The organism is Arthrobacter sp. TS-15, assembly GCF_006964045.1.
In the GTDB taxonomy this organism is placed as follows: domain Bacteria; phylum Actinomycetota; class Actinomycetes; order Actinomycetales; family Micrococcaceae; genus Arthrobacter.
Genome location: NZ_SDXQ01000041.1, coordinates 1 through 115343, shown reverse-complemented (window position 1 = coordinate 115343; position 115343 = coordinate 1). Strand labels below are relative to the sequence as shown.

Sequence of the window (115343 nt, the reverse complement as noted above, 5' to 3'; positions counted from 1 at the left end):
AGGAAATGATCCTCGAAGGCCGCGTCGAGGTTGACGGCGTGGTGACCACCGAACTTGGAATGCGCGTGGACCCCACGGCCGCCGTGATCCACGTTGATGGCATCCGGATCCAGCTCGACGACACCTTGGTCTACATGGTCTTCAACAAGCCCAAGGGCGTTGTTTCCACCATGGAGGATCCCGAAGGCCGTCCCTGCATCAGCGACTTCCTCAAGAACAACAAGAACAAGGGCGAACGCCTGTTCCACGTCGGCCGCCTGGACGTCGCCACTGAGGGGCTGCTGCTCCTGACCAACGACGGCGAACTGGCCAACCGCTTGACGCACCCTTCGTACGAGGTGCCTAAGACGTACCTGGTCCAGGTGCGTGGCCCCTTCCCGCAAGGCGTGGGCGCAAAGCTGAAGAACGGCGTCGAGCTCGAAGACGGCGTAGCTGCGGTGGACTCGTTCCGTTTGGTTGACTCCACCCCCGGCCATGTCCTCATTGAGGTTGTGCTCCACTCCGGCAAGAACCGTATTGTGCGCCGCATGTTCGATGCCGTCGGCTTCCCGGTGGAGCGACTTGTCCGCGTCAAGGTTGGGCCCATCGGCTTGGGCGACCAGCGCCAGGGCAGCATCCGCAACCTCGGCAGGCAGGAAGTCGGACACCTCCTGGCATCGGTGGGACTCTAAGGCATGTCGGCATTCGGTACGCACGGCCGGGGCCATCTTGATGGCCCGGTCGTCGTTCTCGGGACAGGTTTGCTCGGGGCCAGCATTGGTTTGGGCCTGCGCGGACGCGGAGTTCCCGTGTACCTGTTTGATCCCTCGCCCACCAATCAGGCGGTAGCGGTGGACATCGGTGCGGGACGGCCACTGGGGGAGCTGGATGAACAACCCCAAATGGTAGTTGTCGCGGCCCCGCCGGACGTTACCGCCGACGTCGTGCAGAAGGCCCTGGCGGATTACGCTTCAGCGGTGGTGGTTGATATTGCCAGCGTCAAGGCCACCATCCAGGCGCAGTTGCGGGAACGCGGCGTTGACCTCGCCCGCTACGTGGGTACCCACCCCATGGCAGGCAGGGAGAAGTCCGGTCCGGTTGCGGCCAGGGGAGAGCTTTTCACGTCCATGCCTTGGGTACTATGCCCCTCCGAAGAAACCTCGGATGCTGCACTCCAGGCTGCACGTTCGCTCGCAGGGGATCTGGGAGCAATTGTTTCCCAATTCACTGCGGACGAGCACGATGAAGCCGTGGCCCTGGTGTCGCATTTGCCGCAGATCATGTCCTCGCTTCTGGCGAGCCGTCTGCAGGGTACGCCATTGCATGCCCTGTCCTTGGCAGGCAACGGTCTGAGGGACACCACCCGCATCGCAGCCAGCGATCCCACTCTCTGGGTGCAGATCCTGGGCGGCAACGCGGAAAAGGTGGTTTCCATCCTGCATGGTGTGCGCGAGGACCTGAACCGTCTGATCGGCACCTTGGAAGAACCCCTCGCCCCCGGCGCGCGGCTGGACCTCGCCCAACTGATCAGTGAGGGCAATGCAGGCCAGGCCCGGATCCCGGGAAAGCACGGCGGACCTCCCCAGGCGTACTCGTGGCTCACCATCCTGGTGGATGATAAACCGGGCCAGATCGCGCACCTCCTCACGGAAATCGGTGAGATCGGTGTGAACCTCGAAGACCTTCGGCTGGACCATTCCTCCGGACAAAACGTGGGCATGGTGGAACTTTCCGTGCTTCCGAGCAAGCATGACCTCCTTGTTGAAGCTTTGACTGACCGTGGATGGCGGGTACTCCAGTAATGACGCGTGAATTCTTTGGCCCGGAGACAGTTGCCCGCCCCGGCAAGCCGCTCGTGATCGCGATCGACGGCCCATCGGGGTCCGGCAAGTCCAGCGTCAGCAAGGAAGTCGCCCGGCGCTTGAAGCTGGCGTACCTCGATACCGGCGCCATGTACCGTGCCCTGACCTGGTTCTGCCTTAAGACCGGCGTTGACCTTCAGGACGGTGCCGCGGTGGAACAGGCTTCCAAGATCATGCCCTTGGAGATCAGTACCACTACCGCCACGGAATATGTGGCGGTTGATGGCACGGACATCACGGACGAGATCCGGGATCCTTTGATCTCCTCGTCGGTCAGTGCTGTGGCCACCACGCTTGGTGCCCGCACCGAGCTGATCCGTCGCCAGCGTGAACTGATCGACCAGAACCACCGCCGCATGGTGGTGGAAGGACGTGACATCACCACCGTCGTCGTCCCCAATGCTGAGGTCCGCATGCTGTTGACCGCCAGTGAGGAAGCCAGGCTGCGGCGTCGTGGGATCCAGTTGGGCGGCACGCAAACCAAGGAGCAGCTCAAAGCCCAGGTCATCCAGCGTGACGCCAAGGACTCAACGGTGGTGAACTTCACCCAAGCCGCCGACGGAGTGGTGACGCTCGATTCCTCCGATCTGAACTTTGAGGAAACGGTGGAGACCGCGCTGGCGATTGTGAGCAAGGTTATTTATGGCGACTGAGACTCAGCTGCCCTCCGCCGGGAGCAGGTTGTGGAGCCGACCCGTTGGCTGGCTCCTGGACCACGTCATTTATCGGACCATCGTGGCGGGCAAAAGCAACGTCCCTGCGGCCGGACCGGTGGTATTCGCCGCGAACCACATCAGCTTCCTGGACGGGCCGGTGATGTTCGGCGCGTCGCCGCGTCCCATGCACATCCTGGTTAAGAAAGAGATGTTCAAGGGCTTCCTGGGCAAGGTTTTGCGAGGATCCGGACAGATCCCCGTGGACCGGGCCGGCGACCGCACCGCCCTGCATGTCGGCAAGAAACTGCTCGACGCCGGTCGTTGCGTAGGGATTCTTCCCGAAGGAACCCGGGGGAGCGGCTCGGCAGAAAACATCAGCAACGGAGTTGCGTGGCTCGCCCTCACCACGGGAGCCACTGTTATACCGGTTGCCATCCTCGGAACCCGTCAGGATGATGAGCATCGCGACCATATCCCCAAACCACGCCGTAAGCTCTATGTGAGCTTCGGCGAACCCATCACGGTGAAGCGCCGGAAGGGCGAACCGGGGCGTGTTTCAATGGACAGGGCGGCTACGGAGATCCGTGAAGCCCTGGCCGGTCACGTCCAGGACGCCATCCGGGCCACAGGCCAGGGCCTTCCCCTGGAACCTGCGCCCGGTAAACCCACTTCGCAGCACCGCCACTCAGCAGTAGCCGGGACGCCGGCAGACCACCACTAAGGAAAGTGCAATGAGCGATACGACTCAAAAATCCGGCCTCCACGGAGCCGGCGACGACGAATACACGCCCACCGGCACCGACCAGGTGGCGGAAAACCTGGCGGCCCTGGACGACGACGAGGCAGAGCTCCGCGCGGCCACCCTCCGGGCAGGCCTGGAGGACTACGAGCTCGACGAAGAAGACGCCGCGCTGCTCAGCGGTGAATATGGCGATGAGGGCGACGAAGGTCCCCTCAAGCTGGACCCGGTCCTGGCCATCATCGGACGCCCGAACGTGGGTAAGTCCACCTTGGTTAACCGCATCCTTGGCCGCCGCGAAGCCGTTGTTGAGGACACCCCGGGTGTAACCCGCGACCGCGTCATGTACTCGGCCCGTTGGAACGGCCGCAACTTCACCCTGGTGGACACCGGCGGTTGGGAGCACGACGCCAAGGGCATCCACGCCCGCGTAGCTGAACAGGCCGAAATGGCCGTGGAGCTTGCCGACGCCGTACTGTTCGTCGTGGACTCCGCCGTTGGCGCTACGGCCACGGACGAGGGCGTCATGAAGATGCTCCGCAAGAGCAAGAAGCCGGTCATCATGGTGGCCAACAAGGTGGACGACTTCGCCCAGGAAGCTGATTCTGCTGCACTGTGGGGATTGGGCTTTGGCCAGCCGTACCCGGTGTCGGCCCTGCACGGCCGCGGTGTCGCAGACCTCCTGGACCACGTCATGGACACCCTTCCCGAGTTCTCCCTGGTGGACGGTGTGGAGCGTTCAGGCGGTCCTCGCCGCATCGCCCTGATTGGTCGCCCGAACGTGGGTAAGTCCTCCCTGCTCAATAAGCTCGCGGGCTCCGAGCGCGTCGTGGTGGATCCGCTGGCCGGTACTACGCGTGACCCGGTTGACGAGTTCATCGAACTTGGCGACCGCACGTGGCGCTTCGTAGACACCGCGGGTATCCGCCGCCGCCAGCACATGGCACAGGGCGCAGATTTCTACGCCTCCCTGCGCACGCAGGCCGCGCTCGAGAAGGCGGAGGTCGCCGTCGTGCTTCTTGCCGTCGATGAGGTCCTCAGCGAGCAGGATGTCCGCATCCTGCAGTTGGCCATCGAGTCCGGCCGTGCCCTGGTTCTGGCCTTCAATAAGTGGGACCTGCTGGACGATGAACGCCGTCGTTACCTCGAACGCGAAATCGAGCAGGACCTTGCCCACGTTGAATGGGCTCCCCGCGTGAACATTTCGGCCAAGACCGGCTGGCACAAAGACCGCCTGGTCCCTGCGCTGGATATCGCACTGGAGAGCTGGGACCGCCGCATTCCCACTGGACGCCTGAACGCGTTCCTGGGCGAGCTCGTGGCAGCGCACCCGCACCCGGTCCGTGGCGGCAAGCAGCCGCGCATCCTCTTTGGCACCCAGGCATCCAGCCGCCCGCCGAAGTTCGTGCTGTTCACCACCGGCTTCCTGGACCCCGGATACCGTCGCTTCATCACCCGCCGCCTCCGCGAAACGTTCGGCTTTGAGGGCACGCCCATCGAGGTCAACATGCGCGTGCGCGAAAAGCGTGGCAAGAAGCGCTAAATGAGACGGGCATCACAGCCCACTTTGGCTGTGATGGCGTCTCCGACCTCCAACTTCGTGTAAGCTTTTGGAGGTGGTTCGGCCGGACTGCTTAGGTGAAACTCTTCGGAGGAAAACTTAGGCGGAGAACGGTGGAACCAGCGGGCTGTAGCGCAGCTTGGTAGCGCACTTGACTGGGGGTCAAGGGGTCGCAGGTTCAAATCCTGTCAGCCCGACCATAAAGGCCGGAATCACGTGGAAACACGATGATTCCGGCCTTTGGTCGTTAATGGCGCATCCCGGCCTTGTTCGATTCCATCGCCGTTGAGCGCCGGAGAATTCGGGCAAGGCCGGGGGAGTTGGGCTAGACCTTCTGCAGGGCGCCGAGTGCCCGCACCAGGGGCTCAAGTTCGGGCACGGTGGCGGCGGCCTCAAGAGCGGAGGCCAGGGTCTGGTCATGCACGGGCTTTGCTGCTTCCAGGAGCTTCTGGCCGGGAAGTGTCAGCTCGGTATAGATGCCGCGGCGGTCGTCCGCACACAGGATGCGGGTGAGCAGGCCGCGGTCCTCAAGCCGGTTGACCAAGCGGGTGGTGGCGCTGCTGGAGAGCGCTGTGGCCCGGGCCAGTTGCTGCATCCGCATGTGCCAGCCGTCCTGGCGGCTGAGCGCGTCCAGCACTGTGTACTCCACTACCGACAGGTCGCTCGACGCCTGGAGGGCCTTCTCGAGCTCCGTTTCGATGCTCCCGTGCAGGGCCGCAAGGGTGCGCCACCCCTGTGCCCGTACTTCGACGGCGTCATCCTTGATGCCCATGTGTCCTGTGCTCCTGACTCGATGTCCTGTGAATCGCGACGCATGGCAAAGTAGTTGCTTGCGCAAGTACCTAGCGTGTGCAACTATATATGAAGCGTCTGCAACTATTATTCTACGGTTCCCGTCGACGCACTTCCACTTTTGGCCGGAACCGATCATTTAAGGAGCTCCACATGCCCGCAGGGTTGATTGCCCTTGCCCTCGGCGGATTCGGCATCGGACTGACCGAATTCGTGATCATGGGCCTCTTGCCGGAAGTTGCTGCCGACTTCCAGGTCAGCGAGGCTTCTGCCGGCTGGTTCATCTCCGGCTATGCCCTCAGCGTCACAGTTGGTGCGCTCCTGGTGACGGCTGCTGTGACCAGGCTGCCGCGCAAGCCGGTTCTCATTGGCTTGCTCGTCTTGTTCATCGCCGGCAACTTCTTCTCCGCCGTTGCTGACAGCTACGCCGCCATGATGATTGGCCGTGTGGTCGCTGCGCTGTGCCACGGCGCGTTCTTCGGTATCGGTTCGGTGGTAGCAGCGAGCCTGGTACCGTCCCACAAGAAGGCCGGAGCCATCGCCATCATGTTCACGGGCCTTACCGCGGCCAACGTCCTCGGCGTTCCCTTCGGAACGTTGCTTGGTCAGAACTTCGGCTGGCGCTCAACTTTCTGGGCGATCACCGCCATCGGAGTTGTAGCCCTGCTCGGCATCGCGCTGATGGTTCCCAAAGCCACCACGGAACCCACCAAGGGGCTCCGCAGCGAGTTGGGCGCCTTCAGGTCAGGACAAGTATGGCTCTCCATCATCGTGACCATCCTTGGATTTGGCGGCATGTTCGGGGCGTTCACCTACATTGCCTTCACTCTTACCGAGGTGTCCGGCTTCGAATCGGGGGCCGTGCCGTGGCTCCTGGTGCTCTTTGGTGGCGGTCTGTTCGTTGGCAACTTCCTGGGCGGCAAGGCCGCGGACAAAGCGTTGGACAAGTCGCTGATCGTGATCCTTTCCGGACTTGTGGCGGTGTTGATCTTCTTCGCCCTCACCGCTTCGAGCAGCATCGCAACACTGGTCTCACTGGCGCTCATGGGTGGATTCGGCTTTGCTACCGTTCCGGGTCTCCAGATGCGCGTGATGCACTTCGCCTCCACGGCACCCACGCTGGCATCGGGTGCAAATATCGGAGCCTTCAACCTGGGGAACGCGCTCGGAGCATGGCTCGGTGGCGTAACCATTACCGCGGGTCTCGGCTACACATCGCCCATCTGGGCCGGCGCCGGCATCACCCTTGCTGCCCTGCTGGTGATGCTGGCTGCGGCTGCAGCAGCACGGCGCGGGGGACCTGCGGCACCTGCTGTAACTCCCGACGTCGAACGCGAACCGCATGGGGCCACCATCGCCTGACGCCGGGGTTTGGTTTCGGGCTCCAAGGCCCGGCCGGGAAACAAAGAAGCCCGCCACGGACAATCCGTGGCGGGCTTCAATGCGTCTCAAGCGGTGTGAGGCGTGGTGACCTGGATTATTTTTACGCCCCAATTGCGCTTTTTCCGAGCTGGTACTTGTACTTGCTCGGTCATGGGTCAATCATGGCAGAGACCCCCAATAGGTACAGGGGAAATGTGCCTATACTTTCAGCGGTGGCCATCAGCACAGGCCGCCGTCGAGGTTCGTAAATGTCCCGATGAAAGGCCACCAGTGAGCAATATTCCGGAAGAACTTTCCTACACCGCAGAACACGAATGGGTGACCGCTCCAGATGCCGACGGCGTTGTGCGCATTGGCATCACCGATTTCGCGCAGGACGCATTGGGCGACGTCGTCTACGCCCAGATGCCCGAGCCTGGCACAAAAATCACCGGCAATGAGGTTGTTGGCGAGGTGGAGTCCACCAAAAGCGTCAGTGACATCTACGCTCCGGTGACCGGCGAAGTCACCAATCGAAATGACGCCCTGGACACTGATCCGGCGTTGATTAACTCCGACCCGTACGGCGAGGGATGGCTCATTGAAGTAAAGCTCGCAGAAGCTGATGCAGTGGATTCCCTGCTCAGTGCATCGGAGTACGAACAACAGGTAGGCTAAAGTTATCTGGCCCGTCAGGCTGCTTTCCATAAACCGGAAAGCGGGACGGCGGGCCAGCAACCGATTTGCCCGGCGGTACCGGGAGGCGGAAGTGCCGGCAGGGTTTGGAACTGCCGGCGGATGAGGAGGAAATTCCATGGTTGGCGGCGAACAGAATGAAGCCAATGTCGGGAACGGCGCGGAGGAACAGCCGTCGTCGGAGACCACCTCGATCAGCATTACGCCTACGTGGGACGAGCCGAGCATTGCGCCCAAGTTGGCACCTGAAGAGCGTGCGTCCGTAGACGCGCTTCCGCCGAACTCAGCCCTGCTCATAGCGCACAGCGGCCCCAATGCCGGTGCTCGTTTCCTGTTGGATGCGGACACCACCACGGCGGGACGTCACCCGGATGCTGACATCTTCCTGGACGACGTCACGGTATCGCGCAAGCACGTTCAGTTCATTAGGTCTGAGTCCGGTTTCGAGCTGGTGGATATGGGAAGCCTGAACGGTACATACGTCAATCACGACCGCGTGGACCGCGTGCAGCTGAAGACCGGCAGCGAGGTACAGATCGGCAAGTTCCGGTTGACCTACTACCTGAGCCCTGTTCGCGCAGCAGGCCAAGTCTGACGGGGTATCTGCCTGTGGCTATGGCCCAGCAGGACCGTCGCGGACCGCAGGTCCTGAATATCGGGGAAGTCCTTGCCCAGCTGAGTGAAGACTTTCCCGGTATGACGGCGTCCAAGATCCGGTTCCTTGAGGAAAAGGGACTCATCAATCCCAGGAGGACTCCTGCCGGCTACCGTCAGTATGCAGACAGCGATGTTGAGAGACTCCGCTTCGTCCTGGCCCTTCAGCGTGATCAGTATCTGCCGCTGAAGGTCATCAAGGACTATCTCGACGCAATCGATCGCGGCGAGAGGCCGGAGAATCTCCCTCCCGGTGTCACAGTGTCGCCCCGGGTGGTCTCTGCGGAAATGGCAGCGGAAGTGCAGGGGCGCGCCCGTGCCCTCACTGAAGAGCAGCTGCGTGCCGAGTCGGGCGCAAGCGTGCCGATGCTCGAATCATTGCTGAGCTTCGGGTTGATCAGTCACGTGGGTGGCAAGTTTGACGAACACGCCCTCCAGGTGGCGCGAGCCTGTGTGCAGTTGGAAAGCCACGGTCTGGAGCCCCGGCACCTCAGGCCGTTCCAAGCTGCCGCTGAGCGGGAGTTCGGCCTGGTGGAGAGGGCTGTTGCCCCCTTGACCTCTCGACGGGATGCTGCGTCCCAGGCCCGGGCAGCTGAGGCTGCCCGGGAGATTAGTGATCTTTGCCTGACCCTGCACAGGGCCTTGGTGCACGACCGTATCTCACGGATGGACAGCTGATGATCGAAGTCGAAATCGTCGGGGTCCGGATCGAGCTGCCTTCCAATCAGCCGTTGGTGCTGCTTCGGGAGATCAACGGAGAACGCCACGTTCCCATCTGGATTGGAACTCCTGAAGCCAGCGCCATCGCCCTGGCGCAGCAGGGCGTTGTCCCGCCCCGGCCCATGACCCACGATCTCCTAGTGGACGTTGTGGAGTCCTTGGGGCACTCCATCATCAGCGTTAACATTGTGGCCGTGGAGGACAACATCTTCTATGGGCAACTGCAGTTCGATGACGGCACGGTGGTCAGTTCGCGCGCTTCTGACGCGTTGGCCTTGGCGCTGCGTGCCAAGTGCCGCATCTGGTGCGCAGATGCTGTGATGGAGGAAGCCGGCGTTCGTATCACTGAACACGATGAAGGCGAGGATTCGGAGCCGGATCCCGCGGTGGACGAAGAGCGCGAAATGCGCCGGTTCCGGGAGTTCCTGGACGACGTTGAACCGGAAGATTTCGAAGGCTGATCCACCCTAAGCCTAAAGTTGAGGGTGAAACTTTCGACACGACCGGATTTTGAGGCGAAGGTCTTTGACCTCGGCGCTCCACAGGCCTAACGTCGAAGTTATCAAGTTCCCGTTGCATACACTGCCTGCGCAAGTCACACTGGAAGGTGCGGACTTGCGGGAATTACACTGCTGCATTTTGCCGTTGTAACAGGTATGCACCGTCCCCAAGGGAACTGAGAACAAGGAGGTCACGTGAGTCCGAAAGGCGAAGCAGGCGAGCTGAAGCAGTCCTCTGCCGGCATTGCTGCGCCCGCATCCGGCGCCCAGGGTCTGCTCTTCACCGAGGACCTTCCTGTGCTGGACGAGGACGCGGGCTATCGCGGTCCCACTGCCTGCAAAGCGGCAGGCATCACCTACCGTCAATTGGACTACTGGGCGCGTACGGGCTTGGTTGAGCCCGCTGTCCGCGGTGCTGCCGGCTCCGGTTCGCAGCGGCTCTACGGCTTCCGCGACATCCTGGTGCTCAAGGTGGTCAAGCGCCTCCTTGATACCGGCGTGTCACTCCAACAGATCCGCACCGCGGTCGAACACCTCCGCGAGCGGGGCGTTGAGGACCTCGCGCAAATAACGCTGATGAGCGACGGTGCCAGCGTGTACGAATGTACATCTGCTGATGAGGTCATCGACCTCGTCCAGGGCGGACAAGGCGTCTTCGGCATAGCGGTGGGACGTGTATGGCGGGAAGTAGAAGGAAGCCTGGCCGCGTTGCCCAGTGAGCACGCTGGTGAGCAGTCCTTTCCCGACGACGAACTGGGCAAGCGACGCGTCGCACGGCGCATCAGCTAACAGCTTGCCCGGGAATCAGAATTAGCGATAGAAGGCCTCGTCCCTGCAGGGACGAGGCCTTTTCGATGCTTAAACGTGCTTGGTGGCGGCGCCTCATGCTGGCGGCAAACGCTGCCGGCTAGCGCTGGCGACGGTCCCGCACTGCGGATTGACCGGCCAGGAGGTTTTCGAGCAAGCCATCGAAGAGCTTGGCTGCGTTCTTTGCCGAGTCCCCGGGCCAGTGATGAACGGAGTGCGCTGCACCCTGGATCTGCTGCCAGTTGGCTTGCTCCGGAATGTGGGGTGTCAGCAGCAGTTCGCCGAACATGGATTCCATTTCAGCCAAGCGGAAGGTGTGCTCCACGGATCCGGTCCGAACCCGGTTCGCCACAATCCCTGCCGGGGCCAGGTTGGGAGCGAACTCCTGCCGGAAGAGCTGAATGGCGCGCATGGTACGCTCCGTGCCGGCAACTGAAAAAAGCCCAGGCTCGGCCACGAGGACTACCCGGTCGCTGGCGCTCCACGCCATGCGGGTCAGTCCGTTAAGGGAGGGCGGGCAGTCAATCAGGACGAGCTCGTAGTTGCTGGCACCTGCCAGCACCGCGGAAAGCCTGCGGAGGTCGCGCCTGCCCAAATCCGGGCGGTCGTAAATACCCGTGAAGGCCGAACCGACTGCGACGTCCAAGGTGCCGTTGCTTGAGCCGTTGGAAACCCAGCTGCTACCGGCCACATTGCCCGGCAAGTTGGCTTTCCGGGGGCTTTTCAGCATCCGGCCAATGTCCAATTGTCCGCCTGGCTGAACGCCAAGTGCCGTGGTGGCATCGGCGTGCGGATCGAGATCCACCACCAATGTGGATATTCCTGCTGCGAGGGCCGCGGACGCCAGACCGGTGGTTACGGACGTCTTTCCCACTCCACCCTTGAGGCTGCTGATGCTGACTACTTGCACTTGAAAACCCAAAACCTAACGCCGGTTGCCGTATCGCGCTGATTCGCTCCGGAAGCGCCGGAGCCGGGGCTTGCCGAAGCCCCCTCAACATCATATGGTGCATCGCGTCTGATTCCCGCTTTCTACGCGCCCGACCGCCCAGGGATCAGGTTCGCCACTAGCACGCCGTCGGATCGCGCGCACGCATATACAGCCCACATGACGAATCCTTTGTGATGGTTGCCACAAAGATTTGTGTTTGATGCTGGCGGCACTACACACTGTGACCACCGACCGATCCACCCGCAATGATGCAGGAGAAGTATGTTTTCGAAAATTCTGGTGGCCAATCGCGGCGAAATCGCGATCAGGGCGTTTCGCGCTGGTTATGAACTGGGCGCCAAGACCGTAGCAGTCTTTCCGCATGAGGACCGTAACTCGATCCACCGGCAGAAGGCCGACGAAGCTTACCTGATCGGCGAGGTGGGTCATCCCGTCCGCGCCTACCTGGACGTAGAGGAGGTTGTCCGCGTCGCCAAAGAAGCCGGCGCTGACGCCATTTACCCCGGCTACGGCTTCCTCTCCGAGAACCCGGACCTCGCCCGTGCTGCCAAGGCGGCAGGAATTACTTTTGTGGGTCCGCCGGCGGAGGTACTGGAGCTGGCCGGTAACAAGGTTGCCGCTTTGGAGGCCGCCCGCAAGGCCGGCGTCCCTGTCCTAAAGTCGAGCAAGCCCTCCAAGGACCTGGACGAGCTCATCGCCGCAGCCGACGAGATCGGCTTCCCGATCTTCGCCAAGGCCGTCGCCGGCGGTGGCGGCCGCGGAATGCGGCGCGTGGAGACGCGCGAGGCTCTCCCCGAAGCTTTGCAGTCCGCCATGCGCGAAGCTGATGCGGCTTTTGGTGATCCCACCATGTTCCTTGAGCAGGCAGTCCTGCGTCCCCGCCACATTGAAGTGCAGATCCTGGCTGACGCCGAAGGCAACGTCATGCACCTCTTTGAGCGCGACTGTTCGCTGCAGCGCCGTCACCAGAAAGTGGTGGAAATCGCTCCCGCGCCGAACCTGGATGAGAATATCCGCCAGGCCCTTTACCGCGATGCCGTTGCGTTCGCCAAGGCCCTGAACTACGTCAACGCCGGAACCGTCGAGTTCCTGGTGGACACGGAGGGGGAGCGGGCAGGTCAGCACGTCTTCATTGAGATGAATCCCCGCATCCAGGTTGAGCACACCGTCACTGAGGAAATCACGGATGTGGACCTGGTGCAGGCGCAGATGCGCATCGCTTCGGGCGAAACCCTTGCGGACCTGGGGCTGAGTCAGGATTCGGTGTCCATCAAGGGCGCTGCCCTCCAGTGCCGTATCACCACGGAAGACCCCTCCAACGGCTTCCGCCCCGACGTCGGAAAGATCACCGGCTACCGTTCCGCTGGTGGCGCCGGTGTAAGGCTCGACGGCGGCACGGTCTACTCGGGTGCCGAGATCAGCCCGCACTTCGACTCCATGCTGGTCAAGCTGACCTGCCGTGGCCGTGACTACCCGGCGGCCGTTGCCCGTGCGCGTCGTGGCCTGGCCGAGTTCCGCATCCGTGGCGTGTCCACCAACATTCCGTTCCTTCAAGCAGTGCTGGCGGATCCGGACTTCAACGCCGGAAACGTGGCCACCGACTTCATCGACAAGCGCCCTGAGCTGCTCAAGTCACACATCTCTGCGGACCGCGGAACCAAGCTGCTGACGTGGCTTGCCGAGGTTACCGTGAACAAGCCAAACGGTGAACTCACAGTTCATTCGGACCCTGCCAGCAAGCTGCCCGCGATCGATGGCCCGGTTCCCACCTCGGGTTCGCGCCAGAAGCTGATCGAACTGGGACCGGAGGGCTTCGCCAAGGCGCTGCGGGAGCAGCAGGCACTGGCCGTCACGGACACCACTTTCCGTGACGCCCACCAGTCCCTGCTGGCAACGCGCGTCCGTACCCGCGACCTCGTGGCAGCAGGCCCGGCAGTGACGGCGCTGATGCCGGAGCTGCTTTCCGTGGAGGCCTGGGGCGGCGCAACGTACGACGTCGCGCTCCGCTTCCTCGGTGAGGACCCGTGGGACCGCTTGGCTGCTTTGCGCAAGGCTTTGCCGAACACTTGTATCCAGATGCTGCTCCGCGGCCGCAACACGGTGGGCTACACCCCGTACCCGGAAGAAGTGACGGAGGCTTTCGTCAACGAGGCCGCCGCTACGGGCATCGACATCTTCCGCATCTTTGACGCCCTCAACGACGTCAACCAGATGGCCCCCGCCATCCGGGCCGTGCGTGCAACCGGGACTGCCGTCGCAGAAGTTGCCCTCTGCTACACGGGCAACCTCCTGGATCCGAACGAGGACCTGTACACCCTCGACTACTACCTGGACCTCGCCCAGAAGATCGTTGACGCCGGTGCCCACATCCTTGCCATCAAGGACATGGCTGGACTCCTGCGTCCGGCCGCCGCAGCGAAGCTGGTGACAGCCCTGCGTGAGCGCTTCGACCTGCCCGTGCACCTGCACACGCACGACACCGCGGGCGGTCAGCTTGCCACGTTGCTGGCAGCTGTTGACGCTGGTGTGGACGCCGTTGACGTGGCAGCGGCTTCCCTGGCCGGCACCACCAGCCAGCCCGCGGCGTCTGCCTTGGTTGCTGCCTTGGCCAATACGCCCCGCGACACCGGGCTGAGCCTGGCCAACGTTGGCGCGCTCGAGCCCTACTGGGAAGCTGTACGCCGCGTCTACGCCCCCTTCGAGTCCGGTCTTCCGGGTCCCACAGGACGCGTCTACCAGCACGAAATCCCCGGTGGCCAGCTCTCCAACCTTCGCCAACAGGCCATCGCCCTTGGTCTTGGTGAGCAGTTTGAGGCCATCGAGGACATGTACACGGCGGCCGACCGCATCCTTGGCCGCTTGGTGAAGGTCACACCGTCCTCCAAGGTGGTGGGCGATCTCGCGTTGCACCTCGTCGGACTCAACGCCGACCCCGCGGATTTCAACGAGAACCCGCAGAACTACGACATCCCGGATTCTGTCATTGGGTTCCTCTCCGGCGAACTCGGTGATCCTCCCGGAGGCTGGCCCGAGCCGTTCCGCACCAAGGCCCTTCAAGGCCGCAGCGTCAAGGTGCGCGACGTCGAGATCAGTGCCGAGGACAGTGCAGCGCTGAAGGGCGACTCCAAGACGCGACAGCACACGCTGAACCGTTTGCTCTTCGCCGGACCCACCAAGGACTACCTCAAGAGCGTGGACACCTACGGGAACATCTCCGTGCTGGATACCCGTGACTACCTGTACGGTCTCCAGCAGGGCGTAGAGCACGTCATCGAGTTGGAGAAGGGCGTTCGCCTCATTGCCCAGCTTGAGGCTGTCTCGGAAGCTGACGAGAAGGGCATGCGCACCGTGATGTGCACGCTCAACGGGCAGTCCCGACCGGTGGTTGTGCGTGACCGTTCAGTGGTCAGCAATGTCAAGGCAGCTGAGAAGGCGGATCCGGCACAGCCTGGTCAGGTTGCCGCCCCGTTTGCCGGCGCAGTTACCGTCACCGTCAAGGTGGGCGATGCCGTCAACGTCGGCGATACCGTTGCCACCATTGAAGCCATGAAGATGGAAGCTTCCATCACGGCGCCGGTTGCCGGCACGGTCTCGCGCCTTGCCATCTCCTCGGTAGAGCAGGTCCAGGGTGGGGACTTGCTGCTGGTGATCGGCTAGCAATCAGCACCAAAAAGTACCCCGTCCGGAATCCGGACGGGGTACTTTTTTGTGATTCGTTGTGGCTACGAAGCGCGGGGCGCTGTGTACATTTCCTCAATGACGGCGTCGAAGTCCTTCATGACCTGCGCACGCTTGACCTTGAGGGACGGCGTCAGGTGCCCTGAGGCTTCAGTGAAGTCCGCCGGGACGATCCTGAAGGACTTGATGGCCTCGGCCTGGGAAACGGACTGGTTGGCCTTGCTGATGAGCTCCTGGACTGCGGCCTTCACTACTGCGTGGTCAGTGGCTTCTGCAAGAGTGGTGCTTGCGGGCAGTCCGTGACGGTCCAGCCAGCCCGGGAGCGCTTCCTCATCCAGGGTGACCAAGGCACCGATGAACGGTCGGTTGTCGCCCACCACCAGAACCTGGGAAACCAAAGCATCCGCGCGGATCTGATCTTCCAGCAGGGCAGGAACCACGTTCTTCCCGCTGGCGGTAACTATGATTTCCTTCTTGCGGCCAGTGATCTTGAGGAAGCCGTTGTTGTCCAGTTCTCCAATGTCACCGGTACGGAACCAGCCGTCGGTGAACGTTTCGGCCGTCAGGTCTTCGCGGTTGTAGTAGCCCCGCATGACGCAAACGCCCTTGGCAAGGATTTCGCCGTCGTCGGCAATCTTCACGGAGTTGCCCGGCAACGGGGCGCCGACGGTGCCGATCCTGATCATGGACGGCGTGTTCACCGAGATCGGGGCGGTGGTCTCCGTCAGGCCGTAGCCCTCAAGGATCTGCAGGCCGATGCCTTGGAAGAAGTGGCCCAGGCGTTCACCCAACGGGCCGCCGCCGGAGACGGCGTGCGCGACATTGCCGCCCATGGCGGCGCGGAGCTTCCCGTAGACGAGTTTGTCGAAGACGGCATGCTTGAGCTTCAGCCCAAGACCCAGCGAACCGGCTTCGCGTGCCTTGGAGTAGGCGATTGCCGTATCCACTGCGCGGTGGAAGATGGCACCCTTGCCGCCGTCCTCCGCCTTGGTCAGTGCCGAGTTGTACACCTTCTCAAAGACCCTGGGTACAGCCAGGATGAACGTCGGCTGGAAGCTCTGCAGGTCAGCCAGCAGATTCTTGATGTCCGGGGTATGTGCCACCTGGACGCCGCCGGCCACAGCCAGCACGGAAATAAAACGGGCGAAGACGTGGGCGAGGGGGAGGAACATGATGGTCTTGCCGGACTCGTTGATGATCTCAGGCAAGGATGCGCGGGCGTTCTCGGACAGTTCCACAAAGTTGCCGTGCGTCAACTCGCAGCCTTTGGGCCTGCCCGTTGTGCCGGAGGTGTAGATGATCGTTGCGAGATCCTTGAGGCCGGCCGATGAACGGCGGGACTCGAGTTCGTCGTCGGGGACGCCGGCGCCTGCAGCGCGTAGCGCGTCGAGTCCGGCGCCTTCAAGCTGCCAGACATTGGCCACGGACGTAATGTCCTCCGCGGCAACAGCCTGGCGGATGATGTCCTCGTGGTGGGCCGCTTCGCCGAAGGCGGCAACAGCCCCGGAGTCGCCGAGGTTCCATGCCACCTGTGAGGGAGAGGACGTTTCGTAGATCGGAACGGAAACAGCTCCGGCAAACCAAATGGCGAAGTCCACAAGGGACCACTCGTAGCGCGTACGGGACATGATGCCCACACGGTCGCCCACAGCAACGCCGCTGGCGATGAGTCCCTTTGCCAGAGCCCTGACGTCTGCAAGGAAGTCCTTGGCACGGATGTCCTGCCACTTTCCATCCTTATCCAGCTTGGAGAAAAGGGCAGGGTTGGACGCTTTCGCTGCCTCGCGGATCACGAAGTCCGTGATGTTGGTTTCCGGGGCAATATTCACGAGGGGAGGAACACTTATTTCACGCACGGTAGCTCCTTTGATATCCACGGGCCACGAGGGGCTGCTTTCACTCTAGTATGCCCGCTCGCGGTGGTGTGTTCTATTTCACCTACTGGCGAGTAACTTTACGGATCGGCAGTCATTTCAAGCAAATGGGAGCCTTCTGGGCCGAGGAATGCGAATGCGGCCATGCCCTGCGGAATAGGATGATGGGATGCCCGCACTACGGTCCACTTCCCTGGTCAGACCCAAGCCCCCGGCCTCGGCATGGAGGGATGCGCCCTGGGCCGCCCGCCGGAGCCATTTAGGTCGCCGTGGCCTGGCGATCGGGATTGACATCGGCGGCACGAAAGTGGCCGCGGGCGTCGTGGATGCCGAGGGTCGGGTCCTCGCCGAGGCCCGCAGGTCCACGCCCGGCGCGGACCCCCGTGCAGTCGAGCGGACCATCGTGGAACTTGTAGAAGAACTCAGCGCAGGCCACCGGATCGCCACGGTGGGAATCGGCGCCGCCGGTTGGATGGACCTCGACGGCGGCACGGTGCTGTTCAGCCCGCATCTCGCCTGGCGTAACGAGCCCCTGAGGGACAGCCTCCAGAAATTGTTGAGGCGTCCGGTCCTGCTGACCAACGACGCCGACGCCGCCGCGTGGGCGGAATGGCGGTTTGGTGCAGGTCAGGGCGAAAGTCGCCTGGTGTGCATCACCTTGGGCACGGGCATCGGCGGAGCCATGGTCATGGATGGCCGCGTGGAACGGGGGCGCTACGGCGTGGCCGGGGAATTCGGGCACCAGATCATTTTCCCGGGGGGACACCGCTGCGAATGCGGCAACCGCGGATGCTGGGAACAGTACGCCTCCGGAAACGCCCTGGGGCGGGAAGCCAGGCAACTGGTGCGAACCAACTCCCCGGCAGGTTGCGCGCTCTTGGAAAAGGCGGGCGGCACCGCAGAAAACCTGTCCGGGGCGGCCGTGACCGCGCTGGCGCTGGAGGGTGATGCCACCTCGCGTGAGCTCATTGCCGACCAAGGCGAATGGCTGGGTTTGGGGTTGGCCAACCTCGCCGCAGCGCTGGACCCCGGAATGTTCGTCATCGGCGGCGGGCTCTGCGATGCGGGGGAGTTGCTCGCAGGGCCGGCCAGGGAATCGTTCGCTAAAAACCTGACCGGGCGGGGTTTCCGGCCCATGGCCAGGATAGAGCTGGCGGCACTCGGTCCGCGCGCCGGCATGATCGGTGCGGCAGACCTTTCCCGGGTCAGCGGCCGGGCGCGGAGCTAGCAACTATAGGCGGGCGCCGTCGTCGTCCTCATTCTTCTCCTGCGGAAGCCGCGTAATCAGGTAAATCACCGATGCCACAAAAACTGCCACGATGCCCAAAGTGGCCGTCAGCGGGGCAGACCTCCAGAACATGGCAGTGAAGAGCAGCGCGAGCGGCCCGCCCACAGCACCAACCCATGCCAGCATGACCAGTGGCTCAGTTCCCGCCAGGCTTGGGGGCTCTTCGGGAACGAACGTATGGTCCTCGTCCTCCACCTCGAAGTCCCGGGGCCCGGGCGGTCTGCCGGGTGCCTCGGCGTCTGTGCGCGCCGCTGCCGGATCGGGTATCGGTTGCTGCGCCGGGGTGGAGAGGCCCAGCGGATCGAAGTCCTTGAAAGACTTCCCGTGCCCTGGCATTAACTGCCGGGGATCTGCGTCCTGGATCCCGTAGCTGTCCGCGGGAGGTGCCCCTGCCGGGCCGGACTCTGTGGCCTCCAACCGGGCCACCAGATCCTGCCACACGGCGTCGTCGTCCTTATTGGCGCTTTGATCAGCGGAATTGGGGTCAGGCCTGTTCATGGGTTGTGTCCTTTTCGGAGAAAAGCCCGGGACCTGCCAAGGCCGCTACGGTCTTTTGCATGAACTCGACAGACCCGACAAAAATTTCCGGCGCATCATTATCAAGGGTGGCCACATGGCGGCTGTTATGGAGGTAGCTGACGTCCACTGGTGCCTGAACCCGGGAACGGAGGAGTTCCAGGCTCGCGTTCGAAATCACGTTGTCCACCGTTGACTTATAGACCAGGACGGGTGAGCTGATGCGGGGCAGGATGGCCGCCGTATCTTTGTACATCTTCTTGAGCTGATGCGCGGCCGCGACTGGTGTTCTGGTGTAGGCGCCCTCGTCCTGATCCGGTTTGAGGATGTCGTTGGCGATCGCCGGAGTGGTTTTCACCACGTACTTGAGCGCGGCTACGATCACAGCCCGGGGATCGTCCAGGACCAGCCCGGGGTTCACCACCACCGTCCCTGCGACAGGACGGGTGGCCGCGATCCGCAATGCCAAAGTTCCACCCATGGACAATCCCGCAGAGAAAACGTAGTCGCACTCGGAAGCCAGCTCGAGATAAGCATCGTCCACGGCACGATGCCACTCCCGCCATGAGCGGGTGGCCATATCCTGCCACGACGTGCCGTGCCCGGGCAGCAAAGGCAGCCTCACGGCATAGCCAGCCTCAGCAAGGTGTTGGGCCCACGGCCTGACGCTGTGGGGGCTCCCCGTGAACCCGTGGGACAGGACTACGCCAACGCGCGGCCCAACCCCATTCCAGCTGCTATGGAACGGCGAGAAATCCGGGAGCATTTTCATGATGACTCTGAGGCTACTCTGTCACCGGCGTGCTGACGGAAAAAGTGGGCCGATTCTTCAAAAATGGTGGGTGCGTCAACATCCAAGGTGGCCACATGCCCGCTGTGGGGGAGGGTGACTACTCTCAGGCGCGAGGATGAAATGTACTTGCTGATGGTGGCCACTGAACTGGGCGGGATGACGCCATCTACCGAGGATTTGAACACCAGGGCGGGGGCCTCAACATGGGGCAAACCCCGGGTGGCCGCGCGGAAAAGCTTCTTGAGTTCATGCACCGACTGCAGTGATGTCTTGGAATAGTCGCCGGTTTCAGCGGTGGCCGGTGCTGGTGAGTCCTCCTCTATGGGAGTGGTGGTCCTCATGACGTACTTGAGGGCGCCCACGTACTTCACCCTGCGGTCATAAAAGCTGAGGCCCGGGTTGACCAGAACCAGCCCGGAAACATCGTGCAGTGAGGCTACCCGAAGGGCAAGTGCGCCTCCCATGGACAGCCCTGCCACAAAACAGCTCTCCGTCTTGGAGGCGAGGTCCACATAGCTCTGCTCGAAGGTCCGGTACCAGTCCTGCCAACGCGTGGTGGCCAGGTCCTGCCAACTGGTTCCGTGGCCGGGGAGCAGAGGCACGGAAACAGCAAATCCCTGGGAGGCCAAGTACTCAGCCCAAGGGAGCATGCTGAGCGGGCTTCCTGTGAATCCATGGCAAATCGCCACGCCTGTGGAGGCATTGGGTCCATGCCCCTCATGGTGGAATGCGAGCGGCGCAGCGGGTAGAGAGCGTTCCGTCATGTGTCCCATCGTGTCACTTCTCCGGACATTTCTCACTGGAGTAGGGTTGCTGTTGAGTGCCGGCCGGATTGCCCGGATGCATGCCAACCATTCGGCCGTGAGAGGACAAACGTGTTCTATTGGGTCATGAAGAGGATCTTTCTTGGTCCCATCCTCAAGCTCCTGTTCCGTCCCTGGGTCAAGGGACTGGACAACGTTCCTGAAAGCGGCGCCGCCATCCTGGCGTCCAACCACTTGTCCTTCTCGGATTCCATCTTCCTGCCCCTGATGGTTCACCGCCCTGTGATCTTCCTGGCCAAGTCCGAGTACTTCACGGGAAAAGGGCTCAAAGGCCGGCTCACTGCGCTGTTTTTCCGTCTGAGCAACCAATTGCCCATGGACCGTTCGGGAGGCGCGGCCTCGGAAATGTCGCTGCAAGCCGGCAAGGACGTCCTGAACTCCGGGGGCCTGCTGGGGATTTATCCGGAAGGCACACGCAGCCCGGACGCCAGGCTTTACCGTGGGAAAGTAGGCGTGGCCAAGCTGGCACTGCAAACGCGCGTCCCTGTGGTGCCTGTGGCCATGATCGGTACGGAGAAGGTCCAGCCCATCGGCAAACGTCTCCCCAACATCCGCCGGATCGGGCTCATTTTCGGGCAGCCCTTGGACTTTAGCCGTTACTACGGCATGGAGGATGACCGCTTGATCCAGAGGGCTGTGACCGATGAAATCATGTACGAATTGATGCGGCTTTCCGGTCAGGAATACGTGGATGAGTACGCAGCAGTGGTCAAGGCCCAGTTGGCCGGCAAAGGCCCGGAGCCGGTCCACAAGATTGAGGTTGCCGAAGAGTCCGCCGCGGACATAGCTGAAGACAGGGACGATCCCCGGAGTGACGGGTCCGGATCCACGGAGAGACTGTGACGCATGCGGCGGCATCGGTTACGGCTGCAGTCCCGCAACATTGCCGCGGGCTACTACTCTTGAAGGGTGACTGAGCTAACCGCGAACACCGCACCCTCCGCAGCAGATCCCCATGCCAGTACCGCCCAGAGCGGCGCGGCAAATTACCCCGGCCTCGACGCCTGGCGGGACCTGCCGATTTCCCAGCAGCCCACGTGGTCCAACTCTGAAGTCTTCAAGGCTTCCGTCAAGGAACTCTCCGTGGTGCCGCCCTTGGTCTTCGCCGGTGAAGTGGACGTTCTGAGGGAGCGCCTCGCGGCTGCTGCCCAGGGCAAGGCTTTCCTCCTTCAGGGCGGCGACTGCGCTGAGACTTTTGAGGCCGCTACTGCGGACAGAATCAGTGCCCGGGTCAAGACGATCCTCCAGATGGCAGTGGTACTCACGTACGGCGCTGCCATGCCCGTCATCAAGATGGGCCGGATGGCCGGACAGTTCGCGAAGCCGCGTTCCTCCAATGACGAGACCCGCGATGGCGTGACGCTTCCCGCTTACCGCGGCGACATCGTCAATGGCTACGATTTCACCCCTGAGTCCCGCGCTCACGATGCCAGCCGGATGCTGAAGGCCTATCACACCTCCGCTTCCACGCTGAACCTCATCCGTGCCTTCACCCAGGGGGGCTTCGCGGATCTTCGCCTCGTTCACCAGTGGAACAAAGGTTTCACGGAGAACCCGGCACACGCACGCTACGAATCACTGGCGCGGGACATCGACCGTGCCATCAGCTTCATGGACTCCTGCGGTGCTGACTTCGAAGCACTCAAGCGCGTGGAATTCTTCGCCAGCCACGAAGCACTGCTGCTCGACTACGAACGCGCGCTGACCCGCATCGATTCGCGGACCGGACTGCCGTACGACACCTCCGCCCACTTCCTGTGGATTGGCGAGCGGACCCGCGAACTGGACCACGCCCATGTGGACTTCCTGTCCCGTGTACGGAACCCCATCGGCGTTAAGCTTGGCCCCACCACCAGCGGTGATGACGCCCTGCGCCTCATCGACAAACTGGACCCCAACCGCGAACCGGGCCGCCTCACGTTCATCACCCGCATGGGCGCCGGCAACATCCGCGAGAAGCTGCCTGCCGTCGTCGAACGCGTCACTGCATCCGGCGCGCAGGTGCTGTGGGTGACTGACCCGATGCACGGCAATACGGTCACCTCGCCGAACGGTTACAAGACGCGCAACTTCGATGACGTCATTGATGAGGTGCGCGGCTTCTTCGAGGTCCACCAGGCCCTGGGAACGGTCCCCGGCGGACTCCACGTTGAAATGACCGGCGATGACGTTGCTGAGTGCCTGGGTGGTGCTGATCCTATCGACCAGGACGCTTTCCTGGACCGCTATGAGTCGGTGTGCGATCCCCGCCTGAACCACATGCAGTCCCTTGAGATGGCCTTCCTCGTAGCCGGAGCCCTCTCCAAGAAGTAGGGATGTAACAAAGGCGCGGTCCGGATTATCCGGGCCGCGCCTTTTGTTTATGGCTGGAAGCTATCAGACGACTGTCAGCGTCACCACGGAGTCTTCCGGTACCTCGGTGTTGACGGGATTCTGGTCCCGGACGGTGCCAAAGAACCCACCGAGGACTTTGTTGACCTCAACCTTGAAACCGAGTTTCTTCAATTCCTTTTCAGCTTCAGCGGCCTGCTTTCCGATGAAACTGGGGACCTTGACCAACTTGGGCCCCTTGGACACGGTGAGCGTCACGGCTTCGCCCCGGATGAGGGTACCGTTGGCCGGCACCTGGGAGACCACCGCGCCCTTCGGGACCGCCTTGTCATTGACCGTCTCAGGGGCGATGACTGCTTTTAGGCCAGCGTCCTGAAGAGCCTTGACTGCTGCATCCTGCGCCAGCCCGCGCACGTCGGGCACGGGGATGGGCTGGGGCCCCTTGGAGACCGTCAGGGCCACCGGGGTGCCATGCCTGACTTCCGTGCCCTTGACCGGGTCCTGGGAAAGCACGACGCCGGCGGGCACTTTCTCATCGAAAGTCTCCGTGACGTTGCCGAGAGCCATCTCGGCAGCATTCAGCGCAATCTTGGCCTCGTCCAGAGTGCCACCGGTCAGATCGGGCAAGGGGAAAAGCTGGGCACCTTTGGAAACGAACAACGTGATGGGCTGAAATTTCCGCACTTCGGCACCGGATTTGGGTTCGGTCCCCACCGCAAGGCCGGCAAGGATATCGTCGTCGAAAACGTCCTGCGGTTCCGATTGGAATCCGGCAGTGCGGAGAAGCTGCTGGGCTTCGGCAACGGTTTTGTTTTTGACATCCGGTATGGTCCCCGGCGATCCGGGTCCCATACCGAAGAACCATCCGGCCGATGCCGCCAGCGTCGCGAGGATGACAATCACGATGGTCCAGATGATGCCACGGCGCCGGGGGTTGCCCTCGCGCAGGGGGCGGCTCGGTGTTGCTGCGGCCCTGGCGCGGTCCTTGCTCTCCTGCCGTTCGAGTCGCTTCAGCTCCCGCTTGCCCGGTTGGCGCGCGTCCATCTGGTTCCCGGGAGCAACGACGGCGCTTGGCGGCCTGCCGGGACCACCCGCAGCCATGACGGTGGTGGGGTTGCTTTGCTGGGAAATGAATTCCGTGGGCGACACAGTGGCGGCTAACGCTTCTGTGGGGTTGCTTCCCGAACTGCCAGGTTGAATGGTTGCCGCAGCGGCTGCGGGGGAGCCTGGCGGCCGGAAGGCTGTTTGCCTGCGGTCCAGTTCCTCGTCCGACAGGGTGGTGCGGATGTGGCGGAGCTCCGTCAGCAGCGCAGCGCCATCCACCGGCCTGTTCTCCGCATCAACGGAGGTACACCACTGCACCAGCTCATCAAGGTCCTCTGCAAGGCCCGGAGCAGCATCCGAGGGGCGTCCCACCACCGCATTGACGTGCTGGTAGGCGACCTGAATGGGGGAGTCTCCCACATAGGGCTGTTTGCCCGTCAACATCTCATACAGCATGATGCCGGCCGAGTAGATGTCGCTTCTGGCATCTGCGGGCTGGCCGAGCACAAGTTCGGGGGCCAAGTAGGCCACTGTTCCGATGAGGGCGCCGGTGCTGGTATTGGCGGAGATGGCCCTGGCCAGGCCGAAGTCTCCCACTTTGATGCGTCCGTCGTCTGCAATGAGAACGTTTTCCGGCTTGACGTCGCGATGGATGAGCCCTGAGCGGTGCGCGGCTGCAAGGCCTTCGATCACAGGATCGATCAATGCCAGGGCAAGGCGCGGCGGCAATGGGCCTTGTTCGCCAAGGGTGTCGCGGAGGGTGTGTCCCTTGACGTACTCCATCACCAGGTAGGCAATATGGCCGTCCTCGCCTTGGTCGAGCACGCCGACGATGTGCGGGTGCGAGAGGCTCGCGGCCGCCTTGGCTTCGCGGCTTAGTCGCTCCAGGAACGTGGGGTCATTGGCCAGATGCGGGTGCAGGACTTTGAGGGCCACGTCGCGCTCCAAGCGCTGGTCCGTGGCCAGGTAGACAGTGGACATTCCGCCCCTCGCCAGGCGGGAACGGACAGTGTATCGGCCGTCCACAGTGGTCCCGATGAGGTGGTCCTGCATTGGTTCTTGCACCATACGATCCTAAACGAGGCAGGGAAGGGGCCCGAATCCACAAGGGATGCGGGCCCCTTCCAAGGTGCAGCTGACGGTCTAGCCGAAAGTGCGCTGGCGTGCCTTGATCGACTCGACGTAGCGCTTGGTGTCGTCGTACATGCCGTATTTGCTGACTGAATACTGGCCCTGGTAGTACCCGGCGATTGCCGTGTCCAGGTCCTTGCTGGTGGCAATGAGCGTCCGAATGATCGCCACACCTGCGGTGGCATTGTCGTAAGGGTCCAGAAGGTTGAGCTTGCGGCCCACCAGATCCGAAGCCCACTGCCCGGAGGAGGGGATAACCTGCATGGTGCCGATGGCATTTGCGGGGGAGACGGCGCGCTGGTCAAAGCCGGACTCCTGTTCGGCGAAGGCCAAAGCCAGGGACGGGCTCACACCCATGCGCCGTGCGGTGTCGGCAACGATGCTCTTCATCTCAGCGCGGCTGGGCACCGGCGAAGCATTCAGTAGTGCCTTGTTCTCGTTTGCTGAGCTGACTACTGCCGGCGGGTAGGTGAAACCCAGGAACGTGCTGGGTACCAGCGGCTTGGTCTCTCCCGCAGGCTGCAGGCCGGCGCCCGGGATGGTGAGCTTTTGGCCCGGGTAAATAACGGTGGTGGCCGTTACGTTGTTATTGGCGGCCATCAATGCAGCCAGGGTAACCCCGTGGCGGGAAGCGATGGAACTGAGGGTGTCGCCTGCCTTGATGGTGTAGGAACCTGTACCGGCCAGCGGGGCGGGAGCAGGCGCAGGAGCTGCCGGTGCTGATGGCGCCGATCCTCCACTGACCTTGATTTTCTGGCCGGGGTAGATGATGGAGCTTCCGTTCAGCCCGTTCCAGCTGAAGATGCTGGACAGGGGAACGTTGTGCTTGGCTGCTATGGCACCCAAGGTGTCTCCGGGGACCACGGTGTAGACGGTGGCGGTGGTGGGGGCGCTGGGTGCACTCGGGGCAGCAGGGGCCGGCCGCGTCGGTGCTGCCGGGGCGGTGCCAGTGAGCTTGATGGTCTGTCCCGGGTAGATCAGCGTGGTGGCAGAAAGCTTGTTCAGCTGAAGAACGGCCGTGGTGTCCAGGTTGAAGCGGCGCGCGATGGCGCTGATGGTATCGCCGCGGACAATCGTGTAGGTGTCCGGTACGGACGGGGCCATGGGGCGCAGGGCGGCCGGAAGGGTGGCCGCCACCGCATTGGCAGGAATGACTGTGCCCACGTTGACTGCTTGAGCCTTCATGGCGGCGGCAAGCGTTGCCGGGATCTTTCGTGGTTGCGGCGCCGGTGTGGCCATGGACGGTTGGGCCAGGGCAAGTGAGGACAAAACCACGGCGGGAAGTGCAGCCGTGGTTGCCGCGATAACCGGCATGCTCATGGTTCGTTTCGGCGAACGGGGCGTCGTCATGGAATGTGTCCTCATCTCAAACAGCGGGGGATTGTTACTGCTGTTGTCAGTGTTACCAACGTGGCTGATGTTATCAATGATGCAAATGTGATCAGTGTGAATCTCTCATACTTAGTCGATCAGCACAACAATTCCTGTCAAACCGAACACACAGCCACAATTCACGCAGATGAACGGCCCCTGTAAAGCGTCGGCACGCCATCGTCGTCGAACGTCAGCTAGGCGCGGGGCGGGGCGGCGTGGCAACCTTATTCCGTGAGTAATGTAGAAAGCCTTGTTTCCGACTGGCTGCCGCTGCCGGATGTCGCCGAATTATTGGAAGTTTCCATCACCAAAGTCCACGGACTTCTGGATGAGCGTGCGCTGGTCGCCATCAGGCGGGGAGAGCGGAACATCCGCTCCATCCCGGCCCTTTTTGTCCAGGACGGGCATGTTGTAGACAGCTTGAAGGGAACCGTTGCGGTTCTCAGCGACGCCGGCTACAACGACGAAGAATTGATTATCTGGCTTTTCACGCCGGATGAGTCATTGCGGGGGCGTCCCATTGACGCCCTGCGCGAGGGGCGCAAGACAGAGATCCGGCGTCGCGCCCAGTCTTTGGCCTGGTAACGCCTTCGACTTTCCAACCGGCCTCCTCACGAGGAGGCCGGTTAAAATGCCGACGACGGCGGTGACTCTCACCGCCGTCGTCGTCGCATGTGTATTAGGCCCCTCCATTCGTTGGGGGCGCTTCACAAGTGCTTTGAATTCGGACCGTCCAAGGTATCCGCGTCGGGCAAGGGTTCCGCGTCAGGCCGCACGGCTGACAGCTGCTTCGGCCAGCTGGCGCAATGCCACCAGCGGCAGTTCCTCAAGGGGCAGGCGTTCAAGAGCTTCGAAGGCTCTATCGCTTAGCTCGCCGATCAACGCTTCCGTGGCTTCCAAAGCACCGCATTGGACCATGATGCGCCGAATCTCAGCTACTTCGTCCTCCATCAGGAGAGGGTTGCCGAGCATGCGGTCAAGGTAATCTGCCTCGGCGCGGGGTGCCTGGTTGATGGCAAACCCAACCAACACGGTCCTTTTGCCTTCCCGGAGATCGTCCCCGGCGGGCTTGCCGGTAGTTTCGGGATCTCCAAAGACACCCAGAACGTCATCGCGCATTTGGAATGCTTCGCCTAAGGGCAAGGAGAACTCCGAATACCCAGTCATCAGGCTGGCCGGTGCGCCGGCAAGTGCACCGCCCAACGCCAACGGGTGCTCAGTTGAGTATTTAGCGGACTTGTACCGAATGATGGATTGTGCCCGCGCCACAGATCCCGCCCGGTCACGCACGGGGCCGGCCACTTCCTCCAGGATGTCCAGGTACTGACCTGCCATCACTTCAGCCCGCATCACGTTGAAGATCCGGCGTGCAGGGCTTCCAGCTGCTGCCCGGGGGCCGATTTCCGTAAACGATTCCTCGCTGAAGGAAAGGCAGAGGTCGCCGGTCAGGATGGCAGCCGCATCCCCAAACCGCCCGCTGTCCAGCGCCCAGCCATTGACTTCATGGAGCTGGCTGAACCGTTTATGCACGCTGGGACCGCCGCGGCGGGTGTCGGATCGGTCAATGATGTCGTCGTGGATCAGGGCGGCCGCCTGGAAGAGTTCCAAGGCGCACCCGGCGGTGACAATGTCCTGGTCGTCGGCAGCGCCTCCGGCGCCCCTCCAACCCCAGTAGCACATCAGTGCCCTGAGGCGTTTGCCGCCGGTAACGAGGGCCGAAATGGATCCGATGAGTGGTTCGGCGTCCGGAGAAACCGACGCCATGAGTTCCTGTTGGGAGGACAAGAACCCGTTCAACCTGCCGGCGACACCGCCAATGAACTGTGCCTGCTCCGAGCTGACAAGTGAAGCGGCCGTCACTTGACGGACCCGGCCGCCACGTTCGCACCGATAGTGAACGTAGAGACGCCTTCTTTTTGCCTCACCGAGACATTCACCGTTTCGCCGTCACCACGAATGAAATCCAAGGACGTGACGTTCCCAACAGCGAACGGTCCCGGGACAAGTTTGAAGCCCTGAGCTTCCATGGAGGTCTTGTAGTAGTCCACAACACCCTCGGGTGGGGCTTTGACCGTTCCAACCAGAGCCACGGTGGCTACTGCCTCGCTCTTATCCACGCTGCTTGAACGAATGGAAGTGTTGGGCATGACCGGAATAAGTTGCGCAGGAAAACCAGGAACCAGCGCATTTACCGTTGCTGTGGTGTCCGGTGCCGGCGCGGGCGATTCGGTGAACGTCGTAGTTTCAGGTGAGGCTGTGGACCCCGAAACGGACGGCGATGGTGTTGACGTCGCCTGGGTGGATGCCGAAGCGGCACCAGATGTGGACGGCGCTGCCGTACCGCCGGGCGATGGTGTGCATGCTGACGCCGCCAAAGCGACACTGACTGCGAGCAGGGCAAACCCTCGCGATTGAGGAGTTCCAAAGAGCTTCACAGGGTATCCTTCCTGGGGCTGAGCCGGACTGTGCCTCCAGTTTAGTCAGTGGCCGGGCATAGTATTGCCGATGTGAGGCAGGAAGCATTCGGTGGCGCTCAAAGCGCCGGTAGCAATCCCGCCCGCAGCGCCGGAGATGCTCTGCGGGAAATGCGGCGAACCAGCATACTTCACGTGGATATGGACGCCTTCTTTGTCTCCGTCGAACTGCGTAGCCGTCCGGAGCTTCGAGGCAAGCCTGTGATCGTAGGATTCCCCGCGGAACGATCGGTAGTACTTTCCGCTTCCTATGAGGCCCGTGCCACGGGCGTGAAGTCGGCCATGCCGATGTCCATCGCCATGAGGCGGTGTCCTTCTGCGGTGATCATCAACCCCCGGCACAAGGAGTATTACGAGGTCTCAGCCCGGCTCATGGAGATCTTCGCTTCCATCACAGACCTTGTGGAGCCGCTGAGCGTAGACGAGGCATTTCTGGATGTGAGCGGGGCAATTCGTCGCCTTGGGTCACCGATGGACATCGGCCACCTCATCCGCCGCAGGGTCCAGTCCGAACTTGGCATCACGGCATCCGTAGGAATCGCCAGCACCAAGTTCGTTGCCAAGATCGCATCAACGAGGTGCAAACCTGACGGCATCCTCCAGATCGATGCCGAGGATTCCATCCGTTATCTGCATAGTCTTCCTGTCGGCGCATTGTGGGGTGTTGGAGGAAAGACGGCCGAAGTGTTGTCGCGTCTGGGCATCCGCACGGTGGCCGATGTCGCCGCAACCCCGCTGGCGTCGCTCAAAAAAGTTCTGGGAGCCAGCGGTGAGCACGTTCACCGCTTGTCCATGGGTATTGACCCGCGCCCGGTAACTCCAACCAGGCTTGAGAAGAGCATCGGAGCGGAGGAGACGTTCTCCGTGGATACGTCAGAAGAGGCCTTGCTGCACAGGGAATTGCTGCGCCTGTCGCACCGCACTGCCATTCGGCTGAGGAGCTCAGGCATGCTGGCCAGGACCGTGGCGCTGAAGCTTCGCTACGCGGACTTCTCAACGGTCACACGCAGCCGCACCATGCAGACCCCCGTGGACAGCGCCCAACTGATCTACCAAGTGGCCGTGCAACTCCTTGAATCCTTGGGCACCCGGTCCATGAGCGTTCGATTGGTAGGGGTGCGTGCCGAGCAATTGGAGCCGGCAGGTCAGACGTCTCTGCAGTTAAGCCTTGATCGACGGGATGACAACTGGCGGGCGGCCGAACAGGCATTGGACCGTGTCTCCGAGCGTTTCGGGTCCAAAACCCTTCTTCCGGCCCGGTTACTGGAACCCGGCAAGCCCGCAACGGACACCTGAGGAACGAAGGGGTTTTGCGGCAGGACTCCGGGCGTCTTTCAGAACGGCGTCCGACAAACTATCCTATTTATTACAGAGATTTAGATCGTCTGGACAAACTGTTTCCTGAACAGTCGGCCCCGAGATGCCCGCTGAACCAAGAGGGGATTTTCGGGGAACGATTTTCTTGGTCCGATCGTTATGGAAACAGACGCACAGGAAGCGTTATGTCCAGACGCTGGCTGACTAAAGGAGGTCGCGATGCCCCTCTCGGAGCACGAACAGAAGCTGCTTGAGCAACTTGAAAAGCAACTTCATGAGGACGATCCGAAGTTTGCCAACACCATGGGGTCGGATCCCATCCGCAGCTGGTCTACCCGGCATGTGATCATAGGTGTGCTTGGTGCCATTGCCGGTATCCTGCTCCTGCTTGTTGGAGTATCACTGCAGGCGATACCTGTGGGTGTCCTCGGCTTCGTTGTCATGGGTGCTGGCGTCTATTTCGCTACGTTGCGTGGCGCGGCCTTCGGCAAAGCCAGCAAAGGGAAGCCCGGTAAGAGCAAACCAAAGAGCTCGTTCATGAGCAGCCTGGAAGAGCGATGGGACGAACGGCGTCGCGACGACAACTGACAGTCCGCTTCGAATCGGCGTTAGGCTGCCACGACCTTTCCTGAGTCAGCCTTGTCCCTAAGGTGCCAGGGGACATAACGAAAGACCCGCGCTGCGGGTCTTTTCGCGTTTAAGGCTAAAGATCCTTCAGCCAGGAAATGCCAGTCCGTTTCCCCATCCACGGACGTTCCAAGGCTCGCTCCACATTCCACCCTTTTCTCCACATTGCTCCCCGTGCCTCCGATCAGTGCCGTATTTGCCGGTTTTCGTGTGCGAAATTCGGAAGCGGGGCCCGGGCGACTCTCTGCCTCCGCATGGTTCCTCCACTTTCCGCCACCACCCGGAAAACCGCGTGAGTTCAGGGCGGAAGAATCTCAAAGTGGTGGAGAAACGCTCCCTGGTGCGTTGACTGTGGGGCGTTGTGGAGTAAAGTGGAGAACATAAGAGGGTAGTGGCAGTGTTGGGTATGTGCGGGCACCTTGATTGAGGGGCGGTGGGGCCAGTGTTTCTGGGTACTCACTCGCCGCGTCTCGATGAAAAGGGTCGAATCATCCTTCCAGCCAAGTTCCGCGAGGAGCTTGCCGATGGACTGGTTCTCACCAGGGGCCAGGAACGCTGCATCTACGTCTTCAGCCAGAAAGAATTCGAGCGCATTCACGAGTCGATGCGGGAGGCACCACTGTCTTCCAAACAGGCGCGTGACTACATTCGGGTTTTCCTGTCTGGAGCCTCTGATGAGGTACCTGACAAGCAGGGGCGCGTAACGATTCCGCCGGCGCTCCGGGCTTACGCAGGGCTTGGTCGGGAGCTGGCGGTCATTGGAGCCGGTACCCGGGCCGAGATCTGGGACGCCGAAGCTTGGAATGAATACCTCAACGAGAAGGAAGCAGCCTTCTCGGAAACGGATGACGAGAATCTGCCCGGGTTCATCTGACCCTGGTTGGATGAAGCCGCAGTCCAGCTTCTTGAATGGGATCTCCAGCCGCCCATCGAACTGTCTTCCTGGCTCAACTTCCCCTGAGCCAGGCCGGCGGCCGATAGGCGCGGATGGGGATCCGATTCAAGAAACAGCATGTAAGCGATTGAGGAAAGAGGAGGCAGCGTGGAAGAGCAGGACGCGGCAAAGCCCACATCGGAGCGCCACGTGCCCGTCCTGAAAGACCGCTGCATCAACCTGCTCGCTCCCGGATTTGAAGCTGCCAGAAAACGCGGTGATACCCCCGTGGCCATCGATGCCACCTTGGGTATGGGCGGACACTCGGAGGCAATGCTGCAGCGTTTCCCGGATCTCCACCTCGTGGGCATCGACCGCGACGAGGAAGCCTTGGCTCTGGCCGGTGCCCGATTGGAACCCTTCTCCGACCGTACCGACCTTGTCCACGCGGTCTACGACGAGATCGAGGACGTCCTTCTGGACCTCGGCATAGCAGAAGTCCACGGCATTCTGATGGACCTCGGGGTCTCCTCATTGCAGCTCGATGAGCGTGAGCGGGGCTTCGCCTACTCGTACGACGCACCCTTGGATATGCGGATGGATACCAGCCGCGGACAAACAGCGGCTGATGTAGTCAACAACTACAGTGAAGACGAATTGGTGCGCATCATCCGCAAATGGGGCGAAGAGAAGTTCGCCGGGCGGATAGCCAACAGGATCGTCAATGCCCGCACGGACAAACCTTTTGCAACCACGGGGGAGCTCGTAGAGCAGATCCGCAGCGTTGTCCCTGCTGCAGCCGCCAAAAGTGGCGGACACCCCGCCAAGCGCACCTTCCAGGCTTTGCGGATTGAGGTCAACGAAGAACTCGATGTCCTGGAACGGGCAGTTCCGGCAGCTGTGTCCGCGACTGCCATGGGGGGTCGGATCGTGGTGATGTCTTACCACTCGCTGGAGGACAAGATCGTGAAGTCAGTCTTCCAGTCTGGTTCCAAATCATCTGCGCCACTCGGTTTCCCGGTGGAGCTTGAAGAACATAAACCCGAACTTAGGACCATCACCAAGGGCACGGAAGTGCCTACGGCAGCTGAAATCGCTGAAAATCCCCGTGCGGCGTCTGCCCGGCTGAGGGCAGTGGAGCGTATCAAACCGAGGAGAGACGCATGAGCAACGCCGCAGCGAAGATTTTGCCCTCCACAGTGGGTAACCCTGCCGGCAGCCTTTCCGCGCCGTCGGAGAAGGCCGAAACCGGTCGCAAAGCCCGCACACCCTTGTCGGTGGTACGCAGTGCCCCGGGCAAGCGGAGGACGCCGTTCGTCGTCCTTTGCTTTGTGGCGATGGCGGCCGCACTCCTGACGGTTCTGGTGTTGAACATCTCCGTGTCCACGGCGCAGTACCAATTGGTGCAGCTGAAAGCCGAAGCTGCAACGCTGAATAAGGAAAACCAGGACCTGACACAGAAGAAGCAGAACTACGAAGCTCCGCAGAACCTGGCTGCGAAGGCAGCAGAATTGGGAATGGTTGCTTCCACGGTCAAGGGTCAGATCGATCTGAACACCCTGGCAGTGACCGGCAAGGCATCACCGGCGGTCAAGGGAGACAACCCCGGTGCCCTGCTTGCAGCCCCGGCCGTTGAGGGGTTGATTGATGTGGTTCCGTCGGTGACAACCAAAGACCCCTTGGAAAGCCGCACTACGGAAGCAGCTCCGGTGGCTCCGGCAGCAACGCCGTCCACCCCGGCAGCACCCACCGCGTCCCCTGCCGCTGCCCCGCCTGTTGAACTCCACGGGGGATCGGTACCGGCACCCCGGCAGAAGGCACCAGGGCAGTAGATCGTCAGACCACCGAAGCAGGGCCAGCAGCAAGGAATCAACGTGGCAAAGAACCCCGGCACATCGACAAAAACGAAGACGCCGGCGGCAAGAAAGCGGTTGCGCGTTGGCCTTGGCATCATGCTGACCCTGCTGCTGGTGGTGGGCGGCAAGCTTTTCATGGTCCAGGGCCTGGACATGGGCGGCATGGCTGAAGCCGCCTTGGCGAGCCGCCTGACTCCGCAGGTACTCCCTGCCGAGCGGGGACAGATCGTGGACGCAAACGGCACAGTGCTGGCCAGTAGTGTGATCCGGTACAACATCGTGGTGGACCAGACGGTCAACACCGGGACAGAAACCTTCCATCGCTTCAATGAGAAGACCGAGAAGCTGGACGAGATCACCCGAGATCAAGGGATTGCCGACCTCGCTGGGCTTCTGGGGGCAGACGAAAGCACCATCCGCACGTCACTGACCGGAGACAAGAAGTACTTCATGGTGGCAAAGGACGTGAAGCCGGAGCTGGAAGACCGGATCTCGAAGCTGTATATCCCCGGACTCAGCGCGGAAGGCGTCAGCAAGCGCGTTTATCCCAACGGCAGCGTCGCCGGAGGTGTGGTCGGTTTCCTCAAGGACGGAACCAGCGGCCAGGCTGGTATAGAGCAAACGCAGGACGAGATTCTTCGTGGTGTAGAAGGTAAACGTGTCTTCGAAATAGGTGCTGACGGACTCAGGATTCCGGTGGCGACAGATGAACTCACTCCGGCCGTCGATGGCAGCGACGTCAAACTGACCATCAACACTGATATCCAGTACTTTGCCCAGCAGGCCATCCAGAGCCAAGTCAACAAGATGAACGCCGAGTGGGGTTCCATCATTGTGATCGACACCAAAACGGGCAATCTCATTGCCTTGGCCGATACCAACGCGCCGGACCCCAACGACCCCGGGAAAGTCGATGCCAAGGATCGCGGCGTCAGGTCCGTAACAGCCGCCTATGAGCCCGGTTCCGTGCAGAAGATGATGACCGCCGCGGCCGTGATCGAGGAGGGGAAGTCATTTCCCCTGGACCACTTCACCATCCCTTCGGCCTACACCATTGACGGGCAGACGTTCACCGATGCTTTTGAGCACGGCACTGAAGAGCGCACCCTTGCCGGAATCCTGGGGTGGTCCATGAACACCGGAACGGTGATGGCCGGTAGCCGGCTCACCAAGGAACAACGGTACGACTGGCTGAAGAAATTCGGTATTGGAGAGCAAACGGATATTGGGCTTCCAGCGGAAGCTACCGGCATACTGGCCAAGCCCGAGCAGTGGGATGACCGCCAGCAGTACACGGTGCTTTTCGGTCAAGGCGTTTCCCAGTCGACACTCCAGACAGTGCGTGCTTTCCAGAGTATTGCCAATGATGGCGTGATGCTGCAGCCCAGGCTTATTGACAGCTACATCACTCCGGAGGGTGAGGAACAGAAAGTTCCCGCGAAGGACTCACGCCAAGTGGTTTCCAAGGAAACTGCCCAGCAGGTCCGGGACATCCTGGAAAGCGCCGTGACCGAGGGGCAGATCAAGGATGCAGCCATCGACGGTTATAGGGTGGGGGCCAAGACGGGAACGTCCCAGGCACCCCGCGAGGATGGGCTGCCCGGCTTTGACGGTTTCACGGCCTCCATGGTGGGCATGGCCCCCATGGATGACCCGAGGTTCATCGTGGAAGTCGTCCTCCAACGGCCCAAAGGAAACATCTATGGCGTCACTAATGGGCCGGTGTTCCGGTCCGTGATGTCCCAGGTCCTCCGGACCTACAACGTGGCCCCGTCCACCGGGACGCCCGCGCGGTTGCCGCAGTTCGTCAAGTAAGCTTCTTGGGCGTCTGTTTCGGCTAAATATCGATCCACCACCAACGGCCTGGGCGCCGCCGGCCCCAAGCCGGTCGTTCCACGAGCACCAACGGAGAACCACGTGTCAGAGCACCATGAGGCAGCTACCAGCGCCACGACCCCGGACGCCGGCCAGAGCGGCTTTCGCCCCGCATCCGTGGCTGCAGTACCGTTGGCCACCATCGCGGAAACACTCGGTGTTGCCGTTCCTGCCGCCAGCCAGGACAGGGGAGTGACGGGCATTTCCCTCAACTCGCGGGCTGTCGAAGCCGGCGACCTCTATATGGCCCTGCCCGGAGCCTCCCGCCATGGTGCGGACTTCGTTCCGCAGGCTATTGACGCAGGTGCGGTTGCGGTCGTGACGGACGACGCCGGAGCGCGCCAGCTGGCGCTTGCAGGTGACCAGCCCGTACCGGTACTCATTGTCGCCGAGCCGCGTACCGCCGTCGGACGCCTGGCCGCCTTGATCTATCGCAGCCAGCCGGCGGATGGCGGGTTCCCGACTCTGTACGGGGTTACGGGTACCAACGGAAAGACCACCACCACCTATTTCATCAACTCCTTGCTGAGCGCCTTGAAGAAGAAGCCCGGCCTGATCGGGACCATCGAGATCCTTGCGGGCGGGGCGGCGATCCCCAGCCTCCTCACGACCCCGGAGTCCACGGATGTCCATGCGTTGCTGGCTCTGATGCGCGAACGGGGCTTGGACGCGGCATCCATGGAAGTTTCATCCCACGCGATCTCCTTCCGCCGGGTGGACGGAGTGATGTTCGACGTTGCCGGCTTCACCAATCTCACCCAGGACCATCTGGACCTTCATGGCAGCATGGACGAATACTTCCGAACCAAGGCGGAACTCTTCACTGCCGGAAGGGCCAGGCGCGCGGTGGTCACAGTGGACGATCACTGGGGCCGCAAGCTGGCCGATTCAGCCGACATCCCGGTAACCACCCTCGCAACCAAGCCCCCCGTTGAGGGCAGCGCCGACGCCGACTGGAGCGTTGGGTCCATCACGGCGCGGGGGCTGGGGTCGGAATTTGAGCTCAGGCACGTCGACGGCCGAACCCTTCACGTCCACACCGGCCTGCCGGGAGACTTCAATGTGGCCAATGCAGCCCTGGCTACGATCATGGTCCTGGCATCCGGCGTCGACGAAAAGACGCTCCAGACTGCCTTGGATGCGCATGACCCCTTCACTGTTGCGGTCCCCGGACGCATGCAGCTCGTTTCAGCAGAGCCTGCCTCGGTTGTTGATTTTGCCCACAATCCGGACGCTCTGTCCCGTGCCCTGGAAGCCGTTCGTTCTCCGAAAGAGGGATCGCGGGTCATCGTGGTCTTCGGTGCAACGGGCCAGCGCGACCAAGGCAAGCGGCCCACCATGGGCGCAATCGCTGCCCGCCTGGCCGACGTCGTGATCATCAGCGATGACGATCCCCACGACGAAGACGCAGCAGCCATCCGGGCCGAGGTCCTCCAGGGCGCCTACGCTGCACGGGACTCCGAGGAGCTGAGTAGCGAAATCATCGAGTCTTATCCAAGGGATGCCGCCATCAGACTGGCCGTCAACGTGGCCACCAAAGACGACACCATCCTCATCGCCGGGCGTGGCCACGAGGTGTGGCAGGAGGTCAAGGGCGTGAATCTTGCCTTGGACGACAGGGTGGAGTTGCGGGCCGCCTTGACATCCAAGGGATTCAGCGTTTCAACGGACCAGCGGATAGAGTCCTAAACCGAGATGATTGCACTTACTGCGGCGGAGATCGCCGACATCACCCATGGCCGATTGACCGGAGATCCGGACATCGTCCCCACCTCCGTCGTCACTGATTCCCGGGAAGCGACGCCCGGATCGTTGTACGTGGCCAAACCCGGCGAGCACGCTGATGGGCATGACTTCGTCGATGCCGCATTCGAACGCGGTGCCGTCCTGGTTCTCGCCGAACGTGAAGTGACCGACGCCGACGGCCGCCCTTATCCCGCCGTCGTGGTTAACGACGCTGTGGTGGCCATGGGCGAGCTGGCAGCGGAATCTGTCAGCCGCATCCGTGCTGAGCGTAAGAGCCGCGGCGAGGACTTCACCGTCATAGGGATCACCGGTTCTGCGGGCAAAACCACCACCAAGGACCTCCTTGCCGGTGTATTGTCCACCGCCGGAGCCACGGTGGCGCCGCAAGGCTCCTACAACGGCGAGGTAGGTGTGCCGCTGACGGTCTTTGCCGCGGACGCCGGAACCCGCTTCCTGGTGATCGAGATGGGCGCTACCGGCCTGGGCCACATCAAGTACCTGGCCGAGATGGTCAAGCCGGACATCGGTGTGGTTCTGGTGGTTGGCACGGCCCACGCCGGTGAATTCGGAGGCGTTGAGAACATCGCCAAGACCAAGGGCGAATTGGTGGAAGCACTGGGGGAGCGCGGCACGGCTGTGATCAACCTCGCTGATGGCCGCGTCGCTGCCATGCGCACCCGGACCAAGGCCAAAGTGTTGGGCTTCACGGCCTCGCCGGCCACCACTGAAGAAGTGGAAGCGCGCAACGTTGTGGTCAATGAGCAAGGCTTCCCTGATTTTGATTTGGTACTGCCCGACGGCGGCCCGGCCGTTGAGGTGCGAAGCCGCCTGATCGGTGGTCACCATGTCACCAATCTGTTGGCAGCAGCCGCCGCCGCGTTCGCCGCAGGCATCCCGGCCGCTGACATCGCATCCTCGCTCAGCTCCCAGTCCGCAGCCAGCCGCTGGCGGATGGAACGGACTGAACGTGAAGACGGCGTCACCATCATCAACGATGCTTATAACGCAAACCCCGAATCGATGCGGGCTGCCCTGCGCACGCTGGCGGACCTGGGACAAGGCAGAAGGACCTGGGCAGTTCTGGGAGCCATGCTAGAGCTGGGCGAGGACTCCATCCGTGAACACACTGCAGTGGGCACCCAAGTGGTCCGCCTGAACATTTCCAGGCTGGTGGTGGTGGGGCGTGAAGCCCGTGCGCTCTACGTCTCCGCCATCCAGGAAGGCTCCTGGGGTGACGAATGTTCCTTCACCGAGACAGTGGAAGAAGCCTACGAGCTCCTTCAAAATGAGCTGGAGCCCGGCGACCTGGTGCTCTTCAAGTCCTCCAACGGTGTGGGCCTTCGGCATTTGGGTGATCGGATAGCATTACCTCCACGGGCCGAGCCCACCGGAGACAACGCGGATGAAGCTGCCGCAAGCGAAGGGAACGAGCTGCTGTGATTGCACTTTTGATCGGCGCTGGCGTCGCCCTTCTGGTGGCCCTGATCGGGACGCCCCTGTTTATCAAGTTCCTTGTGGCCAAGAGCTACGGACAATTCATCCGGGACGACGGACCGACGTCCCACCACACCAAGCGCGGCACGCCCACCATGGGCGGAACCGTAGTGGTGGCCGCGGTACTGATCAGTTACTTCGTGACACACCTGATCATGTGGATCATGAATCCGGCCTCCGCCGGCCCCTCGGCATCTGGACTGCTGCTGCTGTTCCTCATGGTGGGCATGGGTTTTGTTGGCTTCCTCGATGACTTCATCAAGATTTCCAACAAGCGCAGCCTTGGCCTGAACGCACGCGCCAAATTGATCCTGCAGGCAGCTGTGGGCATCATCTTTGCGGTGTTGGTCCTTCAGTTCCCCAACGAGGACGGCCTGCGGCCCGCATCCACGCAAATTTCCCTGGTGCGCGACATTCCGTGGCTGGACCTCGCGTTCGGCGGGACAGTAGTGGGCGCCATCCTGTTTGTGCTCTGGTCCAACTTGATCATCACCGCAGCTACCAACGGCGTTAACCTGACCGACGGCCTGGACGGCCTGGCTGCCGGAGCGTCCATCATGGTCTTCGGCGCTTACACCATCATGGGAATTTGGCAGAACAACCAGGCCTGCGGCTCACCACGGGAAGCCGGCAGCGGTTGCTATCAGGTCCGGGACCCCATGGACCTCGCCCTGTTGGCCGCGATTCTGAGTGCCGCCTTGGTGGGATTCCTGTGGTGGAATACCTCACCTGCCAAGATCTTCATGGGTGACACAGGTTCCTTGGCCATTGGTGGTGCCGTTGCGGCGTTCGCTATCCTCTCACGCACCGAACTCCTGCTTGCGTTCATTGGCGGGCTCTTTGTACTCATTACCTTGTCCGTCATCATCCAAGTGGGCTTCTTCAAGCTGAGCGGCGGGAAACGCGTCTTCAAGATGGCTCCGCTGCAACACCACTTTGAATTGAAGGGCTGGGCAGAAGTTACGGTGGTGGTCCGGTTCTGGATTCTCGCCGGGCTCTTTGTGGCTGCGGGCCTTGGAATTTTCTACGCTGAATGGGTGGTGCTGCTGTGAACGAAAGCCCGGAAACTCTGTCATCGAACGCTGAGAGGCTCAGCACACTGACCAGCTGGGATGCCGACTGGTCAGGTCTGCGCGTTGTGGTGACAGGTATAGGTGTCTCCGGCTTCGCTGCAGCCGACACACTCATCGAACTCGGCGCAAAAGTTGTTGTGGTTGACGCAGCCACCAGCGCCAAGGCCAAGGCCCAGGCCGACACCCTCAAGATCGTGGGTGCCGTTGATGTGCTGTTAGGGGAGGAAGCCGTGACGGCTCTCCCGTTGATCGACGGAAGTTTGCCGGACCTCGTGGTCACGTCGCCAGGATGGCGCCCGGATCAGGCCCTGCTTGCCGCGGCCAAGCGCAAGCACATCCAAGTCTGGGGCGACGTCGAACTCGCTTGGAGGCTGAGGGAGCGGGCAGGGCGCAAGACCGCGGACTGGCTGACGATTACCGGTACCAACGGCAAGACCACCACGGTTGGCATGGCCGAATCCATGCTGCAGGCGGCCGGGCTCAAAGCAATCGCCGTGGGAAACGTCGGCACCCCTATTCTTGACGCACTCCGGGATCCGGTGGACTACGATGCTTTCGCTGTTGAGCTCTCCAGCTTCCAGCTGCATTGGAGCCACTCGTTGTCTCCTGTGGCGAGCGTCTGCCTGAACGTTGCCGAGGACCATGTTGATTGGCATGGATCCTACGCCTCCTACCTCGCGGACAAAGCCAAGGTGTACGAGAACACCCAAAAGGCGGCGATCTACAACGCCGAACAGATTGAAACTGAACGTATGGTGGAAAACGCCGACGTCGTTGAGGGATGCCGGGCCATCGGTTTCACCACCAACACGCCGGCCATCAGCATGGTGGGCGTGGTGGATGGCCTCCTTGTTGACCGGGCCTTTATTGCCGAACGCAAAGACTCTGCCGCGGAACTTGCCTCAATGTCCGATCTTGGCCCGGTGGCACCCCGCCACATGGTGGCCAATGCCCTTGCGGCGGCGGCCCTGGTGCGGGCCTACGGAGTTGATGCCGCATCCGTGAAACAAGGCATCCTCAATTACCTGCCAGGTGCCCACCGCATCCAGTTGGTGGCGAACCACAAAGACGTCTTGTGGATCAACGACTCCAAAGCAACCAACCCGCACGCAGCCTCCGCGGCACTCTCGGCTTTCCAGAAGGTTGTATGGATTGCCGGCGGGTTGTCCAAGGGCGTCAACTACGACGACCTCGTCAAAGAGCACGCGCCCAGGCTCAAAGCCGTAGTCCTTATCGGAACTGATACTGAGGCACTGGAGGGGGCCCTCCAGCGACACGCACCCGATGTCCCCGTGATCGCGCCTTCAAAGGGCGACACTGAAGGAGTGCAGACCGCAGCCGGAGACGCAGCTTCGCCTATCTACGGTGAGACCATCATGGCCCGGGCAGTGGCATCGGCGGCCGAGGTGGCTGCCTCTGGCGATACCGTGCTGATGGCACCGGCGGCTGCATCCATGGATCAGTTCTCTTCCTACGCTCACCGTGGCGACGCTTTCGTCCTGGCAGTTCGCGAGCTTGTGGAAGGGCAGGCACCGACCACCGAGGAGTAACAATGGTCAGCACGCCCACCCGCACCCGCGGCAAAGAACCCCGGGACGGGAAGCCCAAGCCGGCATCAGGTGACGGCAGCCGCCCCTCAGGGCTCCGCGGACACCTGCGTGGCTTTTGGGAGAGCCTTGAAGGAAAGAGCAAGGCACCTAACAGCTCCACCTACTATCTGATTCTCGGCTGCGCCCTCGCGTTGACGGCGATCGGGATCATGATGGTGTTGTCCGCGTCAAGCGTTGAAGCCATTTCCGAGGGCAAGTCGCCCTATGCTGATGCCCTCAAGCAGGCGCTCTTCGGTGTGGTTGGACTCATCGCCATGTACGTCATTTCGCGGACCAACGTGAACTGGATGAAGAAACTCTCCTGGTGGGCGCTGGGGGCCGTCATTGTGCTCCTAGCCTTGGTCCAGGTCATGGGCAACACCGTCAACGGCAACAAGAACTGGATCGACATTGGAGGTATCACCCTCCAGCCCTCGGAGATGGCCAAGCTAATCCTCTGCGTGTGGATCGCTGCCGTTCTGGCGCGGAAGCAGAAACTCCTTAACCGTTGGATGCACGTCATCATTCCGGTGGTTCCCGGTGCAGGACTCGTCATTGCCTTGGTGATGTTGGGCAACGACCTCGGAACTGTGATCGTCATCGCGGCCATTACCGCTGCCGGGCTGTATTTCGCCGGCGTTCCCGGCCGCATGCTGGCCATTGCCGGCGCGGTTGGCGCCCTGGGCGCCGTCCTGGGGACCATCAGCAGCCAAAACCGGATCTGCCGGATCACCTCGTGGTTGGGAACAGCCTCCACGCAGTGCACCGAGCAGTTTGACTTCGATTTCCAGTCAACCAATGGCATGTACGGCCTCGCACAGGGGAGCTGGACCGGATTGGGCCTTGGCCAAAGCCGGCAGAAGTACAACTGGCTGCCGGAGGCGCACAACGACTTCATCTTTGCCATTATTGGCGAGGAGCTGGGACTTGTTGGAACCATCGTGGTCCTGGTCCTGTTCGCCATCCTGGGTATCGCCATCTTCCGTGTAGTCGTGAGGCAGACCGACCCGTTCCAACGCACGCTGGCTGGTGGAATCATGGTGTGGCTGCTCGGCCAGGCGAGCATGAATATGGCGGTGGTGACCCAACTTCTTCCTGTGGTGGGGGTGCCCCTTCCGTTCATCTCCTATGGTGGCTCCGCGCTGATCATGTCCCTCTGCGGTGTGGGCGTAGTGTTGTCTTTGGCCCGCGGCCAATTGCCGGCGCAGCAGCGTTCAGGATTCTTCCCGCGCCTCATGTCCAAGACTGCACGAAAGCGTACCTAGCACTTCATGACTTTTGACTCCGCAAACGCGCCCAAGCCGTTGTCCGTCGTCCTTGCCGGCGGCGGGACAGCCGGTCACGTCAGCCCGCTGTTGGCGATTGCCGACGCCATCAAGGACAAACGTCCGGAGGCCGCCATCCTGGCTGTAGGGACGCCGTCGGGCATGGAAACCCGTCTCGTCCCGGCGGCCGGGTACCAGCTCGCAACCATCGACCGTGTTCCCTTTCCGCGGCGGCCGTCAGCGGACCTCCTGAAGCTGCCCGCCCGCTTGAGCGGCGCGGTCCGGCAGGCCCGGCACATTTTGGAGGCCTCCGGCGCGGATGTTCTGGTGGGTGTGGGCGGGTACGTCTGCACGCCCATGTACCTTGCTGCACGCAAACTCCGGATCCCCATCGTCATCCACGAGGCCAACATGAAGGCCGGCCTGGCTAATCGCGTCGGCGCCCGGTTCAGCAAGCATGTTGCCGTGGCATTTGCCGGGACGCGCTTGAGGGGGGCCCGCCACGTGGGAATGCCCATGCGCCGGGCTATCTCGCAAGTGGACAGGGCTGTTGCGGCGCCTGCGGCAAAGGCCGCGCTGGGGCTTGATGCCCACCGTCCGGCCTTGATCGTCACAGGCGGCTCCTCAGGGGCGTTGAGCATCAATCGTGCCATCACCGCAGCTCTCCCCGCACTGGCCGCTGCCGGTATTCAGACCCTCCACATCACGGGCAAAGGCAAAGCCGTCAAGGATGACGACGGCGGACTCCTCGCCGCCGACGGCTACAGGCAGGTTGAGTACGTGGACGGCATGGAGAACGTCTACGCCGCTGCCGACGTCATTCTGGCCCGTGCCGGTGCCGGCACCGTCAGCGAGGTAGCGGCTGTGGGAGTCCCCGCAGTGTTCGTGCCCTTGCCCATCGGGAACGGAGAGCAGGCGCTGAACGCCGCCCCCTTGGTTGCCGCAGGCGGTGCACTGATGATCGATGACAAGGATCTCAGCCCGGAGTGGCTCCGGACCGAACTGATTCCGCTGCTGACAAACCGCAGCAAACTCAATGACATGGCTCGGAAATCCGAAGCACTTGGTATCAGAAACGCCGATCAGCGGATGGCTGATCTTGTCTTGGAAGCGGTATCCGCATGACCACCAGCATCGCCCGGCTCGAGTCCCTCGGACGCGTCCACTTCATTGGAATCGGCGGAGTGGGAATGTCCGCCGTCGCGCGCATTATGGTGGCGCGGGGCATCCCCGTCAGCGGCAGCGATGTCAAAGACCTGCCCGTGATGCGTGACCTCGCCGTGGCAGGTGCGCGTATTGCGGTCGGCTACGACGCCGGAAACCTGGGCGATGCCCAGACGGTCGTGGCTGGTTCAGCCATCCGGGACGACAACCCGGAGTTGGTGGCGGCGCGTCAGACCGGGTTGCCCGTGCTTCACCGTTCGGAAGCTTTGGCCGCCACCATGGCCGGGCACCGGGTTGTCACCGTGGCAGGTACCCACGGCAAATCCACTACTACGTCGATGGTTGCGGTACTCCTCAAGGAAGCCGGTCTGGATCCCTCCTTCGCGATCGGCGCGAACGTGCCGGCACTGGGCGTCAACGCAGCCCACGGTGAATCCGATATTTTCGTGGCAGAGGCCGATGAGTCGGATGGGTCATTCCTCAACTACCGTCCGTTGATTGCGGTGGTTACCAATGTCGAAGCGGATCACTTGGATCACTACGGAACACCGGAGGCCGTCTTCGCGTCCTTTGATGAGTTCGCCGCGCTCCTGCCTTCCAACGGCGTCCTGCTGGCATGCGCCGACGACGCCGGTGCCCTGGCCTTGGCGGAACGGACAGCCTCAAAGGGGATAACGCGCGTCCTGACGTACGGAACATCATCTGCTGCCGATGTCCGGCTTCATGACGGCGGTCCGGGCGATGTATCCGTTGCCCTGGGCGGAGCCGTCCATGGCCTTGAACTGCAAGTGCCGGGACGGCACAACGCCCTGAACGCCGCAGCGGCGTTCGCAGTCGCCGTCGAACTCGGCGTGGAACCGGGCGCTGCCGCGGCTGCGCTGGGCCACTTTACCGGTGCTTCACGTCGCTTTGAGTTCAAAGGCCAGGGCAGGGGAGTGCGGGTCTATGACGACTACGCCCACCATCCCACCGAGGTCCGCGCAGCATTATCGGCAGCGCGCTCAGTGGCCGCCGGCAAGAAGGTGCACGTCCTATTCCAGCCGCACCTGTTTTCGCGGACCCGTGAGTTCGCCACGGAGTTCGCCGCTGCTTTGGACCTGGCGGACACCGCATTGATTTTGGACATCTATCCTGCCCGCGAAGATCCCATCCCGGGGGTCACGAGCACGCTGATCACCGATCACTTGGTGAACGGCCGGCTCGTTTCAGCCGGTGAAGCCGTGGACGCCGTGGTGGACGCTGCAAGCGACGGCGACGTGGTCCTGACGGTCGGGGCCGGAGACGTCACTGCCTACGGGCCTGCCATCGTGGCGGCATTGGATGGCTAACACCCGGAAACCCACCTTCAAACCGGCCACGGAGCCGCGCCCCGGCAAGGCGGAGAGGTCCGGAGGTGACCCAATGGAGGTCATCAGTGCACAACGATCTGTTGACACTGACCTCAAGGCCCCGGTGGCGTCGGGTCGCCCCTCGAAGCCTGGCGGTGCCGCGAAGGCCGGCAAGGCGCCAGGGACTGACAACGTCATTGCTTTTCCTGAGCCCAGGAACCGACGTCAGCGGAGACTGGTGCTCTGGACGCTCTCGATGGTGGCTTTGGTGGTCGGATCCTTGATCGCAGGGGCCATCTTTTCTCCCGTGTTGGCAGTGCGCACAATAACCGTGGACGGAACATCGCTTGTGACGCCGGATGCGGTGCAAAAGGCGCTGTCAGGCTTGGAAGGCAAGCCGTTGCCGCAAGTCAGCGAACAGGAGATCAACGAGCTCCTGAAACCACTTGTCCAGGTCCGTTCGGCAACCATGGAAGCACGGCCGCCGTCCGAGTTGCTGGTGCACGTGGACGAGCGCGTTCCTGTGGCACTGCTCAAGCAGGGTGACAGCTACGTGATGGTGGATGTAGATGGCGTTCAACTCGGAGCGACGCAGGATTTGGCCGCCGTAGCCCTGCCGTTGATCGACGCTGGCGTGGGCACCACCAACACGGAGTTGTTCAAGGCGATTGCCGCTGTTCTGGACACCCTGCCCGCGGACATCCTTGCCAGGATGTCTACCGCCTCTGCAGCCTCGCCTGACGCCGTTGAGCTGAAACTGGTGGACGGAAAGACGGTAGTCTGGGGCAATGCCGAGGACAGGGAACTGAAGGCCAAGGCACTCGAGGCGTTGCTGAGGATGCCGGCGGACCCAAAGGTCCCGGTCAGTATCTACGACGTCAGTGTTCCCCGGCATCCATTCACAAAATAGGCAGTATTGAGAACGTAACCTGCGGGCCGGCGGTGGCCTTATTTCACGGCAATCACACGACACGCGCAAGCGGAGATTGCATGTGGGAACCAGAGGAAATACCGTCGCAGTAGAGTTACTTGACATAACTATAACCTTCAACTAGAGGGTTAAGGTCCAAGGATTCAAGTTGGACTCGATCAGTTTCGCTATAGGACACAAGCAAGGGGCACGAAACGTGGCAGCACCGCAGAATTACTTGGCCGTCATCAAGGTCGTCGGCATCGGCGGCGGTGGCGTGAACGCAGTCAACCGTATGATCGAGGTCGGCCTTCGGGGCGTCGAGTTCATCGCCATCAACACCGACGCGCAGGCGCTGCTCATGAGCGACGCCGACGTCAAGCTCGACGTCGGACGTGAGCTCACCCGTGGCTTGGGTGCAGGAGCGAACCCGGAGGTCGGAAAGCAGGCAGCAGAAGACCACGCCGACGAGATCGAAGAAGTTCTCCGCGGTGCTGACATGGTCTTCGTCACGGCAGGCGAGGGCGGTGGCACCGGTACCGGTGGTGCTCCCGTGGTCGCGCGCATCGCCCGCTCCCTCGGTGCGCTGACCATCGGCGTCGTGACCCGACCCTTCACCTTCGAAGGCCGGCGCCGTGCAGGCTCTGCCGAGGCTGGAATTGACGCCCTCCGCGACGAAGTCGACACCCTGATTGTGATCCCGAACGATCGCCTTCTGTCCATCAGCGACCGCAATGTCTCCGTCCTGGACGCCTTCCGCTCTGCGGACCAGGTACTCCTGTCCGGTGTCCAAGGCATCACTGACCTCATTACCACTCCCGGCCTGATCAACCTTGACTTTGCTGACGTCAAGTCAGTCATGCAGGGCGCGGGGTCTGCCCTCATGGGCATCGGTTCCGCCCGTGGTGAAGACCGAGCCGTCAAGGCTGCGGAACTGGCCATCGCCTCGCCGCTCCTGGAGGCCTCCATTGACGGCGCCCACGGTGTCCTGCTGTCCATTCAGGGCGGCTCCGATCTGGGCCTGTTCGAAATCAATGAAGCCGCGCGCCTGGTGCAGGAAGTGGCCCACCCCGAAGCGAACATCATCTTTGGTGCCGTCATTGACGACGCCTTGGGAGATGAGGCTCGCGTGACAGTCATCGCAGCGGGCTTCGACGACGTCAAAGCAACCTCGCCTTCCATGGATCAGTCCCGTCCGGCCCAGAACCCGGTGCCTTCGGAAAGGCCTGCTGCTCCGAGCAGTGCGCCGTCCAACGCTGCAGCCCCGCAGCACGCCACGGCAGGTATCGGTGCTGCAGGCCTGAGCAACTGGGGCCAGCAGCGTCCGTCGGCCTTGCCTGCGGACTCCGGCTTTGACGTCGACCTCCCTGCAGTTGTTGAACCCGACCTTTCGGGCAGCCGCTCCGATGATCTCGACGTTCCTGACTTCCTGAAGTAAGCCGCGGTTCGAAAGAGTCAGTACCAGGTGTTTTGGTGGCGAAATGAAGTACGACCCGGCGTTTCTGTAGCCTTCACGGATACAGGCGCCGGGAACCTGGCTCTCCACGTACAGGACGACCCCACGGAAGTGATGGTTCGTCGTGCCCGGGTGGAACACACTCTCGGCTTGTGCCCGGACGGTTCGCGTACGCGCCAGTTCCAGTACATGAACCAGGTCCATGGAAATCATGTGGAGTTCATTGCAGCTCATGGACCTGGACCAACCGCTGATGCCATGGTCTCCGCTGCCCCTGTACCGTCTGGACAGCATGCAGTCGCCCGCCCGCCTGCAATCCCCGGGCTATCAGCACAGCCTTTGGCCGTGATGGTAGCCGATTGTGTTCCGGTTCTGCTGGTTGGTAGCGACTCCAACAACAGCCCCGTCCTGGCTGCTGCCCATGCCGGGCGTCCCGGGGTCGCTTCAGCCGTGGTGCCCGCAACTGTCGCGGAAATGCGGCGTCGGGGAGCTGTTGATATCAGCGCTTGGCTCGGACCGTCCATTTGTGGCTCGTGTTACGAGGTCCCCGAACAGCTGCGTGCCGAGGTGGCAGAAAAAATACCTGAAGCGTGGTCCTCCACATCGTGGGGTACACCTGCCCTTGACCTTCCGGCGGGTGTACGCGCGCAGTTGCACTCACTGGATGTCCCCGTGGAGTACTCGGGGGAATGCACCCGTGAAAACGACTCCCTTTTCTCTTACCGGCGGGACTCCCGGACCGGTCGATTTGCAGGTTTGGTGTGGACGCATGACTAGCCTCGAAGACGGCAACCAACAACGGGAAGAATCATCCAGTGATCCCCGCACGGCTGAGCTGTCGGCTCGGCTGGAGGTGGTGCGGCAGCGGATTGACGTCGCTACCCGCACTGCAGGACGGCTTGACCTGCCGCGGTTGGTGGTGGTGACTAAATTCCATCCGGCGGCCGATGTTCGCCGCCTGGTGACACTTGGTGTCGAGGATGTCGGCGAGAACCGCGACCAGGAAGCGGCCTCCAAGACTGCTGAACTCTCCGGGATTGACGTCCGATGGCATTTCATCGGCCAGCTTCAGAGCAATAAGGCAAAGTCGGTGGTCAAGTATGCTGCTTCGGTCCAGTCTGTTGACCGCGTGCAGCTGGTTGATGCTCTGGCCAAGGCCGTCGCCAGGGAGAAGGATGCCACGGGGCGCAGCGATCTTGACTGTTTCATCCAAGTCAGCCTGGATGACGACGCCGGCGCACACCGGGGCGGCGCCACGCCCTCCGATGTTGAGATGCTCGCGGAAAGAATCGAGCTGGCGGACGGTCTGGTGTTGTCCGGACTGATGGCCGTGGCGCCTTTGGGGGCTGATCCGAATGTGGCCTTCGAGCGACTCGCGGGGATTTCCAAAGCGCTCCGCGCAGTGCATCCGGCCGCAACAGGTATATCCGCCGGCATGAGTCAGGACTTGGAAGCCGCCGTGAAGTTCGGAGCGACACACCTGAGAATTGGCTCCGATATTCTCGGTTCCCGTCCGGCCGTGGGGTAGCGTCAAAGTATTGGAATGACGGGCCGGGGTTCCAATATGTCAAGTCATGGCGGCCCGCCTACTGCAGAAACGATAGGAGTGCACCATGGCTGGCGCTCTGCGCAAGACAATGATCTATCTTGGGCTCGCCGACGGCGATGAACACTACGAATCTGAGCAGTCCGTCGCCACGCAGCACGATGAAGAACGCCCCCAGGCACAGGAACGGGAAGAGCGCCGTGCGCCCGCTCCCGTCCGGGAAGTTGTCCGTGAAATGCCCACTGTAGATGCCGAAGAGGAATACCGCGCACCCGTGACACCCATCAAGCGTGCGGCATCCAGCCGCGAAGATGCCTCGGGCCTGAGGCAGATCACCACCGTCCATCCTCGTTCGTACAACGACGCAAAGGTCATTGGCGAGAGCTTCCGGGATGGCATTCCGGTCATCATGAATGTCACTGACATGGGTGAGTCCGATGCCAAGCGGCTTGTGGACTTCTCCGCCGGCCTCGTCTTCGGCTTGCACGGCAGCATCGAGCGGGTGACCAACAAGGTCTTCCTGTTGTCGCCGTCGTACGTTGAGGTCATCGGGGACGACAAAAAGGCCAGCGAGACGCAGGCCAGCTTCTTCAACCAGAGCTGACAACAGTCTTTTGCAGATGCCAGGCGGGTCAACCCGCCTGGCATCTGTGTTGCAATAGTAGGGACCGATCGGCATTCCGGAACAAGTGGGAGATCTGAGCTAACTCGTGGGCATTGTTTTCGGCCTTATCTATATTGTGTTGTTGCTGTTCTTCATCGCCCTGATCATCCGACTCATCTTCGAATGGGTCCAGATGTTCGCCCGCCAGTGGCGGCCCAGGGGTGTGGCGTTGGTTACAGCTCATGTGGTCTACTCCGTCACTGATCCTCCCCTTAGCAGGCTCAGGAAGCTGATCCCGCCCCTCCAACTTGGCGGAATCTCCTTGGATCTTGGGTTCTTGATCCTGATTATTGCCGTCAGCATAGCCATGGCAGTGACCAACAGCCTGGCGTAGTTGCTCCGCGGAACCCGGGCCACCGATGGTCCATAGGCCGCAAATTCTCCAAATCAACACGATGGTGTTGAATTGGAGGAACAAGATGATATTTAGGTACCGTAGTTTTGAACGGCCGGAAGGCCTACTGACTAACTAGACCAACGAGGTGACCAGATGGCTTTGACGCCAGAAGACGTTGTCAACAAGCGCTTTCAGCCGACCAAGTTCCGCGAAGGCTACGACCAGGACGAGGTTGACGACTTCCTCGACGAGATCGTGGTGGAACTTCGCCGCTTGAACCAGGAAAACGACGAACTTCGCAAGAAGCTCGGCGAGGCCGGTTCGGCCGTTCCCGCTGCAACTGCTGCGGCTCCGGTCGTCGAGAAGGTTCCGGCCCCGGTCAAGGTTGACAAGGAAGCTGAGGCGAAGGCGGAAGCCGAAGCCAAGGCCGCAGAAGATGCCAAGAAGAAGGAAGCCGAGAAGGCAGCAGCCGCTGCTGCAGCTCCGAAAGCACCTGCTGCAAGCAATGGCGTCACCACGTCCGCTGAGTCCGCTGCAGGTCTGCTGGCCATGGCGCAGCAGATGCACGACAAGCACGTTTCCGACGGTGCGCAGCAGAAGGAAAAGATCATTGCCGAGGCTCAGATCGAGGCTTCCAGCCTCGTCAACGACGCCCAGGAGAAGTCCCGCAAGATCCTTGGTGCCCTTGAGCAGCAGCGCTCCGTTCTTGAGCGTAAGGTTGAGCAGCTCCGTGGTTTCGAGCGCGACTACCGTTCACGCCTGAAGGCTTACATCGAAGGTCAGCTCCGCGACCTTGACGCCCGTGGTTCCGTCGCTGCCCCTGAGGTTGGCGAAGCAACCGCTGACGTTTAGCAAGTATTCTGAAAGCCGGTGGCTGAGGACTCCTCGGCCGCCGGCTTTCTCTGTTAAGAGACCGACAGCAGCCCGCACGCTTCCCGAATGAAAGCACTATGACCGACGACTTCACCGCTGAGGCCACACAGCCGACGCCTGCCGGACGCCGTAAGTGGCGTCCTGCCATGCTCTGGCTTTTTGCCGGCTTCGCCGTGTTCGCCTACGTTTTTGACCAACTCACCAAACTTTGGGTCACCAGCACCATGACGGAGGGTGAGCGCATTCCGGTGCTGCCTCCGCTGCTGCACTGGTACTACATCCGCAACTCCGGGGCGGCATTTTCCATCGGCGAGAATGTGACGTGGGTTTTCACGATCGTCATGGCTGTGGTCTCTGTGGCGATTCTCTTTCAGCTGCGAAAGGTGGGCTCGGTCTGGTGGGCGCTATCCCTGGGACTGCTCTTTGGCGGTGCCCTCGGCAACCTGACCGACCGCTTGTTCCGCGAGCCGTCTTTCGCCATGGGACATGTGGTGGATTTCATTCAGCTGCCGAACTTCGCCATCTTCAACATCGCAGACTCGGCGGTGGTGTCCGGCGTCGTCATTATCTGCCTCCTGACCTTGCGGGGGGTTGGCATGGACGGAACCCGTCATGTGGCAGCGCCAAAGCCGGCCAAAGATGCCAAATCCGCCGGCGGCACCAACGGGGAGCCCGCTGGTGAGTAAATCCATAGTGGTTCCCGAGGAGCTGGCCGGGGCGCGAGTTGATGCCGGACTGGCACAGCTTCTGGACATTTCCCGCTCTGCTGCCGCGCTGCTGATTTCAGAAGGAAACGTCACCAGCGGCGGAGTTGCGCTGGGTAAATCGGCGAAGCTCGTTGCCGGTACATTGCTTGATGTCACGGTTCCCGAGCGGCCGGATCCCCTGGAAGTCGTGGAGGAAGTTGTGGAAGGCCTGAAGATCCTGTTGGACGACGACGAATTCGTTGTCATCGACAAACCGGTGGGGGTCGCAGCCCACCCTTCACCAGGCTGGGTGGGCCCCACAGTAGTGGGAGGCCTTGCCGGAGCAGGTTACAGGATTTCTACGTCGGGAGCGCCCGAGCGTGCGGGGATTGTTCACCGGCTGGATGTGGGGACATCCGGTGTCATGGTGGTGGCTAAGACCGAGAACGCTTACACGGTGCTGAAGAAGGCCTTCAAGGAACGCACCGTGGACAAGGTGTATCACGCAGTTGTTCAGGGACTGCCCGATCCTCTTCAGGGGACCATTGACGCCCCCATCGGACGGCATCCCGGCCACGACTGGCGGTTCGCCGTCATCGAGGACGGCCGACCCTCAGTGACCCACTATGAGGTCCTGGAAGCTTTTGGTAAGGCGACCCTGGTGGAAGTGCATCTGGAAACGGGGCGCACCCACCAGATCCGCGTCCACTTCTCAGCGCTGCGGCATCCTTGTGCCGGCGACCTCACCTACGGAGCGGACCCCCGCCTGGCTGCCACCCTTGGTCTCACCCGTCAGTGGCTGCACGCCCGTCAACTTGGATTTACCCATCCCCGCTCCGGCGATTGGGTGGAAGTCAGCAGCGAATATCCGGCGGACCTCCAGTACGCTCTGGATCTGCTGGCCACTGGCTCCGCATAGACGGATTTCACTGCCCGGGTCCGATTTCTGTATGACACGGGACGGTAGACTGTCGTGGTGACTTCCAGCAATGATTCGTTTGTCCACCTGCACACCCACACTGAGTACTCCATGCTGGATGGAGCTGCCCGGCTCGGTGAGCTTTTCGATGAAACCGAACGGCTGGGCATGCCGGCCCTGGCCACGACTGACCACGGATATTTGTTCGGGGCGTTCGACTTCTGGCGCAAAGCCACAGACAAGGGCATCAAGCCGATCATCGGCGTCGAAGCCTATGTAACACCCGGCACCGCCCGCGGGGACAAGGAGCGTGTGCGCTGGGGCGACGAAAGCCAGCGTAAGGACGATGTCTCCGGCGGTGGCTCGTACACCCATATGACGCTGCTGAGCTACAACAACGTGGGCATGAGGAACCTCTTCAGGGCTTCTTCGATTGCTTCCCTGGACTCTGTCTTTGGTAAGTGGCCGCGGCTGGACCGGGAACTGCTCAACACCTACTCCGAAGGCCTGATCGCCACCACCGGATGCCCGTCCGGAGAGGTCCAGACCAAGTTGCGCCTGGGGCAGTACCGCGAAGCCGTGGAGGCTGCAGCAGAGTTCCGCGACATCTTCGGAGCGGAGAACTATTTCTGCGAACTGATGGACCACGGGCTGGACATTGAACGGCGCGTCACCGGCGACCTCCTGCGCTTGGCCAAGGAACTCAACCTGCCACTCGTGGCCACCAATGACCTCCATTACACCCATGAGCACGATGCCAAGGCCCATGAAGCGTTGCTGGCGATTCAGTCCGGTTCCACGCTCCTGGAACCGACGTACGATAACGGCGGTTCCCGCTTTGCGTTCTCCGGTAGTGGCTATTACCTGAAATCTCCGCAGGAAATGCGGGAATTGTTCCGCGATCACCCTGAAGCCTGCGACAACACGCTGCTCATCGCCGAGCGTTGCGAAGTTTCCTTCAACACCGGCGCCAACTACATGCCGCGCTTCCCTTGTCCTCCCGGTGAAGACGAGACCTCCTGGTTGGTCAAGGAAGTGGACGCCGGTCTGAAGTACCGCTATCCCCAGGGCATTCCGGACAAGGTCCGCAAGCAAGCTGACTATGAGCTCGGTGTCATCACCTCCATGGGATTCCCCGGGTACTTCCTGGTGGTTGCCGACTTCATCAACTGGGCCAAGAACAATGGCATCCGGGTAGGTCCCGGCCGTGGTTCCGGTGCAGGATCCATGGTGGCCTACGCCATGCGCATCACCGACCTCGACCCGCTGCAGCACGGCCTGATCTTTGAACGCTTCCTCAACCCGGACCGCGTTTCCATGCCTGACTTCGACGTCGACTTCGATGATCGCCGCCGCTCCGAGGTGATCGACTACGTCACCAAGAAGTACGGCGACGAGCGCGTGGCCATGATCGTCACGTACGGAACCATCAAGACCAAGCAGGCGCTCAAGGACTCTTCCCGTGTGCTCGGCTATCCGTTCAGCATGGGCGAGACACTCACCAAGGCCCTTCCGCCTGCCGTCATGGCCAAGGACATTCCGCTGGCCGACATCCAGAACCCGGAGTCCAAGCGCTACAGCGAGGCAGGGGACTTCCGCCAGCTGATCGCTACCGATCCCGAGGCCGCCAAGGTCTTCGAGACCGCGCTGGGCATCGAGGGCCTGAAACGCCAGTGGGGTGTTCACGCCGCCGGCGTCATCATGTCCTCGGACCCCATCATCGACGTCATCCCCATCATGCGCCGTTTCCAGGACGGCCAGGTCATCACCCAGTTCGACTATCCGACCTCCGAGGGCCTCGGACTGATCAAGATGGACTTCCTGGGCCTGAGGAACCTGACGATCATTTCCGATGCCCTGGAAAACATCAAGATGAACCGCGGCGTTGACCTGGACCTGGAAAACCTGGAACTCGATGACGCTCCGTCCTACGAGCTCCTGGCCCGCGGTGACACCCTTGGTGTGTTCCAGCTCGACGGTGGACCCATGCGGTCCCTGCTCAAGCTGATGAAGCCTGACAACTTCGAAGATATCTCCGCAGTCCTTGCGCTGTACCGGCCTGGTCCCATGGGTGCCAACGCCCACACCGACTATGCTCTGCGCAAGAACGGGATTCAGGAAGTAATCCCCATCCACCCGGAACTGGAAGAACCGCTCAAGGAAATCCTGGGTGGAACCTTTGGCCTGATCGTGTACCAGGAACAGGTCATGGCTGTGGCGCAGAAGCTGGCCGGCTACTCTCTCGGCCAAGCAGACATCCTCCGTCGTGCCATGGGCAAGAAGAAGAAGTCCGAGCTGGACAAGCAGTTCGCCGGCTTCTCCCAAGGTATGCAGGACAACGGCTACTCCATGGCCGCTGTCAAGACGCTCTGGGACATTCTGCTCCCGTTCTCCGACTACGCCTTCAACAAGGCCCACTCGGCCGCGTACGGCGTGATCTCCTACTGGACGGCCTACCTGAAGGCGCACTACGCGCCGGAGTACATGGCGGCACTTCTGACGTCGGTGGGTGATGACAAGGACAAATCCGCCATCTACCTCAACGAGTGTCGTCGAATGGGCATCACGGTCCTGCCGCCGGATGTCAACGAATCATCGCTGAACTTCACCCCTGTGGGCACGGACATCCGCTTCGGTATGGGCGCTATTCGCAACGTGGGTGTCAACGTGGTGGATGCCATGGTGGCCGCCCGCACTTCCGAAGGAAAGTACACGTCCTTCAAGGACTTCCTCCTGAAGGTGCCGGCCGTGGTGTGCAACAAGCGCACCATCGAATCGCTGATCAAAGCCGGGGCCTTCGACTCGCTCGGCCATCACCGGCGGGCTCTGGCGATGATCCATGAAGAAGCCATAGATTCCGTGATCACGCTCAAGCGCAATGAGGCCATTGGCCAGTTCGATCTTTTCGCCGGCTTTGAAGACCAGGAGCCCGAGGCGTCGCTGACAACGGAAATCCCGGATCTGCCCGAGTGGGAAAAGAAGGACAAGCTGTCCTTCGAACGGGACATGCTGGGCCTTTATGTCTCAGACCATCCCCTGCAGGGATTGGAGGGCGTCCTCAGCCAGCACGCGGAACAGTCCATCACCTCGATCATCGCTGAGGACGGACCGCACGACGGCGCCATTGTCACCATTGCGGGCATGATCACCTCGCTGAGCCGCAGGATCGCCAAGGCCAGCGGAAACGCGTACGCCCGGGCAGAGATCGAGGACCTCGGCGCTTCCATGGAGGTCATGTTCTTCGGCCAGGTGTACGGGCCCATAGCCTCGGTCCTGGCCGAGGACTTGATTGTTGTTGTCAAGGGACGGTTGCAGCGCCGCGATGACGGTGCGGTCACCCTGAATTGCATGGAGCTTTCCGTCCCGGACCTCAGCGAAAGCGTGAACGGTCCGGTGGTTATCACCATTCCTACGTTCAAGGCCACCGAAGCAGTTGTGACAGACCTGCGGGATGTGCTGCGCACTCACCGCGGAAACTCGGAAGTCCGTCTCAAACTGATGGGCGATACGAAGGTAGAGGTTATGGGCTTGCCGGTCCATATGAGGGTTAACCCCAGCCCATCACTGTTCGGGGACCTCAAGGTGCTGCTGGGTCCGGCCTGCCTGGACAACTGATACACCTGCGCAACTGATACACCTGGATAACTGATACAGAGGTCCTGGCAAGGCTGGCCGCCGCAGGAATCCTCAGCCCTTAGATTTCGTAGTCGAGCGGGGCGGGCTTGCTGTAGGCGCCGCCGTGGTAGAGCAGGGGAGTGCCGTCCTGGCCCACTTGCCCATCAACCACCTCCACCACCACTACTGCGTTGTTCTCGAAGGACAGGCGCATTTGGATTCTGCCAACGAGCCAGCCGCTGACGTCCTTGAGAATGGGGACGTCGTGGGGGCCCGGCTCCCAGTGGTCGCCGTCGAACCGATCGCGGGTCCGAGCGAAGCGATTGGCGAGGGCTTGGTTTTCCAGCCCCAACATGTGAACTCCGATGTACTCCGCGTTGGCCACAGCCGGCCAGGAACTGGAGCTTCTGGCCATATTGAAGGTGAAGCGGGGCGGTTCGGCTGACAGGGAGGCCACGGACGTGGCAGTGAATCCAAACGGGCTTCCGTTCAGGTTCGCCGTGATGATTGCCACTCCGGCGGCATGCCGACGGAACATTTCCCGGAAGGTCTGATCGTAGCCGGATGGTTCGCTGGACACGTGGGTGTTCTCCTGGGCTGTGGCGGTGGTACTTCTCACCTTCAGGGTATTCCTCCCATCCGGCGAGCCCCACATTTTGTTGGGTAGGCGTGAGCCTTTGTTAAGGTGAGTTGCATGACCGAGCCCACCGCGCACGTCCCACCCGTTTCAGAACCGTTGCCCGCCACGAAACCCCGGCGGCCGAAGGATGTGCTGTGGCTGGTACTTCCGGCTGCTTTGGGCGTGGTGGCCGGGGTGGTCTGGTGGCTGTTGGCTCCGGGCGGGTTGAACCTGGTCTCGGGCAATCCGGATCTGGCCAATGCGGCCAATCCTGATTCCTGGCTTCCACGAGACTTGGTCCTCGGAGCCCTGATGTTGCTGGCAGGCTGCCTCACCGGCGTCATGCTTGACGGGAAGCTGCAGGGGGAGGGTTCGGGCAGACGCTTGACCTTTGCCCTTGTTGGCGGTGCTTTAGGGGCTCTTATCGCCTGGTTGGTCGGGCTACTGACGGGCCAGCTACTGGGTCCGGCCCCGGATCCGGCACTTGGCTCCGGGTTTGGTTTCACGCTTCGCTCCTATGCTGTGCTGGTCCTGTGGCCTGCTGCCATTGCCTTCATCACGTTCGTCCTGGCCCTGTTCGGGGTTCTGTCAAAGAAGCCCGTAAAATAGCCGGGTGACCACTTCTCCGGATACTTCCGCCCCTTCCACTGACGCCCTTGCCTTTCGGAGCATCGATTTCCGGGGCCGCCACCTCTCCCTGGCGGAGCTGCGTGCAGCGGTTCCCAGGGCGCAGCATCAGACCATGGCGGATGCGGAGCAGAAGGTCCTAAACATCATTTCCGATGTCCGAAGCCGTGGCTTTGCCGCCTTGGGTGAACTGGCCAGGAAATTCGACGGTGTGGAACAGTCCCACCCGCGGGTCCCGGCAGAGGCGCTCTCCAAGGCCCTGAACGAACTTGATCCGAAGGTTCGGGCCGCCTTGGAAGAATCCATCAACCGTGCACGGCAGTTTGCTGACCAGCAGCGCCCTGCCAACGTTGACGTTCAGCTTGGCGACGGCGCTCTTGTCAGCCAGAACTGGATTCCGGTGGGGCGCGTAGGGCTGTACGTTCCCGGCGGACTGGCCCCTCTGGCGTCATCGGTGATCATGAACGTGGTCCCCGCGGTTGCGGCGGGCGTCGAGTCCATTGCGTTGGCATCCCCGCCGCAGAAAGACTTCGACGGACTTCCGCACCCCACCATCCTGGCCGCCGCGAAGCTCCTGGGCATCGATGAGGTGTACGCCATCGGTGGTGCACAGGCAATTGTTTCGTTTGCTTACGGCGTTCCGGGTACCGGAGGCGAGTTGCCCATTGAGCCCGTTGACGTGGTCACTGGACCCGGCAACATCTTTGTGGCCACAGCCAAGCGGCTCGTGAAGGGCGTGGTGGGCATTGACTCGGAGGCCGGAACTACCGAGATCGCCATCCTCGCCGACTCCACTGCGCAGGCCCCCTTGGTGGCCGCTGATCTCATTAGCCAGGCCGAGCATGATCCCAAAGCAGCTTCCGTCCTGGTGACGGACTCCCCGGAGCTGGCCGACGCCGTCGTGCGTGAACTGGCCCGGCAAGCCTCTGCAACCAAGCACAGTTCCCGGGTCCTCGAGGCGTTGTCCGGACCGCAGTCCGGTGTGGTGCTGGTGGACGATCTTGAGCAGGGGATCGCAGTCTGCAACGCGTACGCCGCTGAGCACCTGGAAATCATGACGGCAGATGCGGCGGCAGTCGCATCGCGGATCCGTAACGCGGGGGCGATCTTCGTGGGCGACTTCAGCCCGGTAAGCCTGGGGGACTATTGCGCCGGTTCCAATCACGTACTGCCCACCAGCGGGACGGCGGCTTTCTCATCAGGACTCAATGTCACGACGTTCCTCCGTGCAGTTCAGGTCATCAATTATGACCGCGCCGCACTGGAGCAGGTCAGCGGACATATTGTGAGCTTGTCAGGTGCCGAAGACCTTCCCGGCCACGGAGACGCCGTCCGGATCCGCTTCACTGAGGGGTCGTAAGCAGTCTGAGAAGTCCTGAGAAGTCCTGACCAGCACCTAACTGACCACTACATATATGGGTACCCCGTACTACATGTAGTAGTTACACGCTTGTCATTACGGTGGGGCGGCCCGTAAACTGGTGCCGGAAGAGAATCTTCCGGCACTTTTGCGTATCCGGCGTCCTGCCGTTTCCGAGTCCGTGCCGGAGCTGTCAGGGGAGGCCCAGCGTGTATTGTCCGTTCTGCCGGAATCCCGACTCCCGCGTCGTTGACAGCCGCATGGCTGACGATGGCTCCGCTATTCGCCGCCGCCGCCAATGCCCTGAGTGCGGACGCCGCTTCACCACTGTGGAGACCACCAGCTTGTCCGTCATCAAGCGGTCCGGCGTTGGTGAACCATTCAGCCGGATCAAGGTCATCAGCGGAGTCCGCAAAGCATGCCAAGGGCGTCCGGTCACTGAAGACGATCTGGCGATGCTGGCTCAGGAAGTCGAGGAAAATATTCGTTCCTCGGGCGCGGCGGAGATCGATGCCCATGAGGTGGGCTTGGCGATTCTGGGCCCGCTGCGGAAGCTGGATGAAGTGGCGTACCTTCGTTTCGCGAGCGTCTATCAGGCGTTCGAGTCCTTGGAAGACTTTGAGTCGGCCATCTCGCTGCTGCGCCATGAGGCAGACGAAGCCAAGGCAGGCGCCAAAGAAGCCACGGGTTCGGAAAAGAGCCCGCTCTAACTCCGGTGGCGGCAGCGGAGGGGAAGCCGCAGCCGCCACCGGCACCAATCCGGGCCGGCCTGTCCCGGTCAGGCGCTAGCGTCCGCCAGATACGGGGAGCACAGCACCTGTAATGTAGCCAGCCCCATCCGACATTAGCCACATGACGGCCGCAGCCACCTCTTCCGGTTCGGCTCCGCGACCCATGGGAATGGTTGGGTTGAGCCTTTCCACCCGGTCCGGCATTCCGGCCGCTGCGTGGAGCCCGGTGTTCGTGCTGCCGGGGGCAACGGCGTTGACACGGATGCCCTGCTTGGCCACTTCTGCTGCCAGACCAACCGTCAGGACGTCAACGGCGCCCTTGGTGGCCGCGTAGTGGACCCAGGTTCCCGGTGAACCGGCTTTGGTGGCGGTGGACGAGATATTGATGATGGATCCGCCACTGCCGCCGTTGTGCGTTGTGAGCCTCCGGACTGCTTCCTGGCACATGAACATCATTCCGGAGATGTTCACATCAACAACGCGCTGCACTACTGCTGCAGGGACGTCAGCCAGTGGACCAATCAGGTTGCCGGTGATGGCAGCGTTGTTGACGACGGCGGTGAGCGCACCGCAGCTGCCGGCGACGTCGAACAAACGCCCGACGTCGGCGGGCTGGCTGATATCGGCCTGCACGCTGACTGCCTTGCCGCCTTGAGCCAGGATGTCGTTGACCACTGACTCTGCGCCTTCGCTGTCTGCAGAGTAATTAACCACTACGAGGTAGCCGACGGCCGCCGCGGCCCGGGCCACGGCGGCACCGATCCCGCGGCTGGCGCCAGTGACAATCGCCACTCCGCGTTCGGTGGGCCGGGCAGCCGGCAGCTGTTCTGCCACGCTGGAACTACTTTGCGAGTTTGTGGTGCAAGGCGACTTCGAGCGCAGCACCCACGATCCCGGCGTCGTTCTTCAACTTTGCCGTGACGATTTTGGTCCGCAGGTCAAGATGCGGGAAGTACTCGTCGGAGCGCTTGGAAATGCCTCCGCCCACAATGAAGAGTTCGGGGGAGAAAAGGAACTCAACGTGCTGAAGGTAGCGGTTGAGAAGGACCCCGTATTCGTCCCAGCTGAGCCCATCGCGTTCCCGTGCCACGGCGGATGCCTTGGTCTCGGCGTCGTGTCCGTCAACCTCCAGGTGGCCGAGCTCGGCATTGGGGACCAACTGTCCGTTGAAGATGAAGGCCGATCCGATGCCGGTGCCCAGCGTGATCACCAGGACTGTGCCGTCCACGCCCTCGCCGGCTCCGTAACGGGCTTCGGCAAGCCCCGCTGCGTCGGCGTCATTAATGACCTCTACGGGGCGGCCGAGGCGCTTGGTGAACGTGGCATCGATGTCGGTGCTGAGCCAGGTCTTGTCCACGTTGGCCGCAGAGTTGACCACTCCGTGCTGGATGATGCCGGGGAAAGTGACACCCACCGGTGAGTCGGCCGCAGGAGCGTCGGGGCGGCTGGAGAGTTCCTCGACGATGTGGGCGACAACCTCGGCCACGGCCTCCGGAGTGGCGGGCTGCGGAGTGGGAACGCGGAAGCGGTCGCCAATCAGTTTGCCCTTCTTCAGGTCGACAATGCCGCCCTTGATGCCGGTGCCGCCGATGTCGATACCGATCAAAGGGGCGTTCTTGTGGTTCTTCTCATCCTTCTTGGACAATGCATTTCCGATCATGGCAGGAGGGGATGGGCATGGCGCAGCCGCCCGGGCTGCGGGACCTTCCGGAGAGCTTAGGGAAGGGTAAGGATTTCCGCGCCGGTCTCGGTGACCAGCAGGGTGTGTTCGAACTGGGCTGTGCGTTTGTGGTCCTTGGTGACGACCGTCCAGTCATCGGCCCACATCTCCCAGTCGATGGTGCCGAGGGTCAGCATGGGTTCGATGGTGAAAACCATGCCCGCCTCGATCACGGTGTTGTACGCCGGGGCTGCGTCGTAATGCGGAATGATGAGGCCTGTGTGAAAGGCCTCGCCCACGCCGTGGCCGGTGAAATCCCGCACTACGCCGTAGCCGAAGCGTTTGGCGTAGGACTGGATAGCTCGGCCGATTACGTTGATTTCGCGGCCTGGGGCCACGGCCTTGATGGCCCGGTTGAGCGACTCCTGCGTGCGCTCAACCAGCAAACGGGATTCTTCGTCCACGTCGCCAACCAGGAAAGTGTAATTGGTATCCCCATGCACTCCGTTGATGAAGGCTGTGATGTCAATATTCAGGATGTCGCCATCCTGGAGCACGGTCGAGTCGGGGATTCCGTGGCAAATGACCTCGTTGAGGGAGGAACACAGAGATTTGGGAAACCCACGGTAACCGAGCGTGGAGGGGTAGGCATGGTGATCCAGAAGGAACTCATGCCCTATTTGGTCCAGCTGGTCTGTGGTGACGCCGGGCTGGATGTGCTTGCCCACCTCGACGATTGCTTGCGCGGCAATCTTCCCCGCAATCCGGATCTTCTCTATGGTCTCCGGGGACTTCACCTCGGATCCGGTGAACTTGGCTGGCGCCTTCTTGCCTACATACTCCGGCCTGGGAATCGACGCCGGCACGGGTCGTTCAGGGCTGATGGTTCCCGGGGTGAGGGCGCCGATGGGTGCAGTCGAGGCAAGAGAAGGCATAGATTGATCATATAAGGCACACAAGAGACGTAAGTAACAAAGCGTGGCCGGGTTCCTGTGACCCCGCCAACGTTACGCGTCCAATAGCCCCTGGATCGAGGAGGAGACGTGACGGAGTACTGGTACAACGTCAAGACGCACGAGATCGAAGAAGACGCTATGTCTGATTGGTCCCAGCTGATTGGCCCCTACAAAACCAGGGAAGAAGCTGAGCACGCCTTGGAGAAGGTTAAAGCCCGCAATGACGCCTGGGACGCCCAGGATGACGATTAGCGGTTAGAAGGAGTGCTCCGGTCCGGGGAACTGTCCGGATCGGACATCCTCCGCGTAGGCGACCGCGGCATCGCTCAATGTGGTGCGAAGATCTGCGTATTGCTTGACGAACTTTGCCATCTTGCCACCCCGCAAACCTGCCATGTCCTGCCACACAAGGACCTGCCCGGTGGTGCTCTTGCCGGCGCCGATACCGACGGTGGGCACCCGCAGGGCTGCATCCACAACGGCTGCAGTCTCGGCAGGCACCATTTCCATCAGGACACTGAAGGCGCCAGCGTCCTGCAGGGCGATGGCGTCGTCCACGAGCCGCTGGGCGTCATCGCCACGGCCCTGGACGCGGTATCCCCCTAGGGAATGTTCACTTTGGGGAGTGAAGCCGATGTGGGCCATGACGGGAATTCCTGCCTGGACCATGGCCTTGACGGTTTCGGCGTAGTAAGCGGTTCCTTCAATTTTGACGGCGTGTGCCAGTCCTTCCTTGAGGAACCGGACGCCGGTGGCAACCGCCTGGGCTGGGGACACTTCGTAGCTGCCGAAGGGCAGGTCAGCCACCACCAGCGCCCGCTTGGCCGCCCTGGCTACAGCCCGCGTCAAGGGCAGGAGCTCCTCCACAGTGACGGGAAGGCTCGTCTCATTGCCGAACACGTTGTTCGAAGCGGAGTCGCCCACCAGGAGGACTTCAATCCCGGCCTGGTCAAAAATCTCGGCGGTGTACTGCTCATATGCCGTCAGCATGGCGAAGTGCTCGCCGTTGTCCTTGGCTTGCTGAAGGTGGTGGATCCGGACCCTGCCGATGGGCTTCCTGCCCGCCGCCGACGGCACGTCGGCGGCCGCTGCAGGCCCCGTGCCGTAAGGTGCGGGAACTTCGGCGGGCGTGGTGGACTCAGGAAGGTTGCTCGGGGCCATGGATAGAGCCTAAGCGGTGCCGACGGCGGCTGCCACCAGTGTGCCCGGCGTCACCTTTTGTAAACGCTGTGTTACGCGCAGCTACTGCTGCGGCATTAGCACGGAACTGTTAGTAGAGTGAAGGCTGAGCTGCCGTGGCTTCTACTCCTTGAAACCAGCGGCATGGACACTGAATCGGAAAAGAGGCCCTATGGACCGCCAGCAAGAGTTCGTTCTGCGGACAATCGAAGAGCGTGACGTGCGCTTCGTACGCTTGTGGTTCACCGACGTCGTGGGTTCGCTCAAATCGGTGGCGCTTGCGCCGGCTGAGGTTGAGGGCGCCTTTGAAGAAGGCCTGGGTTTTGACGGTTCCGCCATTGAAGGCCTGGCCCGCGTGTTCGAGTCCGACATGCTCGCCCAGCCGGACCCGTCCACCTTCCAGATCCTGCCGTGGCGTGGAGAGACGGAGCAGACGTCGCGCATGTTCTGTGACGTCCTTACCCCCGATGGCGAGCCGTCCGCCGCGGACCCCCGCAACGTCCTGAAGAGGACCCTTGCGAAGGCCGCTGACATGGGCTTTACCTGCTACACCCACCCCGAGATTGAGTTCTACTTGTTGAAGTCAAAGGACCTGGGCCCGGACAGCGCGCCAGTTCCCGTGGACGAGGGCGGCTACTTTGACCACGTGCCGGGTGGCGTAGCACAGGACTTCCGCCGCACCGCAGTCACCATGCTCGAATCCGTCGGCATCTCGGTGGAGTTCAGCCACCACGAGGCCGGGCCGGGCCAGAACGAGATCGACCTCCGCTATGCGGACGCGCTTCAGACCGCGGATAACATCATGACGTTCCGGACGGTCATCAAGGAAGTGGCCCTTCAGCAGGGTACGTACGCCACCTTCATGCCCAAGCCGTTCACGGACCACCCCGGTTCAGGCATGCACACCCACTTCTCGCTCTTCGAGGGCGACACCAACGCGTTCTTCGAAGCCGGTGCCGAGTTCCAGCTCTCAAAGACCGCACGCCAGTTCATCGCCGGAATCCTCAAGCACGCTCCTGAATTCACGGCTGTCACCAATCAGTTCGTCAATTCCTACAAGCGCCTCTGGGGCGGCGGCGAAGCCCCGAGCTACCTGAGCTGGGGCCACAACAATCGCTCGGCATTGGTGCGCGTTCCGCTGTACAAGCCGGGCAAGGGCCAGTCGGCACGCATCGAGTACCGGGGGATCGATAGCGCAACCAACCCCTACTTGGCCTACGCCGTGCTGCTGGGTGCCGGTTTGAAAGGCATCGAGGAAGGCTACGAACTTCCAGCGGCAGCCGAAGACGATGTGTGGTCCTTGACCACCGCGGAACGCAGGGCCATGGGACATGCGCCGTTGCCGGCCAGCCTCCATGACGCCATCCGGGCCATGGAGGAATCCGAGTTGGTGGCCGAGATCCTGGGGGAGCAGGTGTTCGAACACTTCCTGCGCAACAAGCGTGCAGAATGGCAGGACTACCGCCTCCAAGTCACGCCGTACGAGTTGCAGCGCAACCTCGGCATCCTCTAGGCCGGGCCAATGAGCCTAGCGCGTCGGCTCATTTCAGCCGGATTCAGTGACCTGGAAAAAGGCGAACGGTTTCTCGCTGCCCCGGAACTTGACGGAATAGATGAGGATGCCCTGTTCGCCGGGCTCTCTCTGTCAGCAAGCCCGGATACTGCACTCCAATCACTGGTCCGGCTCATCGAGAAGAATCCGGAGCTCAGGAAGCTTGCCGCGGCTGACCAGGACACCAGCGAGCCCATGTATCGGCTCCTGGGTGCCTCGGAGGCTCTGGGGGAGTTTCTTATGCGGCGGCCGGAGCATTTGGATGTGTTCAATGTCCGGGTCAGTCCGGAACCGGTGCAGGCCTCCCATGAAGAGCTCCGGGCAGGGCTGCTGCGTTCCGTGAAAGCCGAGCCCGGCGCACAGCGCCCGGTGGCCGGAATGACCGGGCTGCCAGCCTATGCGGCCCTACGGAGTGCGTACCGCCGTGGTCTGACTGAGCTGGCCATCAAGGACATCTGCGCTGCATCGCCAACAGACTTCATGCCATCGGTCGGGGCGGAGCTGGCCGATCTTGCCGGGGCAGCCATCGAAGCTGCCCTCGCGGTGTCCCGGGCCGAAGCTGCGGCACAGTTCACCGCGGCCGAGATTGCCGACGTCGGGCTTGCTGTCATTGGCATGGGCAAATGCGGCGCCCGGGAGCTGAACTACATTTCCGACGTCGATGTCATCTACGTCATTGAATCAGGGGAGTTGGACGATGCCCGCGCGTCCACCATCGGTACTGCCCTTGCCTCCGGCATTTCCAGGGCCATCTCTTCCTCAGCGCCGGAACCTGGGCTGTGGGAAGTCGATGCCAATCTTCGTCCGGAAGGGAAATCCGGCCCGTTGGTGCGGACTCTGCCCTCGCACTTGAGCTACTACGCACGGTGGGCCGAAAGCTGGGAGTTCCAAGCACTGCTCAAGGCAAGGACCATTGCCGGTGATAGAGAGCTGGGGCAGCGCTATGAGAAGGCCGTAGAGCCCCTTGTCTGGGCATCCGCGGGCCGGGAAGGTTTTGTGGAGTCGGTCCAGGCAATGCGCCGAAGGGTGACCGACTATATCCCGGCAGCCGAGGAGCAGCGTCAGATCAAGCTGGGGCGCGGCGGCCTCCGGGACGTTGAATTCACGGTTCAGCTGCTGCAGTTGGTGCACGGGAAGTCTGACGAGTCCCTTCGTCGCAGGGACACCACTTCTGCCATCGCCGCTCTGTCTGCCGGGGGTTACATAGGCCGCGCTGACGCCGCGGCTTTTGACAACGCATACCGCTACCTGCGCCTGCTGGAGCATAGAATCCAGCTCTTCCAGCTGCGTCGGACCCACCTCATGCCTGTGTCCGAGGACGCCCAGCGATTCCTGGCCAAGGCCGTCCTGGGTCCGTTCGCCCTGGAGCGGCCGCATCCGGACCAGCTGATGGCCACGTGGCAAAAGACCAAGAAGGCCGTCCGCGAACTCCATGAACGAATTTTTTACAGGCCATTGCTCAACACAGCAGCAAAGCTGAGCAGCGAAGACGCGAAGCTCAGCCCGGAGGCTGCCCAAGGCCGTCTTGCCGCACTTGGCTATGTGGACCCCCAGGGTGCCATGCGGCATATTGAAGCACTTACCGCGGGTGTCAGCCGACGCGCTGCGCTGCAGAGGCAGCTCTTGCCGATCCTTTTGGGATGGCTTGCCGAAGGTGTAGACCCCGACGCCGGACTGCTCGCTTTCCGCAGGGTCAGTGAAGCCCTCGGCACAACCCATTGGTACTTGGGGCTGCTCCGCGATTCCCAAGCGGCCGCCGAGCGGCTTTGCCAGGTGCTGGCCAATTCCCGGCTAATTTCGGACCTGTTGGAAGTATCTCCGGAGTCCGTTGCCTGGCTGGGCAGCGACAAAGAACTGGCACCAATACCTTTTGAAGCCCAGTGGCAGGAAATCCGTTCCAAGCTCTCCCGCCATGCGGATCCCGAGAGCGCTATGAGGCTGATCCGGCTGATCCGACGTCGCGAGATCCTGCGTACCGCGATCGCCGATAGCGCCGGATTGCTCGATCAGGATGCCGTGGGCTTGGCCTTGTCCGAAACTGATCGGGCTGCGGTTCTTGGTGCATTGCATGTAGCGGAGTCCGTCGTCGCGGCGACGGGTCCGCTGAAAACTGACGTCCTGGTGGTGGCGATGGGGCGGCAGGGTGGCCGGGAGATCGGCTACGGCTCGGACGCTGACGTCATCTACGTTCACCGTGCCCGTGCCGGATTCTCCGATGCCGAGGCTCAGGAACAAGCGACTACCATAGTTGCCAAGGTTTCCAGCTTCCTCACCCAGCCGCTGAAGCCCGCGATCATGGCCGAACGGGTGCTCATGGTGGACGCAGATCTCCGTCCGGAGGGCAAGAACGGCGCTATGGTGCGGTCCTTGGAGTCGTATGCGGAGTACTACCGGCGGTGGTCCCTTATCTGGGAGGCGCAAGCCCTCCTGCGGGCCCGCCCGATGGCAGGCTCGGACGAGCTTGCCACTGACTTCTTACGCCTCATTGATCCCATCCGGTACCCCGAGCACCTTGCGGAGCAGGACGTCCGTGAGATCCGCCGTGTCAAGGCCAGGGTGGAGTCCGAGCGTTTGCCCCGTGGCGCTGATCCCGCACGGCACGTCAAGCTTGGCCGTGGCGGCTTGAGCGATGTTGAATGGCTGGTTCAGCTGATTCAGCTCCAGCACGCCGGAGAGCACCCGGAGCTGCGAACATCGTCAACCCTGGACGCATTGGCTGCTGCGGAAAAGTTGGAGTTCATTGCTGAGGAGGACGCCGCGCTCCTGCGGGAGGCGTGGCGACTCGCCAGCCGCATCCGCTCCGCCAACGTCATTGTGACGGGCCGGGCCTCGGATCTCCTACCGTCATCACGGAAGGACCTGGAGGCTGTAGCTCGCTGGTGTGGCTATGAACCCGGGAACGCGGGTCACTTCGAGGAGGATTATCTGCGGCTTAGTCGCCGGGCCCGGGGTGTCTTCGAAAAAGAGTTCTACGGCAACTGAAGGATGAGAAATCCAGTTAATGCTTGAAGGCGAACCAGAGGACGATTTTTTGATACACGCTGATCCTCACGAGCGTATGGACGTTTGGTTGATTCCCCTCAAAATGCTCGACGACGACGCCCGCGCCATTCAGCTTGGCGCGGTCGCGGAGTTGGCGGTGGAACCGGGCCAGCGGGAGTTCGTTGGAGATCCACTGCGCATGATGCTGATCTCCTTGGAAGAAGAATCCCGCTTCCCGTACGTCATTGAGGCCGGGGGAGCCGCTGTTGGTGTGCTGACCCTCCAGACCGGAGCTGCCACGCTCGCAGGCTGGCCCGATGACGAGTCGGTGTGGTTGCTGCGGGGATTCCTCATCGACACGAAAAGCCAGGGGCGCGGACTCGGTACTTCGGCTGCGCGGGCCGCTGCGGAGCAGGCGCGCAAACTGACCTCGAGGCTGGGTGGCGGACAGGCCGGCGTCGTTCTTTCCGTCAACGAGCGCAACCGCGCAGGTCTGGCCGCTTATGCGAAGGCCGGTTTCGTGGACTCGGGTCGTTATCTGGGCGGTAGTGCCGGACCGCAGCGGACCATGTACAAAGCCTTCGCGTGATCAGGGTCCAGCACCCTCCTTCTATATCGAAGTCAACTAAGGTTGACGATCGCCATTTCGTCAATTATGGTTGACGGCATGGAGGTGGACCGAATGAAAACCCTGGTGGGATCAATGGATGGGATGGGCCCGGCTGAGGCTCTTTACGCTGTTGCGGAGTTGCAAAAGGAAGTGGGTCGCAGGGAGGCTTCGCTGGTGCGGGCCGCCCGGCACTCGGGCTTGTCCTGGGAAGCGATCGCCCTTTGCCTGGGCGTCAGTAAGCAGGCCGTGCACAAGAAGTACGGAAAGCAGTAGTCGGCCGGTTTTCCGGTGGAGCCCGATGACGTGCGCTGGCCCCAAAAGCTAAGTATCCTTATAGACTTCTTATGTATCTGATCTCAACGCATAGGGGAAGTACATGGAATACAACGGAAATCCGTCCGAGAAGGCCATTCCTGCCGGAGAGCTGGACCGGCGTCACGTGGGCCATTCTGTGAGCTTTCAGCCCAATGACTTCACCGTCGTCTTCGGCACGATTGCGGGCATCGCCAGGACCGAAGCACTTGTGTACCTGTCCCTCGACGGAGTTGCCGGCGGTACCCATCTGAAGGACGAATACGATCTTCCCATCGATAAGAACGTGTACCTTCAGTTGGACCCGTTAGGTAGCGCCGAGAAGGGCCTTTCAGAGGCAGCCTCGTTCGTCAAGGACAAGCTTGACGAGATCACCAGGAACATCAAGGAGCGGGATCAGGGCAAGTCTGAATAAGCCGTTAAAGCAAAGGCCAGCGCCAGTCCTTCCGGACTGACGCTGGCCTTTTTGCTGGTTACAGCGAGTGCACGTAAATGCTAGACGCCGTAGTAGAGCTCGAACTCGTAGGGGTTCGGGCGCAGTGACAGCGGGCGGATCTCATTCTCGTACTTGTAGTCGATCCAAGTATCGATCAGGTCCTGGGTGAAGACGCCGCCGGCCTGGAGGAACTCGTTGTCCTCGCGCAGGGCCTCAAGGGCTTCTTCCAGGGTGCCCGGAGCCTTGGGGATGTCCTTGGCTTCTTCGGCCGGGAGCTCGTAGAGGTCCTTGTCGATGGGAGCCGGGGGTTCAATGCGGTTACGGATGCCGTCAATGCCGGCCATCAGCTGGGCAGCGAACGCCAGGTACGGGTTGGAGGAGGGATCCGGAGCGCGGAACTCGATGCGCTTGGCCTTCGGGTTGGTGCCCGTGATGGGGATACGGATACCGGCGGAGCGGTTGCCCTGCGAGTAAACCATGTTCACGGGAGCTTCGAAGCCCTTGACCAGGCGGCGGTAGGAGTTGACCGTCGGGTTGGTGAAAGCCAGTACAGCGGAAGAGTGCTTCAGCAGGCCGCCGATGTACCAGCGAGCCGTGTCCGAGAGGCCTGCGTAACCCTTTTCGTCGTAGAACAGCGGATCGCCGTTGCTCCACAGCGACTGGTGGCAGTGCATGCCCGAGCCGTTGTCACCGAAAACAGGCTTCGGCATGAAGGTGACCGACTTACCCCAGGCATCGGCAGTGTTCTTGATGATGTACTTGAACTTCTGCAGGTCATCAGCAGCTGCGGTCAGCGTGGTGAACTTGTAGTTGATCTCAGCCTGGCCGGCGGATCCAACTTCGTGGTGGGAGCGCTCAACCTCAAGGCCGGCCTTGTCCAACTCGATGCACATGGCGTCGCGAAGGTCCGCCTGCTTGTCAGTGGGGGAGACCGGGAAGTAACCGCCCTTGACGGGGGTCTTATAACCGAGGTTTCCGCCCTCTTCCTTACGTCCGGTGTTCCAGTGTGCTTCTTCCGAGTCGATCTTGTAGAAGCTGCCCTGCGGTGAGGACTGGTACTGGATGTTGTCGAAGACAAAGAATTCGGCCTCAGGAGCGAAGAACGCGGTGTCGGCGATGCCGGTGGAGGCCAGGTAGGCTTCAGCCTTCTCAGCCACGCCGCGGGGGTCGCGGTGGTACGGGTCACCCGTGCGGGGGTTGACGATGGAGAAGTTCAGCGCGAGCGTCTTCTCGATGCGGAAGGTGTCGATGAAAGCCGAGGTCACATCCGGGATGAGCTGCATGTCGGACTCGGCGATGCCCTGGAAGCCGCGGATGGAAGATCCGTCGAAGAGCTGGCCGTGGACGAAGAAATCGAGGTCGACGCTCTTGGCCGGCACGTTGAAGTGCTGCTGGACACCAGGGAGGTCGGTGAAGCGGATATCGACGAATTTGACGTCTTCGTCTTTGATGAACTTGAGGACTTCGTCCGCAGTCTTGAACATCTATGCTCCTTATGCATATCAAGTAACAGGCCCGGAAGGCCGCGTGGTGCAGCCCATTCCAAGGGTCCGGAGACACAAAAAGTTCCCCGTGCCATGGTGGCTGGCAACTCATACCACCATAGGGAGATGGGATTTCCCGGGGGTGTCAGTATTGTTTCCGGCAGGTTACAGAATCATCTGTTGTGTAAACGGTAGTCGGCTGTCCTGTGTCCGGTCCATCCGGGTCCGGCAGGCGAACACCCCGTGCATTGCATACCGATCAGGGCTCCCTCGGGTCGGTCGCCAGTCATGCCAGCCGTTAGGCTTGGAGTGTGGTAGATCGAAAAGACATTGGCTCATGGTTGAGCGGTCCGGACACGTCCGGAATCTCCAAATATCCCGGTGAACGGCTTGGCTTGCCAGAGTCCGGTCCCGGCTCCATGGCGCGGGCAGGACGCCGCATCCTGGGAATCGTGGTGGACTGGGCGATCGCACTGGTGATCAGCAACTTTGCCTTCGGCGGTGATGCGTGGGCAACCTTGGCCATCTTCGCTGCGGAGCAGATCCTCCTGATCGGAACGCTGGGGTACAGCATCGGTCACAGAATCGCCGGGATCCACGTGGTCCGCCTGGGCGGCGGTCCTGCTGGACCTTTGGCCGCCGTGGTGCGCACCCTCCTTCTGTGTCTTGTCATCCCCGCAGTGGTGTTCGACCCCGATCATCGCGGGCTGCACGACAAGGCGATGAACACGATCCTCATCAGGATGTAAGCGCACCTGACTTCAGCCGGGCCTGCGATAAAGCAACCCAACGAAGAACCGCCCCCGTNNACGGGGGCGGTTCTTCGTTGAGTGAATCAGCGTCCGCGGGCGGCCTTGCGGTCCGGACGGGCCTTGTAAGGGTCAATGCCCTTAGGGATCGGCAGCCGGTTTCCAAGGGAGTTGATGCGCTTTGAAACCGCGTTGACTTCCACCTTGGTGAGTTCGTTCTTCAGTTTGCCCATGGTCTTGGCCAATTTGTTCAGTGGTACCTGGCCTTCTCCGCGACCGGATTCCAACACGTGGATGGTCACGTTGGGCAGGATGCGCGCGAGGCGCTTACGCTCGGCGTCCACCAACGGCTTGACGCGGTGGGTGGGGCCTTCGCTGACCAGGACGACGCCGGGGCGGCCAATTGCCATGAACACAGCGTCTTGAGTGCGGGGGTTGACAGCAACAGGCTGGTCCTGGGTTACCCATCCGCGGCGGAGAGTACCCAGTGCCGCGCCGGAAGCGCCTGGCTGGTTCTCAATTTGCGCGAAAGCAGCCTTCTCGGCCCTGCGGGACAGTATGAAGACGGCCGCAAGCAGGCCCAGTGGGATACCAATGATCAGGCCGGTAACCCAGTTCTCCAGCAGGAAGCCGATGAGAAGGGCCACGGCAACCACTGCAAGGAATGCCAGCAGCATGACCCATACAACCTGCGGGTCATTTCGCCGGGTCATTTTGAAGACTTCAGCGATCTGCTTCAGCTGGCTCGGCTTCTTGGCCTTGGCTTCCTTGGGCTTGCGCTGGAACAGCCCACGCTTGGGTGCGTCGGCCGAGGGGGTCGAATTGCTGGAATCAGAGGAGTTCGCCATAGTGCCTTAATTCTACGTGATGGACGCAAAAGGACCGGACGCCAAGATGGTGGCATCCGGTCCTTCACTGTTGTGTGGTTCTTGGCCGCGTTTTTTGGTGTTTAGCTGTGGGCGGCGAGGATGGTGGAGGCTTCCTGGCGGGTGGTGCCGGAGTCCTGGATGCCCTCGGCGATGTGGGCGAGCTCGTCGGGGATGTCCCGGCCCTTCTTCCGCATCGCGGTTGCCCAGAGGCGCCCGGCACGGTACGAGGACCGCACCAACGGACCGGACATGACGCCCAGGAACCCGATCTCTTCGGCCTCGTGCTGGAGGTCCACGAACTCCTGCGGCTTGACCCACCGGTCCACCGGCAAGTGACGCTCGGACGGGCGCAGGTACTGGGTGATCGTGATCAGGTCACAGCCGGCCGCGTGCAAGTCCCTCAGGGCTTCGGAGATTTCCTCGCGGGTCTCACCCATGCCCAGGATCAGGTTGGACTTGGTCACCATGCCCAAATCCCGGCCCTGCGTGATCACATCCAGGGACCTCTCGTACCGGAACGCCGGACGGATGCGCTTGAAAATCCTCGGCACGGTCTCCACGTTATGGGCGAACACCTCGGGCTTGGAATCACAGATCGCCGCGATGTGCTCGGGCTTGCCGGAGAAATCAGGGATCAGCAACTCCACCCCCGTACCCGGGTTCAGCTCATGGATCTTCCGGACCGTCTCGGCGTACAACCACACACCTTCATCGGCCAGGTCATCACGGGCTACCCCGGTCACCGTGGCGTACCGCAACTGCATCGCCTGGACACTGCGGGCCACCTTGGTGGGTTCGAACATGTCCACCGGTGAGGGTTTGCCGGTATCGATCTGGCAGAAATCACAGCGCCGGGTGCACTCGGACCCGCCGATCAGGAACGTCGCTTCCTTGTCTTCCCAGCACTCAAAAATGTTCGGGCACCCGGCCTCTTCACACACCGTGTGCAGGCCTTCCTTCTTCACCAGGTTCTTGAGCTGGACAAACTCCGGACCCATCTGGACCTTGGCCTTGATCCACTCAGGCTTACGTTCAACCGGGACCGCCGAGTTACGCTGCTCAACGCGCAGCAACTTACGGCCTTCAGGTGCCAAGGTCACTGGAGTGCTCCTTCGGGTGTGGAAACGAGTGCTTCTTCATGCTTGTTGAATTCTTCAACAAAGCGGTCAACGATGTCGGCAGGGTTGATGGTCCGGCCGGTTTCCAGCGACATGGTGGTGACGCTGGCGTCGGTGATACCACAAGCGATGATCTGCGCATAGGGTGCCAGGTCATTGCTGCAGTTGATGGCCACGCCGTGCATGGTGACGCCGTCCAGGACCCGAATGCCGATCGCGGCGATCTTGCGGTCAGGTCCTTTGTCGTCGGCAAGGATCCAGACGCCGGCCCGGCCCTTCACCGTCACGGCGTTAATGCCGTAGTCGTGCATCACGGCAATCATGATGGCCTCGAGCCGTTCCACGTAATCGCGGATACCGGCACGGTTCTTTAGCTTGAGGATGGGATATGCAATGAGCTGCCCCGGGCCGTGCCACGTCAGTTTCCCGCCGCGATCCACGGGAACTACGGGAGTGCCGTCAAAGGGGCGTTCGTGGTCCTCGGTGAGTTTGCCGGCCGTGTAGACGGCGGCGTGCTCAAGGATCAAGACGGTGCTGTTCTTCTCGCCCGCAACAACTTTGTTGTGGACTTCGCGTTGCAGGTCCCAGCCCTGCATGTAATCAACGAAATCAGGGGCAAGACCCAGTTGTGAAAACTCAAGAGTCATGGGTTCAAGCTTAGACCCCGCAGGAGACGAGCCATGGTTTTGTGGTGAAGCTCTCAGTCGCATCCAGGGTAGTGGGAACGTGCAGCTGGCAATGTCAGTGCCTGTGGATAACTTCTGCGGAAATTCTTGAGGTCCGGTACACCTTGTCTATGGAAACTCTTGACGCTCCCGGGGCCGTGGCTCCCCACGTTCCTGGCTATTCGATATCCCGCCCGCTGGGCCGCGGCAGCAGCGCCACCGTTTGGCTGGTCACGAGGGATAAGGACGGTGCGCGGTTTGCGGTCAAGTGCGCCACGCCTGATGCCTCCGGTGGTGGTTCAAAGGCATTGGCCAAGGTTTCCCGGGACCTGGTCCGCGAGATGAGGCTCCTCTCCGGCCTCAAGCACAAGCACCTCATCGGTGTCCACGAGGTCCTCCACGTGGGTGCGGTGGGCGAGGGGACGCTGGGGATCGTCATGGACTACGCAGCGGGAGGCTCGCTGGGCAACCTGATATCAGCAAGGGGAAAGCTCAGGATCGGAGAAGCCGTGACGATCCTGACGCCTCTTGCCCAGGCATTGGAATACTTGCACGTCAACGGCACCGAACATGGAGATGTGTCACCGGGCAACGTCCTGTTGACTGCGGAAGGGATGCCGCTGCTGGCTGATCTTGGCGTTGCCGCCATGGTGGGCGACACTCCACGAGGACCAGGTGTCGGAACGCCCGGCTTCATGGAACCACCGGCTCCAGGGTCCGCGAGCGGCGGTCTTTCCCGGAACAATCTCCAGCCCCAACGCGACGTCTATTCGCTGGGAGCGGTGGGCTGGTACTGCCTGACGGGGACAACGCCTGGCCCGGAACAGGATCGTCCGCCGTTGTCCCTTCTGGTGCCCGAGGTGCCCAAGGCAATGGCGGCGGCTTTGGAGGCCGCCCTGGACCCTAACCCACAAAATCGCCCCTCGGCCAGGGAACTTGGCACGGCAATTTTCAGAAGTGCTGCTCCCGAGTCGCTCGATCTCTCCGGCGCCGTGCATGCCTCCGTCATTCCTGAATTGCTGACCAGACGCGAGGCCATGGGGCGTTCGCCCCGCCGGGCCACCCGCTGGTGGCAGGCGTTATGGAGATGGCTGCCGTTCGTGCACGGCGTGGCGCTTCCTGTGCCACACCGCGCGCGCAACTCACGTAGCCGCCCCGGCCGTGAAGGTGGCGGCCGGCCGCTGCTCGTGACGGCGATGGTGGCATTTATTGCTGTCGCTTCATGGATCACCTGGCAGCAGTTTGGACCGACGACGGCGATCGTCCACGAAGCAGCGGCCGAAACCGGCGTTGCCGATCCCAGCCATGCCGCAGATCCTCGGAACCGCCAGGATCTTCCGCAGGCGCTCTCGGAAGGGCTTCAATCCCAGGACCCCTTGATCGCCGTGCCGGCGTTGTCGGCCCTGCGCGACATTGCCTTGGGAGACCGGCGCCTGGACCTTTTGGAGGCCGTTAACGCGCCAGGTTCGCAGGCCGAGGCCGCCGATCAGCAGTTGGAAGAATATCTTCGGGGCGCCGGGACGGCGTTTGCCGGTCTCCACACAACGCTGACAGCCCTGACCCTGGACGGACCCCCGCAGGGAGATCGTGTGCTGGTGGCGGTAACGGCCATGACCTCAGGATATGAGGAACGCCTGGACTCGGGAGAGGTTGTCAGGACCGAGGGCCCAGGGGCGCCGCAGCAGCTCCGGCTGGACATGGTTCGAGCAGGCGGGCGCTGGCAGATTTCGGGAATCCTGAGCGCAGCGCCCGCTAAGTGATGCCAACCACTGGATGATCGCCCGAACATGCAGGCGCCCGTGTCAGCGGGCCTCTTGCTGCTTCAGCCATTCCATGGCATCGGGGAGGGTCGGATGCAACCAATGGAAGCCGGCTTCCTGAAGTCGTGACGGCTCCATTTGCTGGTTGGCCATGACGAGTTCGTCTGCCAGCCCTCCCAGAACCAGTTTCAGGGCTGGTCGGGGAACGCGCAGGAAGGCTGGCCTGTGAAAGGCCTTGGCGAGTTCGGCAACGATCGTGTTGACGTCAGCACTCTCCGGGGCGCAGACGTTCACCGGTCCCTCAAGGTTTGCGGTGAGGAGGTAGGCGAGGGCGCGGGCTTCGTCGGCCAATGTGATCCATGGCCAGTACTGGCGGCCATTGCCGAACGGTCCTCCCAGCCCAAGTTTCAGCAAGGGAAGCAGCGGCCCGAGCGCGCCACCGGAGGTACTCAGCACCACGCCGGTCCGGGGGGTTACCACGCGCACCCCGGATGGTGCTGTTCTTGCCATTCGCTCCCATTCAAAGGAAAGATGCCCCAGCACGCCGGTACCCTGGCCTGAATCTTCCCGCAGCACCCCTTCGCGTGAGGCGCCGTAATAGCCGGACGCTGATTGGCTGACAAAGGTGGAAGGGGGGTTGCTGAGCCGCCGCATTGCCGCGGTCAGTGTCTGTGTTGGTCGGAGGCGGGATTCGGTGAGGACCTGAATCCGGCGTTTTGTCCACGGGCGGTCTCCGATGCCGGCGCCCGATAGGTTGACTACGGCATCGGCTCCCTCCAGGACAGACTCATCAAGTTCGCCCTTGTCCGGGTCCCACGCCCATTCACGTGCCGTTTCGGCTGGGCGCCGCACCAGCCGTACTACCTCGTTGCCTTCAGCGGTCAACTGCTCGGCCAGGGCCGACCCGATCATTCCCGAAGCTCCGGACATCACGATTCTCATGACCCATCTCACCATGGCGAACGCTTGTGGTGGAAACGGCGGTGGATGCCGCAGTTCAGTGATGCCTCTTGACTATGATCGAACAATGACCTCCTCCAGCTACCTCCGTTTCCCGCATGTGCACGGCGATCTGGTCACCTTCGTGGCCGAAGACGACATCTGGATCGCACCCCTTTCAGGCGGCCGCGCCTGGCGGATTTCCTCCCAGCAACTGCCAGCCAGGAACCCCAGGTTTACTCCGGACGGCAAGAAGCTGGTGTGGACCACTGTTGTGGGTACGTCACCGGAGGTGGTCACCGCAAACGTCGACGGCGGCGGGTACAGGCAGTTGTCGTACTTCGGGCACAGCACTACGAAGGTTAAGGGATTCACACCGGCAGGGAATGTGGTGGTGACGAGCGCCTTCCAACAGGCCGAAAGCCGCCACACCCACGCTTACAGCCTCCCGCTGGACGGCGGCGCCGCCGTCGAGCTTCCTTTCGGCCCGGTGGAGGCTGTTGCCTTCGGACCCGAAATTGGTGACGAGAAGCCTGTTGTCCTGGCAAGCGTGCTTTCACGCGAGCCCGCTTGGTGGAAGCGCTACCGTGGTGGCACAGCCGGGAAGCTCTGGATCGACGCTGACGGTAACGGCGAGTTTGAGCGGTTGGTGAAGGAGCTCGACGGGAACCTCACCGACCCCCTGTGGATTCAAGGGCGGATTGCGTTCCTTTCGGACCACGAGGGATACGGAAACCTCTACTCGGTGCTTCCGGATGGTTCCGACCTTCGCCGCCACACGGACCATGAGGACTTCTACGTTCGGCACGCCAGCACGGATGGCACCAGGGTGGTCTTTGAATCGGCAGGCGAGCTTTGGATGTTGCCGTCGTTGGCTGCAGAAGCAGAGCCCGTCAAAGTGGACGTCACCCTTGGCTCGGCATCACCGGGTCGCCGCCCCGCGCCGCTGAAGACTTCCGCCCACTTGGGGGACGTCTTCCCCAACGTCACCGGAACTGCCAGCGCCGTGGAATCGCACGGCACCATCCACTGGCTTCGTCACAAGGACGGACCCTCGCGGGTAGTTGAGGCAACCCCGGGAGTCCGCGCCCGGCTTCCCCGGCCTCTTACGGATGGGCGGATAGCGTACATCGCAGACCACGGGGGAGTGGAAGCGTTGTACATCAAGCGCATCGCCGCCCGCCTGGCTGCTGTGGTGGAGGTTCCCGCACCCACTACCGAACAACCCGCCCCTGCTGCAGAAGAGTCAGCACCTCTGCCAAAGCCCGTTGCCGCATCCAATGTGTTGGGGCACGCAAACGCCCAGGCGGTGAAGCAGCCCGCACAGGCATCCGCCGAGCAAACACACTCCGGAACGGCTGAGGCAAGCAACGATGTACCATCCCCGGACACCGCGGGCGGTACCGCGGCCAACGAGGCTCCCGTGGCATCGGAAGACTCTGCGGATCTTCGGGTTGAATTCCCTGCCCCTACGCGGACAAGCGCGCTGGAAGCCAGCCCGGATGGACGCTGGATAGCTGTCGGCACGTCCTTCGGCGACGTCTTTATTGCCGATACCGCTGCAGGAACATTGGTGCGGCTTGTCAGCGTTGGCGAAGGCAGCATTGATCAATTCTCGTGGTCAAGCGACTCCCAGTGGCTTGCCTGGTCCGAGCCGGTGACGTCCTTCGGTTCGCGGAGCAAGCTTCGGATTGCCCGGCCGGCAGAGCCTGGTGCAGGCATCATCGATGTCACGGACGGGCGCTTCCGCGACGAGTCTCCCAGGTTCACCCCGGACGGAAAGTTCCTGGCATTCCTGTCCAACAGGAGCTTCGACCCCGTGTACGACGGTCACTCCTTCGACCTCTCCTTCCCGAGTCCCATCAAGCCGTACATGGTGGCTTTGGCCGCGGATACGCCGTCGCCCTTTGGCCCTTCCGTAGACACGCTTGAGGACGCCTCGGCTACCGCGGTCCCGTCCGATAAGGACAAGACCGACGACGGCGAAGCTGCCGCCGTGCGCGTGGACCCGGACGGGCTCGCCCACAGAGTGATTGCTGTGCCGGTACCTCAAGGGAACTACTCCGAGCTGGGTGTTGGCGAGGGTGCCCTGTTGTGGCTCGACACCGAACTTTCGGGAGTCATGGGCGATGGGCGGGGAACCCTCCAAGACAAAAAGTCGGCGCCGTCCCTGGTCCGTTACGACCTCGCCAAGCGCAAGCCGGTCACGCTCGTCAAGGCAGTGGACAGCTACCGGCTGTCGGGTGACCTGAGCCGGATCGTTTACGTGCTGGACAAGCAGGTTACGTCCGTTCCTGCTGAGAACAAGGTGGAAGAGGACTCTGCCGATCTTGTCAAGGTGGAGCTCAACAGGGTTCGGGCCATCATAGACCCGGTGGCGGCGTGGGGACAGGCGTTCGACGAGGCCTGGCGGCTGCAAAGGGACTTCTTCTGGACCGCCGACATGGCGGGCCAGGATTGGGACTCCGTGTACAAGCGCTACCGTCCGATCGTGGACAGGCTCGGATCCCACGATGACCTGGTGGACCTTCTGTGGGAGATTCATGGTGAGCTGGGCACATCACATGCCTACGTCAAACCGACGGCTGTCACTGAGCCCGGGCGAAACGGCCAGGGCAGGCTTGGAGCAGAGTTCCAACTCGGTGCCAAGGGGTGGGAAATCACCAGGATCCTCGCCGGAGAGTCCTCCGACCCGCTGGCCACCTCCCCCCTGACTCGTCCCGGGGTGGATGCCAAGGTGGGCGACGTCCTTATGGCGATTGACGGCGTCGAGCTTTCGGCGGCCCTAACCCCGGCGATGCAGTTGGTGGGTTCGGCGGGTAGGACTGTTGAGCTGACGCTCCTCAATGGTGATGGCCATGGAGGAGCTGCCGGTGCCCAGCGACGCGTTGCAGTGGTTCCCGTCCGTGATGAGGAGCGGCTGCGATACCAGGATTGGGTCAGGGCCAACCGGCGTACAGTCCGTGAGGCCTCGGACGGAACATTCGGCTACCTGCATGTCCCGGACATGATGGCCAACGGCTGGGCGCAGCTCCACCGCGATCTCGACACGGAGACGGCCTTGGACGGCCTCATTGTGGATGTGCGGCGTAACCGCGGAGGACACACTTCCCAGCTGGTAGCCGAACTGATCGGGCGCAAGGTCACGGGGTGGAGTATGCCGCGCGGTGAAAAGCCTCGGACCTACCCGCACCATGCGCCGCGCGGACCCGTGATCATCCTCGCCGATGAATTTGCCGGATCCGACGGTGACATCATCACCCAAGTATCCAAGCTGCGGGGCATAGGCCCCGTCATTGGTACGCGGACGTGGGGTGGCGTGGTGGGCATCGACAACCGCTTCTCACTCGCCGATGGAACCGGTGTTACCCAGCCAAGATACGCCACGTGGTTCAGTGGCGGGATCGGTTGGGACGTCGAAAACCGTGGTGTGGAGCCGGACATTGAGGTAATGTTCCCGCCGCATGCGTATGCGGCCGGGACGGATCCCCAGTTGGAATACGGAATCGGTGCACTTAAGGAAATGATCCAGGAACTGCCCACCGACCGTCCTCCGTTGCGTGAGGGCTACCGAAAGCTCCGGCCGGCACCGCTGCCGTCACGTCCCCGGAAGGGCTGATAGGCAACCAGGCGCAGAAGAGCCCCGCCGCTTCCCTGAGGGGGAGCGACGGGGCTCTTCCTGGTTTTCGCGCGATGCTGTTCGGTGCTACGCCGTGAGGGTGGCATCCAAGGTGATCTCGATGCTGGCCAGAGCGCCGGAAACGGGGCAGCCGGTCTTCGCGTCTTCGGAGATGCGACGGAAGTCTTCCTCGGAGAGGCCGGGAACCTTTGCGGTCATGGTCAAGTGGCTTCCCGTGATGCCGGTGCCGGGAACAAACGTGACGTCAGCCTTGGTGTTCACTTCCTCTGCGGTGAAACCTTCGCCGGCCAAAGCGTGGCTGAAGGCCATGGAGAAGCATGCGGAGTGGGCAGCGGCAATCAGCTCTTCGGGACTCGTCTTGCCGCCGGACTGCTCGGTGCGCGCCTTCCAAGTGACATCGAACGTGCCCAGACCCGAGCTATCCAGAGTTGTGTTGCCGGCGCCCTCGATCAGGGTTCCGTTCCAAACCGTGTGTGCGGTGCGTGTTGCTGCCATGTCCACTCCTTGGGATCGTTGTGAGTCGGCAACCAGCCTTTGGCAGGTGCCACCGGGATCAATCCTATGGATTTGCCCGCCGGACCGCACGGGCATTCTGCTGACGGTGGATTGTGACCCCCGGACTGGCGTCATGGATACCTAACAACTGACACAGTCCGGCCGGCACAGGGGCCCCGGAAGTTTTGTGTAGCCCGGGCCTAGTTCCAGAGGGTGGCGATGGCGATGTTGATCAAGGCCAAACCGCCTACGCCATGTGCCAGTCCGGTGGACACAGGCTCGCCGTTCTTGACCTTGCGGGCTCCTATGACGGCGAGGACGGCGACGGCAACGCCGATGGCAAACTTGATGCCAAGCTTGAAGTAGCTGGGGTCGGCGTCCGGCAGCAGGGGAATCACACCCATCATGGCGATGCCCGTGAGCAGCTGAAGGAAGGCGCCGTCACGCTGGCGCGGGTGGACGGTGGGGGTCTTGAGAGTGGCGATCCAGTAGCCCACGATCATGGCCGCGCCGACGATGTGCAAGAACACCAGAATGCTGAAGAGAATACTCATGGCCCCAGCTTATCCAGTTGGTTCTACGTCCCGTAGCAAAGCCACGCGGACGCCGTCAGGTGCATCGAAAGCAGAAGGGCAGGTTACCGGTTGTCCCGGGAACCCGCCCTTCTGATTCTTACAAACGCTGCTTAGTTCAGCACGGTCTTAGAGGCCGAGGTCTGCTTCGAAAGCACCGTCTTCAAGGCGGGCCTTGAGGGTCTGCAGGAAGCGTCCGGCATCCGCACCGTCCACCAGGCGGTGGTCGTACGTGAGGGACAGGTACATCATGGAGCGGATGGCGATGGAGTCGTCGCCGTTTTCGTCGGCAACCACGACGGCGCGCTTGACGATCGCGCCGGTTCCGAGGATGCCTACCTGTGGCTGGTTGATGATGGGGGTATCAAACAGTGCACCAACGGAACCGATGTTGGTGATGCTGAACGTGCCACCGGAGAGCTCGTCCGGGCCGATCTTGCCGTCGCGGGTACGGCCTGCGACGTCGGCGATCTTGCTGGCCAGGCCGGCAAGGTTGAGGTTACCGGCGTCGGAAATGACGGGAACCAAAAGGCCCTTGTCTGTGTCCACGGCGATCGCCAGGTGCTCGGCGTTGTGGTAGGTGATTTCCTGCTTGGACTCATCGTAAGCAGCGTTCAGCTTCGGGTGCTGCTTCAGGGCCTCGGCCACTGCCTTGGCGATGAAGGGCAGGAACGTCAGCTTGACGCCATTCTGGGCCTGGAAGGAGTTCTTGGCCTTGAGCCGGAGCTTGGCGATCTTGGTCATGTCGACCTCGTGCACCTGGGTCAGCTGAGTGGAGACCTCAAGGGACTCGCGCATGCGGCGGGCAATAACCTGGCGGATACGCGGGGCCTTCTCAGTGGTGCCTCGCAGGGAGGAGGCAACCACGGGGGCAGCGGCCTTCGCGGCCGGAGCTGCAGCGGGGGCAGCTGCAGCGGGAGCTGCGGCTGCTTGCTTCGCTTCGGCGGCAGCCAGGACGTCCTGCTTGCGGATGCGGCCACCGACGCCGGTGCCGGAGACCGATGCGATGTCTACACCGTGCTGGTTGGCAAGCTTGCGAACCAGCGGAGTGACGTAACCGGATTCCGAAGAACCTTCTGCCGGAGCAGCCTGAGCAGATGCAGCGGCAGGGGCTGCCGGTGCCGGGGCGGCTGCGGGTGCCGCCGGAGCAGCGGCAGGTGCTGCGGGTGCCGGGGCGGCAGCGGGTGCTGCGGGTGCCGGGGCGGCTGCGGGTGCAGCCGGGGCCTCAGCGGCGGGCGCGGCAGACGGTGCGGGAGCCGAAGCGGGGGCAGCGCCGGAGCCGATGACGGCAAGGACGGAGCCAACCTCTGCTGTCTCATCCTCGCTGACGCGGATTTCCTGCAGGGTGCCGGCAACGGGGGACGGGATCTCGGTGTCTACCTTGTCGGTGGAAACCTCGAGGAGGGGCTCGTCCACCTCAACGGTGTCGCCTACGGCCTTCAGCCAACGGGTGACGGTACCTTCGGTGACACTCTCGCCCAATGCGGGGAGGGTGACTTCGTGGCCTTCGCCGGAAGCCGCGGGGGCGTCAGCGGCCGGGGCCTCTTCAGCGGCAGGAGCGGCGGGAGCTTCTTCTGCCGGTGCAGCCTGCTCAGCCGGGGCTTCCTCAGCCGGTGCAGCCTCGGCTGCAGGTGCGGCCGAACCGGAGCCGTCGCCGATGCGGACCAAGGGGGCGCCTACTTCGGCCGTCTCGTCTTCAGCGACGAGGATTTCTTCGATGACGCCAGAGATCGGAGAAGGGATTTCGGTGTCTACTTTGTCGGTTGAAACCTCGAGCAACGGCTCGTCGATCTCCACCCGGTCACCAACCTGCTTGAGCCAGCGGGTGACGGTTCCTTCGGTGACACTCTCACCGAGGGCGGGCAAGTTAACGGATTCAGACATGTCGTCCCCGTTCTCCTTATTGATCTTTGTGCGGATGAATTCTGCTGGTCCGGGTCAGGTGCATGCGGCATATTGCGCTGCATGCACCTGACCCGCGGGTCTTGGTAAGACTTAGCCGTGGAGAGCTTTGCCCGCGAGGGCAAGGTGGGCTTCGCCCAGGCTTTCGTTCTGGGTGGGGTGGGCGTGGACCAACTGTGCCACGTCCTCCGGGTAGGCTTCCCAGTTCACGATCAGCTGGGCTTCACCGATCTGCTCGCCCATGCGGGAGCCGATCATGTGGATGCCCACAACGGGGCCATCTTTCTGGCGTACGAGCTTGACGATGCCGCCGGTCCCGAGGATGGAGCTCTTGCCGTTGCCGGCCAGGTTGTATTCCTGGGTCTGGACCTGGTCGTCGCCGAACTTTTCCTTGGCGGCCTTCTCGGTGTAACCGACTGTGGCAATTTCGGGCTCGCAGTAGGTTACCTTGGGGATGTTGATGTCCTCGACGATTGCCGGGTTCAGGCCGGCGATTTCCTCGGCGACGAAGATACCCTGCTGGTAGCCACGGTGCGCGAGCTGAACACCGGGGACGATGTCGCCAACGGCGTAGATGTTGCCGACGCCAGTGTGGAGGCGTTCGTTGGTGATGACGAAGCCGCGGTCGATGGTGATGCCGGCCTCTTCGTAGCCGAGGTTGGCGGTGACGGGACCACGGCCGACGGCAACCAGGAGGAGGTCGGCTTCGAACGTCTGGCCGTCAACCAAGGTGACCTTGACGCCGTCGTCGTTCTGCTCGACACCCTGGAAGAAGATGCCGGTGGTGAACTTAATGCCGCGCTTCTTGAAAGCACGCTCAAGGTTCTTGACGATCGAGGCGTCCTCGTTGGGGACCAAGGAGGGGAGGCCTTCGATGATGGTGACATCCACGCCGAAGGACTTCCAGACGGAAGCGAATTCGACTCCGATGACGCCGCCGCCCAGAACGATGGCGCTCTTGGGGATGTAGTCCATGGTGAGGGCCTGGTCGGAGGTGATGACCTTGCCGCCGATTTCAAGGCCGGGCAGCGAACGGGAGTATGACCCCGTGGCCAGGACGATGTTCTTGCCCGAGTAGGAGGTGCCGTTCACGACGACTGTGTTGTTGCCCTGGAGCTTGCCTTCACCCTCAATGACGGTGATGCCCTTGGACTTGATGAGTCCCTGGAGGCCCTTGTACTTACCGGCAATGATGCCGTCCTTGTACGCGTTCACGGCCGACATGTCGATGCTGTCGAGCGTGACGTTCACGCCGTACTTGGCGGAATCGCGTGCATGGTCGGCAAGTTCGGCCGAGTGCAGGAGTGCCTTGGTGGGAATGCAACCGTTGTGCAGGCAGGTTCCGCCGAGCTTTGCCTTTTCCACAAGGCCAACGGTGAACCCAAGCTGAACGGCCCGCAGGGCAGTGGCGTAGCCGCCGCTGCCGCCACCGAGTACCAGGATGTCGAATTCTTGCGCAGTTGCCTGATCGGCCACTAAAACGCTCCCTCGCGTGAATGATGACACGGGACTGCGTGCCATCTGGTCTTTGGAACTTGTTCTGCCGTGATTATGCCAGCACCTAAGTTCTCTTGCATTTGTGACTATCGAGTTCACCTTAGCGAACCACCTACCCATGCTCCACCCTCTTCGGGCGTTTTGGGGAGCGCTTGTGTCCAGACTCACGTTCACTTGTGACACAGCGCTACACCCCGCATAATTCCGGGGTTGCGCGGCCCTCGCCGGGGATCAGGCACGGGCTCGCGCAAACCGGAGGTGCAGAGGGGTGCTATGCGGAGGCGGCCAGGAGATCCTCGGCGTAGGCAACCAGGGTGCGAACAGTGCATCCGGTACCCTGCTTGGGCGTGTAACCGTAGGGGGCTCCGTTGTTGAACGACGGTCCCGCGATGTCCACGTGGGCCCATGGGATCTGCTGGCCGGCGTCGTTCTTTCCCACGAATTCGCGGAGGAAGACCGCTGCTGTCATCATGCCGCCGTTGCGCTCACCGATGTTCGCAATGTCGGCCACCTGGGAGTCCAGGCTGGGGCGAAGCTCCTCAGGCAGGGGCATGGGCCACACGAGTTCCCCGGCACGGTCCGCGGCACTCTTCAAGGCAGCAGTTACCGAGTCGGAACCCATGACGCCTGCAGTCCGCAGACCCAGGGCGATCAGCTGCGCACCTGTAAGGGTAGCTACGTCGATGATGGCATCCGGCTTCTCCAGGCTGGCAGCGACGATGCCGTCAGCCATCACCAGGCGCCCTTCAGCATCCGTGTTCAGAACTTCAACTGTCTTGCCGCCGTAGATGGTGAACACGTCAGCGGGACGGGCTGCAGCGCCCGAGGGCATGTTCTCCGCGATGCAGAGCCAGGCGGTCGCCTTGAGGGGAAGCCCGAGCGATGCGATGGCCAGGACGGTGTTAAGTACGACGGCGGCACCGGCCATGTCGCTCTTCATGTCGCCCATGCCGAGGGCAGGCTTGATGGAAATGCCACCCGTGTCGAATGTGATGCCCTTGCCGACGAGGGCAATCTTCTTCGTGGCCTTCGCGGGGGCGTATTCGACTTTGACGAGGCGCGGCTGGCGGGTGGAGCCCTTGCCAACGCCGAGAATACCCCCGAAGCCTTCCTTTTCCAGGCGCTTTTCGTCCCAGACTGTGATCTTGACCGGCAGGCCCTTTGCCAGTTCCTTAGCGGACTCCGCAAAAGACTCGGGGAACAGGTGGCTCGGCGGTTGGTTGACCAACGTGCGGGTTGAGTTGACGGCACGAGCAAGCACAATGGCCCGGTCCAGCGCCGGCTGGGCGGACTTGGCATCGACATCCGTGAAAATCAGTGCCTTGGCCACGGGGGCCTTCAGCCCATCCTTGCTGGAACGGTGCTCCGTATAGGAGTACGCACCCAAGGCAGCTCCTTCGGCGACAGCCGTGACATCGGCAAGTGTCGCCGTCGGGAACGCCAAGGTCACCGAAGCGGTACCGGCGAGCTGGCGCACGGCGGATCCCGCAGCGCGTCGCAGGGCTTCTTCGCTCAGGCCGCCATCTTCGGAGAGCTTTCCTACTCCTGCAAGGACAAGAATCCCTGAGCCCGTCTCCGGCAGGCCTGGAAGCCGGTGTGCCTGATCGGCAGCGCCGGTGATCCCCAAAAGCTGCAGTGATCCTGCAACGGACTCCGCGGCTTTAGCGCTCAGCGGGTTGGACAGTAGTACCGGTCCGTCCGAGCCTTGGGCAACGCCAATCACAAGTGCGTCGCTAGGGGACTTTTTCAGGTCCTTGGCGATGATGCCCAGGATGATGTCAGTAGTCTTGACCACGAGGATGTGTCCTCACTTCTCTCTGCATTGCATGGCGGGGCCACATGTTTGGCGGCCCGCCCCGGTACGCGCCCGACGTCTTCTACGACGGCGGCCTTGGTCTTCGGGCCCAACGTCGCACAGGACGTCGGCCCGCTTCGATCGTAGTCTCTGGAAGGCCGCGGACAGCAATTAAATGAGAGCTGCGGCACATCGGGGGCAGGAATGCCTGTTGACCGTGCAGCGTTGTATGGAATAGCTCCAGAATTTTATATCTTTGCGAAAGGAACACGCCGTGTTTGAACGGATATCCGGCTCTCTCCTGGACCCCGAATCGCTGTATGCGCGAAACATTGAGACCTTTTACGGCCCTGAGCTACGCGGGCTGAATATGGTCATGGGATTCACGGGTTTTGCCGATGCCGGTCAGGTAGTTCGGCAGATCAACGCGGAACTTCTGGATGAACTGGACGCTGAGGTGGTGGCCATGTTCGACGCCGACCAACTCATCGACTACCGCTCGCGGCGGCCGCACATCAGCTTTGTGGAAGATCATCTGCAGGACTACCAGGCGCCAAAGCTCGGTCTGTACAAGCTGAACGACGGTCTCGGCCAACCCTTCCTCTTGCTTGCCGGCTTCGAGCCCGACCTGCAGTGGGAGCGCTTCTCGCGCGCCGTCGTCGGAATCGTGGAAGAGCTGGACATCAACCTGGTGACCTGGATCCATTCCATCCCCATGCCCGTTCCGCACACGCGGCCTGTCGGGGTGACGGTCCACGGCAACATGCCCGACCTCATTGAGGGAATATCGAGTTGGAAGCCCACCGTAGATGTTCCTGCCGCCATTGGGCACATCCTGGAACTCCGGCTCACCGAAGCGGAGCGCAACGTAGCCGGCTACGTTATCCACGTCCCGCATTACCTTTCCGAAGCTGAGTACCCGCCGGCCGCAGTCGCCGGTTTGGAATACCTGGGGGCGGCAACGTCCCTCATGCTGCCGACGGACAGGCTCCGGGAAGCCGGCCGTGAAGTGGGCCGCCAGATCGCCGAACAGATCGAAGCTTCTGAGGAAGTACAGGCAGTAGTGGCCAATCTGGAGACGCGCTACGACGAGAAATCCGAAGGCATTGTCCGCCGATCGCTGCTGGCTGATGAGAATGATGAGCTCCCCAACGCTGAAGACATTGGGGCTGCGGTTGAGGCCTACCTGGCTCGTAAAGACTCGCCTCAATAAATCAGCTTTGAGCCGCCGGCAGGCATAATTGTGGGGTGAATGCTCCCCGTGCCTGGCTGATTTGGACGATCGGCGTATTCGCCTACCTGGTGGCCGTGGCGCAGCGAACCTCGTTTGGCGTCGCAGGCTTGGAGGCCACTGACAGATTCCACGCCAGTGCCTCTGCCATCTCGTTTTTCACGGTGCTGCAACTTCTGGTGTACGCCGGCTTGCAGATTCCCGTGGGCGTCCTGGTGGACAGGTTTGGTTCGCGGGCCATGATTGCCGGTGGTGCCGTGCTCATGGGCTTGGGACAGCTGCAGCTGTCTTTTGCGGACAGTGTTCCCGGGGGCGTGCTGGGCCGGGTCCTGGTGGGGGCAGGGGACGCGATGACCTTTATTTCGGTGATCCGTCTGGTCCCTTTGTGGTTTGCCCCCGCCAAGGTTCCACTGGTCACCCAGCTGACGGGCATGTGTGGTCAGCTTGGTCAGCTCTTCAGTGTTGTGCCGTTCGCGCTGCTTCTCCACGCCGCCGGATGGACTCCGGCTTTCCTCACTTTGGCAGCGATGTCTGTGCTGGCAGTGGTCCTGGTCCTGGCAGTGCTCCGCGACGCCCCGCCCGGACACCCACCGCGGGAAGCCGGTCAGGGCCTGCGTGCCACCGGCATCTCCCTGTCCCGGGCTTGGAAACAACCCGGAACCCGTCTGGGCCTCTGGAGCCACTTCACCGTTCAATTCAGCGGGAACCTGTTTGCGATGACCTGGGGGTACCCCTTCCTGTTGTCCGCCCAGGGACTGGATGCGGCAACCGTTTCCGGCCTCATGGCGCTGTTCGTGGCCACCGCAATAGTTGCCGGGCCAGGGTTCGGCCGATTCGTTTCCAAACACCCCATGCGTAGATCCGCCATGGTCCTGCTCATTGCGCTGGGGACGGCCCTGGCCTGGGCTGCTGTGCTCATTCTTCCCGACCGCGCGCCCTTGTGGCTCCTGGTGCTTTTGGTGGTGGTGCTGGCTGTGGGCGGGCCCGGATCCATGATCGGATTCGACTTTGCCCGGACCTTCAATCCCTCGCACCGGATCGGTACAGCCACGGGTATTGTCAACGTCGGCGGCTTCATTGCGGCGCTCATTGCCATCTACCTCATCGGCCTTGCGCTTGACCTTCTGTACGCCAGTGGTTTTTCCGGCGGTGATCTCTACGGTCTCGCGCCGTTCCGCATCGCCCTCAGCGTTCAGTTCGTACTGCTGGGCCTTGGTACGGTGCTCATCCTGGTGACGCGGCGGAAGGTGCGCCGGCAAATGGCAACCCAAGGTATTCACGTGCAGCCGTTGCTGGCTGCCCTCGCCAGGCAGCGCCGGGAACGGATTGAACGACGCCGGGCCGCGCGGCCCGCGTCGAAGGTCGACGAGTAGGCCAATCCTTCGCCGGTTTCCTGCGTCGCTTATCCACATAGGCACGATGGTCACTGTCTCCTCCGGCCGGCGTTGAGCAGGGTGGAACCATGACTTCCAACAGAACGCTCAGCATCCACCAACCCGAAGATATTCTTGGCTACATTCCCCACATGCTGGGTTACTGGCCCGAGGACAGCCTCGTGGCCATCACCATGCAAGGGAAAGTCCTCGGAGCCACGCTTCGCGTGGACCTGCCACGCCTGGGATCCCGGCAGGCCAACAAAGATTTCGCGGACCAGATCCGCAGCTTCCTGATTGCCGACGACGACGCCAACGGAGTAGTGCTGGCTGTCTACACCGACTCCGGATGGGAAGACGGCATGGTGGTCCGGCAGGCAATTCCCCTGCTCGAAGCGTTGCAGGTGAGCCTTGACGAGGTTGACTTATCGGTTCGGGACGCGTGGCTGGTGGGTTCCGAGTACTGGCGAAGCGCCTACTGCACGGACATTGAATGTTGTCCGGTACCGGGATTGTCCGTTGATCGGATCAAGAACAGCAGACTCAGCACAGAACTGGTATATAGGGGGAGCTTCATAGGGCCTTCGCCCGGAAGCGAGCCTGGAAAATCCCGGACCGCCCGTCCCGGGGCGCTTGATCCTTTGGTGCTGGCCGCTGAGTCACGCTACGGCAAGCAGATCCTTGGTAGATGGAGGAGCGAGTATTGTCTGGACGCCGTGCTTGCCGTGTGGCGCAATGTGTTGAAGCGGGTCGAAGCCGGCCACCCGTTGCAGCCCGGCGCCGATGCACACATCATGGGCTTCCTCAGGGCAACGCTGCGGATCCCGGCGTGGCGGGACGCTGTGGTGGTCATGGCGGCTGCAGGCGTGGAATCTGCGAAGTCCGGCGCGTTGGCGTTCGGTCTCTTCGATGACGACGGCAACTACGACGACAACGACACCGACATAAACGGCCGCGACACGCCGTTCGACCCTCAGGAACTGGGAGTGGCGGGTCCGGTTCTCCCTGCTGCCAAGGGTTCATCGGAACGAAATGCCAACGGAGACGTCTTCACCTACGGAGATGTCCTGCTTGGGATGCAACCATCCATGCCGTGCTGGAGCGCCCTCGATGCACTGCAGAAAGTGTTGGCCGGGTTGTGCGTCGAGGCCGAATCGGGCGTAGTGCCTGCAGCAGCACTGACCCTGCAAGGCTGGATCGCATGGTGCAAGGGGCGCGGATCAATTGCCCACGCCTGCCTCAGTGGGGCGGAGGCCGCCCAGCCGGGCTATCGTCTTGCCGAACTACTCATGAGTCTGCTGGGACAAGGGACCATTTGCCCGTGGGCGCGAAGTTCCAGCACCGCCTGGCGCGGGGTCCGGGGCACGGTCGCATAGAGGGTTTGGACATTCATCCGAAGTGCGTTTCGAAAAACCGTGAGACAATGGATGCCGAGACCCGGTTGGGTCCGCGTTCGAATGCCTGTATTGGTCCCCTTGGTGGGAACAATTCAGTGCCGTTGGGAGTTCTCTATAGAGACTCTGCAGACGGCGATCGCATTTGAAATTGATCGCGGACTTGACAGGGTCATAGTGGTGTTGCCCGTATGGTGATTCCACAGACCGCCGCTAGAAAGGTTTTCTGTGACCCCGTCTTCCGTCGAGAAGGAACCCGCCGCCCAGGCCGAACTGTCCGCTGAGGAAAAGAAGGCGGCAACATCGGCAAAGCGCGCAGCGACACGTGCTGCCAACAAGGCCTCAGAGGGCGACTCTGACAAGCCGGCACCCAAGAAGCGTGGACCCAAGCCAGGTGCGAAGGCCGCCGCTGAGGCCGCGAGCAAGTCCTCAGGCTCCGATGCTGAGGACGCCAGCGGCGAGGATGAAGACTTTGATCCCGCAGCTGCCGAGGAAGTCGAAGTCGGAGACGACGACGTCGAGGACGGCGCCACGGCCACCAAGGACAAGGCTGCGCCGTCCGGAACGGGATTCGTTTACTCGGATGCCGACGACGACGACGCGCCGGTCCAGCAGGTCATGTCGGCCGGCGCTACAGCCGACCCCGTCAAGGACTACCTCAAGCAGATCGGCAAGGTCGCGCTGCTGAATGCGGAGCAGGAAGTTGATCTCGCGCTTCGGATCGAGGCCGGCCTCTTTGCTGAGGAAAAGATCAACGCTGACGACGGATCCATGGATCCCAAGCTCAAGCGTGAGCTTGAATTCGTCATCCACGACGGCAAGCGCGCCAAGAACCACCTGCTCGAAGCCAACCTGCGCCTCGTCGTTTCCTTGGCAAAGCGCTATACCGGCCGTGGCATGCTCTTCCTGGACCTGATTCAGGAAGGCAACCTGGGCCTTATCCGTGCAGTGGAGAAGTTCGATTACACCAAGGGCTTCAAGTTCTCCACGTACGCAACCTGGTGGATCCGTCAGGCAATTACCCGCGCCATGGCAGACCAGGCCCGCACCATCCGTATTCCGGTGCACATGGTGGAAGTCATCAACAAGCTGGCCCGCGTACAGCGCCAAATGCTGCAGGACCTCGGCCGTGAACCGACACCTGAAGAGCTGGCACTCGAGCTGGACATGACCCCTGAGAAGGTTGTTGAAGTCCAGAAGTACGGACGCGAGCCAATTTCACTGCACACCCCGCTGGGTGAAGACGGTGACTCGGAGTTCGGTGACCTCATTGAGGACTCGGAGGCTGTTGTTCCCGCTGACGCCGTCAGCTTCACACTCCTGCAGGAACAGCTGCACTCCGTCCTGGACACGCTGTCCGAGCGCGAGGCCGGAGTTGTGGCGATGCGCTTTGGCCTGACCGACGGCCAGCCGAAGACTTTAGACGAAATCGGCAAGGTCTACGGTGTCACGCGTGAGCGCATCCGCCAGATCGAAAGCAAGACCATGTCCAAGCTGCGGCACCCGTCCCGCTCGCAGGTCCTCCGGGACTACCTGGACTAAACAAGCAGAGTAAGGGAAAGTGGCCCGGCCGGATATCCGGCCGGGCCACTTTTTCTGTACGCCCAGCATGGGCATTCGCTTGGAGGTGTGAGTCCTCTGGAGGAGAAGGTGGGCTGACTTTCCTCGGTGCAACCAGTTATACGCAACAAGGCCCCTCCCGGATGGGAGGAGCCTTGTTATCTGATCAAAAAGGGTTTCCGGTGAGCCGGACTGCCTAGTCGACGGGGACGGGAGCCTTCTCGTTGAGGCGCTCGGTCTCATCGTGCCAGTCGGAAGTCATGGGCCGGAGCGTGGCTTCAACTGCACGGGCATGGTGGCCGCAGAAGAGCAGCTCACCGCCGGAGGACTCGAGTACAACGCGGACGTACGCTTGGGCTCCGCAACGGTCACAGCGATCAGCTGCGTTCAGCGTGCGGTCTGCAACTGCTGTTGTCATGTCGGCCTCCTTAGTAGTTCTGTACATCCATATAACCAGCATTCGATGCAGATCCATGGCAAGGATGGGTCACTTTCGCTGTCCGCGTATCACATGTCCGTAACGTCAGCGGGAAGGCTGCACCGATACTGGAGTGGCAAACGGTGCTTCGTGCCTTCCCCGGCTAGGCTGGTACGGGCAGTGTTTGCCTTGAATTACCAGCCAAACGCGGCTGGGAAGCACCCCTGAGATATACCCCGAAGGAGCACACCGCGAGTGGCACCGAGTTCTGAATACAACGCCCGGCATTTGTCCGTCCTTGAGGGCCTGGAAGCAGTCCGCAAGCGCCCGGGCATGTACATCGGCTCCACGGACTCACGCGGTCTTATGCACTGCCTTTGGGAGATCATCGACAACGCAGTCGATGAGGCCTTGGCGGGCTTTGGACATGACATCAAGGTCATCCTGCACGCGGACAACTCGGTGGAAATCCACGACGACGGGCGCGGCATTCCTGTGGACGTCGAACCCAAGACCGGACTTTCCGGCGTTGAAGTGGTCTTCACCAAACTGCACGCCGGCGGCAAATTCGGCGGCGGTTCCTACACTGCCTCGGGTGGGTTGCATGGCGTGGGCGCCTCTGTGGTGAACGCGCTGTCCAGCCGGCTGGATGTCCAGGTGGACCGGGGCAGCAAGACGTACCAGATGTCTTTCCGGCGTGGAGAGCCGGGACGTTTCGTGGATTCCGGGGCCAAGCCAAGTCCCAACGCGCCATTTGAGCCGTTCGTGGAGAATTCGGTGCTTGATGTTGTGGGCAAGGCAAAGCGTGGTGTTACGGGAACCCGCGTACGTTACTGGGCCGACCGCCAGATCTTCACCCCCGATGCCAAATTCTCCTATGATGACCTTGCCTCAAGGGCGCGTCAGACGTCCTTCCTTGTACCGGGCCTGAAAATCACCGTGCGCGACGAACGCAAGCTGGCTGGTACGCCGGGGGAGTCCGGTGTCCATGAGGAGGTGTTCCACCACGACGGCGGCATCTCCGAGTTTGTTGAGTTCCTCGCGGCCGATTCCGGAGTAACGGACGTTTGGCGCCTCCATGGCTCCGGGAAGTTTAAGGAAACCGTCCCCGTCCTTGACGAGAACGGCCACAGCCAGATCGCGGAAGTCGAACGCGATTGCGAAGTGGACATCGCACTGCGCTGGGGTATTGGTTATGAGACCACCATGCGTAGCTTCGTCAACATCATCGCCACACCCAAGGGCGGCACACACCAGTCCGGTTTTGAAGCTGCCCTGCTCAAGACGTTCCGTAAAGCGGTGGAGACGAATGCCCGCAAGCTCAAAGCCGGGAACGACAAGATCGAGAAGGACGATATCCTCGCCGGCCTGACAGCCGTCTTGACTGTTCGTCTTGCTGAGCCGCAATTCGAGGGGCAAACCAAGGAGATCCTCGGCACCTCTGCCGTCCGGGCCATTGTTGCCAAGGTGGTTGAGAAGGAAATATCGGCGAGGTTGAGTTCGGCCAACCGCAACGATAAAGCCCAGTCTGCGCTCCTCTTGGAGAAGATGGTGGCCGAGATGAAATCGCGTATCTCGGCGCGTGTGCACAAGGAAACCCAGCGCCGCAAGAACGCACTGGAAACGTCATCGATGCCCACCAAGCTTGCCGACTGCCGAACGGATGACGTTGCCCGCTCCGAACTGTTCATCGTGGAGGGCGACTCGGCACTTGGAACCGCAAAGCTTGCACGGTCCTCGGACTTCCAGGCTCTGCTGCCCATCCGGGGAAAGATCCTCAATGTCCAGAAGGCATCCGTGGGTGACATGTTGTCCAACGCGGAATGCGCGGCGTTGATCCAAGTGGTTGGGGCAGGCTCGGGTCGCAGCTTCGACCTTGACGTTGCGCGGTACGGCAAAGTGATCCTGATGACTGACGCCGACGTTGACGGCGCGCACATCCGGACTTTGCTGCTAACCCTTTTCTTCCGTTACATGCGGCCCATGGTCGAGGCAGGACGCGTGTTTGCAGCTGTTCCCCCTCTGCACCGCGTTGAGGTCATCAACCCGGGCCAAAAGGCCAATGAGATGATCTACACGTACTCGGAAGCCGAGCTCCACGTGCTTCTGTCCAACCTGGCCAAGGAAGGCAAGCGGTACAAGGAACCCATCCAGCGGTACAAGGGCCTGGGGGAAATGGATGCGCAGCAGCTGGCTGAGACCACCATGGACCCGCGCCACCGGACTCTTCGTAAGGTGGGCATCGAAAGCGCCCAGCGCGCCGAGGAAGTTTTTGACCTCCTGATGGGCTCCGACGTCGCACCACGCAAGGAATTCATCATTGCCGGCGCTGCCACGCTTGACCGGGAGCGCATCGACGCGTAGCCCGGGACCGGGGGCATCGTCAGTGGTTGATGCTGGGGACGTTAGCCCAGCAATCCTGGAACAATGAGCAGCGCCGTGGGCACTGCAAGCAGCAGGGCCGAGGCCAAGAGGACCAGCACACGCACGGGCTTGGTGAGCGGCGGCTTGGGTGAGAGCAGGCGGCTGACGCGGGACGCCGTCGTGCGGGGTGAGTCGGCACCGCCGGTAGCGCTGACGGCATTGCCTTCCACGACGGCGCCGCCAGCGCTGAGTGCCGGGCTGCCACTGAGTGCCTGCCCGCCACTGAGCGCCGGCGTGCTGATGCCCGGCTGCGAGGTGCCGCTGGCAACAATGGCGATGGCCTTGATCAGTGTGCCTTTGCTTTCAGTGCGCAGGGCCACGTCATCGGCCAGCATTTCGATCAGTGAGTTCACGGCCGTCTGCGCCAGCCGGGTGGTGGGGAACCAAGGCAGTGCCTGACGCCAGGCAGCAAAGGCCCACAGCAGGAGATCGTGGCGCTGGGACAGGTGGGCATTTTCGTGAATGAGGACAGCCCTGAGCTCTGCCGGTTCCAGTGCTGCCATGAGGCCGTCGGATAGCACCGTTACGGATCGGGCGCCGCCGGGCAGGCAGTAGGCCACAGGAGAGTCGTGGTTGATCACCACGGTGCCCGGGCCGTCGTCGGACGGTGATGCCAGCAGGGCGAGTAGCTCGCGGTGGCGTCTCCGTTGGCGTTCAATCTTGTAGTAGGTCAGCAGCAGGGTGAAGACCAGGTGCGCGGTCAGCAGTGCTGCCGCCGAGAGCGCAAAGAGGTGCCAAAAGCCCAGGGCGGTGGTGGGTTCGTTGTTGAAGACCATCCCGGCAAGGCTCTTGAGCCCTGCTATGAGATTGTCCCCGATTGGTTCCAGTCCGTAGACGAGCATGGCCCCGATCATGGACAAGCCACCGGCAAGAGCGATCGCCTGCCACAGCACCATGGCGGTGAAAGGGGATCGTGCCGGCCACTGTGCACGGGACAGCAACACGGGTACCGGCCACGCCAGAATCAATGCCAGGACCGCAAGCAGGTATGAGGTCCAGAACATAGTGGCTAATTGTAGCCGAGCAGTTTGCGCAGGGTAGCGGCTTCACTTTCGGTGACGGAACCAATGAAGCGGGCAAGTACGGCCTCGCGGTCCGGTGCGGAGCCAAGGACCTCGTGCATGAGTTCGGCGGTGTGGTCAGCGCGGCTCGAGACTGCCTGGTAGCGGTGCGGCCGGGTTCCGCGTTCGCGTTCAACCAGACCCTTCTTCTCCAAGCGTGAGAGCACAGTGAGGACCGTAGTGACTGCCAGGTCCTTGCCCTGATGACCGGCGGTGCCGTCGCCGGCCGCGGAATCCTGCGCCAAAAGATCACGCAGTGTATTGGCGGTTGCAGCCTCCTGGCCTGCCCAGAGCAGATCCATCACTGCCCGTTCCAGTTCCCCAAGACTTGCCATCTATACGTCCCTACCTTCCGCTTCCCGGTGCAGGGTGGCTGCTGCCGGGGAGCGATGATTCAACATTCCACAATAAATCTACCGCTTTTCAGGCCTTCATTCTACGTGAGGTAGAACTATCGGCGCGCCGCGCTGCCGAGCGGACCCTTGCGCGTGGGTTACGCCACTTGAAGAATGGGTTTTGGCGATCTCCATTTGTTCTACACTGTGTAGAAGAGAAGTTTTCTACGTGACGTAGAAGTAAGGTCATCGTACTTCGGTCCACCGCACAAAGGACAGCCATGGACGCCTTGGAAATCGCACGCTGGCAATTCGGTATCACTACCGTCTACCACTTCATGATGGTGCCGCTCACTATCGGCCTCGGCCTGGTGGTGGCCATCATCCAGACCATCTGGTACCGCACCGGCAAGCCGGAGTACCTTCGCATGACCAAGTTCTGGGGAAAACTCTTCCTCATCAACTTCATCATGGGTGTAGCCACCGGCATCGTGCAGGAATTCCAGTTCGGCATGGCATGGAGTGAGTACAGCCGGTTCGTTGGAGACGTCTTCGGCGCACCACTGGCCCTCGAAGCCCTGCTGGCCTTTTTCGTCGAATCAACCTTCCTGGGATTGTGGATCTTTGGCTGGAAGCAGCTCAAACGCGGCGTGCACCTGGCCTGCTTGTGGATCGCCGTCATCGGGTCCGTCTTCTCCGCGTACTTCATCATTGTGGCCAACTCTTGGATGCAGCACCCCGTAGGCGTTGAGATGGTGGATGGCCGGCCCGTGATGACGGACGCTTGGGCAGTGTTTACCAACAACACGGCGCTGGTTGCCGTGCCCCATACCCTCTTTGGCGCACTGGCTGTTGCCGGTGCCTTCCTGCTGGGGATCGCCTGGTACCACCTGTGGCGTCGGCGCCACGACGGCATTGACGTCGTTGGCAAAGACGGAAAGCTGATTCCCGGCGAAGCAGCCATCCCGGGCCGTGACAAGGCTGACTACACGGTCTGGATGAAATCCCTGCGGATCGGCGCTGTGGTGGCCATGATCTCCTTTGCCGGAACCGCCATCACCGGTGATCTCCAAGGCAAGCTCATGTTCGAACAGCAGCCCATGAAGATGGCCGCCGCTGAAGCTGCCTGCCACGACGGCACGGGCTTCTCGGTGCTGAGCGTTGGCAACCTGGGAGCGACCAACTGCGAGGACATCGTCGCAGTTATCGAAGTCCCCGGCATCCTCTCCTTCCTGGCCAAGGGCGACTTCACCACTGAAGTGAAGGGCGTGAACAGCCTGCTGGGCGAGTACAAGGAAAAGTACGGCACCCACCTGCCGGACAACCCGCTCTACGGTGAGCGCGCCGGACAGGAAATCCAATACGTGCCCGTCATGGAAGTCACCTACTGGGGCTTCCGCATGATGATCGGCTTCGGTGGCATCGCAGCCTTCGCCGCCCTGCTCGCGCTTTGGGTGACCCGCAAGGGCGTAGTTCCCGAATCCAAGTGGCTGATGCGCCTTGCTGTCTTTGGGATTCTCGCTCCCTTCGGCGCCAACGCCGCAGGCTGGATCTTCACCGAAATGGGCCGGCAGCCATTCGTGGTGGCGCCCAACCCGGACATGAACGGTATTGACCAGGTCTTTATGTTCACAGCTGCCGCGGTATCCCCGGGCGTCAGCGCCGGAGAACTCATGACCTCCCTGGTGGTCCTCACCGCCATCTATGCCGTGCTGTTGGTGGTGGAAGTGAAGCTCCTGGTCAAGTACATCCGCGGGGGCGTGGCCTCGGCGATGCCTGAACTGGCCCACGCCAAAGACACAGATAACCAACACGACAAGAACGACGACGGCGCCGGCCCGGACAAGTCCGGCGACGACGTCCTGGCATTCGCCTACTAAAGCCAAGGGGTACTGACAATGGAACTGTTGCCAACCATCTGGTTCGTGGCCATCGCGGTGTTGTGGACCGGTTATCTCTTCCTGGAAGGCTTTGACCTCGGGGTGGGAATGCTCATGAAGCTGTTCGCGCGCAACAACACCGACCGCCGCGTCCTGCTGAACACCATCGGCCCGGTATGGGACGGCAATGAGGTGTGGCTGCTCACCGCCGCCGGTGCCACCTTCGCTGCCTTCCCCCTCTGGTACGCCTCGCTGTTCTCCAGCCTCTACCTCCCGCTCCTGGCGGTCCTGGCTGCGCTGATCTTCCGGGCTGTCGCCTTCGAATACCGCGGCAAGGTGGACTCCGAGAGCTGGCGTAACCGCTGGGACTGGGCGATCGCCGTCGGATCCTTCGTGGCTGCTTTCGGCATCGGCGCAGCGCTGGCCCTCACCACCACGGGACTGCCCCTGAATGAGAACGGGGATCGCGTCGGTGGCCCCATGTCCTGGTTCAGCGGCTATGCACTCCTGGGTGGTTTCGGCGTGGTGGCGTTCGCGCTGGTTCACGCCCTGGCGTTCCTGGCCCTGAAGACCGACGGCGACGTGCGGCACCGCGCCCGCCGCTGGTTCGTGCGATGGGTGCCGTTCGCGGTACTTCCGATGTTCGGCTGGATGGTGGCCGTCCAGTTCCTAAGCGGCAAGCCCTGGACCTGGGCATTGGTGGCAGCGGCGGTAGTCGCCGTCGTCCTGGCGTGGCGACTGGCCCGTACGGGGTCCGAAGGGCGGGCCTTCAGTGCCTTGGGTGCCTTCATTGTCTGCGCCACAGCGGCCATCTTTGGAGCGGCCTTCCCGGTAGTCATCCCCTCCACGATCGATCCTGCCTTCAATCTGACCATCTCCAACGCCTCGTCCTCGGACTACACACTGGGCCTCATGAGCATCGTCGCAGCCGTTGGACTGCCACTTGTGATTGCTTACCAGTCATGGACTTACTGGGTGTTCCGCCGGCGCGTCAGCGCAGCCCACATCCCGGAAGCCCACGGGTTCCTGCCCGCCATTGCTGCGAAAGTGATGGTATCCAAGGACAGCCCCTCCGCCACGCGAAACCAAACGGGAGATTAGTCGCTCCATGAAACCCGTGTTCCCCTCCGGCCCGGCCACGCGATCGGCGCTGTACGCAATCGGCCTCATGTCCGCCCTCAAGGCACTGTTCCTGGTGCTCATGGGGCAAGCCGTAGCGGGAATGCTGGCAGGGCTCGCCTCCGGATCAGGAGAGTGGCACAACGGACTTGTCTGGGGTGCGGCCGGCGCCGTTCTGCGATCGCTGACAGTGTGGGGCCAAGGCATCGCCTCCAGGCGGGCGGCCCTGGGCGTCAAGGAGGAACTGCGGGCGCGGCTGCTGAGGCGCTCACTGTCCGACGCCGGTTCATCGCCCGTGGCGGGAATGAACGACGGCGGGCTGGCGATCCTCGCGACGCGCGGACTGGACGCGCTGGACGACTACTACACCCAGTACCTGCCGGCAATAGTGAACTGCGCAACGGTCCCGCTGCTGATCGGAGCCCGGATACTCTTCGCCGACTGGGTAAGTGCCGTGGTGATCGTCCTGACGGTCCCTTTGGTGCCACTGTTCATGGTGCTGATAGGACGGCACACCGAAGACACTGTCAGGGAGGCGCAAAGCACGCTCCGGAAACTGTCCGGCCACATCCTCGAGCTCGCTAAAGGTCTTCCCGTCCTGGTGGGTCTGGGACGCGCCACCGAACAGCGCGCAGCACTGGAAGATATCTCCGAGCAATACCGCACCCGGACCATGGGCACCCTCCGCACGGCGTTCCTCTCCGCCCTGGCATTGGAACTCATCGCAACCATCTCAGTGGCCGTGGTGGCGGTCTTCATTGGTGTCCGGCTGGTGCATGGCGACATGCCCCTCGAAGCCGGACTCCTGGCCTTGATCCTGGCGCCGGACTGCTACCTTCCCCTCCGGGAGCTTGGCACCGCCCACCACGCCAGCGATGACGGCAGGGCGGCCCTTGAGACCACCAATGCCGTGCTGGACGCTCCCTCGCATGAGCACCTCCAGCATGGGAGGACGTCCGACGCAGCCCCGGCGGGCGTGGTGGTGACCGACTTGTCGGTGACCTACAACGGACGGTCCGCCGCCGCCGTCGGGCCCCTCAGCTTCACAGCTGAGCCGGGACGTGTCACAGCCCTCGACGGCGTCAGCGGCTCCGGGAAGAGCACGGTCCTGGGCGTCCTTGCCGGGCTTATCGGTCCAGGGCCAGGCGCGGAGGTTACCGGGACGGTTAACGGTGCGTCGCCAGGGACAATCGCGTGGGTTCCGCAACACCCGGTCATGACCAACAAAACGGTGCAGCAGGAAATTGAGCTCTATCTGCACGGATATGCGGGGAACACAGCCGAGGCAGCCACCCGTGTTCTCCGGCAAGCCTCAGCCGGCCACCTGGCGGCCAAGCATCCCGCGGAACTGAGCCCAGGCGAACTGCGCCGAATAGCACTTGCCCGTGGATTGGCACGGGTGGAAGCCGGGGCTACCACCCTGCTGCTCGACGAACCAACCGCCCATCTGGACCAATACTCGGCAAGCGTGGTCCGCCGCGCCATAGAGGCGGTCCGCGGCAACGTGACCGTGATCCTGGTGGCCCACGACGCCGCCACCCGGGCGCTCGCCGACCACGTGGTACCGGTAGGAAGCCGGCATCAGAACCAACACTCAGCGTCCTCAGTTCCCGGAACGATCAGTCCGAGCGGAGATGCTGCAAGCGCAGGGGCAGTTGTGGTCCCCCCTAAGGGCGCCGCCCAACACCAAGACCTCCCAACACCTCCCTCCACCAGCAGCCTGGGGGCTCTTCTCCGGGCCCTGAAACCCGTGCGCTGGAAGTTCGCCGCCGCCGGCGCGGTGGCCGTCCTGGCCGCCCTCTTCGCAGTCGCGTTGTCCGGCCTGTCCGGATGGCTCATCATCCGGGCCAGCGAGCAGCCGCCCATTCTCTACCTGCTCGGCGCGATCGTCGGAGTGAGGTTCTTCGGCATCGGAAGGGCCGTTCTGCGCTACTGCGAGCGGCTTTTGACCCATGATGCAGTCTTCGCCGCCATGACCCGCCTCCGCGGCGCACTCTGGGCATCGTTAAGCCGCAGGGCCCTTTCCCTCCGGCGCCTCCTCCAAGGCGGCAACGTGTTGGGCTCAATCGTGGACGACGTAGATACCCTCCGGGACCTTCTTCCCCGGGTTGTCCTACCGCCCGTGACCGCCGTCGGAGTCGGAGCTGCGGCCATCCTCGCCACTTCCATCGTTTTACCCGATGCATTGCCGGCGATTGTTGTGGCCGCCGTGGCAGGCCTGCTCGCAGCGCCGATCCTGGCCGTCCTGGCTGACAGGAACGCCGCCAGTGCCGAACAAAAGCTGCGGTCAGTGGTGCTGCGGGGAGTGGCTGCCGCCCTTGACGCCCGTGCCGAACTCAACGCCAACGGGGTGGGGGAGCCGGTCCTTGAAGCACTGCGTGCCAAGGACCGCAGCGCCACCCTCTCTGCCCAGCGCTCTGCGTGGGCCGAAGGACTCGGGCAGGCCGTGATCGTCCTTGCGTGCTCTCTGGCCGCCCTCTGGGCCGGAGCCCTGAGCGCACCCGCCGTGCTCAATGGCACTATTGCTCCCGAACTCGCGGCCGTCATTGTCCTGATGCAACTGGCCCTGGTGGAACCCTTCGGTGGAATCGTCTCAGCTGTGCGCCAAGCCCCGGCGCTCGCGGCCGTCCTGGACCGGGTGGCATCATCCGGTGCTTTGGATACCCCTGGCACCACCGACCCTGCAGAAGCGAACCTTGCGAAAGAACACGACGGCGGCACGCGGCAACTGCCTGATCGTCCGGATAAGGCTGGACTGGAGCTGAAGGGCGCCTCGGCGGCGTGGCCAGGTGGCCCGAAAGTGTTCGCCGGCGTCAACGCTGAGGCAGAACCCGGCCGTTGGCTTGCCGTGACCGGCCCCTCCGGGGCCGGTAAGTCCACCCTGCTTTCGGTGCTACTGGGATTCCTACCCCTGGCGGAAGGCACTGTGAAGCTTTCCGGCACGGCGGCATGGTGCCCCCAGGAAGCACACCTGTTCGACTCCACAATCCGAGGCAACCTCCTCCTGAGCCGGCCAGCTGCCGCAAAGCCCAGCGAGGCCGAAATGCACAAGGCACTGGCCGACGTCGGGCTTGATTCCGTGGTTGAAGCGTTGCCGGACGGACTCGACGCCCGGATCGGACCAGGCGGCTCTTTCCTCAGCGGCGGTGAACGCCAGCGCCTGGCCATGGCCAGGACACTCCTGACCGGAGCCTCCGTGCTGCTGCTTGACGAACCGACTGCGCATTTGGATGCGGGCTCGGCGCGGGAAATGATGGCCATCCTGCGCAACGGACTCAAGGACGTCACCGTTGTGCTGGTTACCCACAATCCGGAGGACATTGATCCCTCAGACTCGCGGCTGGAATTGCCTGGGGGTCAGGTTTCCGCGGAGCAACGTGACGGACTCACGGCGCAGGGCGCGGCGGAACTGGTGGGAAGGCCTACTCCTCAGTAGCCTGTTGGCATGCCGTTTGAATCCTCAAGCCAAGCCCTGCCTGATGCCGTTGCCACCGGTCTGAGCTGGCGGCCAGCCACTATGGAGGACCTCGATAACTGGGCGGGCCTGATCGCCCGTACGGCCGCCGTCGAACATCCCGTTTGGTACGAAAAGCGTGGCGACCTGCTCCACGTCATGGAGTCCTCCAAGAACCCGGCTGAGACAAGCACGCTCCTGGGCCTGGACGCAGGCGGAGTAGCCCGTGCCTATGGACGCATCGCCAAGAACCCGGACGGGGACAAAGCCACCGGCATGGCGTGCGTTGACCCGGAATGGCAGCAACGGGGGATCGGCTCCGCAATCCTGATGTGGCAGGAAGGACAAGTGCGCAACAGGTTTCACGCCGATGAGGCGGCCGGTCACACCAGTGCGCCGCCCCGCCTCCGGATCCAGACCGAGGAACAGCACGAGCACCAGGCGAAGCTTCTGATGGGCCATGGCTACGGTGCTGTGCGCTGGTTCAACGAAATGCACCGGCCTCTTTCGGACGAGCTGCCCCGGGCCGCCCTGAGAGCAGGGCTTGAGCTTAGGACGCTGGAGCCTTCGCTTTTTGAACCCGTACGCCAGGCCCACAACGACGCGTTCAGGGACCATTGGGGGAGCGAGCCACGGGACGAAGAATCGTGGCGCTTCACCATCGAGGAACCCACTGCCCGGCCCGATCTCAGTGCAGTGGTCATTGATTCGTCCACCGGCGAGGTGGCCGGCTATCAGCTCACCAGCTTCGATCCCGACTCTGCTGCGGAGCGCGGCTTCAAGGAAGGCTACACCGAGCTCCTTGGCGTGCGGCGTGCCTACCGGGGCCGGGGCATAGCCCAAGCACTGCTCGCCGATGCCATGCAGCGCTACGCCTCAGCCGGAATGGAGGTGGCATCACTGGACGTGGACTCAGCCAATCCCACCGGGGCGCTGGAACTCTACCTGGGCATGGGCTACACGCCCGTGAACCGCAGCATGACGTGGGAGAAAATGCTCTAGCTTCCTAGCCGTCCACATCATGAAGATGGTGAACAACATCGTGGAGGAAATACTGGGAGAACGTCAGCACGGTAAATGAGGATCCATTGCTGCGCGTTCCGGTCCGCTGCCAGTCATCCTCGGTGACTCTGGCGAAGGATTCCGCAATCTCCTTCCCCTCGGCTTCGAGTTGATCGGCCACCGTCCGTGGGTCCGCCGAGCCGTACTCGCCATCTATCGCGGCCTGGTCCTGGTCCCAGTTGGCGAACCGGGCGTCATCCCCTGTGAGCATGAGGTTCAGGCGCTGGTCGAACAGGCTGAAGACGTCGCGGACGTGGCATGCGTACTCAAGGTTGGACCAGGTGTGGTCATTGGGGCGGGTGGCCACGTCCTCCCTGCGCAGCACGGCCCGCCACCGCGGGAGCATGTTCAGGACGATGCCGGGCACCGTGGAAGGAGTCACCGTTACGGGGTCGAAGCCGCACTCGGGGCAGGGCTCAGAGAGCACCCAGGTCCAGTCTTTTTCATCAGGGATGATCGGCATGCGGCTAGTCTAAGCCGCCCGGCAAACACCTTCGAACAGGCCGGGAAAGTTGGTGTCATTTTTGGATTACGGATGGACTCTCCCGGGAGTAAAGTTCGTTCCGGGGGGAGAGCCGGAAAGAGAAAGCAATGCTCAAGGATCAGCAGGTTGGTGCCGTCCTACCGGCACACGACATAGCCCGGGCACGCGCGTATTACAGCGAAAAACTCGGTCTGGAACCCGAAAATCCGGATGATGAGGACAACCTTCAGTACAAATGCGGCGACGGAACGGGATTCTTCATCTATCAGACACCGAATGCAGGGACTGCCAAGAACACCCAGATCGGCTGGATGGTCAGTGACCTAAAAGCCGCCGTGCAGGAGCTCCGGGGCAAGGGAGTTGTGTTTGAGGACTACGACTTCCCCGGTTTAAAGACCGAGGACGGAGTGGCCACCATGCCCGACGGTAGCGCCGCGGCCTGGTTCCTGGACAGCGAGGGAAACATACTGAGCCTTAACCAAAGCGGCTAGCCCACGCGGTGGCCCTAACGCCACGGCATCGCAAAGGCCGGGGGTTTGATGACCCCCGGCCTTTGATGTGCCTGGCAGATTTGTTGCGCCTGGCAGTTTTGTTGCGCCCGGCGGAGAGTCCCTCCGGTTATTCTGCTGCGTCAGCCCATGCCATGCTCGGGCCGATTGCTTCCACGGGCTGGGACAGCGGGACGCCGGATCCATCCCTGCGACCATGCTCGTGGGGGAGTGCCCGGGCCACGCCTGCGGCGGATGAAGCCTTGGCCGGACCGTGCCCGGCCCAGGCCAGAAGCAGGGTGTCTTCGCCCTTGAGGAAGCGGTGGACCCGGACGCCGCCGGTGGCCCGGCCTTTCGCGGGATACTCCTCAAAAGCGGTTACCTTTGCGGTTCCGGGGGCCGTGCCGGGAAGGGCGCCGGTGGTTCCGGCAATAGTCACCACGACGGCGGCAGGATCGTCCGCGCGAACGGTACCGAAGTGGATCACTTCGTCGCCGGCAGCCAGCTTGATGCCGGCCATGCCACCGGCTGTGCGTCCCTGCGGGCGAACGTTCGATGCACTGAATCGAAGCAACTGTCCCTGCCGTGTCACGAACACCAGATCGACGTTCTCTTCCTGCGCCGGTTCCACCGCCAGGACCGAGTCTTTGTCCTTCAGGGCGATGATCTCCCAGTCTTCACGGTTCAGGGGATAATCCGGCTGAACACGCTTCACGACGCCCTGAACCGTGCCAATGGCCAGGACGGCGTCCAGAGGCACGAACGCCACCAGGGTTTCGCCCTTAAGCAACGTGATGAAGTCCTTGGCCGGTACGCCACCGGCCAGGTTGGGCAGGCCTGACATCGGTGGCAACACGGGCATGTCCATCACTTGGAGCCGCAGCATGCGTCCCTGGGACGTGACCGCACCGATTTCGCCCCGCGCGGTGGTCTTCACCACCGAGCGGAATACATCATGCTTGGTCCGGGGGCCCGCTTCGGCCAGCGGTTCCTGGTTGGAAGTCCTGGCGATTTGGCCCGAGGCACTGAGTAAGGCCCAGCAGGGGTCGTCGGGGATTTCCAGGGGCAGGGCTGCGGCTTTGCCCTTGGGGCCGGGTGCTGATGCTGCCAATGCTGCGGCAACGGTGGGTGAGACTGCTTCCGACTCCAGGAGCACAGTGCGCCGGGGAGTGCCGTACTTGTCCGCTATCACGGCCAACTCGCCGGAGACGAGATCGCGGAGCAACGCATCAGAGGCAAGGATGGCTTCCAGTGCCTCGATCTCGCGGCGGAGTTCGTCCTGCTCCTTCTCCAGTTCAAGACGTGAGTATTTGGTCAACTGCCGCAGGCGCAGTTCCAGGATGTAATTGGCCTGGATCTCGGTGAGGTCGTAGATGGACATGAGGCGTTCCCGCGCTGCTGAGGCTTCGTCGGAGGAACGAATGATCTGGATGACTTCGTCGATGTCCACGATTGCGATCAGCAAGCCCTCCACCAGGTGGAGACGATCCTTCTTCTTGCCAAGGCGGAAGGAGGTACGGCGGCGCACCACATTGAGGCGGTGTTCGACGTACACCTGCAGCAACTGCAGCAGGCCCAGCGTCTGCGGCTGGCCGTCCACCAGGGTGACATTGTTGATGCCGAAGGAATCTTCCATGGGCGAGTAGCGGTACAGCTGCTGCAGCACGGCGTTGGGATTGAAGCCGTTCTTCAGTTCGATGACCAGGCGAAGGCCATGATTACGGTCCGTGAGGTCAACCACATCGCTGATGCCCGTGAGCTTCTTGGCGTTGACGGCGTCCTTGATCTTCTCGATCACCTTCTCCGGACCCACCATGTAGGGCAGTTCGGTCACTACCAGCCCGGTGCGTCGGGCCGAAAGCTGCTCCACTTCCACCTTGGCGCGGGTCTTGAAGGATCCGCGACCTGTGGCGTAGGCGTCGCGAATTCCATCCAAGCCCACGATCCGGCCACCGGTGGGAAGGTCGGGGCCCGGGATGAACCTCATAATGTCATCCAACGTGGCGTCGGGGCTGGCGATCAGGTGACGCGCAGCGGCAATTACCTCAACGAGGTTGTGTGGAGGCATGTTCGTCGCCATGCCCACTGCGATGCCAGTGGTGCCGTTAACCAGCAGGTTGGGGAAAGCGGCAGGGAGGACATCGGGTTGCGTCAGCTGGTTGTCGTAGTTGGGGACGAAGTCCACTACGTCTTCGTCCAAGTGGTCTGTCATGGTCAGGGCGGCTGCCGCCAACCGTGCCTCTGTGTACCGCGGTGCTGCCGGTCCGTCGTCGAGCGATCCGAAGTTGCCGTGGCCATCAATCAGCGGAAGGCGGAGGGAAAAATCCTGCGCCATGCGCACCATGGCGTCATAGATCGCGGTGTCGCCGTGCGGGTGGAGCTTGCCCATGACCTCGCCCACCACGCGCGCGCTCTTGACGTGTCCGCGATCCGGGCGGAGGCCCATGTCGGACATCATGTACAGGATGCGCCGTTGAACAGGCTTCAGTCCGTCGCGGGCGTCCGGGAGAGCACGCGAATAAATCACCGAGTAGGCGTACTCCAGGAAGGAGCCTTCCATCTCTGACGTGACGTCGATGTCCACGATATTCTCGGTGAAATCGCCGAGAGGTTCGGCTGTGCGTGCTGATTTTTGGCTGCGGGCCATGGGGTCGGTAAATCCTCGAAAGTTGTACTGCGGATGTTTTAGCTAGGCTAAGCCTATGGTGGATCAGCCCGGCGTCGGCATTTATCCGGAATATTGGGAAGCTGATGTCGTGCTGCGCGACGGCGGGACAGCCCACCTTCGCCCAATACGACCTGAAGATGCGGACGCTTTGCAGGCGTTCCATGCCGGCCAGTCGCAGGCATCCATCTATATGCGGTTTTTCTCATTCAAACCCAAGCTCTCCGGTAAGGAAGTCCGGCGTTTCACGGAAGTGGACCACATCAACCGCGTCGCGTTCGTCATTACCATCGGCGGCGAAATCATGGGGATCGGCCGCTACGACCGTCTTGACGATCCAACAGAGGCCGAGGTGGCCTTCAACATTTCCGACGCCCATCAAGGGCGCGGGATCGGGTCCATCCTCCTGGAACACCTGGCCGTTGCTGCCCGGGAAAACGGCATTCGCCGCTTCACGGCGGAAGTCCTGCCGGACAACCGGAAGATGCTGATGGTCTTCGCCGACGCCGGCTATGACGTCAAACGCCAATTCGACGACGGCGTGGTGAGTGTTGAATTCAATATCGATCCCACTGAGAAATCGCGGGCCGTCATGGAGTCACGCGAACACCGCGCGGAGGCGCGCAGCGTGCGCGACCTCTTGTCGCCGTCGTCGGTGGCCGTCATCGGTGCCAGCCGCAAGTGGGGGACCGTGGGCTACCAACTTCTGGAACACATCATTGAAGGCGGCTTCAAGGGGCCGGTCTACGCCGTCAACCCGGAAGCGTTCGAACTCGCCGGAATGGTCTCCTTCGGAAAGTTGTCCGAGATCCCGGGGCCGGTGCAGCTGGCCATCATCGCTGTTCCCTATGAAGAAGTACCCAAGGTGGTGGACGACTGCGCCGCCGCCGGCGTCAAGGGGATCGTGGTGGCCACGGCCGGATTTGCCGACGACGGCGAGCGGGGACTCGCGCGTCAACATGAGTTGGTACGGCGGGCCAGGGCAAACGGGATGCGCGTCATTGGGCCCGAGTCCCTCGGCATCCTCAATACGCACCCGGCGGTGTCCCTGAACGCTTCCATGGCCCCCACCATGCCGCCCAGGGGCAGCCTGGGCTTGTTCAGCCAGTCCGCTGCCGTGGGTGTGGCGGTTTACGCGGCTGCCAGCCGCCGCCGGCTCGGATTGTCCTCGTTCATGTCGGCTGGAAACCGCGCGGATGTATCCGGCAACGATGCCATGCAGTATTGGGAAGACGACGCCGATACTTCCGCCGTTGGCCTCTATCTTGAGTCCATCGGCAATCCCCGCAAGTTCTCCCGACTGGCCCGAAGGTTGTCGCGCAGTAAACCCGTGATCGTCGCCAAGTCCGACGTCACGGGCCTGAGCCTGCCTCCCGGGCACGAGGTCCGCACCACCCAGGCGCCGGCAGCGGCAGTGGACGCGATGATGCGCCAGGCTGGCGTGATCCGTGTTGAGACGATCGAACAACTCATGGATATCGCCCAAATAGCGTCCTCGCAGGCGCTGCCCAAGGGACCGGGTGTAGCCGTCTACTCCAATTCCGTGGCGCTGGCCAAAGTGGTTGCCGATACCGCCGTGCCGTACGGGCTGGAGGTGATCAAGCAGGTGACGGACATCGACCTCGATGCCGGAATGTCTGTGGCACTTCCGGCATTGAGGGCCAGCCTCAAGGAAAGCCTCGCGGACGAGTCCGTGCATGCTGTGGTGGCCGCACTTCTCCCGGCGCGCGGGCTGACCGTGGAGTCGCTCGCCGGCGTTTTTGCCGAGTGTGCTGCCGAGGCCGGCAAACCCGTCGTTGCGGCGTTCACCGGGATTCTGGATCCCTCCGTGCAGGTTGAGGGCATGGTGGGCGCTGCAGGTACCCCCGTGCTGCCGTGCTACTCCAATGCCGGTGCCGCCGTGGCCGCCCTTGGGGCGATCGTGCGGTACGCGCAGTGGCGCGACCGGGACCAAGGGCTCTTTGTGGAGCCCGAGGACTGCGACGTCGACGGCACCAAGGACATGCTGACCTCGATGTTGGCCGGTGTTACCGGCGAGAAGATCAGGAAGCTCGACGCCGGTGCTGCCGCGGCGCTGCTGTCAGGCTACGGAATCCATGTGGTGCCGACGCTCGGATTTGGAACCGCTGATGAGGCCGTGCAGGCCGCGGAAACTGTGGGCTGGCCGGTGGTCCTCAAAACCACCGACCCGGCGCTGAGGCACCGACTGGATCTGGGCGGTGTGCGACTGGATATTCAGGACGCCGAATCCCTGCGGCAGAACGTCGCCCAAATGCGCCGCGCCTTGGAGCCTTACGGATCGCCGTCGCTCGAAGTCCAGGCAATGGCGCCGGTTGGGCAGGCCTGCACCTTCCGAGCCATGGAAGACCCCCTCCTGGGGCCGGTATTGTCCTTTGGGCTGGCCGGCGATGCCGTCAACCTGCTCGATGACTGGGCGCATCGGGTGCCGCCGCTGGCCGCTGCCGACCTCCATGACGTCATCCGTTCACCCCGGGCGTCCAGGAAGCTCTTTGGGTACCAAGGACTTCCTGCCGTAGATGTGGCAGCACTGGAGGACATCGCGGCCCGGCTTGCCAAGCTCAAGGACGACCACCCCGGGATCGCTCTGGTGGAGTTCAACCCCGTCCTGGCGGGTCCCACCGGGGCCACCATCCTGGGGGCGGATGTGTGGATCGGCAACGCAGCGCAGCGCACTGACAGTGCCCGCCGCGCGATGCGGAGTTAGCCACAGGAGCGCGCCGCACAGTTAGGTACTCACCAAGCGATCTGTGAAAATGGGGGAATGAGCACCCAGTCTCCGACGCCTCAATCCCGCCCGTCCAATGCCGGGCCCCACACCGCCCACCATCACAGCTCGCAGGGACAGAGCCTGGACCAGGCGCTGCAGCAGGCAGCTTTCTACCCGCGGTTGGTGGCCGACGTCGTTGATGACGCCCTGGACGGCCGGGAGTGCCTCTCCCACTTGGTCCACCTGGAGACCCATTTTGATCGGGCCGAGGTCCGTAGGCACATCACTGTGCTCGTTCTCACCGAAGACATGCTGGTGATTACCCACGTGGATGACCAACAACTGGATGAAGCCGGAGAGCAGATCGTTGCCCAGGTTTCCACGGAGTCGGTGCCGGTGGCACAGATCCGCTCAGTGGTCCTCAGCTACATGTATGCCCAACCCCAGGACTACAAGCCCTCTGATCCCGTCCGTGAAATGACGTTGTCCATTGCCTGGTCGGGCGGCCAACGCCTGGACATGGGGCCGGCAAGTTGCGGGGATCCCCAGTGCGAAGCCGATCACGGTTACAGCGGAACCATCGCCCAGGAAGACATCGTCCTGCGGATCAGCGCAGAGGCAGACGGGCTCCAGGCAGTTCAGGACGCCAAGATCTTTGCCCGTGCACTGCGTGCGGTCAATACGGGCAACCCGTCACCGGCCCAACATGCCGGCATCCCGGCACCAAGGCCGCGCTCGGGCGTCTTCAGCAACCGCCTCAGCCGCGGACACCAGCGTTGAAGGAAACCGCACAGAACCCGGTAAATACCTCCATGATCGGCGCTCCGGCCGTTGACCTCCCATCGCCCCCGCTTTTCGGCAGCAAATCCATTGCAGAAGTCCTCACCAGCTCTGCCGCATCCCTGGGCGTGTCCGGATTTACCAACCACTTACAGCTGCCATCAGCGCAGCGTGTTTGCGTGGTCCTTGCCGATGGCCTCGGCCGCAACCTCTTGAAGCAGAAGTCCTCACACACGCCTTTCCTTCGCACGGTTATGGCTGCGGGACAAGGCAACATCCCCACGTGGATCGACGCCGCCTTCCCCAGCACTACGGCGGCGTCCTTGGCGAGCCTCGGCACCGGCTTACCGGCAGGGCAGCACGGCATGGTGGGGTACGACGTCCTCGATCCCGCCCAGGACAAAGTAGTCAACCTCTTGGGTAATTGGGATGCCAACGTGGATCCTGCACAGTGGCAGCCTCACACGACGGTCTTCGAACGGCTGGCCGGAGAACTGGACGTCGTAACCGTCAGCCTGCCGCAGTTCGGAAATTCCCCGATGACCCAGGCAGCACTCCGCGGCAGCCGCTTTGTTGGTGGCACCACGCTCCATGCCCGGACCGCCGCGGCCGCCGAGGCAATGTCCGGCGGTGGCCGTTCCCTGATGTACTTCTACGCCAACGAGCTGGACAAAGCAGGTCACCGCTACGGCTGCCAGTCGGACCGCTGGGAGCACCAACTCGAAGAACTCGACTCCACCGTCAAGAGGCTCTCAGCCACCCTGCCAGCCGGCACCACCATCCTGGTAACCGGTGACCACGGCATGCTGGACGTCCCTGAATCCCAGAGGATCGACTACTCCGCTGACGACGCCCTGGTGGCCGGAGTCCGCCATACTGCCGGGGAACCCCGCATGGTGCATCTCTACCTTGAACCGGACACCACCCCGGCCCATCGGGAATCCCTGATCGCGGCCTGGCGTTCGCGCTTTGGTGAAAGGATCTGGGCCTTTACACGGGAGCAGGCCGTTAACGCAGGGTTGTTCGGCCCGGTACGGCCCGAGGTCGCTCCCCGGATTGGCGACGTCATGATCGCGGCGCGGGACACCCTGGCCCTTTACGACACGCGAAGGGCACGCCCGTCCTCGATGGAAGTGGTGGGGCAACACGGATCCCTGACCAAAGCCGAACGCGAAGTACCGTTGCTGTGCTTCACAGCTGCAGGTAGAAAGGGCAAACGTGGCTGAGCTGGTCTTCTTCTCGGGCACCATGGACTGCGGCAAGTCCACGCTTGCCCTCCAAATGGACCACAACCACCGGGCGCGGGGACGCGGAGGCGTGCGGTTCAGCTGTAACGACCGCGCCGGTGATTCAACAATCTCCAGCAGGCTTGGCCTTCAAACCGATGCCGTGGAAGTTGTGGACGGCACCGACTTCTGGGACGAAGTGGTAGCCCGGCGAACCACCGGGCTCCGCGTGGACTACCTCATCTGTGACGAGGCCCAGTTCTACTCGCCGCTCCAAGTGGAGCAACTGGCAAGGGTTGTAGATGAGATGGACGTGGATGTCTTCGCTTTCGGCATCACTTCAGACTTCCGCACCCGCTTGTTCCCAGGCTCTCAGCGGCTCATTGAACTGGCCGACAAAGTCCAGGTACTCCAGGTTGAAGCTTTGTGCTGGTGCGGCCGCCGTGCAACGCAAAACGCCCGCACCGTGGACGGCATTATGGTGGTGGAGGGTGACCAGGTGATGGTGGGCGACGTCGCGCCGCAAAACAGTGGCGACGCTGCGCATACGGAGACGGTGCACGTCCAGGAGGCACTACCGATGGAGACGCTGCCCGCACAGGTGGTGGGGTACGAGACTTTGTGCCGTCGCCACTACATGCGGCGTGTAACGGCCCATGGCGCCAATGTGATGGCCGGGGCGGACCAGACACTGCCGTTCGACATTGATGCCTGCCTCTGGCCCGGCGCAGGGGCCCTTCGGCAGAGCTAAGCGATTCGACCGGCCAGGAAACAGCCTGGCAAGGTTCCTACCAACCGGCGTGTCCACCAGCTCCTGGAGCTAGTCGCCGCGGGCCCCGAAGACGATCTCGTCCCAGCTCGGGATGCTGGAACGCTTGGGGCGGGACGGCTGCCGTTCGGCAGGTGCATCAACGTCCTTGCGCGCTTCCGCATCTACCTGTTCCTCCTGCGACGCCACGTCCTGATGGAGGTCCCGGGCAGAGGGTGCGCCGGCGGACTGGTCTTCCGCGTGTGGTTGCGGGGTGCCGCCGCCACCCAGAAGTTCGTCCAGCCCTGCGGGCTTCCGCCCCGTCAGCGGCGTCACCGGCCGCAGCGGACTGGCTACCACCGTTATTTCACGGGTGTCGGTGCTGACCCCATTGTGGAGCTTGAGGGAGTCATCGTCGTCGTGGGACTCGACGTGCCGCGGAGCAAGGCTGAGCCGGGACAAAATCGAAGGGCGGCCGTCTTTACGGGTGGGCTCTTCCACGCCGGTGGCCAGGGGCTCAGCGTCTGCGAGGCTGGTATCCGCGGCTGCCTGGTCCACTTCTTCACCGGGCCGGGGGTGGGCTGCGGGAACGTTGCTCAGCAGTACGGCCAAGGCGTCGTCGCCGTCTTCGTCCACGCCCAGGCGTTGGCCGCGCCGTGAACGGAGCATTTCCAAAAGGCTGTCTGATTCCTTCGCGGACGCACGCGCCGCAGTTTCGGCGTCGGTCTCGAAGTCGAACGGCCTGTCCGAGACGGCAGCAAGCCGCCGGGCGGGGACCGGACCGTCCATGGGCTCAAGTTCGCTGAGCTGCTGGGCCCAACGGTTGGCGTTCTGCAGCGATTTGCGTTGGGGGCTGAAGGTCCACATGGCCGGCGGTTCCTCGCCGATGCTTCCGTGAGCGCCGGGAACAGTTTCGAAGCGTGCGACCACCGTCCAGGTGCCGTCCGGACGTCGCCATGAATCCCAGTCCACCGTAGAGGAATCAATACCGTGCGCCGAGAGCCTGTAGTCAACCATGTCGCCCAGAGTGGCCGGGGTGTCGCCAAACGCCGAGCGGTAGATGTCATGTCCGGGAGCAGGGGAGGCGACTTCGATGTTGCGGGCCTGGCGCACCACGTACTCACGCTCGGCAAGCACAGGGCCCTCGTAGCGTTGGACGTTGGCAAGGGGGAGGCCGGAAAGCTCGGCCACCTCGGTAGCAGTGGCACCGCTGCGGATCCTGGCCTGGATGTCGCGGGGCGACATGGCAATAGCTGTGTTGGACGCGCGTGCGGCCACCTGGGCAGGGGTGCGGCTCGCCGCGGCCCTTAAGGCTTCGTCGATCGGAAGCTGGAACATCGCACCACCGGGCCCGCTCAAGAGCAGATGCCCGCCGTCGTCGTGGACGCCTACCAGTCGTAGATCCTGCATAACACCCTCCACCACATGGCATAACTGACATTCGAAACTCTGCCACCCGCGGGGGTCTTTTCCTACTAGGACAAAGGGCGTGCCGTGATATTCCGCAGAAAACAGGTTACGTCCGGAGGGCTGTGGGCCAACGGGCACCCAAGAAAGAGGGCCTATGGACATTGAGGGCCAGGGGGAGGACAATCTGGCCGAGATCGGGCACAAATCCGGGGCTTCCGGCGTTTGAACCCTTAATCCGGTGGCAGGGAGTTCCTGCGATCCGGTATTCCACCCGGAACAGGTATGGAGGACAAAAAGGACCATGGCCACGGACTATGATGCCCCTCGAAAAACCGAGGAAGATGTCAGCGAGGATTCCCTGGAAGAACTCAAGACCCGTCAGTCGGGGAAGCAGTCCTCGGCGGTGGATGTGGACGAGACCGACCTCGCCGATGGCTTTGAGTTGCCGGGGGCGGATCTCTCCGGTGAAGAACTCCTCATTCAGGTCATGCCGCCGCAGCCTGACGAATTTACGTGCTTCAACTGTTTCCTGGTCAAGCACAAGTCCCAGATCGCCGCGGAAAGGGGCGGGCACCAATACTGCAAGGAGTGTGAGAGCTAGCTCCGGGAAGCGGTCAATGCTGCAACGAGTTCATCCGGACGACGCGAGGACGCCAGCCAGTAAGGAGTGCGGTCTGCGGGGTCGGTGATCTCAATCTTGACCACGGCGTCGATCCAGCCGCGGAAGCACATATAAGCCAGTCCGTTCAGGCGCGGGCCACGTTCAGCAGTGGCCTCCTCTTTTCTGAACGCCTGGACAGAACCTACGAATGCGCGGTCTATGCTCGCCCGCCCAACCCGTACGGTGTCGGCAGTGACCGTGATGGTGGGCGTGGAAAGCACCAACATGATGGTCATGATCGCCAGCAGGACCAAAGCGGCGATGATGCCCGTGGCGGCGCTGATGGGCCCAAACATCAGAACGCCCGCGCCGGACAATCCAACAACCACAATCCAGATCCAGACGGACGGCCATAGCTTCTCGGTATACAGGACCTCGGAGGCCGAAGGTGTGTTCCGGGCAGGAACGGGGGAGGACTGGTCAGGCGTAGGCATGGATCCAGCTTATCGGGCATCGGCACCGGGCTCCGCCCTCCTCCATGGATGGCCCCAGCCTGCCCGGAACACACCTTC

99 protein-coding genes and 1 tRNA gene (1 of these 100 running past the window's edge) are annotated in these 115343 nt (G+C 62.3%); 68 read left to right on the top strand and 32 right to left on the bottom strand.

The window, feature by feature from the left end:
- From EU811_RS17325 to EU811_RS17300, 6 genes are all read left to right on the top strand, one after another.
- Window positions 1-671 carry the 3' portion of a pseudouridine synthase gene (locus tag EU811_RS17325; RefSeq protein ID WP_142939560.1) on the top strand. Its footprint begins 544 nt before the window's first position, so 671 of the gene's 1215 nt are visible here — the last part of the coding sequence; its start codon lies off the left edge, out of view; the stop codon is at window positions 669-671.
- Window positions 672-674: 3 nt separating this feature from the next.
- Entirely contained in the window at window positions 675-1781 is a 1107-nt protein-coding gene (locus EU811_RS17320; RefSeq protein WP_142939559.1) for a prephenate dehydrogenase, read from the top strand.
- Window positions 1781-2494, top strand: a complete 714-nt coding sequence (gene cmk / locus EU811_RS17315; RefSeq protein ID WP_142939558.1) for a (d)CMP kinase — start codon at window positions 1781-1783, stop codon at window positions 2492-2494. Before EU811_RS17320 ends, cmk begins: the two co-directional genes overlap by 1 nt.
- Entirely contained in the window at window positions 2484-3218 is a 735-nt protein-coding gene (locus EU811_RS17310) for a lysophospholipid acyltransferase family protein (RefSeq protein WP_165450204.1), read from the top strand. The genes cmk and EU811_RS17310 overlap by 11 nt, the downstream gene beginning before the upstream one ends.
- Before the next feature lie 10 nt (window positions 3219-3228).
- Window positions 3229-4779 carry a ribosome biogenesis GTPase Der gene (der, locus tag EU811_RS17305; RefSeq protein WP_024820440.1) on the top strand — a complete coding sequence of 517 codons (1551 nt, stop codon included), beginning with the start codon at window positions 3229-3231 and terminating at the stop codon, window positions 4777-4779.
- Window positions 4780-4920: 141 nt separating this feature from the next.
- A tRNA-Pro gene (locus EU811_RS17300) sits at window positions 4921-4997 on the top strand.
- Window positions 4998-5122: 125 nt separating this feature from the next.
- Here EU811_RS17300 and EU811_RS17295 read toward each other — a convergent pair.
- Window positions 5123-5569, bottom strand: a complete 447-nt coding sequence (locus tag EU811_RS17295; protein ID WP_142939557.1) for a MarR family winged helix-turn-helix transcriptional regulator — start codon at window positions 5567-5569, stop codon at window positions 5123-5125.
- A gap of 173 nt (window positions 5570-5742) precedes the next feature.
- Here EU811_RS17295 and EU811_RS17290 point away from each other — a divergent pair, with 173 nt between their 5' ends.
- The 6 genes from EU811_RS17290 to EU811_RS17265 all read left to right on the top strand — a co-directional run bounded on the left by EU811_RS17290 (window position 5743) and on the right by EU811_RS17265 (window position 10310).
- Entirely contained in the window at window positions 5743-6951 is a 1209-nt protein-coding gene (locus EU811_RS17290; RefSeq protein WP_142939556.1) for an MFS transporter, read from the top strand.
- Between the two features lie 291 nt (window positions 6952-7242).
- Window positions 7243-7629: a glycine cleavage system protein GcvH gene (gene gcvH / locus EU811_RS17285; protein ID WP_011774387.1), complete on the top strand. Its 387-nt coding sequence runs from the start codon at window positions 7243-7245 to the stop codon at window positions 7627-7629.
- Between the two features lie 136 nt (window positions 7630-7765).
- Window positions 7766-8242 carry an FHA domain-containing protein gene (locus tag EU811_RS17280; protein ID WP_142939555.1) on the top strand — a complete coding sequence of 159 codons (477 nt, stop codon included), beginning with the start codon at window positions 7766-7768 and terminating at the stop codon, window positions 8240-8242.
- A gap of 20 nt (window positions 8243-8262) precedes the next feature.
- Entirely contained in the window at window positions 8263-8979 is a 717-nt protein-coding gene (gene ftsR / locus EU811_RS17275) for a transcriptional regulator FtsR (RefSeq protein ID WP_142939554.1), read from the top strand.
- The gene (locus EU811_RS17270; protein WP_017200817.1) at window positions 8979-9482 is read left to right on the top strand and encodes a bifunctional nuclease family protein; all 504 of its coding nucleotides are present in this window, start codon (window positions 8979-8981) and stop codon (window positions 9480-9482) included. The genes ftsR and EU811_RS17270 overlap by 1 nt, the downstream gene beginning before the upstream one ends.
- 234 nt (window positions 9483-9716) lie before the next feature.
- On the top strand, window positions 9717-10310 hold the full coding sequence (locus tag EU811_RS17265; protein ID WP_142939553.1) for a MerR family transcriptional regulator: 594 nt from the start codon (window positions 9717-9719) through the stop codon (window positions 10308-10310).
- A gap of 118 nt (window positions 10311-10428) precedes the next feature.
- Here EU811_RS17265 and EU811_RS17260 read toward each other — a convergent pair whose 3' ends face one another.
- Window positions 10429-11238, bottom strand: coding sequence for a ParA family protein (locus tag EU811_RS17260; protein WP_142939552.1), 810 nt, complete (start codon window positions 11236-11238; stop codon window positions 10429-10431).
- Window positions 11239-11541: 303 nt separating this feature from the next.
- Between EU811_RS17260 and EU811_RS17255 the strand changes: the two genes are divergently transcribed.
- Window positions 11542-14937 (top strand): pyruvate carboxylase, encoded by a 3396-nt coding sequence (locus EU811_RS17255; RefSeq protein WP_142939551.1) that lies wholly within the window; start codon window positions 11542-11544, stop codon window positions 14935-14937.
- 65 nt (window positions 14938-15002) lie between these two features.
- Here EU811_RS17255 and EU811_RS17250 read toward each other — a convergent pair whose 3' ends face one another.
- Window positions 15003-16814 (bottom strand): AMP-dependent synthetase/ligase, encoded by a 1812-nt coding sequence (locus EU811_RS17250; RefSeq protein ID WP_142939550.1) that lies wholly within the window; start codon window positions 16812-16814, stop codon window positions 15003-15005.
- A 187-nt stretch (window positions 16815-17001) separates the two neighbouring features.
- Here EU811_RS17250 and EU811_RS17245 point away from each other — a divergent pair, with 187 nt between their 5' ends.
- Window positions 17002-18060 carry an ROK family protein gene (locus EU811_RS17245; protein ID WP_142939549.1) on the top strand — a complete coding sequence of 353 codons (1059 nt, stop codon included), beginning with the start codon at window positions 17002-17004 and terminating at the stop codon, window positions 18058-18060.
- A gap of 3 nt (window positions 18061-18063) precedes the next feature.
- Here the strand turns inward: EU811_RS17245 and EU811_RS17240 are convergent, their stop codons facing one another.
- Genes EU811_RS17240 through EU811_RS17230 form a run of 3 tightly spaced genes read right to left on the bottom strand, consistent with a single transcriptional unit; the run spans window position 18064 to window position 20193 of the window.
- Window positions 18064-18618, bottom strand: coding sequence for a hypothetical protein (locus tag EU811_RS17240; protein WP_142939548.1), 555 nt, complete (start codon window positions 18616-18618; stop codon window positions 18064-18066).
- On the bottom strand, window positions 18605-19408 hold the full coding sequence (locus EU811_RS17235; RefSeq protein WP_142939547.1) for an alpha/beta hydrolase: 804 nt from the start codon (window positions 19406-19408) through the stop codon (window positions 18605-18607). Before EU811_RS17235 ends, EU811_RS17240 begins: the two co-directional genes overlap by 14 nt.
- On the bottom strand, window positions 19405-20193 hold the full coding sequence (locus EU811_RS17230) for an alpha/beta hydrolase (protein WP_142939546.1): 789 nt from the start codon (window positions 20191-20193) through the stop codon (window positions 19405-19407). Before EU811_RS17230 ends, EU811_RS17235 begins: the two co-directional genes overlap by 4 nt.
- A 111-nt stretch (window positions 20194-20304) precedes the next feature.
- Between EU811_RS17230 and EU811_RS17225 the strand changes: the two genes are divergently transcribed.
- Window positions 20305-21096: a lysophospholipid acyltransferase family protein gene (locus tag EU811_RS17225; RefSeq protein ID WP_142939545.1), complete on the top strand. Its 792-nt coding sequence runs from the start codon at window positions 20305-20307 to the stop codon at window positions 21094-21096.
- A gap of 66 nt (window positions 21097-21162) precedes the next feature.
- On the top strand, window positions 21163-22566 hold the full coding sequence (locus tag EU811_RS17220; protein ID WP_142939544.1) for a class II 3-deoxy-7-phosphoheptulonate synthase: 1404 nt from the start codon (window positions 21163-21165) through the stop codon (window positions 22564-22566).
- Window positions 22567-22629: 63 nt separating this feature from the next.
- Here the strand turns inward: EU811_RS17220 and pknB are convergent, their stop codons facing one another.
- Window positions 22630-24696, bottom strand: coding sequence for a Stk1 family PASTA domain-containing Ser/Thr kinase (gene pknB, locus EU811_RS17215; RefSeq protein WP_142939543.1), 2067 nt, complete (start codon window positions 24694-24696; stop codon window positions 22630-22632).
- 75 nt (window positions 24697-24771) lie between these two features.
- Entirely contained in the window at window positions 24772-26109 is a 1338-nt protein-coding gene (locus tag EU811_RS17210) for a LysM peptidoglycan-binding domain-containing protein (protein WP_142939542.1), read from the bottom strand.
- A 255-nt stretch (window positions 26110-26364) separates the two neighbouring features.
- Between EU811_RS17210 and EU811_RS17205 the strand changes: the two genes are divergently transcribed.
- A complete protein-coding gene (locus EU811_RS17205) occupies window positions 26365-26718 on the top strand; it encodes an Rv2175c family DNA-binding protein (protein WP_142939541.1) in 354 nt (117 codons plus the stop codon).
- A gap of 180 nt (window positions 26719-26898) precedes the next feature.
- On the opposite strand, the gene EU811_RS17200 is transcribed toward EU811_RS17205, so the two are convergent.
- Both EU811_RS17200 and EU811_RS24755 read right to left on the bottom strand, forming a co-directional pair.
- On the bottom strand, window positions 26899-27993 hold the full coding sequence (locus EU811_RS17200) for a polyprenyl synthetase family protein (protein ID WP_142939540.1): 1095 nt from the start codon (window positions 27991-27993) through the stop codon (window positions 26899-26901).
- Entirely contained in the window at window positions 27990-28280 is a 291-nt protein-coding gene (locus tag EU811_RS24755; protein ID WP_446698061.1) for a hypothetical protein, read from the bottom strand. The genes EU811_RS17200 and EU811_RS24755 overlap by 4 nt, the downstream gene beginning before the upstream one ends.
- Here EU811_RS24755 and EU811_RS24750 point away from each other — a divergent pair.
- The 24 genes from EU811_RS24750 to dnaE all read left to right on the top strand — a co-directional run bounded on the left by EU811_RS24750 (window position 28279) and on the right by dnaE (window position 55821).
- Entirely contained in the window at window positions 28279-28548 is a 270-nt protein-coding gene (locus tag EU811_RS24750; protein ID WP_446698060.1) for a hypothetical protein, read from the top strand. The two genes, EU811_RS24755 and EU811_RS24750, sit on opposite strands and share 2 nt — an antisense overlap.
- Before the next feature lie 92 nt (window positions 28549-28640).
- On the top strand, window positions 28641-29903 hold the full coding sequence (gene dinB, locus EU811_RS17190) for a DNA polymerase IV (RefSeq protein ID WP_142939538.1): 1263 nt from the start codon (window positions 28641-28643) through the stop codon (window positions 29901-29903).
- Window positions 29904-30143: 240 nt separating this feature from the next.
- Complete coding sequence (locus EU811_RS17185) at window positions 30144-30512, top strand: DUF3040 domain-containing protein (protein WP_142939537.1); 369 nt, start codon at window positions 30144-30146, stop codon at window positions 30510-30512.
- A 481-nt stretch (window positions 30513-30993) separates the two neighbouring features.
- Complete coding sequence (mraZ, locus tag EU811_RS17180; protein WP_142939536.1) at window positions 30994-31425, top strand: division/cell wall cluster transcriptional repressor MraZ; 432 nt, start codon at window positions 30994-30996, stop codon at window positions 31423-31425.
- Between the two features lie 168 nt (window positions 31426-31593).
- Entirely contained in the window at window positions 31594-32592 is a 999-nt protein-coding gene (rsmH, locus tag EU811_RS17175; protein ID WP_142939535.1) for a 16S rRNA (cytosine(1402)-N(4))-methyltransferase RsmH, read from the top strand.
- Window positions 32589-33257: a hypothetical protein gene (locus EU811_RS17170; RefSeq protein WP_142939534.1), complete on the top strand. Its 669-nt coding sequence runs from the start codon at window positions 32589-32591 to the stop codon at window positions 33255-33257. Before rsmH ends, EU811_RS17170 begins: the two co-directional genes overlap by 4 nt.
- A gap of 42 nt (window positions 33258-33299) precedes the next feature.
- Window positions 33300-35096, top strand: coding sequence for a peptidoglycan D,D-transpeptidase FtsI family protein (locus EU811_RS17165; RefSeq protein WP_142939533.1), 1797 nt, complete (start codon window positions 33300-33302; stop codon window positions 35094-35096).
- Window positions 35097-35198: 102 nt separating this feature from the next.
- A complete protein-coding gene (locus tag EU811_RS17160) occupies window positions 35199-36845 on the top strand; it encodes a UDP-N-acetylmuramoyl-L-alanyl-D-glutamate--2,6-diaminopimelate ligase (RefSeq protein WP_142939532.1) in 1647 nt (548 codons plus the stop codon).
- A gap of 6 nt (window positions 36846-36851) precedes the next feature.
- Window positions 36852-38342, top strand: a complete 1491-nt coding sequence (locus EU811_RS17155; protein ID WP_142939531.1) for a UDP-N-acetylmuramoyl-tripeptide--D-alanyl-D-alanine ligase — start codon at window positions 36852-36854, stop codon at window positions 38340-38342.
- Window positions 38339-39448 carry a phospho-N-acetylmuramoyl-pentapeptide-transferase gene (gene mraY, locus EU811_RS17150; protein WP_142939530.1) on the top strand — a complete coding sequence of 370 codons (1110 nt, stop codon included), beginning with the start codon at window positions 38339-38341 and terminating at the stop codon, window positions 39446-39448. Before EU811_RS17155 ends, mraY begins: the two co-directional genes overlap by 4 nt.
- Entirely contained in the window at window positions 39430-41019 is a 1590-nt protein-coding gene (gene murD / locus EU811_RS17145; protein WP_142939529.1) for a UDP-N-acetylmuramoyl-L-alanine--D-glutamate ligase, read from the top strand. Before mraY ends, murD begins: the two co-directional genes overlap by 19 nt.
- 2 nt (window positions 41020-41021) lie before the next feature.
- Window positions 41022-42323, top strand: a complete 1302-nt coding sequence (gene ftsW / locus EU811_RS17140; RefSeq protein WP_142939528.1) for a putative lipid II flippase FtsW — start codon at window positions 41022-41024, stop codon at window positions 42321-42323.
- A gap of 6 nt (window positions 42324-42329) precedes the next feature.
- Window positions 42330-43448 (top strand): undecaprenyldiphospho-muramoylpentapeptide beta-N-acetylglucosaminyltransferase, encoded by a 1119-nt coding sequence (gene murG, locus EU811_RS17135; protein WP_142939527.1) that lies wholly within the window; start codon window positions 42330-42332, stop codon window positions 43446-43448.
- A complete protein-coding gene (gene murC / locus EU811_RS17130) occupies window positions 43445-44815 on the top strand; it encodes a UDP-N-acetylmuramate--L-alanine ligase (RefSeq protein ID WP_142939526.1) in 1371 nt (456 codons plus the stop codon). The genes murG and murC overlap by 4 nt, the downstream gene beginning before the upstream one ends.
- Complete coding sequence (locus EU811_RS17125; protein WP_142939525.1) at window positions 44808-45725, top strand: FtsQ-type POTRA domain-containing protein; 918 nt, start codon at window positions 44808-44810, stop codon at window positions 45723-45725. Before murC ends, EU811_RS17125 begins: the two co-directional genes overlap by 8 nt.
- 217 nt (window positions 45726-45942) lie before the next feature.
- A complete protein-coding gene (gene ftsZ / locus EU811_RS17120) occupies window positions 45943-47163 on the top strand; it encodes a cell division protein FtsZ (protein ID WP_024820475.1) in 1221 nt (406 codons plus the stop codon).
- Window positions 47164-47190: 27 nt separating this feature from the next.
- Complete coding sequence (locus tag EU811_RS17115) at window positions 47191-47958, top strand: polyphenol oxidase family protein (RefSeq protein WP_142939524.1); 768 nt, start codon at window positions 47191-47193, stop codon at window positions 47956-47958.
- Complete coding sequence (locus EU811_RS17110; protein WP_142939523.1) at window positions 47951-48709, top strand: YggS family pyridoxal phosphate-dependent enzyme; 759 nt, start codon at window positions 47951-47953, stop codon at window positions 48707-48709. The genes EU811_RS17115 and EU811_RS17110 overlap by 8 nt, the downstream gene beginning before the upstream one ends.
- A gap of 85 nt (window positions 48710-48794) precedes the next feature.
- Window positions 48795-49331: a cell division protein SepF gene (locus EU811_RS17105; protein WP_142939522.1), complete on the top strand. Its 537-nt coding sequence runs from the start codon at window positions 48795-48797 to the stop codon at window positions 49329-49331.
- A gap of 106 nt (window positions 49332-49437) precedes the next feature.
- Entirely contained in the window at window positions 49438-49725 is a 288-nt protein-coding gene (locus EU811_RS17100) for a YggT family protein (RefSeq protein ID WP_024820479.1), read from the top strand.
- Between the two features lie 156 nt (window positions 49726-49881).
- Window positions 49882-50580, top strand: coding sequence for a DivIVA domain-containing protein (locus tag EU811_RS17095; RefSeq protein ID WP_142939521.1), 699 nt, complete (start codon window positions 49882-49884; stop codon window positions 50578-50580).
- A 98-nt stretch (window positions 50581-50678) separates the two neighbouring features.
- Window positions 50679-51287: a signal peptidase II gene (lspA, locus tag EU811_RS17090; RefSeq protein WP_142939520.1), complete on the top strand. Its 609-nt coding sequence runs from the start codon at window positions 50679-50681 to the stop codon at window positions 51285-51287.
- Window positions 51280-52206 (top strand): RluA family pseudouridine synthase, encoded by a 927-nt coding sequence (locus EU811_RS17085; RefSeq protein WP_142939519.1) that lies wholly within the window; start codon window positions 51280-51282, stop codon window positions 52204-52206. The genes lspA and EU811_RS17085 overlap by 8 nt, the downstream gene beginning before the upstream one ends.
- A 57-nt stretch (window positions 52207-52263) precedes the next feature.
- The gene (dnaE, locus tag EU811_RS17080; RefSeq protein WP_142939518.1) at window positions 52264-55821 is read left to right on the top strand and encodes a DNA polymerase III subunit alpha; all 3558 of its coding nucleotides are present in this window, start codon (window positions 52264-52266) and stop codon (window positions 55819-55821) included.
- 79 nt (window positions 55822-55900) lie between these two features.
- On the opposite strand, the gene EU811_RS17075 is transcribed toward dnaE, so the two are convergent.
- A complete protein-coding gene (locus EU811_RS17075; RefSeq protein WP_142939576.1) occupies window positions 55901-56401 on the bottom strand; it encodes a flavin reductase family protein in 501 nt (166 codons plus the stop codon).
- Between the two features lie 114 nt (window positions 56402-56515).
- Here EU811_RS17075 and EU811_RS17070 point away from each other — a divergent pair, with 114 nt between their 5' ends.
- The 3 genes from EU811_RS17070 (at window position 56516) to nrdR (ending at window position 59137) form a co-directional block, all read left to right on the top strand.
- On the top strand, window positions 56516-57049 hold the full coding sequence (locus EU811_RS17070; RefSeq protein ID WP_142939517.1) for a hypothetical protein: 534 nt from the start codon (window positions 56516-56518) through the stop codon (window positions 57047-57049).
- A 4-nt stretch (window positions 57050-57053) separates the two neighbouring features.
- Entirely contained in the window at window positions 57054-58427 is a 1374-nt protein-coding gene (gene hisD / locus EU811_RS17065) for a histidinol dehydrogenase (protein WP_142939516.1), read from the top strand.
- 209 nt (window positions 58428-58636) lie between these two features.
- On the top strand, window positions 58637-59137 hold the full coding sequence (gene nrdR, locus EU811_RS17060) for a transcriptional regulator NrdR (RefSeq protein WP_142939515.1): 501 nt from the start codon (window positions 58637-58639) through the stop codon (window positions 59135-59137).
- 75 nt (window positions 59138-59212) lie between these two features.
- Here nrdR and EU811_RS17055 read toward each other — a convergent pair whose 3' ends face one another.
- From EU811_RS17055 to map, 3 genes are all read right to left on the bottom strand, one after another.
- Complete coding sequence (locus EU811_RS17055; RefSeq protein ID WP_238703444.1) at window positions 59213-59992, bottom strand: SDR family oxidoreductase; 780 nt, start codon at window positions 59990-59992, stop codon at window positions 59213-59215.
- A 7-nt stretch (window positions 59993-59999) separates the two neighbouring features.
- Entirely contained in the window at window positions 60000-60803 is an 804-nt protein-coding gene (ppgK, locus tag EU811_RS17050; RefSeq protein WP_142939574.1) for a polyphosphate--glucose phosphotransferase, read from the bottom strand.
- 71 nt (window positions 60804-60874) lie between these two features.
- The gene (gene map / locus EU811_RS17045) at window positions 60875-61753 is read right to left on the bottom strand and encodes a type I methionyl aminopeptidase (protein ID WP_142939514.1); all 879 of its coding nucleotides are present in this window, start codon (window positions 61751-61753) and stop codon (window positions 60875-60877) included.
- A gap of 108 nt (window positions 61754-61861) precedes the next feature.
- On the opposite strand from map, the gene EU811_RS17040 reads away from it, so the two are divergent.
- Window positions 61862-62026, top strand: a complete 165-nt coding sequence (locus EU811_RS17040; protein ID WP_142939513.1) for an SPOR domain-containing protein — start codon at window positions 61862-61864, stop codon at window positions 62024-62026.
- 3 nt (window positions 62027-62029) lie between these two features.
- Here EU811_RS17040 and panB read toward each other — a convergent pair whose 3' ends face one another.
- Window positions 62030-62935 (bottom strand): 3-methyl-2-oxobutanoate hydroxymethyltransferase, encoded by a 906-nt coding sequence (gene panB, locus EU811_RS17035; RefSeq protein ID WP_142939512.1) that lies wholly within the window; start codon window positions 62933-62935, stop codon window positions 62030-62032.
- A 190-nt stretch (window positions 62936-63125) separates the two neighbouring features.
- Between panB and glnA (EU811_RS17030) the strand changes: the two genes are divergently transcribed.
- From glnA (EU811_RS17030) to EU811_RS17010, 5 genes are all read left to right on the top strand, one after another.
- Window positions 63126-64466 (top strand): type I glutamate--ammonia ligase, encoded by a 1341-nt coding sequence (gene glnA, locus EU811_RS17030; RefSeq protein WP_142939511.1) that lies wholly within the window; start codon window positions 63126-63128, stop codon window positions 64464-64466.
- Window positions 64467-64475: 9 nt separating this feature from the next.
- Window positions 64476-67487 (top strand): bifunctional [glutamine synthetase] adenylyltransferase/[glutamine synthetase]-adenylyl-L-tyrosine phosphorylase, encoded by a 3012-nt coding sequence (locus tag EU811_RS17025; protein ID WP_142939510.1) that lies wholly within the window; start codon window positions 64476-64478, stop codon window positions 67485-67487.
- Window positions 67488-67563: 76 nt separating this feature from the next.
- Window positions 67564-68076 carry a GNAT family N-acetyltransferase gene (locus EU811_RS17020; protein ID WP_446698059.1) on the top strand — a complete coding sequence of 171 codons (513 nt, stop codon included), beginning with the start codon at window positions 67564-67566 and terminating at the stop codon, window positions 68074-68076.
- A 78-nt stretch (window positions 68077-68154) separates the two neighbouring features.
- Window positions 68155-68370: an AsnC family protein gene (locus EU811_RS17015; RefSeq protein ID WP_142939508.1), complete on the top strand. Its 216-nt coding sequence runs from the start codon at window positions 68155-68157 to the stop codon at window positions 68368-68370.
- A gap of 103 nt (window positions 68371-68473) precedes the next feature.
- On the top strand, window positions 68474-68824 hold the full coding sequence (locus EU811_RS17010; RefSeq protein WP_142939507.1) for a hypothetical protein: 351 nt from the start codon (window positions 68474-68476) through the stop codon (window positions 68822-68824).
- 80 nt (window positions 68825-68904) lie between these two features.
- Here EU811_RS17010 and glnA (EU811_RS17005) read toward each other — a convergent pair whose 3' ends face one another.
- Entirely contained in the window at window positions 68905-70329 is a 1425-nt protein-coding gene (glnA, locus tag EU811_RS17005) for a type I glutamate--ammonia ligase (RefSeq protein WP_142939506.1), read from the bottom strand.
- A gap of 311 nt (window positions 70330-70640) precedes the next feature.
- Here glnA (EU811_RS17005) and EU811_RS17000 point away from each other — a divergent pair, with 311 nt between their 5' ends.
- Entirely contained in the window at window positions 70641-71078 is a 438-nt protein-coding gene (locus EU811_RS17000) for an RDD family protein (RefSeq protein WP_142939505.1), read from the top strand.
- Between the two features lie 86 nt (window positions 71079-71164).
- On the opposite strand, the gene EU811_RS16995 is transcribed toward EU811_RS17000, so the two are convergent.
- The 3 genes from EU811_RS16995 to lipB all read right to left on the bottom strand — a co-directional run bounded on the left by EU811_RS16995 (window position 71165) and on the right by lipB (window position 73712).
- Entirely contained in the window at window positions 71165-71926 is a 762-nt protein-coding gene (locus tag EU811_RS16995; protein ID WP_142939504.1) for a DUF4191 domain-containing protein, read from the bottom strand.
- Between the two features lie 101 nt (window positions 71927-72027).
- Window positions 72028-73047, bottom strand: coding sequence for a lipoyl synthase (gene lipA / locus EU811_RS16990; protein ID WP_142939503.1), 1020 nt, complete (start codon window positions 73045-73047; stop codon window positions 72028-72030).
- The gene (gene lipB, locus EU811_RS16985) at window positions 73044-73712 is read right to left on the bottom strand and encodes a lipoyl(octanoyl) transferase LipB (RefSeq protein ID WP_142939502.1); all 669 of its coding nucleotides are present in this window, start codon (window positions 73710-73712) and stop codon (window positions 73044-73046) included. Before lipB ends, lipA begins: the two co-directional genes overlap by 4 nt.
- Window positions 73713-73861: 149 nt before the next feature.
- Here lipB and EU811_RS16980 point away from each other — a divergent pair, with 149 nt between their 5' ends.
- Window positions 73862-75490 carry a serine/threonine-protein kinase gene (locus EU811_RS16980; protein WP_142939501.1) on the top strand — a complete coding sequence of 543 codons (1629 nt, stop codon included), beginning with the start codon at window positions 73862-73864 and terminating at the stop codon, window positions 75488-75490.
- 42 nt (window positions 75491-75532) lie between these two features.
- Here EU811_RS16980 and EU811_RS16975 read toward each other — a convergent pair whose 3' ends face one another.
- Window positions 75533-76432 (bottom strand): TIGR01777 family oxidoreductase, encoded by a 900-nt coding sequence (locus EU811_RS16975; protein ID WP_142939500.1) that lies wholly within the window; start codon window positions 76430-76432, stop codon window positions 75533-75535.
- 85 nt (window positions 76433-76517) lie between these two features.
- On the opposite strand from EU811_RS16975, the gene EU811_RS16970 reads away from it, so the two are divergent.
- Entirely contained in the window at window positions 76518-80048 is a 3531-nt protein-coding gene (locus EU811_RS16970) for a S41 family peptidase (RefSeq protein WP_142939499.1), read from the top strand.
- Window positions 80049-80135: 87 nt separating this feature from the next.
- On the opposite strand, the gene EU811_RS16965 is transcribed toward EU811_RS16970, so the two are convergent.
- The 5 genes from EU811_RS16965 to EU811_RS16945 form a co-directional block, all read right to left on the bottom strand.
- A complete protein-coding gene (locus EU811_RS16965) occupies window positions 80136-80564 on the bottom strand; it encodes an OsmC family protein (RefSeq protein ID WP_142939498.1) in 429 nt (142 codons plus the stop codon).
- A 200-nt stretch (window positions 80565-80764) separates the two neighbouring features.
- Window positions 80765-81118 carry a hypothetical protein gene (locus tag EU811_RS16960; RefSeq protein ID WP_142939497.1) on the bottom strand — a complete coding sequence of 118 codons (354 nt, stop codon included), beginning with the start codon at window positions 81116-81118 and terminating at the stop codon, window positions 80765-80767.
- A gap of 147 nt (window positions 81119-81265) precedes the next feature.
- Window positions 81266-83020 carry a 2-oxoglutarate dehydrogenase, E2 component, dihydrolipoamide succinyltransferase gene (gene sucB, locus EU811_RS16955; RefSeq protein WP_142939496.1) on the bottom strand — a complete coding sequence of 585 codons (1755 nt, stop codon included), beginning with the start codon at window positions 83018-83020 and terminating at the stop codon, window positions 81266-81268.
- Window positions 83021-83131: 111 nt separating this feature from the next.
- Window positions 83132-84514 carry a dihydrolipoyl dehydrogenase gene (lpdA, locus tag EU811_RS16950; protein ID WP_142939495.1) on the bottom strand — a complete coding sequence of 461 codons (1383 nt, stop codon included), beginning with the start codon at window positions 84512-84514 and terminating at the stop codon, window positions 83132-83134.
- Window positions 84515-84806: 292 nt separating this feature from the next.
- A complete protein-coding gene (locus EU811_RS16945) occupies window positions 84807-86330 on the bottom strand; it encodes a leucyl aminopeptidase (protein ID WP_142939494.1) in 1524 nt (507 codons plus the stop codon).
- 274 nt (window positions 86331-86604) lie between these two features.
- Here EU811_RS16945 and EU811_RS16940 point away from each other — a divergent pair, with 274 nt between their 5' ends.
- The 4 genes from EU811_RS16940 (at window position 86605) to EU811_RS16925 (ending at window position 91870) form a co-directional block, all read left to right on the top strand.
- Window positions 86605-87543, top strand: a complete 939-nt coding sequence (locus EU811_RS16940; RefSeq protein WP_142939493.1) for a proteasome assembly chaperone family protein — start codon at window positions 86605-86607, stop codon at window positions 87541-87543.
- 35 nt (window positions 87544-87578) lie between these two features.
- Window positions 87579-88934 (top strand): MFS transporter, encoded by a 1356-nt coding sequence (locus EU811_RS16935; RefSeq protein WP_142939492.1) that lies wholly within the window; start codon window positions 87579-87581, stop codon window positions 88932-88934.
- Between the two features lie 89 nt (window positions 88935-89023).
- On the top strand, window positions 89024-90310 hold the full coding sequence (locus tag EU811_RS16930; RefSeq protein WP_142939491.1) for a DUF4192 domain-containing protein: 1287 nt from the start codon (window positions 89024-89026) through the stop codon (window positions 90308-90310).
- Between the two features lie 246 nt (window positions 90311-90556).
- Window positions 90557-91870, top strand: coding sequence for an RNA polymerase sigma factor (locus EU811_RS16925; protein ID WP_142939490.1), 1314 nt, complete (start codon window positions 90557-90559; stop codon window positions 91868-91870).
- A gap of 214 nt (window positions 91871-92084) precedes the next feature.
- Here EU811_RS16925 and EU811_RS16920 read toward each other — a convergent pair whose 3' ends face one another.
- Window positions 92085-92306, bottom strand: a complete 222-nt coding sequence (locus EU811_RS16920; RefSeq protein ID WP_018778705.1) for a DUF7455 domain-containing protein — start codon at window positions 92304-92306, stop codon at window positions 92085-92087.
- 255 nt (window positions 92307-92561) lie between these two features.
- On the opposite strand from EU811_RS16920, the gene EU811_RS16915 reads away from it, so the two are divergent.
- Window positions 92562-94670, top strand: coding sequence for a DNA gyrase/topoisomerase IV subunit B (locus EU811_RS16915; protein WP_142939489.1), 2109 nt, complete (start codon window positions 92562-92564; stop codon window positions 94668-94670).
- Between the two features lie 41 nt (window positions 94671-94711).
- Here the strand turns inward: EU811_RS16915 and EU811_RS16910 are convergent, their stop codons facing one another.
- Both EU811_RS16910 and EU811_RS16905 read right to left on the bottom strand, forming a co-directional pair.
- Window positions 94712-95734 carry a M56 family metallopeptidase gene (locus tag EU811_RS16910; RefSeq protein WP_142939488.1) on the bottom strand — a complete coding sequence of 341 codons (1023 nt, stop codon included), beginning with the start codon at window positions 95732-95734 and terminating at the stop codon, window positions 94712-94714.
- Window positions 95735-95739: 5 nt separating this feature from the next.
- Window positions 95740-96126 (bottom strand): BlaI/MecI/CopY family transcriptional regulator, encoded by a 387-nt coding sequence (locus EU811_RS16905; protein WP_142939487.1) that lies wholly within the window; start codon window positions 96124-96126, stop codon window positions 95740-95742.
- Between the two features lie 281 nt (window positions 96127-96407).
- Here EU811_RS16905 and EU811_RS16900 point away from each other — a divergent pair, with 281 nt between their 5' ends.
- From EU811_RS16900 to EU811_RS16885, 4 genes are read left to right on the top strand one after another with little or no spacing between them, the layout of a single operon-like run.
- Entirely contained in the window at window positions 96408-98006 is a 1599-nt protein-coding gene (locus EU811_RS16900; protein WP_142939486.1) for a cytochrome ubiquinol oxidase subunit I, read from the top strand.
- Window positions 98007-98024: 18 nt separating this feature from the next.
- The gene (cydB, locus tag EU811_RS16895; RefSeq protein ID WP_142939485.1) at window positions 98025-99107 is read left to right on the top strand and encodes a cytochrome d ubiquinol oxidase subunit II; all 1083 of its coding nucleotides are present in this window, start codon (window positions 98025-98027) and stop codon (window positions 99105-99107) included.
- 7 nt (window positions 99108-99114) lie between these two features.
- The gene (cydD, locus tag EU811_RS16890; protein WP_142939484.1) at window positions 99115-102561 is read left to right on the top strand and encodes a thiol reductant ABC exporter subunit CydD; all 3447 of its coding nucleotides are present in this window, start codon (window positions 99115-99117) and stop codon (window positions 102559-102561) included.
- A 9-nt stretch (window positions 102562-102570) separates the two neighbouring features.
- The gene (locus EU811_RS16885) at window positions 102571-103581 is read left to right on the top strand and encodes a GNAT family N-acetyltransferase (protein WP_142939483.1); all 1011 of its coding nucleotides are present in this window, start codon (window positions 102571-102573) and stop codon (window positions 103579-103581) included.
- A 4-nt stretch (window positions 103582-103585) separates the two neighbouring features.
- Here the strand turns inward: EU811_RS16885 and EU811_RS16880 are convergent, their stop codons facing one another.
- Window positions 103586-104104, bottom strand: coding sequence for a DinB family protein (locus EU811_RS16880; protein WP_142939482.1), 519 nt, complete (start codon window positions 104102-104104; stop codon window positions 103586-103588).
- A 128-nt stretch (window positions 104105-104232) separates the two neighbouring features.
- Here EU811_RS16880 and EU811_RS16875 point away from each other — a divergent pair, with 128 nt between their 5' ends.
- On the top strand, window positions 104233-104616 hold the full coding sequence (locus tag EU811_RS16875; RefSeq protein WP_142939481.1) for a VOC family protein: 384 nt from the start codon (window positions 104233-104235) through the stop codon (window positions 104614-104616).
- A 127-nt stretch (window positions 104617-104743) separates the two neighbouring features.
- Here EU811_RS16875 and EU811_RS16870 read toward each other — a convergent pair whose 3' ends face one another.
- Window positions 104744-107260: a DNA gyrase/topoisomerase IV subunit A gene (locus EU811_RS16870; RefSeq protein WP_142939480.1), complete on the bottom strand. Its 2517-nt coding sequence runs from the start codon at window positions 107258-107260 to the stop codon at window positions 104744-104746.
- A gap of 55 nt (window positions 107261-107315) precedes the next feature.
- Here EU811_RS16870 and EU811_RS16865 point away from each other — a divergent pair, with 55 nt between their 5' ends.
- From EU811_RS16865 to EU811_RS16850, 4 genes are read left to right on the top strand one after another with little or no spacing between them, the layout of a single operon-like run.
- Window positions 107316-110003, top strand: coding sequence for a bifunctional acetate--CoA ligase family protein/GNAT family N-acetyltransferase (locus EU811_RS16865; RefSeq protein WP_142939479.1), 2688 nt, complete (start codon window positions 107316-107318; stop codon window positions 110001-110003).
- Window positions 110004-110060: 57 nt separating this feature from the next.
- Window positions 110061-110786 carry a DUF5998 family protein gene (locus EU811_RS16860; protein WP_142939478.1) on the top strand — a complete coding sequence of 242 codons (726 nt, stop codon included), beginning with the start codon at window positions 110061-110063 and terminating at the stop codon, window positions 110784-110786.
- Window positions 110783-112012, top strand: coding sequence for an alkaline phosphatase family protein (locus EU811_RS16855; protein WP_142939477.1), 1230 nt, complete (start codon window positions 110783-110785; stop codon window positions 112010-112012). Before EU811_RS16860 ends, EU811_RS16855 begins: the two co-directional genes overlap by 4 nt.
- Complete coding sequence (locus tag EU811_RS16850) at window positions 112005-112763, top strand: thymidine kinase (RefSeq protein WP_142939476.1); 759 nt, start codon at window positions 112005-112007, stop codon at window positions 112761-112763. Before EU811_RS16855 ends, EU811_RS16850 begins: the two co-directional genes overlap by 8 nt.
- Window positions 112764-112832: 69 nt before the next feature.
- On the opposite strand, the gene sepH is transcribed toward EU811_RS16850, so the two are convergent.
- Window positions 112833-114170: a septation protein SepH gene (gene sepH / locus EU811_RS16845; RefSeq protein ID WP_142939475.1), complete on the bottom strand. Its 1338-nt coding sequence runs from the start codon at window positions 114168-114170 to the stop codon at window positions 112833-112835.
- A 301-nt stretch (window positions 114171-114471) separates the two neighbouring features.
- Between sepH and EU811_RS16840 the strand changes: the two genes are divergently transcribed.
- A complete protein-coding gene (locus tag EU811_RS16840) occupies window positions 114472-114771 on the top strand; it encodes a DUF4193 domain-containing protein (RefSeq protein ID WP_024820531.1) in 300 nt (99 codons plus the stop codon).
- Here EU811_RS16840 and EU811_RS16835 read toward each other — a convergent pair.
- Window positions 114768-115265, bottom strand: coding sequence for a DUF3093 domain-containing protein (locus EU811_RS16835; protein ID WP_142939474.1), 498 nt, complete (start codon window positions 115263-115265; stop codon window positions 114768-114770). The two genes, EU811_RS16840 and EU811_RS16835, sit on opposite strands and share 4 nt — an antisense overlap.
- Window positions 115266-115343: the final 78 nt, after the last annotated feature.

What these genes read in the sequence shown, in the direction of transcription:
- EU811_RS16975 (WP_142939500.1), bottom strand. Translation starts at nt 76,432, where the DNA reads ATGAGAATCGTGATGTCCGGAGCTTCGGGAATGATCGGGTCGGCCCTG.
- EU811_RS17280 (WP_142939555.1), top strand. Translation starts at nt 7,766, where the DNA reads ATGGTTGGCGGCGAACAGAATGAAGCCAATGTCGGGAACGGCGCGGAG.
- lipB (WP_142939502.1), bottom strand. Translation starts at nt 73,712, where the DNA reads ATGACTCTTGAGTTTTCACAACTGGGTCTTGCCCCTGATTTCGTTGAT.
- EU811_RS16840 (WP_024820531.1), top strand. Translation starts at nt 114,472, where the DNA reads ATGGCCACGGACTATGATGCCCCTCGAAAAACCGAGGAAGATGTCAGC.
- EU811_RS16885 (WP_142939483.1), top strand. Translation starts at nt 102,571, where the DNA reads ATGCCGTTTGAATCCTCAAGCCAAGCCCTGCCTGATGCCGTTGCCACC.
- EU811_RS17255 (WP_142939551.1), top strand. Translation starts at nt 11,542, where the DNA reads ATGTTTTCGAAAATTCTGGTGGCCAATCGCGGCGAAATCGCGATCAGG.
- glnA (WP_142939511.1), top strand. Translation starts at nt 63,126, where the DNA reads ATGGACCGCCAGCAAGAGTTCGTTCTGCGGACAATCGAAGAGCGTGAC.
- EU811_RS17270 (WP_017200817.1), top strand. Translation starts at nt 8,979, where the DNA reads ATGATCGAAGTCGAAATCGTCGGGGTCCGGATCGAGCTGCCTTCCAAT.
- EU811_RS17095 (WP_142939521.1), top strand. Translation starts at nt 49,882, where the DNA reads ATGGCTTTGACGCCAGAAGACGTTGTCAACAAGCGCTTTCAGCCGACC.
- EU811_RS17155 (WP_142939531.1), top strand. Translation starts at nt 36,852, where the DNA reads ATGATTGCACTTACTGCGGCGGAGATCGCCGACATCACCCATGGCCGA.
- EU811_RS16870 (WP_142939480.1), bottom strand. Translation starts at nt 107,260, where the DNA reads ATGGCCCGCAGCCAAAAATCAGCACGCACAGCCGAACCTCTCGGCGAT.
- sucB (WP_142939496.1), bottom strand. Translation starts at nt 83,020, where the DNA reads ATGTCTGAATCCGTTAACTTGCCCGCCCTCGGTGAGAGTGTCACCGAA.
- panB (WP_142939512.1), bottom strand. Translation starts at nt 62,935, where the DNA reads ATGGCCCCGAGCAACCTTCCTGAGTCCACCACGCCCGCCGAAGTTCCC.
- EU811_RS16920 (WP_018778705.1), bottom strand. Translation starts at nt 92,306, where the DNA reads ATGACAACAGCAGTTGCAGACCGCACGCTGAACGCAGCTGATCGCTGT.
- cydD (WP_142939484.1), top strand. Translation starts at nt 99,115, where the DNA reads ATGAAACCCGTGTTCCCCTCCGGCCCGGCCACGCGATCGGCGCTGTAC.
- EU811_RS17110 (WP_142939523.1), top strand. Translation starts at nt 47,951, where the DNA reads ATGACTAGCCTCGAAGACGGCAACCAACAACGGGAAGAATCATCCAGT.
- EU811_RS17125 (WP_142939525.1), top strand. Translation starts at nt 44,808, where the DNA reads ATGGCTAACACCCGGAAACCCACCTTCAAACCGGCCACGGAGCCGCGC.
- glnA (WP_142939506.1), bottom strand. Translation starts at nt 70,329, where the DNA reads ATGTTCAAGACTGCGGACGAAGTCCTCAAGTTCATCAAAGACGAAGAC.
- ftsR (WP_142939554.1), top strand. Translation starts at nt 8,263, where the DNA reads ATGGCCCAGCAGGACCGTCGCGGACCGCAGGTCCTGAATATCGGGGAA.
- EU811_RS17015 (WP_142939508.1), top strand. Translation starts at nt 68,155, where the DNA reads ATGGAGGTGGACCGAATGAAAACCCTGGTGGGATCAATGGATGGGATG.
- EU811_RS16980 (WP_142939501.1), top strand. Translation starts at nt 73,862, where the DNA reads ATGGAAACTCTTGACGCTCCCGGGGCCGTGGCTCCCCACGTTCCTGGC.
- EU811_RS17210 (WP_142939542.1), bottom strand. Translation starts at nt 26,109, where the DNA reads ATGACGACGCCCCGTTCGCCGAAACGAACCATGAGCATGCCGGTTATC.
- map (WP_142939514.1), bottom strand. Translation starts at nt 61,753, where the DNA reads ATGCCTTCTCTTGCCTCGACTGCACCCATCGGCGCCCTCACCCCGGGA.
- EU811_RS17230 (WP_142939546.1), bottom strand. Translation starts at nt 20,193, where the DNA reads ATGACGGAACGCTCTCTACCCGCTGCGCCGCTCGCATTCCACCATGAG.
- lspA (WP_142939520.1), top strand. Translation starts at nt 50,679, where the DNA reads ATGACCGACGACTTCACCGCTGAGGCCACACAGCCGACGCCTGCCGGA.
- EU811_RS24750 (WP_446698060.1), top strand. Translation starts at nt 28,279, where the DNA reads ATGACCGGAATAAGTTGCGCAGGAAAACCAGGAACCAGCGCATTTACC.
- EU811_RS16880 (WP_142939482.1), bottom strand. Translation starts at nt 104,104, where the DNA reads ATGCCGATCATCCCTGATGAAAAAGACTGGACCTGGGTGCTCTCTGAG.
- EU811_RS17245 (WP_142939549.1), top strand. Translation starts at nt 17,002, where the DNA reads ATGCCCGCACTACGGTCCACTTCCCTGGTCAGACCCAAGCCCCCGGCC.
- EU811_RS17185 (WP_142939537.1), top strand. Translation starts at nt 30,144, where the DNA reads ATGCCCCTCTCGGAGCACGAACAGAAGCTGCTTGAGCAACTTGAAAAG.
- EU811_RS17310 (WP_165450204.1), top strand. Translation starts at nt 2,484, where the DNA reads ATGGCGACTGAGACTCAGCTGCCCTCCGCCGGGAGCAGGTTGTGGAGC.
- EU811_RS24755 (WP_446698061.1), bottom strand. Translation starts at nt 28,280, where the DNA reads ATGCCCAACACTTCCATTCGTTCAAGCAGCGTGGATAAGAGCGAGGCA.
- EU811_RS17025 (WP_142939510.1), top strand. Translation starts at nt 64,476, where the DNA reads ATGAGCCTAGCGCGTCGGCTCATTTCAGCCGGATTCAGTGACCTGGAA.
- EU811_RS17105 (WP_142939522.1), top strand. Translation starts at nt 48,795, where the DNA reads ATGGCTGGCGCTCTGCGCAAGACAATGATCTATCTTGGGCTCGCCGAC.
- EU811_RS17170 (WP_142939534.1), top strand. Translation starts at nt 32,589, where the DNA reads ATGAGCAACGCCGCAGCGAAGATTTTGCCCTCCACAGTGGGTAACCCT.
- EU811_RS16900 (WP_142939486.1), top strand. Translation starts at nt 96,408, where the DNA reads ATGGACGCCTTGGAAATCGCACGCTGGCAATTCGGTATCACTACCGTC.
- EU811_RS16860 (WP_142939478.1), top strand. Translation starts at nt 110,061, where the DNA reads ATGAGCACCCAGTCTCCGACGCCTCAATCCCGCCCGTCCAATGCCGGG.
- EU811_RS16835 (WP_142939474.1), bottom strand. Translation starts at nt 115,265, where the DNA reads ATGCCTACGCCTGACCAGTCCTCCCCCGTTCCTGCCCGGAACACACCT.
- EU811_RS17320 (WP_142939559.1), top strand. Translation starts at nt 675, where the DNA reads ATGTCGGCATTCGGTACGCACGGCCGGGGCCATCTTGATGGCCCGGTC.
- EU811_RS16910 (WP_142939488.1), bottom strand. Translation starts at nt 95,734, where the DNA reads ATGTTCTGGACCTCATACCTGCTTGCGGTCCTGGCATTGATTCTGGCG.
- ftsW (WP_142939528.1), top strand. Translation starts at nt 41,022, where the DNA reads ATGGTCAGCACGCCCACCCGCACCCGCGGCAAAGAACCCCGGGACGGG.
- EU811_RS17070 (WP_142939517.1), top strand. Translation starts at nt 56,516, where the DNA reads ATGACCGAGCCCACCGCGCACGTCCCACCCGTTTCAGAACCGTTGCCC.
- der (WP_024820440.1), top strand. Translation starts at nt 3,229, where the DNA reads ATGAGCGATACGACTCAAAAATCCGGCCTCCACGGAGCCGGCGACGAC.
- sepH (WP_142939475.1), bottom strand. Translation starts at nt 114,170, where the DNA reads ATGCAGGATCTACGACTGGTAGGCGTCCACGACGACGGCGGGCATCTG.
- EU811_RS17020 (WP_446698059.1), top strand. Translation starts at nt 67,564, where the DNA reads ATGGACGTTTGGTTGATTCCCCTCAAAATGCTCGACGACGACGCCCGC.
- cmk (WP_142939558.1), top strand. Translation starts at nt 1,781, where the DNA reads ATGACGCGTGAATTCTTTGGCCCGGAGACAGTTGCCCGCCCCGGCAAG.
- murD (WP_142939529.1), top strand. Translation starts at nt 39,430, where the DNA reads ATGGGTGGTGCTGCTGTGAACGAAAGCCCGGAAACTCTGTCATCGAAC.
- EU811_RS16995 (WP_142939504.1), bottom strand. Translation starts at nt 71,926, where the DNA reads ATGGCGAACTCCTCTGATTCCAGCAATTCGACCCCCTCGGCCGACGCA.
- cydB (WP_142939485.1), top strand. Translation starts at nt 98,025, where the DNA reads ATGGAACTGTTGCCAACCATCTGGTTCGTGGCCATCGCGGTGTTGTGG.
- EU811_RS16865 (WP_142939479.1), top strand. Translation starts at nt 107,316, where the DNA reads ATGGTGGATCAGCCCGGCGTCGGCATTTATCCGGAATATTGGGAAGCT.
- EU811_RS16875 (WP_142939481.1), top strand. Translation starts at nt 104,233, where the DNA reads ATGCTCAAGGATCAGCAGGTTGGTGCCGTCCTACCGGCACACGACATA.
- EU811_RS17290 (WP_142939556.1), top strand. Translation starts at nt 5,743, where the DNA reads ATGCCCGCAGGGTTGATTGCCCTTGCCCTCGGCGGATTCGGCATCGGA.
- EU811_RS17295 (WP_142939557.1), bottom strand. Translation starts at nt 5,569, where the DNA reads ATGGGCATCAAGGATGACGCCGTCGAAGTACGGGCACAGGGGTGGCGC.
- EU811_RS16970 (WP_142939499.1), top strand. Translation starts at nt 76,518, where the DNA reads ATGACCTCCTCCAGCTACCTCCGTTTCCCGCATGTGCACGGCGATCTG.
- EU811_RS16905 (WP_142939487.1), bottom strand. Translation starts at nt 96,126, where the DNA reads ATGGCAAGTCTTGGGGAACTGGAACGGGCAGTGATGGATCTGCTCTGG.
- EU811_RS16965 (WP_142939498.1), bottom strand. Translation starts at nt 80,564, where the DNA reads ATGGCAGCAACACGCACCGCACACACGGTTTGGAACGGAACCCTGATC.
- pknB (WP_142939543.1), bottom strand. Translation starts at nt 24,696, where the DNA reads ATGGTGCAAGAACCAATGCAGGACCACCTCATCGGGACCACTGTGGAC.
- EU811_RS16960 (WP_142939497.1), bottom strand. Translation starts at nt 81,118, where the DNA reads ATGAGTATTCTCTTCAGCATTCTGGTGTTCTTGCACATCGTCGGCGCG.
- EU811_RS17235 (WP_142939547.1), bottom strand. Translation starts at nt 19,408, where the DNA reads ATGAAAATGCTCCCGGATTTCTCGCCGTTCCATAGCAGCTGGAATGGG.
- murG (WP_142939527.1), top strand. Translation starts at nt 42,330, where the DNA reads ATGACTTTTGACTCCGCAAACGCGCCCAAGCCGTTGTCCGTCGTCCTT.
- EU811_RS17010 (WP_142939507.1), top strand. Translation starts at nt 68,474, where the DNA reads ATGGAATACAACGGAAATCCGTCCGAGAAGGCCATTCCTGCCGGAGAG.
- EU811_RS17240 (WP_142939548.1), bottom strand. Translation starts at nt 18,618, where the DNA reads ATGAACAGGCCTGACCCCAATTCCGCTGATCAAAGCGCCAATAAGGAC.
- murC (WP_142939526.1), top strand. Translation starts at nt 43,445, where the DNA reads ATGACCACCAGCATCGCCCGGCTCGAGTCCCTCGGACGCGTCCACTTC.
- EU811_RS16930 (WP_142939491.1), top strand. Translation starts at nt 89,024, where the DNA reads ATGACTTCCAACAGAACGCTCAGCATCCACCAACCCGAAGATATTCTT.